Source organism: Chloracidobacterium sp. (assembly GCA_016715795.1).
In the GTDB taxonomy this organism is placed as follows: Bacteria; Acidobacteriota; Blastocatellia; order Pyrinomonadales; family Pyrinomonadaceae; genus OLB17.
This window is the reverse complement of record JADJXP010000002.1, coordinates 1,607,672-1,723,014: the sequence shown is the minus strand read 5'-3', so window position 1 is coordinate 1,723,014 and position 115,343 is coordinate 1,607,672. Positions and strand designations below refer to the sequence as shown.

The window sequence follows — 115,343 nt, the reverse complement described above, 5'->3', positions numbered from 1 at the left end:
TTACTTCCCAAAATCTCAAATTGATCCGGGTTGTACTTTTCCAGAAACGTAACCGGAACACCCATCACCCCACTGTAATCAGCCGGTATTTCCGCGAATCTTTTCACTTCGATAGCGTCGTATATTTTGGGTACACCGCAGGGTCGAAGGTTTTGTAAAGATTCAGTTCTTCGTGGCGTTGCGGAATGTCCAGGTTAGTAAACCAACATGCGTTTCCTAAACTCCGCCAGTTCTGTCCTTTCTCGTCTCGCCAGCTTCGGACCTCACGCATTTCGTAATCGTCGGGGACTCTGAAGGCCACCGGGTGCGAATGGCCGAGCCACATCCTGTTGTCCTGAATGTGTGTGAATATCGCTTTGTAGATGATGGCGTGCTGGTTGCCGATAATAAGAAACTTCTTGTCGTATGCAATCAGTTGCTCAACATACTCTCTAAACAGCGAGAACGGCGGGTTTGTTACTACGATGTCGGCTTCTTTCAATAGCTCAATGCATTCGGGGCTGCGGAAGTCGCCGTCGCCTTTTAGGCGGTGTTGTTCGATCTCGGAGTCGTCGGGGATTCGGTTGCCGTCTTTGTCGCCTTCATAACTCAACGCGATGCCTTTTTCGCTCGCATGCTGGCTGAACATATCGGGCCGGTCGTTCTTGTAGCAGGTGGCGATGAGCTTCTTGAGCTTCAGGTGCTCGAAATTCTTTGTGAAATAATCCCAAAACCCGCTCACGCGCGGATCGTCGCAGTTGCACAGCACGGTCTTGCCCTCAAAATGCGGCTTATAATGCCGCAGCTCGTTGTCGATGTCCTCGATCTGCGTATAAAACTCGTCCTTCTTCGACGATTTTGCGGCGTGTAAACTGCGATTTAGCGACTTTGTGGTCATTGTTGGGGACGGGTCTGCGCGATCGCTTCGACCTACAGCATTCTCGCCCCGGTTGTTCAGACGGTCACGCAGGCCCGAAGGGAAATGTAGCACCATTCCTTTGAAACCGAAAACCGCGCCCGAGGAGACGGCAAGGCTGATATTGGTGTGTGGCGGCCTTCGGATGTGACTTGGTATCGGCAGAATTCGTCCAATAGGACGTTCTTTGGGTTTCGGTTGGGGGCGACGAGCGACGTGCCGACGCCTGCGGCCTTCGGCAATTAGGAATTACGAATTAGGAATTACGAATTTAGGAAGGTTGGCCGCGGATTGCACGGATAACGCGGATAAGGCAGATAAATTCATATCTGCTTTTATCCGCGTCATCTTTTTATCTTCGGCCAAATGACGCTCGCCAGGAGCGGGCAGAGATGCCCGCGTTCCGACGCCTTGACGCGGTTTCCGTCGGCGTCGCCATGGCAAGTTGAGCCCTTACTTACGTGCGGGCTACTGACACGGGGCTATGGACGCATGGTTTCGGCGGTGAGGAGGCCGATGATGGTTTTGGCGTCGACGATGCGACCGTCGCGGGCCATTTGTGCGGCTTCGGTGAGCGGGATGCGTTCGATCTTGATCAATTCATCTTCTTCCAATTGCTGCTCTGTCTCTGTGATCTCTGTGGCTAAGAAAACGTACATCTTTTCGGTCAGGAAGCCGGGGGAGACGTAGAATTCGGCGATCTTTTCTAATTTAGCGGCGGTGACGCCGATCTCTTCTTCGAGCTCACGACGGGCTCCGGTGAGCGCGTCTTCGCCGTCCTCGAGCGAGCCTGCGGGGACCTCTAATAAATAATCTCCGGCGGGATGGCGGTATTGTTTGACGAGGGCGACCGTTCCGTCGTCGAACAGCGGGACGATCACGGCGCTGCCTCGGTGGACGACCATCTCGCGCTGGTATTCGACGCCGTCCTCGACGATGGTGTCGAGGCGGACGTCGAATACGCGGCCTTTATAGATGGACTCTGAATGAGTGGTCTCGGGCATTGATTAAGATTTTGCCACAGAGGACACCGAGAGCACAGAAGCCTCCGCGAACTCTGCGAATTCTCGGCGTTCTCTGGGTGGAACTAATGTAAAGGAAGATTCCACGCGGAGGTCGCAGAGATCTTCGCGGAGGTCGGAGAGAAGAAAATGGTGTAGAATTCTCGCGTTATGAAAACACTTTTTGATAAAGACACGCACGCGGAGGTGGTCGAGCGGTTGGGGCGTTTGACGCCGGATGCGACACGCGAATGGGGCAAGATGACGGCTTCGCAGGCGATGGAGCACACGGCGAGGGCGATGGAGATGGCGACGAAAGACAAGATCGAGAAGCAATTACTGCTCGGCAAGCTGCTCGGGTGGATGTTTCGCAAGGAGTTCCTTGGCGAGAAGGAATTCAGAAAGAACGCACCGACAGGGCCGGATTTTATCGTCAAGGACGAACCTGATTTTGAGGCGACCCGCGCACGGCTGATGGAAGTGATGGCCAGACTACACGAGTTGGGCGAGGCCGGAACCGACGGCAAGGTGCACAAGTTTTTTGGCCGCCTTTCAGGCAAGCAATGGGGCGAGACGCAATACAAACACGTCGATCATCATCTGCGGCAATTCGGGGTTTAGGAGGATCGTCCACGAAAGGCACGAAAAGGACGAAAAATGGTTGAGATACCTTTCCGAGAGGAATCTTACAAGATCATCGGGGCGTGCTTTGAGGTGTATAAGGCGAAGGGCTGCGGCTTTACGGAAGCGGTTTATCAGGAGTGTCTTGCGTTAGAATTCGGATTGCAGGGTATTCCGTTTGTTGCCCAGCCTACCTTTGAACTCGACTATAAAGGCACGAAACTTATGCAGTTTTTCAAACCTGACTTCGTGTGTTACGGCACCATCTTTGTTGAACTAAAGTCTTTACCGAAGCTGACTGATGTTTGCCGTACCCAAGCCCTAAACTATCTCAATGCGACTCAGTACCGGCTTTGCCTTCGGGTGAATTTCGGCCACCATCCTAAACTGGAATACGAGAGAATCGTCTTATAACCTTTTTTGTGCCTTTCGTGCATTTCGTGGGAACGATGCTTCTCAGCACTTGTCCCAGCACTGTTTGACCAGCGTGCCGTTCTGGAACATGCCCCTCGTCGTGTGGCCTTTTTCATCGCGGTAGCTGCCGTAGCCGTGGAACTCTCCGTCAACGAACTCGCCCTCGTATTCCGCCCCTTTTGTTGATCCCGTCAGCCAGACAAGTGTCCCTTTCCCGGTCATGCGGCCGAGATGGAAATCGCCGGTGTAGAGCGAGTTGATCATATTGAACCGGCCTTTGCCGTGCATCGTTCCGTTCAGCATCTCGCCCTCATAAACGCGGCCGTTGTAGAATTTGTACACGCCGCGCCCCGCCGGCTTTCCCTTGAGAAACCCGCCCTCGTAAACGCTGCCGCTCTTTATCTCGAGTTTGCCTTTGCCCGCAGGAGTTCCCTCGGCGTTGACCTCGCCGACATACACATCTCCGTTTTCCATCACTATCCGGCGGGTGCCGACGCTGAGATTTGACGCCAACTCGACAGCATCATCCATTAACTTGGAATGGGTCTTTTCGGCCATCTCCTTTATGTAACCGTCGATGAATGGATCCTTCGGGTCAAAGATCTTTTGCTTCTCATAGAACAGTTTCGCGGAGGTGTAGTCGCCCTCACCCGAAAAGGCCATCGCCAGATTTCTGGCCGCGTCAGCGGCACACGAATTACCGCGAGGCTCGCGATGGGCGAGGAGGACCGGTTCGATATGTTTTCGGAATGCGTCGGCGTTCTTGAAGGGCTTCCAATATCCGTAGTGGGATTGAGCGCAAATGTTGTTCGGAAATGTCCTTATGAGCCGTTCCCAATACGGTGCGGGATCGGGGATCCCGGAGGTGCCCTTATCGCGGGTCTGCTTCATGCCGAGGAGAAGAATTCGCAGTTCGGTGTAGGCTTTCGTGTTCCATTCGTCCGCGGCGATGGCGCTCAACGCGGCCTCTCCTTGGGCGGCATAGTCCCGGCTCGAGGTACCCTGTGCGGCAGAGGCGGTGGCGAGAAGGCAAATTGTTGATATTACTACGGTTAGCTTAGTGAAGTTCATGTATGAGGAAAATAGTGCGATCAAAGAGTACAGAGGACAGATTAACTAAATAGCAGCCTCGACTTCAACACCCCGGCACACATTCGAGAGCATCTTTAGTGATTTTTATGTATTTCGTGGGAAAATAGCCACATGGCATATCGCGTAGGGCTAGGCGTTACCGGCGGGATCGCGGCTTATAAGGCTGTGGAGGTGATGCGCGCGTTGCAGAAAACGGGGTGCGAGGTGACCGTGGCGATGACCCGGCATGCTACGGAGTTTGTGCAGCCGTTGACGTTTCGGGCGTTGACGGACAGGCATGTGATCGTTGACGATTACGACCCTGAGAATCCCGACCCGATCGCGCATATCAATTTTTCGCAAGAGATCGACCTGCTCCTGATCGTGCCGGCGACGGCGAACATCATCGGCAAATTCGCCAACGGCGTGGCGGACGACTTTTTGGCTTCGACATATCTGGCCTGCACTTGCCCCGTGATGATCGCACCCGCGATGAATACGACGATGTGGGAACAGCCTGCGACGCAGCGAAACGTCGCACAACTAAAAGCCGACGGTGTGTATTTTGTTGAGCCGGTAGCGGGCGAACTGGCGTGTAGGACGGTCGGCACGGGGAAGCTGGAGGACGTTGAGAATATTGTCAAGCAAGCCCTGCAACTGTTAACCGCAGAGACGCAAAGACGCGGAGAGGAACAATCGGATAAAGGAGATTCTGCGCTGCGTCTCGGTGTCTCTGCGGTGGATCTTTCTGGAGAACGAATGCTGATAACGGTCGGCGGGACGCGGGAGGCGATCGATCCGGTGCGGTTCATATCGAATCACTCGTCGGGCAAGATGGGCTTTGCGGTTGCTGAGGCGGCTGCGGCGAGAGGGGCTGAGGTGACGGTCGTGGCGGGCGAGACGAAGGTCGCACCGCCCGGCGGTGTTAATGTCATCCGTGCCGTTTCGGCTGAAGAGATGCACGTGGCGGTTATGCGGGAGTTGCCGAATGCGACCGTCTTTGTCGGCGCCGCGGCGGTGGCTGACTATGCGCCGGCAAACGCCGCAGATGCGAAGATAAAGAAAGAAGGCAGCGATGTGATGACGCTGGAATTGAAGAAAACGCCTGATATCTTGGCGGACGTCTCTAAGAATCGCCATGACGGTTTATTGGTAGTCGGCTTTGCGGCTGAGACTAATAATGTTGTCGAATACGCGCGTTCCAAGATGGCCAAGAAGGGCCTCGACATGGTCATTGCGAACGACATCACTCGGGAAGGCGCGGGGTTTAATACAGATACGAACATTGCCACGATCATTACGGCCGAAGATGAGCAGGCGTTACCGTTGATGACGAAGAGGGAATTGGCGGACAAGATACTCGACGAGATCCTGAACGTGCGCCTTTCAAAAGGTTGCGGTTAGGACATTCTAATTACTAATTATCGAATTAATGATTATTAATTATTTTTGATGGGAACTGACGCGGAAAAGGTTGATCTGATCGCGGACATTCGCGAGCAAGTGCTTTATATGCAGGAGCTTGGGGTGGAACGGATGGACGCTCAAGTTGGTAGTGGAGAGTTGCGAGTGGAGAGTTCACACACGCAATCAGCAAGTCAGCCTGTGAGGTCACCGGAGGGGACGAGAACGTCACAATTTGCAAATTTGAGATCTGAAATTTCCTATAAGCCCGAACGGCCGGTGGGGTCGAGGTTGGCGGAATTGCCGTCATTGACCAAGCGGAAGTCGCCGGTGTTTTTTGATAAGTACAATCCGGAGAGGGACGAGGGACAAGGGGCGAGGAACGAGACTGAAGAAAACGCGGGCGAGGCTGCATTGGTTGATGTCGGACCGGTTTTGCCTGAGCCGACGGAGACTATCGAGCAGATCAGGGCTGAGATCGGGCTGGATTGTAAGAGGTGCAAACTGCATACGCTTGGACGTACGCAGGTCGTGAACAGCGTCGGGAATTTTAATGCGGACCTGATGTTCGTTGGCGAGGCTCCTGGCGCGGATGAGGACATTCAGGGCGAACCGTTTGTCGGCAAGGCGGGACAACTGCTCACCGACATTATCGAAAAGGGCCTGCAAATGCCGCGTAAGGACGTTTTTATCGGCAACATAAACCGCTGCCGCCCGCCGGGCAATCGTGCTCCGGAGCCGGACGAATCTGCGGCGTGCAAGCCGTTCCTGTTCAGGGAGATCGCGGTCGTCCGGCCAAAGGTGATAGTCGTTCTAGGCGCGACGGCGGCGCAGAATCTGCTTGAGACCAAGGTGCCGATATCGCGGCTGCGGGGGCATTTTCACGATCATCTTGGCGTGAAGGTGATGCCGACGTTCCATCCCGCGTATCTCCTGCGCGACCCGAACAAGAAGCGAGAGGTTTGGGAAGATATGAAGATGGTCCGCGATTACCTAAGAAAATAGCCCACGAAATACACAAAAGGCACAGAAATGAGAAGAATAGCAGGCTTAGTTTTGATACTGACATTCATTTGGTCGGCGTTTGGGCAGAAGGGCTCGTATCCTGAGATCAAGCAGTTGCAGTCGCCGCAGAATCCGCGGATCGGGTTTATCATCCACGGCGGTGCGGGCGTGATAAAGAAAGGGTCGCTGACGCCGGAAAAAGAGGCTGAGTATAAGGCAAAGCTCGAGGAGGCCGTGCTGGCGGGCTACAGGGCTTTGCAGGACGGCAAGTCGAGCCTTGACGCGGTCGAGATCGCGATACGGATACTGGAGGATTCGCCACTGTTTAATGCGGGCAAGGGCGCGGTGTTTACGAATGACGGTAAGAATGAACTTGACGCCTCGATAATGGACGGCAAGACGCTTAGTGCGGGTTCGGTTGCGGGGCTTCATAAGGTCAAGAATCCGATAACACTTGCGAGGGCCATAATGGAAAAAAGCCCGCATGTGATGATGGTCGGCGACGGGGCTGAGAAGTTTGCGGCTGAACAAAAGATCGAGCTTGTAGATGAGAAGTATTTCTGGACGCAGGAACGATGGGACCAACTGCAAGTGGAAAAGGGAAAAAGTGAAAATGTGAAAAAGCCCGGAACCGCCGCTTCAAACGACTCGAAACTCGCGACTCGCGATTCTAAGTACGGGACCGTTGGTGCGGTTGCTTTGGATAGGAAAGGGAATATCGCCGCCGGCACATCGACGGGCGGGATGACCAATAAGAAATACGGGCGCGTTGGTGATGCGCCGATCATCGGGGCGGGAACTTATGCAAACAATGATACTTGCGGCGTTTCGGCGACGGGCTGGGGCGAGTTTTTTATCCGCGTCGGCGTCGCCCGTGACATCTCGGCCCTGATGGAATACCGTGCGATGACAGTGCAATCCGCCGTCGATGCAGTGCTCGCCAAGGTCAAGAAACTCGGCGGCGACGGCGGCGTGATTGCAATGGACAAATTCGGCAACATGGCGGTGTCGTTCAACTCGGATGGCATGTACAGGGCGTATATTAACGGCGAAGGCAAGCCGGTGGTTGAGATATATAGGGATTAACAGGGCAGAACCGCCCGCGTAAGCGGGTGGCATTCATCATGGCAAACGACGCTCAATGGGACGATGCTGACCATCCGGCGGGCTACTTGATCACCTTTCGCACATACGGAACCTGGCTTCATGGCGATTCACGTGGCTCTATTGACAGGTATCACAATAAGTACAAGGGGCCTCGCGTCGAGACCAATCCCGTGATGCAAGGTCAACATGCTGCCAAACTAAAATCCGCACCGATTACACTCGATGCCAGGCAAAGGCCGATCGTTGAGGCCGCTATACGGGAAGTGTGTCGCCAGCGTGGGTGGAAGTTACTGGCAATAAACGTTCGTACAAATCACGTCCACGTCGTAGTGTTTATCGGAAAGTCCGCTCCAGAGAGGGCGTTACCGGATTTCAAGTCGTACGCGACCCGCGCCCTCCGTGACGCTGGTTTGTGGCTGTATGGGCATAGTCCGTGGGTGGACGGTGGCAGCAAAAGGTACTTGTGGAGAGGATCCAGCGTTGCAGCAGCGTGCGATTACGTTATCAACGGTCAGGGTGACGACCTGCCCGAATCCTTTTAAACTTGAATGCCCCCTGCTTACGCAGGGGGTTCTGCCCTATGGTTTCAGCAGAGATCATCGCTATTGGTTCGGAGTTGCTTACGCCCACGCGGACAGATACTAATAGTCTGTGGCTTACGGAGAAGCTCAACGACATCGGCATCGAGGTGATGCTCAAAACGATCGTGGGCGATGACGGAGCTCGGCTTGAGGAGGCTGTCGGTGATGCGATGCGGCGCTCCGATATCGTTATCACGACCGGCGGGCTGGGGCCTACGGCGGATGATATTACGCGGGAGTTTACGGCGAAGGCGGTCGGGCGTGAGCTGGTCTATCACGATGATATCGAGCAGCATTTGCGTGAGCGGTTTCGCAATTGGGGCCGCGAGATGCCTGAGATCAATAAGCGGCAGGCTTTTGTCATCGATGGGGCTGACGTGCTGCCAAATCCCAATGGTTCGGCGGTCGGGATGATGGCGGATATTGACGGGCGTTTGCTGGTGGTTTTGCCCGGGCCGCCGCGTGAGAACCAGCCGATGTTTGCTGACCACGTACTGCCGCGATTGCGGAAGAATGCAGGCGACGTGCACGTCGCGAGGCGTGTCATCAAGGTATCGGGCATGGGCGAATCGGCGGTTGACGAGGTTGCGGCACCTATCTACACGCGATATGAAGCCGTGCAGGCGTCCGTCTTGTTCAATAAGAGCGAGGTCGAGATACATCTCGCGGCGAGATCGAGCGACGCGGATGATGCTCAGACGACGGTCGAAAAGCTGTCCGATGAGCTCGCCGAGGCTTTGGGAAAGGCAGTTTTCTCGACAAATGGCGAATCTATGGAGGCAGTCGTCGGCAGGCTGCTGATCGAGCGTTCGGAGACACTTTCAGTCGCCGAAAGCTGCACGGGCGGGCTGATCGGGTGGCGCATTACAGAGGTTCCGGGCTCGTCCGCCTATTTTATCGAGGGAGCAATTACTTACTCGAACGAAGCGAAGACGCGGACGCTAGGTGTCTCGCCCGAAATCCTGGAAAAGCACGGGGCCGTCAGCTCTGAATGTGCGGAGGCGATGGCCGCGGGGATGCGCGAACGTGCGGGCACGACGCATGCGGTCTCAGTTACGGGCATTGCAGGTCCGGACGGCGGGAGCGACGAAAAGCCTGTCGGAACGGTATTTTTCGGTTATGCCGGCCCTGATGGCACAAAGTCAATAAAACTCGTGCTTCCGGGCGACAGATACCTGATCCGGTGGCGTTCGAGCCAGGCGGCGCTCGATTATCTTCGCCGACAGTTGAGGTAGTGTCTTAATTTGGATATATTCGTGCATTCGTGGCCAACTCTTTTGAACGCGTACTTAGCCACGAATGCACGAATTAAGACACTAGCACAGTTGATGAAAAGTTGATTTTTCTGCCAAATAGACCGAAAATCGAGGAGTATTTTCCCATCGGACGTTCTGTGAATTATTGAAACTTCACACGGACGCCCGCGTGTAACTATTTCAGCTAACTTGCGTTTAGCGGATCTACCTGACGCCGCACCAAATCGTTATGACAAGATCAATCCACATTCGCTTTTTCATGAGTGCCGTGCTCGTTTTCGCGATGCTGTCGCCGCTGGCAACGGTGGCGCTTGCTGACGGAAAGAAGCATTTCAAGCGCGGTATGGAACACGAGGCCGCGCAGGAGTGGGACAAGGCCGTCGAGGAGTTTGCGATCGCGGTCAACGAGAATCCAAAGAGCCCCGAATACCGGCTCCATCTGATCCGGGCCCTCTTTAACGCATCGCAGATGTATATCAAAAAGGGCACGAATGCTGCGAAGGAGAGCGACCATCAATCTGCCTATGCGGCGTTTAGGCGGGCTTACGGATATGACCCGACGAACGAGCTGGCAAAATCTGAGATGGACCGCATGGTGCGTCTGATCAAGGCGGCAAACGGCGAAGGGCCGGACAAAAAGGCCGAGACTGTCGGACTGAAGCTCGTGCCTACGGGATATACGACGGGCAGCCCGACGGCGGCGGTGCCGCAGATACCGCAGAAGCTCGAACAGCTTCGCGACCTGCCGTTCCCATCCGGCGTCGATCTGCAATTCATTATCAAGGAGCTTGCCAAGGACCTGGATCTCAATGTTCTTTTTGATATCGAATCATTCCGCACGCAGGGCCGCAAGACATTTATCGATCTCAAGAATGTAACGGCCGCGAGGGCACTGGATTATATCTTCCTGCAGGAGGGCTTGTTCTTCCAGAAGGTCGGCCCGCGAACGATCCTTGTTGCTACGCAGGCTCGCCGGACGCAGTATCAGCAGTTGGTCCTCAGGACATTCTATCTAGCAAATGCCGCTCCGAAAGACATTGCAAAGATCGTGCAGACGGCAATTCCGGCACAGCCCGGCCGCAGCCAGACGATCGTGCTGACGGACGACGCAACAAACAGCGTCACGATCCGCGACACTGAGGAGAACATCAAGCTCATCGGCAAACTCATATCGTCGCTCGATAAGGACCGCGCCGAGGTCGTAATGGACGTTGCGATCTATGAAGTGAATAAATCCGACCTTCTCCAGTTTGGAAATCAGATCGGCACCCAGAGCCAGTTGACCAACCTTGGCGGATCGGGCCAGGGGGTAGTCCGACTTGGCCCTTCCATCCTTAGTGCGATCACGACGGGGACGACTGCGACGACGCTCCCGTTGGCAATTCCGACAGGGATTCTCCTGCCGGCGGCCAATCTCTCGGCTTTTCAGAGCAAGAACGATACGAAACTGATCGCATCTACGCAGATCCATGCGTTCAACAATGAAGATTCATCAGCGCGGATCGGGCAACGCGTGCCGGTGCAGAGTGCCCAGTTCGTGACCGGGGCCGGCAATAACAACAACGGAATCGTCTCGAACGTGATCAACTATGAGCAGGTCGGCCTGACGCTCAAGTTCAAGCCATTAGTATTCCCCAATCAGGACGTTCAGGTTGCGATGGAGATCGAATCGAAAGACGTCGCCGGGGCGAGCACGCTGACGCCGACCTTTACCGAACGCACGATCAAGGGAACGGCCCGCGTCCAGAACAACAAAACACTGCTTCTTGCGTCCGTCGCCCAGGGCGTAGAGACGAAGGGCAAGCAGGGCTTGCCGCTGCTCGGATTGATCCCGATCATCGGCCGACTGTTTACGGCCCCAACCCGTGACAATCGCCAGGTCGATATTGTGATAGCGGTTACGCCCCGCGTTATTCGTGCACCTGCGATATTGCCGGATGACGAGACCGAACGGCCGACGGGCAGCCTTGCCGTGCCGACCAATAACTCGCTCGAGGCGATGATCATCGAGGAAGAGCGTGACGAGATGCTGGCCGCCGCCCGACGCAACTCAGCTAATGCCGTGGTTCAGTTGCCTGACAGGCCCGTCGAGACGCTGGAATATGTTAAGTCTGACGCACCGGTCGCGACAGATAAGACGGCCGCGGCGGCCAGCACTGCCGTGGCGACCGACGTGGCGGCAAAGAGCGGCGATCTCGCCGTTGTCAAACTAAGGCCGATCGACAATTCAGTCAAGACGCTGCAGCTCAAGCAGACCTCGGACACGATCGAGAAGGCGGAGCCGACGGATACGGCGGCGGCAACGCCCGCCGAGACGGCACCGGAATCAAAGCGTTCGGTCGCGATCAGCTTTGGTGCCGAACTGCCCGAGATGAAGGCCGGGACATTGCTGAAAGTGCCCGTCGTGATCGACGGCACGAGTGCGTTTAGCTCGGGCGTGGTCGGGCTCAAGTTTGACGACAAGAAACTTGCGGTCAAGAATGTGTTCTTTGGCGACGCCTTTGGCGGCAAGCTGGCGGGAACTATCGCTACGCCATTCCTCAACCAGAACGGCAAGATGTATGTTTCGCTGACGACGAAGGATGGCAGCGAGGTCAATGCGGCCGGAACTCTTGCTGTGATCGAGATTGAAGTGCTCGCCGACGGCAAGCCGGCGATCTCGTTTGACGGCGACGTGCTCAATTTCCTGAGCGCGGACGGTAAGAATTTTACCGTCAAGGTGCAGTAATTGGTGAAAGATCGCGGTCAGAACAATAGCGGTTACAGCCTGATAGAACTGGTCATCACGCTCGGCGTGCTGGCCATTCTAGTAATGGGCACCGTGCCGATGGCGCAAAACAGCGTAAAGCGTCAGCGGGAATTGAAACTCCGTGAATCGCTGAGAATGCTCCGTAACGCGATCGATGAGTTCAAACGCGATACGATCGGGGCATGCCCGGCCGGAGCGATCACCTCGACGAATCCGGCACCGGCGCCGGGCCAGCCGCAGAATGTGCCGGTCGATCCGCGAAGCCGCGTGATCATTGACGATTGCAAGATCTTTGAGACGGACAATATCGATCGCTATCCGCCGACGCTCGAGATGCTGGCCGAGGGCGTTCGCGTAAAGCCGCGCGGCATCAACCTGCGTGCCGGCAGCGGACTCCACGACGGCTCGCCGCAGGCGACCGAGATCAACGAGCAGAAAGAGATCATCAAGATCTATCTTCGCGAAATCCCGATCGACCCTATGACGGGCGAAAAGGACTGGAAGCTACGCTCGTCGTATCAGGATGCTGATGCGGAAAATTGGGACGAGATCAATGTCTTTGACGTAAGGTCGGCGTCAGAAGAAGAGGCCCTTAATGGTGAAAAGTATAGTGACTGGTAAAAGAGCCTGCAGAGTCCGTAGAGTTCTTGGGGTTCATAGAGTAGAGGCGGCTCTCAGCACTCTACGAACTCCAAGAACTCGAAAAACTGAGCGAGGCTTCTCGCTCTTGGAGTTGATGATCGCGATGTTTATCATCATCATCCTGCTCTCAGTCGCGATACCGACCTATCAGCGAAGCGTGCAGCAGGCACGTGAGACCGTTCTTAAGGAGAATCTCTGGCAGATTCGTCGTGCTATAGACCAGTTTACGGCGGACAAGGGTAAATTGCCGCCATCGGTGGCTGAACTCGTGCAGGGCAAATACCTGCGCGAAACGCCGATCGATCCTATTCTCGAAAAGGCCGAGTGGCGCGAGATCATGGGCCCCGACCCGAGATCCGAGGAAGCTGATGACGGCCTCGTCGATGTAAAGAGCCTGGCCGAGGGGCAGGACAGCAATGGAGTCGCTTATAGTGAGTATTAGACGATGAGCATTTTTTCTTCGATCTCGCAGCCACATTATCCTAACGCCGCACTCGGCATCGACCACGATCTGATGACGGCCGTTGCGCTCGAAGGCAACCGGCGGCAGTATTCGATCCGTCAGGCCGCATCGGTCGAAGTGCCCGACGGCCTGATCACGCCGAGTTTTCTTGACCGGAATATTACCGACGCGGGCGAATTCGCTGCATGCCTGCACGAGGTCGCCGAGTCGGCCGGCATGCTCAACCAAAAACGCTGGTCGATCGCCCTGCCGAGCAACACCGCCCGGAGCGCGATATTGTCGCTCGAAACGGAACCTGCAAACCGCGGGGAGGCCGAAGAGGTGATCGACTGGAAGGCCCAACAGAGCTTCGGCGCGCCTGCGGCCGAGCTTCGCATCGCCAAACAAAAGATCTCAGCGGACCGTGAGGGCCGCTCGCGCTACTTTGTGACCGCGGTCAAACTCGCGGTGATCGACGAATACGAATCGCAGTTTGAGTCACTCGGTTGGAAGGCTGGGCTCATCCTGCCCCGAACGGTGAGCGAGGCGAATTGGCTTATCGACCGCCAGCAGCCAGGCGATTCACTGCTGGTCAGCGGAAATCCTGACGGCTTCACGGCCCTGCTGCTCCGCAGCAGTGAGCCCGCCGTTATTCGTTCGGTCACATGTGCCCCGGCTGAGGTCGATGACGAGATCTATCGGCTGGTGATGTTCTATAACGACCGGTTTGGGGGCGAAAACGGAGCCGGAATGCTCGAACGCCTATTGGTCGTCGGCCGCTCCGTCCTGCCCGCGAAGGTGCAGGAGATCGCGTCGGAAGCGCTCGGACGCCATATCAGTGTAATGTCGAACGACGATGTCGGCTTGAGCTTGCCGGGTGGCGGGTTCAGCTTCGACGATATCGCAGCTCCGGCCGGGCTCGCCGTACTCGGAGCGTAATAGATCGCCCGAAATACACGAAAGGCACGAAATCAGGGACTTTTCTTTTATTTCGTGCCTTTCGTGTATTTGGTGAGCTATCTGATCCTGGATTTTGAGTAGTGAAACAATCCAGCTAGAATTACCGTAGTAAACCGTAACTGAAATGGCGGCTGGCGCGATCACTATTGAAGGAATGCGGGCATTGACCGATGGCGACCTTGTCACCGGCGTTATTGCCGGCCGCGCAGACGGGTTTGAAGAGCTCGTACGCCGTTATCAACGGCCAATCACGGGGTATGTCTTTAGGCTGACCGGCGATTACGAGGCATCGCTCGATGTGACGCAGGAAGTCTTTATCAAAGTTTACAACTCGATCGAGAAATACAGCCCTGAATACAAGTTTTCGACCTGGCTCTATCGGATAGCTCATAATGCCGCGGTTGACCACCTCAGGCGGAATTCGATCACGCCGCAAAGTCTTGAGACGGAGAATGCCGAGGGTGCCTATGAGATCCAGATCGAGAGCCGCACGCCGTCGCCCGAGCAGGATCGTGAACGCAATGAGTGGCGGACAGAAATAGACGCCGTTGTCCGCTGCCTTCCGGCACCATATCGCGACCTGATCCTGCTCCGTCATGCTCGTGATCTGAGCTACGATGAGATCGCCGAGGTCACTGGCCTGCCGCTTGGGACGGTAAAGAATCGCTTGTTTCGTGCACGCGAAATGATGCGCTCAATGTTTGTCGAACGCGGCTTTACCGGCATATAGATGAATATCGATCATCCACAGCATGACTGTCCTTCCGGCCAGATCGCGGCTTACCTCGATGGTGAGTTGGCGGCTGAGCGCGAGCTGGAACTCGATGTGCATTTCGCAACGTGTCGTACTTGCCGAGAGGAATTGAACAGCCAGAAGCAGTTTCTGCACGGCCTTGAATCGACACTGAGGCATGAGGCCGACGTGGACCTGCCAGAGGATTTCACGCGTCGTCTGGTGGCGAACGCTGAGAGTTCGGTAAGCGGCCTGCGGCGTCCTAAAGAACTCTACAATGCGATATTCATCACGGCCGGCCTCGCTCTTTTTGGACTATTCGCCATAGGTGCAGATGCGGGTAAGCTGTTTGCCGGCCTGTCGGCCTTTCTCGGTCAGGCGGCCAGCGTTCTCGGTATCGTCGGCCGGATGTTCTATTCGGTCTTTGTTGGTGCGGCCATTATCATCCGGTCGATTGCGTCTCACATTGAGTCGGACGTGGCCGCGATGGCCGGCGGCGTGCTGGCACTACTTTTTACGACGATCTGGTTCGCCTCGCGGACGGTGCTCCGCATGCGGCGAGCCTAACCTGATTTATAGGCGAAGTGAGATACCTCTCGGAAAAGGCCATTCTCCGTAACAACCTGTCGCGTCTGCGGCTGCCGGCCCTGGTGGCTGTCGCCGTCACCGGTTTTGCGCTGCAAGTATTCGCGGTCAGCCCGGAGATCACGGTCTCGGACGATGAATCTACCGTGATCGTAAACGATGCCCCGGAACAGGAAGTTTATGTGATCGGCAAATCGGTGGTCGTTCACAAGCGGGCCAAAGGGGTCCTCGCCGTAGGTGGAGATATTGTCATCGAGGGCCGCGTCGAGGGCGATATCGCGGCTGTGGGCGGAAATGTCATTCAGAAGGAGCAGGCATACGTCGGCGGCGATATCATCGTGTTTGGCGGGGCTTATAAGCCGGAAGCCGCCGAACCGCTTCGGGAGCCGGGCAAAGAGACGGTTACGTTTGGCGTGTTTGAAGAGGAACTTCGCGACCTCGGCAAGAATCCGTCGCAGATACTCAGCCCGACGCTCTCGCTAAGTTTCGTCGCCCAGCGCGTGATCCTGGCTCTGTTTTGGTTTGTAGTCTCATTGGTAATGGCGACGCTTGCTCCGGGCGCGGTCAGCCGTGCGGTCGCCCGGATAAATCTCTCTCTGCTGAAGATATCGGCCGTAGGGGCAGCCGCTATGGTGCTGCTGATCGCATTGATGATCACCGGTGCCCTTGTGCTTCCCGACTACCTGAGCGCGACGATCGGACTCATGGGCGTCCTTGTCCTCGTGCTCGGATACGTCTTTGGCCGCGTCGTCCTTCAAGTGAGCCTTGGCAAGCTGTTGCAGAAGCACTTTCTGGGTGAGGCAAACCGGTCTGAGACCCTCGCAATCCTGATCGGGGTCGTTGTCTGGACGGTCCTGCTCTCCATGCCGTATGTCTGGCTAATAGCTCTCTTCGCTATCTTCATCACCGGTATCGGCCTCGTCCTCACAGGGCGGGCAACGACGCGGTGGCAAAGCACCTAAGTCTCACGCTTGCACAATTTTACATTTCTTTACAAACAGGGCTGAACCTTGCTGTTAGAATCATCGTCTTAGTATTGATACGCTCACGGCCTTCGAGATGTGATGGTGTATCAAATTCGTACAAAGGGAAACGACGATGATTGAACGCTTTATTGCGACTATTTTTATTCTATTTGCCTCAGCTGTGGTCTCGATCATTTGGGGGCAAGCCCCGACGTCGATCAAACCGGTGTATATCGCCGGCGATCTGGTGAGCATATCAGCCAATAAACTGACGCTCGCTGCCAAGACAGGGAACGTTGACGTTAGCACGACCGAAGCGACGGCATACAAGCGCGTTCCTCCGGACAAGGTGAGCATTGCGGCGGCGACTGACGGAAAGGCATCGGACATCAGCGTCGGTGACAAGCTGACGATCTCCGCTCTGCCGACGGCTGACGGGGCCGGTTTTACGGCGCGAACGGTGTATTTTTCGACCAAGGCCGACCTTGCGGCAAAGAACGCGAAAGAGGCCGAGGAATGGCGAACACGAGGCATCTCGGGCAAGGTCGTTTCTGTGAATGCGGCGACGAATCAGATCAGCATCGAGACAGGTTCGCTGATGAACAAGACATCGGTGACTGTTACGCCCAAGGCCGGTGCGAAGGTGCTCAGATACGCGCCAGATTCCGTCAAGTTTGCCGACGCGCGTCCGTCATCGCTGGATGTGATCAAGGCAGGCGACCAACTCAGGGCGCTTGGCGATCGCGGGCAAGATGGAACGACGTTTGCGGCCGAGACGGTCCTGACGGGCGGGTTTCGTCAACTTGCGGGAACGGTCGTCTCAGTAGATACAGCCACCAAAGAAGTGGTCATAAAAGACGTTGCCACCAATAAGGATGTGACGGTGTCGTTTGGCGATGCCGTCTTCCTCAAACGATTTCCGGAGGAAATGGCGCAGCGATTGATCGCCATGCAGACGGCTGGCGCCGGCGGCATACGTCCGGCCGGTGCACCGGCAACAGGCCAAACGCCGCAAGCGGGGCCAGGCCCCATGGGCAGCGGCCCGCGAGGGCCCATGAATGGCGGCGGCCGCGGAGGATTGGATGAAATGGTCGAGCGGGCCCCGAACATCACGGCCGCTGACCTAAAGGCGGGCGAGATGATCGCCATTCTGACGGGAGCGGCTGATGGAGCGCAGACCAATATTGGCAAGGTTAAGGCGATCAAACTGATCGCAGGCGTCGAGCCATTCGTTCGCATCGCCAGGGCGGCGACAAGCACCGGCGGGCCTCGTCGCGGGCAGGGTGTTTCGGGTGATTTCTCGATCCCGGGCCTGGACGGCACAGGATTTTAGTTGATCGTTCTAATACCGTCGGTTTGACCGACATCATATATTGCTTTATGAGAAAGATACTTTTTGTTGCATTTATCACCGCGCTTCTGGCCCAGTGGTCGTTCGCACAGACCGCTGGCAGCGTGGGCGGCCAGGTGGTCGACAGCCTCGGCGCGGTCGTCGTGGGAGCTACTGTTACGGCAGTCGCGCAGGACGGAAAAGAGAAACAGGTCGTTACCAATCCGCGCGGTGAATATCTGATCGCCGGACTCGTTCCCGGAAGATATACGGTCAAGGCGATAGCGCCGAAGTTTGCGTTGTATGAGAACACGGAGGTGCCCGTCTTGGCCGGCGAGCGCAACGAACTGGTGGTCGTGTTGACGGTTGCCGGCGTGGAGGAGAGCGTCGAGGTCGGCGGCGACAACGCAGTCTCGACAGATCCAGACAACAATGCCGGGGCGACCGTTCTCAAAGGCAAGGATCTTGACGCTCTGCCGGACGACCCCGATCAGCTTGAGGCCGCGCTGCAAGCCCTTGCCGGTGCTTCTGCGGGGCCGAACGGCGGCCAGATCTACATTGACGGTTTTACGGGCGGCCAGTTGCCGCCAAAGGACTCAATTCGAGAGATCCGCGTTAACCAGAACCCGTTCTCGGCCGAATACGATCGGCTGGGGTTTGGGCGTATTGAGATACTGACCAAGCCCGGCTCGGACAAATGGCGCGGGCAGGCCTTTATGAACTTCAACGACGAGATGCTCAACTCGCGCAATCCGTTTGCAAACAATCGGGCACCGAGCCAGACGAAATTCTACGGCGCGAATATCTCCGGGCCGATACAGAAAGGGAAATCGTCGTTTTTTCTCGATTTCAGCAATCGCGACATCGATAATAACGCGATCATCAACGCCCAGATACTCGATCCTTCATTGAATATCACGAACTTCCGGCAGGACATTCAGGTGCCTAACAAGAGGTTCTCGATCGGGCCGCGTTTTGACTACGCGATCAATGACAAGAACACGCTTGTGCTTCGCTACCATTTCAACAATTCAAGCGTTAAAAATCAGGGTATCGGCGATACATCGCTCCTGTCGCGTGCTTACGAGACATCGAGCCGCGAGCACGAGATCAGGGCGACGGAGACGATGATCATAAACCCCAAAACGGTAAATGAGACGCGTTTTGAATTCAGCGACAACCGGCGCGAACAAACTGGTGATAACACGATCCCGACGATCAATGTCTCATCGGCGTTCACCGGCGGTGGGGCACAGATCGGGCTAAGCTACAACCGCAGCAGGGTATTTGAACTCAGTAATTTTACAACCACCGCGCTTGGCAAGAATATGCAGCACACGATCAAGTTCGGTGCACGTGTTCGGAATATCAGCCTGGACGACAGGTCTGAGAATAACTTCGGAGGGACTTTCCTGTTCCCGGGCTTCTTCGGTGCGGACGCTCTGTGCGACCTCGATGGCGACAGCGTTATCTCGCCGATCGAGCAGTATCGCTGTAAGCTATCAGGCGCCGTTGGGGCCCAGTACAACCCAACGCAGTTCACGATCACGACGGGCGAGCCCTTGGCGAGCGTGTCTCGGACAGACGCCGGCCTGTTTATCACGGATGATTGGCGCGTGCGTCCGTCGCTGCTTTTGAGCTTTGGCCTGAGGTATGAGAACCAGACAAACATCAGCAACAACAATAACTTTGCTCCGCGATTCGGCTTTGCATGGTCGCCCGGCGCCGGAGGTGCAAAAGTACCGAAGACCGTCTTTCGCGGCGGCGCAGGTATCTTTTACGACCGGATCAGCGAGAGCCTGACGCTGCAGGCCGCCAGGTTTGACGGAGTGTCACAGCTTAATCTTCTGGTCAGTGCGAATGAGACCGATCCCGTCCGGCGTGCTGCGGCGCTCGCTCTGCTCGCCCAGCCGGTATTCACACTCAATGGCGTGACGAACGTCCCGACGCCTCAGCAGATCCTGGCGGTTTTGCCCGGTTCGAGCACTACGAGGCTGGTTTCGCCGGACATCAGGACGCCGTATACGATGCAGGCTGCCTTTGGCGTCGAGCGGCAATTACCGGCCAAGACGACGCTCGCGGCATTCTTTATCGCGTCGAGAACGCAGGACCAACTTCGCTCGCGAAATATCAACGCGCCGATCTGTCCGGAGAACATAAATTGTCTTTCTGCTCCGCGCCCAGACCCGACTGCTGGCGATATTCAGCAGTTCGAATCGACCGGTAAGCTGACGCAAAAGCAGCTCATCCTCAATTTCAGGACGATGTTCAACCCGAAATATTCGCTGTTCGGCAATTATCGGCTTGGCTTTGCAAATGGCGACACTGACGGCTCGTTCAGCTATCCGGCTTACAGCTATGATCTGACGGGTGAGTTAGGACGTTCGTCCTTTGATACGAGACACAGCTTTATGATCGGTGGAAGCATTACAGTGCCTTGGGGCATATCGTTCAATCCGTTCATCACCGCGTTTTCTGGCCGACCGTTCAATATCACGCGCGGCACGGACTCGAATGGTGACGGCGTGCTGACCGAGCGGCCGACATTCGGCGAACTGAGCAACCGATGCAGTGAGTTGGGCCTGACGTCTGCGTTCTGCGACATCGGAAGCAATGATCCGTCAGCGATCATTCCGCGAAACTACGGCGTCGGCCCGTCATATCTTGGCGTTAACCTACGCGTCAGCAAGACGTTCAGCTTCGGCGGCGATGGTACCGGAGGCGGCGACAGCGGACATCGCGGCCCGGGCGGCCCGGGTTTTATGATGGGTGGTCGTGGTGGCGGCGGCCGTCATGGCGGCGGGCCTATGGGCGGCGGAGGCGGGAACGGCAAGTATTCGTTCACGATCGGCGTTAATGCCTCAAATCTGCTCAATACCGTAAACCTCGGCGCGCCGGTCGGCAGCCTCAGTTCAAGCCGGTTTGGCCAGTCAGTCTCGACGGGCGGCGGCTTTGGAGGATTTGGCGGGTTTGGCGGCGGCGGCCCGAATCGCAGGATCGAGCTCCAGGCACGATTTAACTGGTAGGCCTTCGGTAAGCTATAATCCGAAAGGACAAGAGAGATGACTCCTCACGGTTTCATCTCTCTTTCCTCTTTTGAGGCTTTTATGACAAGAATCTGTGCCGCGTTCGTTATGACCATTCTTTTCGGGGGCAGCGCGTTTGCCCAACCGTCGTCCACCGCCAAACAGGCCGTGATGGACAAGGTCGATGGTGGCGTCACGGAAGCTGTCAGTATCGCTCGAGCCGCTGTCGCGGCCCATGGCGGCGAAAAGCTCCGGCAAATGCGCTCTCTTCTGGTGCGCGGTTCTGCCGACATCGCGGCCACGCCGAGCCAGGTGATACCTGCAAGCTTTGTGCTTGCGCTTGCGGGCGAGCGTTACTTTTTTGAGCTCAATAATCCGATTCAGCCGTTGAAGCAGATCTTCGACGGCAAGCGGCTTTACTCGGCAGGCCAGCAATTGCCGCCGATGAACAGCCTCGGTTTTCCATTGTTGCAGAAGGTCGGCGAGAACGGATATGCGATAACGGCCGCGGGAGATACCAAAAAGAAGAAAAAAGGATTCAGGATCACTACGCTGGATGGCTTTTTTACGGACTTCTATGTCGATGAGAAGACAGGCCAGATCAAGGCATACGAATCGGCCTACGAAATGATGGGACGCACGGTGACCACGTCTGTGGAAATCGATGAGATGGCGATCGTTGAGGGCGTGACGATCCCAAAGCGGTATTCGCAGCGTTTCGATCTCGGGCCGTTCACCGCGTACGCGGCTTTCAATGCTAGGGAAATCATGGTCGATCGTGGTGTGTCAGACGACCTGTTCGCGATCCCCAGATAAAGGCTATCGAGCAAATCGGCTGTTCTGCCACCATTCGATCGTGCGGCGGAGCCCTTCTTCCAGGCTGACGATCCGTTCATAGCCGAGACACTCAACAGCGAGTCGATTGTCCGCCTGCGAATCTTTGACGTCACCACTGCGTGGCGGCTGATACTCTGCTACGGCGTCGCGGCGGCCGGTGATCTCTTTTAGGACCGAGAAGAGCTCGTTAAGCGTTATCCTTTCGCCATTAGCGACATTCATCGTCTGTCCGATGCCTTTTGATGTCTGGGCCGCTTTGATATTTGCGTCGACGACATTTGCAATGTAGGTAAAGTCACGCGAGTGTTCGCCGTCGCCGAAGATCACTGCCTGCTCGTCCGTCATCAAAGCGTCAATGAATCGCGATATCACGCCTGAATACATTGACGATGGATTCTGTCGAGGCCCGAACACATTGAAATAGCGCAATGCAAAGGTCTCGATACCGTAGACCGAATTGAAGGATCGACAGTAAAGCTCGCCGACGAGCTTGGCCGCCGCGTAGGGCGAGAGCGGATCGGGCCGCATCGTCTCCACCTTTGGCAGCGTAGGCTGGTCGCCGTATGCCGAACTCGACGCCGCGTAGATGAACCGCCTGACGCCTAACCGGCGAGAGGCGTCGAGTAACTTGAACGTGCCGTCCGCACAGATCCGATGCGTCTCGGCCGGATTCTCGACCGATCGCGGCACGCTCGGCAGGGCGGCCTGGTGAAACACGATCTCGACATCGGCAAGGGCAGATTCTATCGTTGCGTCGTCGGTAATGTCACCTTCAACAAAGTCAAAATCACCGTCAATCTCATCCAGATTCTCACGAAAGCCCGTGATGAAATTGTCGATCACGCGTACCTTCGCTCCCTCGACAATAAGGGCCTCGGCCAGATTTGAACCGATAAAGCCGGCACCGCCGGTAACAAGGACTGTAGAAGTTAGAGACATGACCTGGTTGGCAAAGTCATCGGCCTACGCCGATGTATTCAAACCCAAGCGCACGCATATCAGCGGGCTCATAAACGTTGCGCAGATCGGCGATCCGCGGAGCAGCGAGCAGTTCCTTGACCTTCTCCATATCGAGCGCGCGAAATTGGTTCCACTCGGTCACTATCACCAGACAGTCGGCTCCGCTGATCGCGTCGTATTCATCGGTGGCGTACTCAATGTCCGGCAAATAATGGCGTGCCTCATCCATTGCCACCGGGTCATAGGCCCTGACGGTCGCCCCGCGGGACTGGATCTCTTTGATGATATCAATGGCCGGCGATTCGCGCATGTCGTCGGTCTCGGGCTTGAACGACAGTCCAAGGACGCCGATCCGTTTGCCGCTTAGATCGCCGATGAGGGACTCTATCTTCGGCAGCATCGCTAGGCGCTGGTTGTCGTTCGCATCGATGACCGCGTCTACGATTCGTGTCTCGACACCAAAACTGTCAGCAACCGTCGTCAAGGCACGTGTGTCCTTAGGGAAGCACGAGCCGCCATAACCGGGGCCCGGATGCAAAAACTTGCGGCCGATGCGGTTGTCCATTCCCATCCCTCGGGCGACATCGTGGACATCACAGCCGATGGCGTCGCAGAGATTTGCGATCTCATTGATAAAGGTGATCTTGGTCGCGAGAAATGCGTTCGCGGCGTACTTGATCAGTTCCGCTGCCTCGAGCGAGGTTATTACGATCGGCGTTTCGATCAGGTAGAGCGGGCGGTAAAGGTCTTTCATCACCTCGATCGCCCTTGCTTCATTACTTCCGATCACGACGCGATCGGGGCGCATAAAGTCGGCGATGGCCGCGCCTTCACGCAGGAACTCAGGGTTTGACGCCACGCCGAACTCAGTCTCATACGTCAGGTTCTCGGTTACAAATTCGCGAAGCCATTTGCCGGTGCCCACGGGAACCGTCGATTTCGTCACCAGGACCTTGTAATCTTTCATCGCCCGGGCAACATCTCTTGCCGCCTGTTGATAAAAGCTCATATCCGGTGAGCCATCCGCCTTTGGCGGTGTGCCGACGGCCAAAAAGACGACCTGAGCCGGGCCGACAGCCTCAGCGATATCGGTCGTAAAATGCAGCCGTCCGGCGGCTGCGTTCTTCTCAACGATAGCGTCGAGTCCCGGTTCGTAGATCGGGATGATGCCCTGTTTGAGCTTGCTGACCTTGTCCTGATCGACGTCAATACAGGTAACGTCGACACCAAACTCCGCGAAACATGCGCCGGTCACAAGGCCTACATAACCGGTTCCAACGACTGCAATATGCATAATTCAATAGTCAACCAGATACAATACTATTAATAGCGGGGAATATCAGGCAAAACGATGCGGGTCACGCGTTAACATGACCCGCAAGTCGGAGATCGGTTCTGAATAGAATTACCGGGTGGGGCTGACGATGATCGGGCCGCCTCCGGTGTTCGTACTGCTATTGTTGAGTAGGATCGCCATCACGCCAATTCCCGCACCAATCAAGATCAACCAAGGCAGTCCCGCGACTGCCGGGCCGGGAGCAGAATCGGGACGGAAGCACGGTTTGCAGCCAGTCTGAACGAGGCTTCCGGCAACTGCTGTCGTTCCCGCAGCCACCTGTTTATCATCGGCTCCCTGACGCATTGTCACAAGCCCAGACGTGGTGTCGACGTGCGTATGTGAACACTCAACCTCAACGAGGAAATTGTCGGCCTGCGACGTGTCAGCCATAACCGTGGCGTGCTTTGTCGTAACCGTTGCCGAAACACCGGCCGCATTTGCGACGCGCGCCTTTCCTTCAGAGAGCATCGCGATAATGCTCGAATCAGAGAACTGCAGTGTGACATTCGAGTTAGCACCGACCTCGACGCGTCCAGCCTTGCCAAGATCGATAGTGGCGCTTGAATTGTCGGCAGTGCCGATGACCGCGCCAGACAGGATCGTTGAATTCGAAACGGCCGGCTGTCCATTCACCGTGACTTGGCCGGTTACCGTGATCGAGCCCGTGTCGCCGGGCATTGCAAAAGCGACCATCGAGTATACGCACCAGACTGCCGCTGCCGTGAATGTTGTGACCGACTTCCGTATAATTGTTTTGCCGAGCATCTTAATAATCTCCTCCTGAATCAATCCTGTTGCCAAGTATAGCAATTGCAGAGTTTGCCCCAACGATAGGGACCTAACGGACAGGGCTTATCGTGGTGCTGCCCCCGCCAAAGTTTGAGTCATTACGAGCGGCTATAGCAATAACAACGGCCGCACCGCCAACCAAAAGCACCCATGCCCACCAGTCGAGGCCGCCGGCCTTAGCCGTAGTCTGCTTGCCTGCGGTCGCTGCGTTTGCACTCTCACCGGCGTTTACGGTGATGGTATCGCCGGTCAGGTTCTTAACGCTCATTCCTTTTGCGGCACTGAGAACAGTGATGCTTCCGGCAGTCAGGTCGCCCGTTACGTTGTCTCCATCCACGTTAAACGCAAATGTAGAGTTCGGGGCGAGCGAGATACGTCCGACCTTGCCGAGGCTTACAGTAGCTCCAAACGCCTCCGGCGTGGTGATCGTACTCGAAGAAAATACGGTCCGGCCGCTCTTTGACGGCTCGCCGTTCACCATCACAAAGGATGTATCATCGCTGCCATTGACGATCAATTCGCCCACGGCCTTGCCGGAATTCGCGAGTGTTACCATCGAATAGGTAGCGATCAGCGTGATCAACAATCCGGTTGATACCGCTCTCTGAATGCACAGTTTGCTGTTCATAGTTCTCCTTTTCAGACCCGAATAGAAATTTCTAAAATCAAACCTTTTCAATCTTTTACACGAATCGCACCGCGATGTCAATGAATCGCGGCCGACACGCTGCAAAAGTCAAGAATATCGTTTCCCGAGCTTATCTTACTGTCTAAGCTAAGATTTGATAAATATTTATAGCACAACCGGAGCGGATTTCAAATGCAAACTAAAGAAATTCCGACAATGCCTGGTTCCTGTGGGCCGGCGTTTCTTTGCGATACATGCCTCTTTCTGGTCTAATCGGCTCAAGGCACCACGTCTTCGGAGGTTCTGCGAAATGAAGAAATACTACTTTCTGTTGCTGGTCATCCCGCTGGTTCTCTGGAATTGTACCAGTTCTCCCGCCGATAAACGCGTTCGCATCGGCTTCGCGATGGATACGCTCAAGGAAGAACGATGGCAGCGGGACCACGACGCCTTCAAGGCACAATGTGCCAAGATGAACGTCGATTGCGAGATCACAGTTGCCGACAATAAGGCCGACAAACAGGCCAATGACGTCGATAACCTCTTAACGAAGGGCATCGATGTGCTCGTGATAGCCCCGCACGACGCGACGCAGGCTGCAGCGATGGTCGATAAGGCTAAGGCGCAGGGAATCCCGGTAATTAGCTATGATCGCCTGATCAACTCGGACAAGATCGACGTTTATATCTCGCATCAGGTGCCGGTCATCGGGCAAAGGATCGCTGAGTATGCGATACAGAAGGTTCCCAAAGGGAATTATGTGATCGTCGATGGATCTTCGAAAGACAACAATGCCGTGATAATGAAAAAGGAGTATATGAAGCTGCTCCGGCCGCTCGTCGATAAAGGTGACATCAAGATCGTGGCGGAGAACTTTATTGATGACTGGAAGCCTGAGCTTGCCCTTAATTTTGCCGAAAATGCCCTGACACAGAACAACGACAACATACAGGCATTTGTCGTTTCGAATGACGGTATGGCCGGTGGCGTTATCTCGGCGTTGGCAAAACGCGGCCTTGCGGGCAAGGTTCTCGTTACGGGCCAGGACGCGGGGCTCGAGGCTCTTCAGAACATCGCTGAAGGCCGGCAGACGATGACGGTTTACAAGCCGATCATCCCGCTTGCCACAATGGCGGTCGAATCGGCGATCAAGCTTGCCAAAAAAGAAAAGCTCGAGACAAAGCCATTCACGAATGACTATTTGAAGAAGGACGTCCCGGCGATCCTACTGGAAGTAACTGCCGTTGAGAAGGCGAACCTCATGGACACCGTGATCAAGGACGGTTACGCGAGATACGAGGACGTTTATAAGAACGTCCCCGAGGCCGACCGGCCAAAGAGGCCTTAATGCGAAAGGTACTGGCCGGTGATCTGGGCGGAACACACATGCGGCTCGCGGTGGTTGACGAGGCGGGCTCGGTCGTTTCGCCGGCGGCCAAGGAACTCGTTCCGCATGCAGTGTCGCCCGATGGGCTCATAGACCTTATTCGCACAATGGCGGGCAATTTCTCCGGTGAGGCGATCGATGCGGTCGCCATTACCGCTCCGGCGCCCGCGGCTAAGGATTTTGACGGCGTCCTGACAAAACTGCCAAACTTGCCGAGCGTCACCGGCATGAATCTCAAAGCTGAGCTTTCGAAGGTCTTTGACCTGCCGATAACGATCGAAAACGACGCCACTGCCGCTGCCATTGGCGAAGCCTGGGTCGGTGCGACGCGCGGTGCTCGTGACTCGATCTGTGTCACGCTGGGCACCGGGATCGGCGGCGGGCTCATACTCAACGGCGAGCCGTATCGCGGCCCGGACGGCTCGGCGGGCGAGCTCGGCCATTTTTCAGTCGAGCCGGACGGGCCGCCTTGCAAGTGTGGCAGCCACGGCTGTGTTGAACAATATGCCTCGGCTACCGCGATCGTGCGAATGGCCGCTGAGAAAGGGTTGATGAGACAGAACGCCGAGGACGTTTATAAGGACTGGCAGAACGCCGACGAACGCGCCGTGGCCGTTTTCACGGCGATGGGACGTTATTTGGGAATCGTCCTCGCCGGCCTGATCAATACGCTCAATCCCGACGCGATCGTCATCTGCGGTGGCGCATCGGGAGCGTGGGACGCCTTTCTTCCGTCGCTGACCGATGAGATCCATCTACGGGCCTATCCGGCGCCGGCCGCCCGAGCACTCATCGTCCGGGGCGAACTCGGAGACAATGCCGGCCTCATCGGCGTCGCTCGCTCGGCGTTCCTGTCTCTCGAAGCTTGCAAATCCTGAGGATTTCCATATACTAATTGTTTGCTGAGATGCGCTGGATCGGCCTAAGTGGGTTCGCACCCACTTTTTCTTTTGGGTTGAAAAGCTATGGACAAGCAGGCGATAGCAACACGAGTCAGGAGTATTGCCCAAAAGGCCGCGGCCGAGGCGAATACCGAGCTTGTCCAGGTAGAAGCGGCGGGAACAAATCGCGACCTCGTCCTGCGTATCTATATTGATAAGGAGAAGGGTGTAACGCTTGATGATTGTGCGGCGTTCTCGCAGGCGGTCGAGGCTGTGTTGGATGCCGAGGACGTGATACCGGTGCGATATGTACTCGAAGTGTCGAGCCCCGGGATTGAGCGCGAGTTGTACACACTGCGTGATTTCGAACGGTTCACGGGCAAGTTGGCAAAGTTGAAGACAAAGAACGAGATCGACGGCCAAAAGGCATTTGTCGGCACGATCGCCGGAGTGGACGGCGACGTCGTTTCGTTCGACGACCGCAGCCGCGGCCTGATGAGCGTAAATTACGAGGATATCGCGAAAGCAAATCTCAAGATCGATCTCGGTAAGGAGTTTGGCGGTCGATGACCGCATTTGACGTATGAACAAACGACGGATCGCGAGGGTAATATGACATCCTCGATCGGACAGAGTATTGAGCTATTGTGCAATGAACAGGGCCTCGACCGCGAACTGGTCATCGAGGCAATGAAGGATGCCGTGCGCGCGGCCGCCCGCAAGCAGTTCAGGGACAAGACCGGCGACAGCGTGCAGGTCGAGTGGAATGCCGAGGAAGGTGAGATCGAGGTCTCGGCCGAGAAGACCGTCGTCGAAGAGGTCGAGGATTCGCTGACCGAACTCTCGCTCGTGGACGCGCAGGAAATGGCTGGCGACGAGGTCGAGATAGGTGATACGCTGCTTATCCCGCTCGAACGCGAGGAGATGGGCCGCATTGCGGCGCAGACGGCCAAGCAGATACTCGTTCAGAAGGTCCGCGAGGCAATCCGCGAAAAGGTTTACGACGAATATATCGATCGTAAGGGCGTGTTGATCAATGGCACCGTCAAGCGTTTTGAGCGCGGTGACATGATCGTCGACCTCGGCAACAACCTTGAGGCCGTCGTCCCGCGCCGCGAACAATCGCGTGGCGAGATGTGGAATCAAGGCGAACGCATCCGCGTCGTCATCATCGACGTCTCAAAGGAACTTAAGGGCCAGCAGATCATATGCTCGCGTGCCTCGTCCGAATTGCTTAGGCGGCTGTTCGAGATGGAGGTGCCTGAGATCTACGATGAGACCGTGGTCATCAAATCGGCGGTCCGTGAACCGGGCGACCGTGCCAAGATCGCCGTCACGTCCAACGAAAAAGACGTCGATCCTGTCGGCGCCTGCGTCGGCATGAAGGGCTCGCGGGTACAGGCGATCATCAAGGAATTGCGAGGCGAGAAGATCGACATCATCGAGTGGTCGGACGAGCCCTCAGTATTTGCCGCAAACGCACTGTCGCCCGCAAAGGTCTCGCAGGTCCGCATTACCGATATCGAAGGCCGCCAGATGGAGGTCATCGTCGGTGAGGACCAGTTGAGCCTTGCTATCGGCAAGAAAGGACAGAATGTCAGGCTCGCGGCACGACTCGTTGGGTGGGAGATCAAGATCGTCAGCGAAGAGCTGCTCAAGAAGGAGATCGCCAAGCAGATGGGCCGGATGATGGCGTCGGGCGAGGCGGTGCCGATCGCGGCGCTCGAGGTCGTTAACGCTACGCAGGCAGAGACTCTGGCGGAGAAGGGCATTGACGATATCGAGAAACTCGCCGACGCGTCTGTTGATGATCTCGTCGATTACCTCGACCTTAGCCTTGATGAGGCCGAGGGCATCAAGGCGTCAGCAGCTGCCATCGTAAAGGCCCGCAATGTCGAGATGGGCCTCGATACCGAGGAGGAGGCCGAAGCTGAGGGCGAAGCGGCGGTGGAGGCGGAAGCTGCTGGATCCGACGAGACGACAGGATCGGCCGGTGACGAAGAGCCTGCCGACGAGGTCGTCGCGGCAGCCGGGGAAGCAGGTGACGTAGCGTCGTTGGACGAGCCGGAAGCTGAGGCGAGCGATGAGGCAGGCGAGGCAGCATCGGCAGACGATAACAACGACGAGACCGAAGAGAAGTAAGCTCGGCTGCACATTTAGCAGCGATTCGAAGCAAACGGGAATATGGCAACTGGCAAAGGCACCATCAGGATCTATGACCTCGCACGTGAGGTGAAGCAGGACACAAAGCGTGTCATGGAAGACCTGCGCCGTGAGGGAGCCGATGTGAGCGTGGCGTCAAACTCCGTGAGCCACGACTTGGCCGAGAAGGTCAGGAACAAATATTTTCCAAAGGTCGAGGCCGCTCCGAAACGGGCCATTAAGGTCATTAAGAAGAGCTCAAAGCCGGTGGAAGAGGCACCTGTTGAGCCCGAAGTTGAACCGACGCCCGAGGAAGTGGTCGAAGAGCCCAAGCCGGTCAAGAAAGCGGCCGCCCCTAAAGAGGAGCCCGCGGCGCCGACAAAGCAGGTCAAGAAACTGGCCAAGAAGCCGGTGACGGAGGTGCCTGAACCCGAGGCTGAGCCTGAGATCGCGCCCGCGAAGCCGTCCGTCAAAAAGCTCGTCAAGACAAAGGTCGCAGAACCCGCACCTGAACCGGTCGAATCGGAGCCGGCTGAGCCTGCCGAGGCTGAGGCGCCGGCGGCCGAGCCCGTGGCTCCGCGCGGCACGACGGTCAAGAGGCTTACACTCAGCCCCGACGCCATCAAGCAGGGCATCAAGGCCGGTGATCGACTAGTTAGCGATGGACCGACCAAGACAGGCAGTCTTGCCGAGGGTGCCCGGTCGCCGTATCGCGGAACGCCGGGCGAGACAAGCGCTCCGCAAATGACCTACACGCCGCCGGCGGACAACCGGCGACGCCCGGGCCGTTCGGGCGGACGCCGCGGCAGGCCTGAGGACAAGGGCAAATTTGCTGAACGCGATATCGATGCTCCGCAGAAACGCTCGATCGAGGAGCGTATTCTCGATCAGGTCGGGGTAATCGATAACGAGAATCTCAAGGTCGTTCGCCTCGTCGAGGGGGCGACCGTGCGCGAGTTTGCCGAAGCCTTGAACATCACGCCGAGAGACATCGTTCAGCTTTTGATCAAACGGGGCATCTTTGCGACTCTCAACCAGCCGATCGGCGAGAAAATGGCGACTGAGATGGCGTTTGAATACGGCATCGACCTTAGCTTCGTGCCATTCGAGGAAATGGTCATCGAAGAGGAGTTCGAGGAGCTTATTGCCGCGGACGCCGACGATGTGGAGTTCTCACGAGCCCCGGTCATTACCGTGATGGGCCACGTCGACCATGGAAAGACCAGCCTGCTTGATGCGATCAGGTCGGACAATGTGGCCGAGGGCGAGGCCGGCGGGATCACCCAGCACATTGGGGCATACAGCGTATATGTGCCGAATCCCGACAAACAGGGCGAGGAACGTCGGGTCGTTTTCCTCGACACACCGGGCCACGAGGCGTTTACCATGATGCGTGCCCGCGGAGCCAAGGCGACGGATATCGTTGTTCTCGTCGTGGCCGCCGACGACGGCGTCATGCCGCAGACGATCGAGGCCGTCGAGCATTCAAAGGCCGCCGGCGTGCCGATCATCGTCGCGATCAATAAGATAGATAAGCCGGACGCGAATCCCGACAAGGTCAAACAGGGCCTTGCGGGCCTCGGCCTGCAGCCGACCGATTGGGGCGGCGATACGGAAATGGTACCCGTTTCGGCGAAGAAGAAAGAGAATCTGAGTACGCTGCTCGAAACCGTTCTCTTGCAGGCCGATATTCTGGAATTAAAGGCCAGCCCAACGCGTCGAGCGTCCGGCGTTGTTCTCGAAGCAAAGCTCGACAAAGGCCGCGGCCCTGTCGCGACGGCATTGGTCCAGCAGGGAACTCTGCACGTCGGCGATCCGTTCATTGTCGGCCAGTTCTCCGGTAAGGTTCGAGCTATGATCTCGGACCGAGGCGAAACCGTGACCGAGGCGGCACCTGCGACACCGGTTGAAATTCTTGGCCTGCAGGGCGTTCCACAGGCGGGTGATACGTTCCAGGTTGTCGCTGACGTAGAGCGTGCGCAGGACATCGCCCATCAGCGGCAAATGCATGCCCGCCAGGCGGCGATGCTCAAGACCACAAAACGTGGGATCGAATCGCTCGGCCAGGCTGAGATCAAGGAGCTTCTCGTTATCCTCAAGGCCGACGTTCAGGGCTCGGTCGAGGTGTTGCGTGCGACGCTTGAAAAACTATCGACGGAAAAGGTAAAGGTCCGCGTCATTCGCGCCGGCGTCGGGGCCATCAACGAATCAGACGTTTTGCTCGCCTCGGCGACTCAAACAGAAGAGACGGGAACGGCCGTTGTGATCATCGGATTTAATGTTCGCCCCGAAGCCCGCGCCGCGGATGTTGCTCGCCAGGAGGAGGTCGATATTCGCCTGCACTCGATCATTTACAAGGTCGAGGAAGAGATCAAGGCCGCCATGATCGGCATGCTCGACGCGATCGAGAAAGAAGCAGTGCTCGGCAAGGCCCTCGTTCAGGAGATATTCAAGGTCTCACGCATCGGCACGATCGCCGGCTGCCGCGTGACCGACGGCCTAATACGTCGCCAGGCAAAGGCCCGTCTGATCCGCGACGGCGTCGTCACATGGGAAGGCGACATCGCGGCGCTCAAACGCTTTAAGGATGATGTAAACGAGGTCAAGAACGGTTTTGAATGCGGCATAAGCCTCGTAAATTTCAACGACATCAAGGTCGGTGATGAGATCGAGGCGTTTGTGATCGAAAAGATAGCGGCAACGGAGTTGTAAGAAAGTGAATAACGAATAGTGAATAACAAACAATTGTTCACTGTTCACTGTTAGTTATTAACTGTTATGCGTCGTCCGGAACGCCTTGCCGAGAGGTTGAAAGAAGAGATCGCCGAGGTCGTCGGGTTTGAGCTCGACGACCCACGGCTAGAAACGGTGACCGTTACAGATGTAACGGTTGCGGACGATCTCAGGGACGCAAAGGTTTATGTCCTTGTTCGCGGCAGCGACGACGAGGTCGAGACCGCATTGAAAACTTTGCGACACGCATCGACGTTCGTCCGCCAGCAGGTGGCGATGGATCTCGATCTGAGGCACGCACCGCACCTCCATTTTGTGCGTGACACCGCCGAAGAAAATGCCTCGCGTGTGGGCGACATCCTGGGCAGCCTTGAGATCAAGGCAGAGGATGAAAAAGAAGAAGGATGATAAGTTGAGAATGGTATAATGCGTGTTGGGGCGTTAGCGCCCTTCTTGCCCGTTCTCTCTTTCTAAGCTGTGTTAAGTCAAGTAGTTGAGTTAATTGAAAAGAAGAACAAGTTTGCCATCACCACGCACATCAAACCCGATGGCGACGGCGTCGGCTCTTCGCTGGGTCTGTATTGGCTATTAAGGTCACTCGGAAAAGATGCTGACGTCCTTGTCCGCGGCGATGTGCCGCCGGCATATCGCAGCCTGCCGGGTGCCGAGTCGATCCGCGATGTCGCCCATGTCAACGGTCATTATGACGCTGTCTTCGTGATCGAATGCTCCGATATCGACCGCCCCGGCATCGACGGGCTCGACAAGCAATTCACCATCAACATTGACCATCACGCAACGAGCGAGCATTTCGGCTCGATCAATTGGATCGATTCGACCGCCTCGGCCGTCGGCGAGATGATCTATAACCTCTGTAAGGCCATCGGCGGCAAGATCACAAAGGACATCGCCGAGTGCGTCTATATGGCGCTCGTCACCGACACGGGCTCGTTCCATTTTCCGAATACGTCCGACCGCACCCTCAAGGTCGCATCCGAACTCATCAAGGCCGGGGCAAAACCGTATGAGATCGGTGAGGCTGTCTATTACAACTATCCGTGGTCACGCATCGAACTGATGCGGCAGGTGCTCGCTACCGTGCGACGCGACGAATCGGGCAAGATCGCAATGCTTCGGCAGACGTTGGCGATGCGCGAGGCTGCAGATGCCGTCGATGGCGATAATAACGGCTTCGTCAACATTCCGCTCTCTGCGAAGGACATTCAGGCGGTGGTTTACATGCGCGAGATCGGCCCCGATAAATACCGCGCCAGCCTGCGTTCCAAGGGTGATATCAATGTCGCCAAGGTCGCCGAACGCTTTGGCGGCGGCGGCCACAAGAATGCAGCCGGCCTTGGTATCGAAGGCGACTGGGACACGAAAGAGGCAGAGATCGTCGCGGCCCTGGCTGAGGCGATCGACACGGTTGCATAGGATCCATCAATAATTAGGGCCAAGAGGACTCGAAAGGAGATCGCTGAAAACAAAACGCGGTCTCCTTTTGTGTATTTCGTGCGTTTCGTGGGCTAATATCTTGCTGTGGCTGAAAAGCGCTACAAATGGCGTCGCGACGACTATCGCGAGAGCACAAAAGGCCTGCTGATGCTCAACACCGGCGACGGCAAGGGCAAAACGACGGCCGCTATCGGCACGATGGTCCGCGCCGCGGGCCGCGGACTCAAATGCTGCATGGTGCAGTTCATGAAGTCCAAAACCGACCGCTACGGTGAGCATGAGTCCTTCGAGAAACTCGGTATCGAGGTCCACACAATGGGTGCAGGCTTCACCTGGGACACGCAGGATAAGAGCGTCGATATCAAAACGAGCGAGGAAACATGGGCCTTGTGCGTCGAAAAGATGCGCTCAAACGAATATGACCTGCTCGTCTTTGATGAGCTGCTATACGTGCTGAGCTATGGATTTCTCGACATCGATGCCGTGATCGCTGAGATAAAATTGACGCGCGAGGCTCAGCCGCACTTACATCTCATACTAACCGGCCGCAACGTCGATGATGCCCTCGCGAAGCTAATTGATGAAGCCGACCTCGTGACAGAAATGCGCGAGATCAAACACCCGTTTCATGCGGGCATTTATGCTCAGCAGGGAATTGAGTTCTAGAAAGTAGCTAATAGCTATTAGCTAACAGCTATTAGCTATTTTCGTTATCCCGACCGATACGAAATGCAGGGCAACATCGAAAAACGTAAACCGGCCGGCCCGCTCGATTACGTCGCGCTCGGGGTGACGACATTCGGCGTTGGCTACATTCCCGGAGCGCCGGGCACCTATGGTTCGCTGGCCGCTGTCGGGATCTATCTCGGTGTCGGCCACGTCCAGAGCCAGTGTGCCTTGCACGGACTGCCTTTTGCGGCTTCGCTTCACTATGCGCTGAATGCCGTTCTGCTCACCACATTTGTTCTCGTTGGTATCTGGGCGGCGGGCAGGACGACGTCCATATTCGGCGACGGCGATCCGTCGCAGGCGGTTGTTGATGAGGTTGCCGGGCAGCTTATCACGTTTTGCTTTGTTCCGTTCGGCCTCGGCTGGCCGTTTATATTGGCGGGTTTTCTGCTGTTTAGGCTGTTCGATATCTGGAAGCCCTTTCCGATCGATCAATTGCAGGAGTTTCGAGGCGGGCTTGGAGTAGTCGCCGATGATATCGTGGCGGGCGTTTACGCCGGTATTTGTCTTGCGATCAGCTATGCGGCTTGGCTGCTGATCTAGGCCGAGGGAGCGTCATTTCTCGCCAAGATCGTCGTCGATTTGTCGCGTCGTATCCACCACGAATTCGTTGTCCCTTTGAAATATCCAACCCTTGTACCAGAAGTACACTAACAGCAGCAGCGTGACAACGACCATCAACAGCAGCGTCAGAAAATAACCGTAAGGTGTTTTTAGTTCCGGCATATTCTCAAAATTCATGCCATAGATCCCCGCGATTAGCGACAGCGGCAGGATGATCGCCGAAACAACGGCGAGCGTTTTCATCACGTCATTGGTTCGAGTCGCGATCACGGAAAAGTGCATGTCAAAGAGGCTCGCGACCAGGTCGCGATAGCCTTCGGCGAGGTCGGTGATCCGCACGAGATGATCGTGGACATCGCGATAGAAGGGCAGCACCTTTTCGGGAATCTGCGGAAATTCGCCACGTGCGATGCGATGCAGGACCTCCAGCTGCCTCGCCGAGATCCGTCTCAATCGAGCGACCGCTCGTCTCACGTCCATGATGTCGGCGAGCACAGCGTTATTCGCTCGGCCCATGTCAAAGACGCGATCCTCGAGCACCTCGATCGCCTTGTCAAAATCCTCGACGATCGGCGTGTACAGGTCGATCAGTTCGTCAAGAATGCTGTGCAGCAGATACGCAGCTCCACGGTGGCAGATATACGTGCTGCTGCGGATATGCTGTTTTACGGTCTTTAGCGATCGGAACCGCTGGACGTGAAATGTCACGACAAAATTCGGCCCTAGATACGCGTCCAATTCCTTCGTGACAAAATTGCTCGGCCCCGTTTCGCCCGGCTTGATGCCGTGGACGACGAGGTAAATGTAGTTCTCGAACGCTTCGACCTTCGGCTGGTGACGCACCTCGATGCAGTCCTCGACCGTCAGATAGTGAAAGCCAAAAACATTGAGAAGCACCTCCTTCGCCTCCTCGACATGCTCCGGCGTCTCACCCTGAAGGTCGACCCACACGACGTTCGTCTCGTCGGCCAGCAACGCCGGCAGCTCGTCCCGCGAAAAACCCTCTTCGACCTTATCCGAGCCTTTTCTGTATAGAAAAACTTCCATCGCGCGGGTATGTGTATTCTTTTTGCGGGACGTTATCGATTGAACTCAAGCGCCTCGGCCAGCGTGCTTCGCAGGGTCTCAATGAGCTCCTCACGCGTTGCTTCCTGGCAATTCACGCCGGGAACTTCCTCGATCCAGCCGATCCACCAGTCGCCTTCTTGTTTTAGCACGGCCGTGAAGTTATTCTTCATATTTACGTTTTTATCACTGACCGCCGACCGCTGTCCAACGACATTATGCCCAAAGTATTCATCGCCGACGACGTTAACGAAGACAAACTCAAACCGCTGACCGACGCCGGCATCGACGTCGTGAAAAAGACCAAACTCGAGGGTGAAGCCTTGGCCGCCGAACTGAAAGACGCCGACGGCGTTATCGTCCGCAGCGCGACACGGATCACCGCCGAGCTAATGGACAGTTCGCCAAACCTCCGCGTCATCGGCCGAGCCGGCGTTGGAGTCGACAACATTGACGTAAAGGCCGCCACCGAGCGCGGCATCGTCGTGATGAACGCCCCCGACGGCAATACGATCACGACGGCCGAGCACACCATTGCGCTGCTGGTCAGCATGGCCCGCAACGTGCCGCAGGCGCACACAAAACTCCAAAACGGCGAGTGGGATAAAAAGAGCTTTGTAGGCGTCGAATTGAACGGCAAGACGCTCGGCGTGATCGGTCTGGGCCGCATCGGCAAACACGTAGCGCACGTCGCACGCGGGCTGGGAATGTCGATCGTCGGCTACGATCCGTTCCTGTCGGCCGACCACGCAAAAGAGCTCGGCATCGAGCTCGGCAGCCTCGACGAAGTGTTCAAAAACGCCGATTTCCTGACAATTCACACGCCCGTCACCGACGAAACGCGCGGCATCATAGGCCGCGAGGCTTTTGGCAAAATGAAGTCCGGCGTGCGGATCGTGAACTGTGCTCGCGGCGGCCTGGTCGACGAGGCTGCCCTGATCGAAGCCCTCGACGCAGGCACCGTCGCGGCGGCGGCACTGGACGTTTTCGCGACCGAACCGCTGCCCGCCGACTCGCCTTTACTGGGTCGCACCAACGTCATCACGACGCCGCACCTCGGGGCCTCGACGACCGAAGCTCAAGAGGGCGTGGCCCTGACCGTCGCCGAACAGATGCGCGATTATCTGCTCAATGGCGAGCTTCGCGGCGCCGTAAACGCTCCGTCGATGGCCGCCAGCGAGCTTGCCGCCCTGCAGCCGTTCATCGACCTCGCAACCAGCCTCGGCCGCTTTCAGGCGCAGATCCTGGACGACAATTCGATCTCGAATGTCAGCCTCGAATACACAGGCGAACTCGCCGACCGCGACGCCTCAGCCGTCACCCGCGCCTTCCTCACCGGCCTCCTCCGCGACGTATCATCCCGTGTCAACGTAGTGAATTCGAATCTCATCGCAGATGAGAGAGGCATCGGCGTCACCACCGCCTACTCCACCACCACCCGCGACACCAACGCCGACATCCTAACCTCCGTAACCTCATCCGAAGGCACCCAAACCCTCGCCGGCCGCGTCTTCGCCACCGGCGAAGGCCGCATAACCCGCATCGGCAATTTCGCGATCGAGGTCGCAGTAGGCGGTCCCGATCCTGCCAAAGACCAAAGACCAAAGACCCAAGACCGCTCGCAGAGCCTTTTGGTCACCAAAAACAAAGACGTCCCCGGCGTCATCGGCCAAATGGGCACTGTCCTAGGCGAATCCGGCGTCAACATTAGTCAGTTTTCGCTAGGCCGCCAACACCCCGGCGGCGAGGCATTGGCTGTGGTAGAACTTGACAACGCAGTTGACGACAACGTCCTCGATCAACTCCGCAGCATCGATGCGATAATTCTTGTCAAGCAAGTAAAGCTCTAATGGCAAGGTATGAGAATTTACATTGACACATCGGTAGTTGGCGGTTATTTCGACGACGAATTCGCCGAATCGACTAAATCGTTCTTCGAGAAGGTGGAATACGGTGACTTCACTCTGGTCGTTTCAGAACTTTTGGAAGCGGAACTGCTCGATGCTCCGTTGCGAGTTCGCGATCTTCTAACAAAATATCCGAGCGATCAGATCGAATTGGCGGCACTGTCGCCGGAAGCGAAGGATCTCGCAAACGAATACGTCGTCGAAAAGGTCGTCGGTGCAACCAGCATAGCCGACTGCCAACACATTGCGATTGCCACCATCGCGAAGGTTGACGTTCTCGTTAGCTGGAACTTCAAACACATCGTTAACTTGAAGCGAATTCGGGGATATAATGAAGTCAACACAAACAATGGCTATTCGACGCTTGAAATTCGAACGCCCGCGGAGGTTATAGATTATGAAATACCCGACAAAAAAGCCTGAGAAAGATTTCGACGCCGTAAAGATGATGCGTGAGATTCGCGACAAGCTCAGCCGCGAGATCATGAACATGACATACGAAGAAGAAAAAGCCTACCTCAAAAGACGTCTGGAAAAGGGCCGAATAAAGAAGGCGGCATGAAGACTGCCCAACTTTGGCATAAAAGTGTGACGGAAGCGACGAAAAAGAAAGAAAAGGATTTCGACTGCGTAAAAATGATGCGTGACATCCGCGACAAGATGAGCCGCGAAATGATGAACATGACGCACAAAGAACAACTAGCGTATATCCAGAACCTATTGGAGAAAGGCAAGACAAAAAAACCCGCTAAGGCAACTGCGTGAATTTAGCCACCGAGGCTCATCTCACAAGCTTTGAGAATTCTCCATTCTCAATTGTCAATTCTCAATTGTGTAAGCCCTCCGTCAGATCGATTCGGTGATTCTCGTGAAGCAGGTCCGGGTAATCCAAGTCAATGTGCTATTTTGGCTTCCCGTTGAAGTACTCTTTCTTAATCTTCTTGGCAAGTCTCTCCGCCACTTTGCGTTGTCCAGTCCTAGTCCAAACAGGGTCCCAAAAGCCTCGTCTGTCGCCGGCAGAACCGGCCCATGCGATACTTCTGTCCGAAACGCGCAGCAGTGTGATACTGCCCTGATTGCGGTCTTTTTCGTCGCCAAAAACCGTGTCGTACCACTTGCTTTCGCCCTTGATCGAGATTCCTTTGAGTATATATTCGGCGCCTTCTTCGGTCACCACAATCTGAACCGGAACCTGCTTTTTGAAGAATGCTGCCGTCAAAAAATCATTGAGCCCACGCTCCATCGGAGCGATGAAGACCGTCGGCTTAGTTTGGGAGAAGGAGGCGACGCAGAGAGCGCAAATCACAATCCAGAGTAAAAGGAATGTTCTTATCATTGTTTACCTCGTCTACAGACGGACTAGCCTAATACTCTTCCTGACACTTTTCAAGTCGCGGCGAAGACCGTGGGACCGACGGGGTCATCTATGAAGTTAAGGCGTTGGTCAAGCGCACAGGTACTGGGATTCTTGTCCGATTTGAGTGGGCGTTGTGTTACAATGTAATACATGAAAACCTCAAGCCTTACAATTCGACTTGATCCAATTACGGAGAGGCTACTGAAGAGTGTAGCGAAGCGGTCGGGGCGCACGCGGAGTGATATTGCGCGGGATGCTTTGAAAAGGCAGATGGCGGTCTTGCAGTTTGAGGATGCGCGGCGGCGGGTGATGCCGTTTGCCGAGGCCCGCGGGCTGTTGACCGACGAAGATATTTTCAAAGTTATTTCCTAGGTGGCCGTCCGACGTATCCGATAGCTGAATGATCGTGATGAGTTGCCACGCTCTTTAGGGCGTGGTATCGGACCTTCGAGATTTTCGGCTTTAGCCAAACTTGGTCCCGTCGTCGCATTCAGGCTTTGGGCTAAAGCCCATGACCTTAGTGCCTCTAACCACTAGCTGAAGCTAGTGGCAATTCATGAGAGTCTGTCTTGATACCAATGTCCTCGTGGCGGCGTTTGCCACACGCGGGTTGTGTTCGGACGTGCTTCGCGTCTGTCTGGCCGAACACGAACTGGTCGCTGGAACAGTGCATCTCGACGAACTGCGACGTGCCCTGACGAAGAAGCTTCGTCTGCCCGACGAAGCGATCGCCGCTGTCGAATCCGTCTTCGACGCTATCGAAATAGTCCCAAAACCACTGGCCCCGCACCGCCTCGCCGTCCGTGACGCCGCCGACCGCAGAATTCTTGCCACGGCCGTTGACGGCCATGCCGACGTCCTCGTAACCGGCGATACCGGCCTCCTCACCATCGCACCGGAAGCGCCCCTTCCCATACTCTCGCCCCGCGAATTTTGGAATTTGCTGAGTCAGGTAGCCAACGGATAAAGCTAGTAACGATCTGAGTCCGTGAAACGGACGGCATATTGGTAGCCCCACGTGAAGCGAAGCGGAACGTGGGGTGAGTGACCCAAACACCATCGAGCGTGTGTAACACGCGGCATATGCCCCGGGATCAGTTCCAAGTTCCAAGTTTTAAGTTCCACGTGGAGAAACCTTCAATTCCGTTACGCTTTTGCGTTATGATGTTCGCATGACGACTGCTGAGCGTATAAGTGAAATGATCCGCAGGCTGCCGCCGCCGGTGCAGGAGGAAGTTCTTGAGTTTGCCGAGTCGCTTGCTCGGAAGCGGGCCAGGACAGAGCGTGACTGGAACGGGTTTTCGCTCGATCAGGCCATGCGTGGTCTGGAAACTGACGATATTCCCGAATACACCGAGGCTGACCTCAAAGAAAAGTGGGCCTGAGAAGGTCTGGGCAGATCGTCCTATTCAGGTTTCCGCAAACCGATCTAGCCATCGGCAAGCTGCGGCCGGCACTCCTGATCGCTCCTTTGCCTTCCGATTACGACGACTGGCTCGTCTGCATGATGTCGTCACGCTCGCGGCAGGCGATCGACGGAATCGACGAATTGATCTCAACCTCTGACGTCGATTTTCCCGCCACCGGCCTCAAATCCGAAACCGTCGTCCGCCTCACTCGCCTCGCCGTCGTCGCCGATTCCGTCTTCATCGGCAGCATCGGCGAACTTTCCGAAACCCGAATGCAGACACTCAGGTCCCGCCTCGCCGACTGGATCGTTTCTGCCGACTAAACGTTGACTTAACAAACTTAACTCCCGATTTTCGAGCCTTACCGGGCGGATGTGGCGGAAGCGTTTTCAAAGTGACAAGTGACGGGTGACAAGCTCAGATCAAAACGGCATGTCGGATTTTCTGTCTGAGACTTTTGTAGGAATTGTCTTGCGTAGATCGAGATTGAGGATGCGTTCCTCGTCTAAGTCAGGCATGACGAAACGGATGGCGTAGGGAAGTTCGATGCGGTGGCGTTGGAGGAGTTGGTGGGCGCGGATCTCGCGGCCGCCGTGGCGGCCTCGGCGGCCGTTGCGAAAGGCGTTAGCGGTGTCGGGTCCGGCGGCGTGGATGCCGATGGTCTTTTCGCGCGGGTTGTAGAGCAGCAGCACGAATTCGGGCGAGCCGAGCAGTTCGTGCGACCGGCGGCAGATGCGTATCTCGCCTTCGGGATTGATCGACGCGTAAAGTTTTGACCACCGGCCCGACGACTTTGGCGTAATGTCCCATTTTTCGTCCATGGTTGCGAAGATAGCACGAGGCGGCACGATGTGTCAAGCGTGCAAATCAGTGACGAGTGACAAGTGACGAGTGACAAGGAAATCGTCCTGTCCCCGAACGGGGACAAATTCAATGGCGTCGGGTGCATCCCGACGATCGGATCTCCACGCAAAGCCCGTCCCTGAAGGGGACGCACTAACCTCGGCCGTTAATTCGTCCCCTGCAGGGACGGTCGAATCGGGTGACGTTATCGTCGGGTTGCACCCGACGCTATTAGAGTTGTCCCTTTCAGGGACGTTCGGGGGCATTATCGAAGGATATGTCGTGGTGATCGTGGGCTGAATGATGAATGGCCGGGTTGGCGGGGCGATGGCGGCTGATCTGTCGATACAGTTGGAAAATGTGTCGATACAGATCTCGGAATTTGGACTGTTTTGTCGATACAAAACCAGCAGAACTTAGTTCCGACCGATCTGAGGACCCAACAGCAAATATTCGGCTAAAGCCGGATAGCTGATAGATGCTAACCACTAGCTGAAGCTAGTGGCAATTTATCGAAAGTCCTACTGACCAGCGATGTAGCCGCACGCGTCGGGGATGCTCGTGTTGCCGCCGCAGAGGACGAGGACGACGTGGCTTTGGGGGGTGAAATTCTCGTGGAGCCGGTCGGCGGCGGCTAGGGTGCAGGCGGCGGCGGGTTCGGTGATGACCTTTAGGCGTTGGGCGATAAAGAGCAGGGCGTCGACGGCTTCGCTGTCGGGGACGACGGTGACGCTCTCGTAGAGGTCGCGGATCAGGTTGAGCGTGCGGTCGGTGACGAACGGTGCGCCGAGCGTTTTGGCTATCGACGTGATCGCGATCGTCACGGGACGGCCAGCGGCGAAGGCTTGCGACATCGCGTCGGCGCCCTCGGTCTCGACGCCCCAGGCACGAAGCGCGGGATTCACGGACTTTGCGGCGAGGGCCACGCCCGCGGCCATTCCGCCGCCGCCGATGCTCGCGATGATGTCAGTCGCCTGCGGCACGTCGTCCATTATCTCGAGCCCGACGGTGCCCTGGCCCGCGATGACCGCGTCGTCGTCGAACGGATGGATAAGCACGCGGCCCTGTTGCTGATAGGCTTCGAGGCCCGCAAACGCGTCGCCGATGTCGGGCCGCAGATCGATTGTCGCACCGTAATGGCGAGTGGCTTCGAGATAGCCTGACGGTGTGTTTTCGGGCATCAGGATGACGGCATCGAGGTTGAGAACGCTCGACGCGTAAGCGACAGCCTGAGCGTGATTCCCGCCGCTGACGGCCACGACGCCTGCTTTCTTCTCCTCGGGCGAGAGCTGGAGCATTTTGTTGAACGCCCCGCGCGGCTTGAACGAGCCGGTCTTTTGGAACAGCTCGTATTTGACGTAAACGTGCGTGTTGAGGCGTTCGCTGAGGGCACGGCTCAGCTCGGTGTGGGTGCGTTTGACGTAGGGGTGAATGCGCTCGGCGGCCGAGCGAATGTCGCGGATGTCCACCATCGGGTTAGCCTAGAACAGGAACCTGTAGAGCAGCAGCAGCGCGATGGCACCGAGGATCGACAGGATCCAACCGGCTTTGTAGTTTTGGTCCTTCCAGATCGCCCGGCCGACGAATGAGCCAAGCGCCGAGCCGCCCATACCGATACCGGCAGTGACGACCCAACCCCATAGGCCCGCCGCGATCGGTTCCTTGCCAGGGATGAGGAATCGCGCAATAGCTCCGATGATAAGTCCGACTAGAATTTGCCAAACGAAAGACATAGGTATCTCCTTTTGTTCAAAAGCCAATAAAAACGGTGGAATAGCTAATTTTTACTATATGTTCGACAAAACGACAACCTCGTGTCCGGCCAATGCTCTACACTGCCTGACGCTGTTGGAGCGTTCTCATGGCTGCCTGATCCATTTGAGCACCTCCGGAATCGTTGCGCGTTTGCCGTACATTAGCATTCCGACGCGATACACGCGCGAAGCGATCCAAACGATGAAGGCGATCGCAACGCAGTTGAGAGCGACCGACAAAGCGATCTGCCAGAACGGCGGCATCTCGGCCAAGATGCGGACGGGCATCGTGAGCGGGGCAAAGAGCGGAGCGATCGATACCCAGAACGACAGGTCAGAATTTGGGTCGCGGATAACGGCGAAGCAAAAATAGAAGCCGATGAGCATCAGCATTATCGGCGGAAACGCGAACTGGCCACCTTCCTGCACGGTTGTTACCATCGAGCCGACGAGGGCAAAAATGGACGCGTAAATAAAATAGCCTACGATGAAATATACAAAGAAATAAAACACCATCAGCGGCGTAATATTCGGCAGCCCCGAAAGGAACTGGCCTGCGTCCGGCTGTGTTGCAATGAATCCGACCAGCGCCGCCATCGACGCCGTCCATATCGCAAGCTGCGTGAGGCCGGCGAGGCCGACGCCGACGAGCTTGCCAAACATCAATTGTGTCGGTCGAGCGGATGAAAAGAGTATCTCGGCGATGCGTGTTTCCTTTTCCTCGACGACAGCGCCCATAATGACTTGGCCGTAGATCGTAAGGCTTATGTAAATGAGCATTCCGATCACCAGCGAGGCGATGAACAGCATCTCGCTGTCTTTTTCCTCGCCCTTCTCGTTGATCGAACGAGATGTAAGATTCACGCCTTGGCCAAGTTCGCGCACTAGCTTCTCGTCGATATTAGCGTCGGCGAGCCGGTGCGAGCGGACCGCGGCGTTCAGGGCGTCTTTTAGTGTGTCGTTGGCTACGAAATCGCCCGCTTTTCGCGACAGGAACTCGTATTTGGCATCCTTGGCTTCGACGTTGGGCGGAATGAGCAGATACGCATCGATCTCGTCGCTTGCGGCCATTGCATTGAGCTGCTCTCTGACCTGAGCGAGCGGAGCACTGCCGGGATCAAAGTCTACAAAGACGAATCCGGAGGCCAGCATCGCGGCACCTTGCTTCATCTGGTCCTGCTGAGCAGCCGTCGGCAATTCAAGCTTCTCCCGCATCGCGTCATCGGCCTTTTGGGCGAGGCGTTCGGCGGAGAGGTTTTCCTTGAGCCGAGGAAGGACCTTGCCCGACGGATCGACGACAACTATCCTCGTCGCTTCGCCCTTTAGCGAAAAAATGATCGCCGGAACGATCGCAAACCCGAGGCCGAGGATAGGGAAGATCAGCGTGCCGATGAGGAAGCTCCACTTGAGGACGATCTTCTTGTATTCGTGCCGGACGACGGCTAGGAATTTACGCATGACTGTATTCTTGACGAGCGGAACTGACCGCCCGCTTACGCCGGCGGTTCTGGCTTGCCTCCCACCTGATCGATAAAGATGTCATTCAGGCTCGGTTCGATCTGTTCAAACTTCGTTATCGCCGCTCCGGCCTCGACCAGCTTTCTCAATAACGATTGGGGATCAACATTTGGTGCCAATTCGATCTGCCGTTCGTCGGCGTGTTCCTCGGACTTTGCTATTAGGCTGCGGTCAGCGAGAACATTGTCGCCGCCGCTTGCACGCAGAGCGATCAGGTTGTGGCCGTAGGTCTCCTTGATCTCTCTCAGGCTGCCGCCGACGACCTTTCGGGCCTTGTTTATCAAGATAATGTCGTGACATAGACGTTCGGCAGTCTCCATCATGTGGGTCGAGAATATTATCGTCTTGTCCTGTGTGCGAAACTCGCCTAGCACATCGATCATGAATTCGACATTGACCGGATCGAGGCCCGAGAATGGTTCGTCGAGTATCAGCAGATCAGGATCGTGCAGCACGGTCGAGATGAACTGTATCTTCTGCTGCATTCCCTTTGACAGGTCTGTCGTTTTCTTTGCTTTCCACTCGGCTAGGCCCATCCGATCGAGCCAGAAGTCGATGCGCCGGTCAGCAACTGAACGCGGCACGTTCTTCAGGGCGGCAAAGTATCGCAGCTGGTCAACGACCTTTATCTTTTTGTAAAGGCCGCGTTCCTCCGGCAGATATCCGATGCGGTCCTGTAGATGCGGCGACATCTGCTCGCCAAACAGCTCGATAGTGCCCGAATCAGGCGCTGTGATGCCGACGATCATCCGTATCGTCGTGGTCTTGCCGGCTCCATTTGGCCCGAGGAATCCAAAGATCCGCCCCGGCCGCACCTCAAAACTGAGGCTGTCAACGGCCGTGAAATCGCCGTAGGACTTCGTAACGTCATGGATCCGCAGCGTTGCGAGGTCGTCGTTCATTTTCTCTTTTGGCACGCGCGCCGCTTGCATAATAACTCGCAAAAGTGCAGTCTAGAAAGCTTATGAAGGAAGAACTGATCGAAATGGCAGGTGTCGTCGTTGACAAGCAGCCGAACGCCTATTTCAAGGTCCAGATCAACGATACCGACCACATGGTCCTTGCGACGATCTCGGGCCGCATGCGACGCAACCGTATCCGCATTCTGATGGGTGACCGTGTTGATATAGAGCTTTCACCCTACGACCTGACGAAAGGCCGCATTACGTACCGGCATAAATAACCTTGTTCGACGTTAAGCTGAGATCATTTGAGCAGCGTTTGCTGTTCCCTTCGGATAAGCCATTCGCCGTTTTCCCTGACGTAATCATCGGTGACCCACGCCTTTGCAGATCGGCCGTTCTTGGCGACCACCTTTAGCGTATAGCTGAGCACCGCGGACGATTCATCCAGGCTGACGAGCCTCTCATCAGTGATCTCAGCCGACTTGATAGCTTTCTCCTCCTTGACCTCGGCCAGCGTCTTGTTCTTGTCCCTGACCTTGCCGTCGATGTCGATGAACTTAAAATCGTCCGTAGTTATCCTTGCCAGAAACGTCACGTCACCGTCCTTCGAGGCGTTGAGGATGTCATTTGCCAGCGTCACAAGCTCCTTCTTAACGGCCTCGCGATCGAGGGCCGGTTTAGCAGATTGATTGGACGCTGCCGGCCGATCGTCAGACGGCCTGGATTCTTTCTTTTCACCGAGATTGCCGCAAACGGCCCACATCGCGGCAACGAGCGCAAACGGGAGCAAGAGTTTCATAAGTCGTGGTTGATCAGGGATCGAATGAGTCGATTCTATTCTACCCCCATCATCCAAGTCAAAAAAGCCGGAGGTAGGGGCGTGCTCCGGGCCTTATGTCCTGCGGCGTGACATGTGGGGCGGTTGTGCGAATAGTCGATCGTGGGTTAGAATCCGAGACAATAGCGGTCGACGCGATCGACGGCTGCCCGTTTTAACCAAGGAGATCAATTTGATGAGAGCTTCCCGGTTACTGAACCTGTGCCTGTCACCCTGTCTACTTCTTGCATGGGCGTCGCATATCTCTGCTCAGGGCGGGGCGATGCCGACGCCTACGCCGAAGCTGCCGAGTTACGCGAGCTACGCGGTCGCGATGCAGGCGGCCGATGCTCATCTGACGGCGAATAAACCAGATTTTGCAAAATCTTCATTCGATGCGGCGATGCTCCTGGCAACCGATGACGAACAGCGGGCCGACGTGCATTTCGGCCTGGCAAAGGTACACATCGCGAAGAAATCGAGAGTGCGCAAAGGCTCCGATTTCGTCGATCAGCCCAATTACTACAGCGCAATGAGTGAGTATGAGAAGGCTGCTGCATTAAAGGCAATTTCGCCCGCGAAGAGGCGCAGCGCCTACGACAAGGTAATAGAGATCGCGACAATAGACCCGAATCCCTGGCGGATCGCGTCGACCTATGACGCGATGATCAAGGCCTTTCCCGACATGCCGCTCGCCGAAAAGGTCGGGATGATGTTCAAAAAAGCCGAGGCTTATCCGTTGGACAACCGATCTAATGCGACCTCGGCGTTTCAGGCCTATCAGGCGATCACGACGCTTGCGGGCGTCGGCGACACAGACAAGGCAAAGGCTCTGATGAAAATGGCTGACCTCGAATACCGATTCGGCAATAAACAGGCAGCGTTCCAGCTTTTCTCGTCGGCCGGCCTTACGGCCGGTGCGACCGCCGAACAGCGGGCGACGGCGACACTTCAGGCAGGTAAGATGTTGTGGGAACTCGGCCAGGCCGACCAGGCGCAGGCTATGATGAACAAAGTCGTCGAGATGAAAGACGCTCCTGCCGCAAACAAGGCCGACGCTCATACGATGCTCGCCTCTAGCTACGGCCACCAGAAAAAAGCCGACATGCAGCTCGCCGAGTTTGCAAAGATCCCTTCGATCAAAGGCGTTTCGGACGAGCATAGATCCAAGGCCTATTACTCGATGGGCGATCTCCATATGAAGGCTGAACGGTACGCCGCTGCGCGTGCCGAATTCAAGAAGATATTCTCGCTAAAAGACGCCAAAAACGCTTATGTGGCCGTGGCCTACTATTACACCGGCAAGGCGTTTGAGAAGGAAAAGAACGCCAAAGAGGCGCGTGCGGCCTGGACAAAGATGGTGTCGATCGCGGAGAATGCGCAGTACAAGAACGATGCGCTTGCCGCCCTCGCCGACTCATTTCGCGAAGAAAAGAAGTACGCCGACGCTGCCAAGGCGCTGATCCAGCGGGCAGCCATCGATAAGCTGTGGGACGTCGAAAAACAGGACGCCCTGCTCGATCTCGGCGACGTTTATCTTGACCAAAAAGACGCCGCTAAGGCCGCCGACACCTACGCACAAGCCGCTGCGCTCAAGCCAAAAGAGGACAAGGGCACCGGGCAGCTGCGGGCCCTGACGGGCATCATCGAGGCCCGCAGACTGCAGGGCGACGCGGCGAGAACCGCCGAGGCACAAGGAGCGTTGGCGGAACTCATTCAACGGTCAAACTTCCTACCGGTCGATGAGCGCACGGCAAAGCTCAAGGAAATGTGGGACCTCGCCGACGCGTCGGCCCGGAACGACGCGACCGTGCCGACCGCGTTGGCGATCTACGAGGGCATTCTGAAAGGCAACGCCGACATCGTTGTCTCGACCTCAAATCGGGTTCACTTGGCCGTCGCCGACATCCTGATCCGTCAAAAGAAGCTCGCCGACGCGAAGGCCCGTCTGCAAAAGGTGACCGTCAGCCGCTTCCCGAACAGCGAGGAACTAAAGAAGCAGGTCGCCGAGGCCAATGCCAAGATGCAGTCGCTGCCGTGAGCCCGCGTATCAGAAGAATTCAGGAGTGCATTGTTTTTTATGAAATGTCCTAGATCCTTACAGGTCAACGTGCGCGGCGCGTTGTTGTTGGCTGTTGGTTTTCTGTCGGCGGTCGCGGTGATGACCGATTGGACGCCGACGACGGCGCAGGTGTCGCCGACGCGTATCGCGATCGTTGACGTCGAAACGGTCCTGCTCCGTTCGAAGCTCGGCAAGGCAATGACCGCCGAACTCAACAGGCACAATGACGACGCTCAGCGTCGCTACAACGCCGAGACCGATCCCGTCAAACGCCAGCAGATCAAGCTCAGCGCCGAGAAGACCTATCCCGAACTCCGCGACCGCCTGCTCGCGAATGCCGATACGCGGATGATGCCCATCATCCAAACCATCGGAAAGGAGCTAAAGGCTGCCGCGATCTTCAGAAAATTCGAGTCCGGCCTCATATACACCGACGACTCGCTCGACATAACCGGCAACGTCATCCAACGTATCGACGCCGCCACGCCATAGGCCAGCCGTCGTGGATTAGGATAACGCCTGCCGTCGATCCTGGGGCCCCGGTCGCTCGGTTTTTGCCTCTGTCCTGGCTGAATACCCCGGATTGGTAGGGGGTTTTTCGTCTCAGTCCACCGAATTTCATCGCCGCCATCGCGGCTGATCGCGTCGGTCGCGTTCGTCGCGGCCGTCATCCTGTCGCCGCAGGTGACAAATTTAATAGCGTAGGGTGCGGTTGCGGCCTTCCTCGCAACACTGGCCGCGTTTTGCCAGGCCAGAAACCCTACGAACGGGCGTTCAACGTTTCGCGTCCCTGTATGGGACGAATTGGGCTGCGCGGTATTGCTCCCCTACAGAGAGCGGTGCGTGGTTGACGCATGTCGTAGGGTGTTACCCTACGCTATTAAAGGTGTCCCTGTCAGGGACAGAACCGCTCGACCAGCCCGTGAAGCGGGCGGCATTATGAATAGCCACACGTGGAGCGTTTCGCGGAACGTGTGGAATGTGTAGGAAGGGAATCGAGCGTGCGGAGCATGCGGCATATGCCGTGTGTTACACACACTCGGCGATGTGATGATACCTAACCCCACGTTATCACGTGGGGCTATCAAAATGCCGTCAGCTACGCAGACTCAGGAGCGGAGCGGCGGGGCAATCCACAAAGCCATTTTGCCTTTTTACTTTTGCCCTTCGCCTTGCGAAGCCGACTTCCGCTGTTCGTTGTTAGTTTTAGTTGTTAGTTATCAAGATCCCGATCCCGCGACGCTTCCTGTCGCCGTAGGTGACAAATTTAATAGCGTAGGGTGCAACCCTACGGAATGGGCGTTTAACGTGCCGCGTCCCTGTATGGGACGAATTGGGCTGCGCGGTATTGCTCCCCTACAGGGAGCGCATCGTGGTTGATCGGTTATCGTAGGGTGTTACCCTACGCTATTAAAGTTGTCCCCTACAGGGACCATCGATCCGCCGGTTCTTCGTTATCCGTTATCAGTTTTCAGTTGATACAACGCTTTGTGACGACAAACTCCGATCTCGCGACGCCTTCCTGTCGCCGTAGGTGACAAATGTAATAGCGTAGGGTGCAACCCTACGGAATGGGCGTTCAACGGTTCGCGTCCCTGACGGGGACGAATTCGTTTTTGCGTGGTATTGCTCCCCTACAGGGAGCGGTGCGTGGTTGACGCATGTCGTAGGGTGTTACCCTACGCTATTGAAGTTGTCCCCCACAGGGACAGGAGCCGGTTCTTCGTTATTCACTATCCGTTATCAGTTATGAAACACTCGGTCTCTGGAAGTCTGATGGCACGGCCAGCCATCTCGATACAAAACAACGGAATGAGCCGATCCGGTTTCATGTAGCAGGCTTCGGGCCGTGCACGAATAGATGATGGCATTCGCTTCTAAAGCGATGTGCCTTTGAAAAGCTCTAACTAATCCCAAAAAGGAGGCAGGGTCGTTCTTTTGTCACTCAAACTCACGTCTACTGCTCATCGCCGCCGATGCCAGCTACCCGTGCGCTTGACTAACGACGGAACTTCATAGATGACCCCGATCGTTCACACTTGGCTTTTGCGTCGGAAAGGAGTAGAAAGGACGCATACAAGTATGTCAATCCTGAACCTCTCGGATGAGTATTCGCCCTCGAACGAGGGTTACGAAAATGCGTTGCACCTTCAAAGGATGATTGTTTTTCAGCAACTGGCGATGGAAAGGGTCAATGATGCGATGGCAACGGCGGCTAATCTGGGCACGCCTACGAATGAGTGGAGCGTTCGCCCTTCAGTGATACTTAAGGACGAAGGCGCGGTCGGTCGCTTTGTCTTGCCTGCCCTCCGAGAGAAGGCCGAGATTTTTCGAATGATGGATCGGGAACAGACCCGACGAGAAATACCAAGGTCAGATCCGTTTCGTGCTGCGTTTATTAGCTTCAATACGGCGCTCGAGATAATGCAGTTGCGAACGCAAAATCAAATCGACTCGTTCGAATACTGGCTTTCCGACGGCGATATTGAAGCGACTTCTTCAACGCTCGACCACGAAGAGGCTCAAGCCATGGACGAAGCGCTGTTACTTCAAAACATCTGTCTTCAAACACTGGGCTTAAATGGAGAAGGTTTTCTCGCCTTTCTGAATGTGGCTTTCAATGATGTACGAAGACATATAGGGTTGGCGGCAATGGATCAGGCGCGATTCCGGGGACTGTACCTCGGTGGCCTCGAAGGCAAACCAGCCCGCTTCTTCAACGACTAGACCTATGCCGCACGGAACCAGTAAGGATTGGGAGCTTTGGAACGTCGAGGAACGCGATCGGCGCGAGTTTCTAAAAGAAGGTGTGCCTCTCCCGGACGAGGAATTTCGGGAACCGCTGAAAAGCATACCTAGCAATTATGAAATCACACGCGACTATGCACTTGCTTGGAACAAGAATCGTAAACGGAGCCTGCCGTTTCCCGCCAAGTTGCGTGAAGAGTTCAAGCGTTCGCTAAAAGCTTTCAACCTTTGTTGGCGATGCAAGCTTCCGATCAAAACCGTCTTCTCATCGGTCACAGGTAAGCGGTATGCAGATATCCGTCCTCATTTCGAGACGAGAGTGACCGAGGCCGGCAGCATGATCTATGTCCTTGTCGACGGCGGACCGCCGAAGCTAGTCAGGGAGAATGCGAAGGGCAAAATCTCGTTTGTGGAACTCGACACCGGACGGGGCATTGGGCTGAGAGGCATTCCGCGCTTCTATACAGTTTGGGACACAAAGTGCAATTGTTAGAGGTTGGAAATAATTCGGAAATCGTATGCCAACGCCATGGGCTTCCACTTCAATTAAGAGGGACTATCCTTCTTGTGGCTCCGTCCGTCCACGAATCCCCGTGGGCAACTACTATGATCTCTTCAAAGCCAAGTGATTTAGCTTTGGTTTTTAGATCACTTGAGACAAGAAGTCCAACGGTCGTGCTCATGTCACCGGCGGCCCGACTAGAAATTGCGGAAACTATAAGTGTTTTTCTTTCTTTACCGTCAGTCGAAAAGCTCGCATCACGAATGAAGAACGTATCTCCATATTGGCGGGCAAAATCAGCTCTTGCCTTAACCTCGGGCGATTCCCGGAGCCCGGAGCCAGCGCAGCCGAGTCCTAGGCTTGCGACAAGGAACAGAATTATGAAGATCAGATTGCGTCTTTCCAACACCAGCGTCGAGGATAGCAGTATCGCATCTCTAAAGACGGTGTTGTAGTCAAGGCGGAGCTTCGCTGTTCGGCGCGGGGGCCGGTGGTGAAGTGGGTAGTCGGTTGACGAAGAAGTTCTGATCTTCATTTATTTGTTCGTAGCTGTCCGAAGCGTGGCATCGGACTTGTCGAGTAAGAGCTGGTGGCTCACTCATTCATCTCTTCGGGTCTGCTTGTGTTAGCGAGGCAGTGTTTCTCACTGCCTCAATACCCATGATGTTTCGTTTCGCACTTTGCCGGCGGTCAAGCAAGGCAAGGTTGGCTTGGCTCTATCAGGTCACGGTCATTTCGGACCATGCGATTCTTTCGAGCATTGCCAACTGTGCGTCCACGCAGGTCGAACTCTTCTGCCGTGATCGAGTCACGAAGCATTATCGAGAGTTTGACCAGAAGTTTGCGGGCAGTGGCCGTTTTGGCCACAGCCCTGGGTTTCCTCTTTGAGAGCCGTTTGTAGAATGCGTTCAGTCTCGCATCCGAGCGAACGGCTATCTGAGAGGCTTGGCCCAGATGAAAGCGAAGCAGTCTCGGCCCTGCCTTGCTGATCCGCCCGAAGCGTATCTTCTCGGCACTGGAACGTTCGACGGGATCGTAACCTGCAAAGCGTGTTACTGCTTTGGTTCCTTTGTCGAAGCGTGTGACATCGCCGACCGTGTGAACGAATATCAGGGCCGTGAGATATCCGACGCCCCTCTGGGTCATCAGCAGCTGTGCCTTGGTGTCTGCCGTTGCTTTCTGCTTTAGCCAAGACTCGACCTCGAGTATTCGCGCTTTGAGGTGCTCAAGCGTAGAGAAAAGCTGGTCACGGCACAGTGCCGAAGCCTCGCACATATCCACCTCCTTGATCACCTTCTGGGCGGCGACGGTTCTCATCAGCGACTTCGGCATTCCGATGTCCCGGGCAACGGCACTCAGACGGTTGTAGATCTGTGTCCGCTGCCCAACCAGGCTCGATCTCAGCTTGATCACGTCGAGTATCTCCGTGCTCTGTATTGGTCGCCGCCAGATCGCCGGAAACTCATTCCGCATCAGCAGCCAAAGCATGTGCTCGGCGTCGATCCGGTCGTTCTTGTGCCGGGAAAGTGCGGTCTTCCTTATCGAAACCGGATTGCCGACGAGCGTGTATGACCGGCCTCGGCGACTATCCTCTCGAACCACCCGCATCGACTCGATGCCTCGATCCCGATCACGGCCTGTTTCCCAAGCGACGAGTAATACTCGCGTACCTTCTCAATGTCGTGAAACAGCTTTAAAGCCCCTGTCTCACCCGTCTCCTCATCACACCAACAAAGCGTTTGCTGGTATGGATGAAAGTCAACTCCAATGTAAAATGTCATAGCGGTTTCTCCTGTCAAAGAGCAGATTTCTTCGTCAAAAAGATACTACTCCACCGACCAGGAGAAACCGTCTTTATAACATCAGGTTTGCCAACAATCCATTCTGCCCTATCGGAAAAGCTTTTACTCAACTACGTCGCCGACTAAAGGTTTGCCCATGCGGCGTCTTCCTCGGGCGTGTCCCAGTCTTTTGCGAGCGCTGAATTGCTAAGAAGCAAGCCGTTAAAAGATTCGTCGGCGGACTTTTCCCTCAAGAATCTGGCGAAGTCATAGACCTCTCGCTTGAGCGCTTCGGGCAATCCTTCTATTTCATTGACGATGAGTTCTTGTGTGCTCATACCTTGGCTGATTCTAGCATGCTTTTGAAAAAAAAAGGGCCTCGGCGGGTGCCGAGGCCTTTCTGTGTTGCTTGAACGTGGTGTGTGTTGAGCCCTCACTTACGTGCGGGCTACTGACACTACATTCCCATGCCCATTCCGCCGCCCATGCCGCCCATGCCGGCCATGGGGTCGGCTTTGTCCTCGGGGATGTCGGCGATCATGGCTTCGGTGGTGAGCATGAGGCCGGCGATCGAGGCGGCGTTTTGCAGCGCGGTGCGCGTTACTTTGGCCGGGTCGATGACGCCTGCGGCGACGAGGTCTTCGTACTGCTCGGTCGCGGCGTTAAAGCCGAAGTGGTTGTCACCACCAGCGACCTTTTCGACGACGACCGCGCCTTCCATACCGGCGTTGCCGGCGATCTGGCGAAGCGGCTCCTCGAGAGCACGGCGAACGATGTTGGCACCGACCGTCTCGTCAGTGTCGTCGCCTTCGAAACCGTCAAGGGCCTTGGCTGCACGAACGAGCGACACGCCGCCGCCGGCGACGATGCCTTCCTCGACCGCGGCACGCGTGGCGTGCATCGCGTCTTCGACACGGGCCTTTTTCTCCTTCATCTCGGTCTCGGTGGCAGCACCGACCTTGATGACGGCGACGCCGCCGACGAGCTTGGCAAGACGCTCTTGCAGCTTCTCGCGGTCGTAGTCGGACGAGGTTTCGTCGATCTGGTTGCGAATGGTCTTGACACGGCCGTCAATGGCCTCGCCTGCACCTGCACCCTCGACGATCGTCGTGTTGTCCTTGTCGATCGTGACCTTCTTGGCCTTGCCCAGGTCCTCGAGCGTGATCGCCTCGAGCTTGATGCCGAGGTCCTCGCTGATGACCTTGCCGCCCGTGAGCGTCGCGATGTCTTCGAGCATTGCCTTGCGGCGGTCACCAAAGCCCGGCGCTTTGACAGCGGCCACGTTGAGGGTTCCTCTCAGTTTATTAACAACCAAGGTTGCGAGAGCCTCGCCCTCGACATCCTCGGCGATGATCAACATCGGACGGCCCATCTTGGCAACCTGCTCCAGGATCGGCAGAAGGTCGCGCATGTTCGAGATCTTTTTCTCGTGGATCAGCAGGTAAGGCTCTTCGAGCACGGCCTCCATGCGGTCGGCGTCCGTGACGAAGTACGGCGACAGATAGCCGCGGTCAAACTGCATTCCCTCGACAACCTCGAGGAGCGTTTCCATCGTCTTTGATTCCTCGACGGTGATTACGCCGTCTTTGCCGACCTTGTCCATCGCCTCAGCGATGATCGTGCCGATCGTCTTGTCGCCATTCGCCGAAACCGTGCCGACCTGCGCGATAGCATCGCCAGCAACGGGCTTCGCCTGGCTGTGAACGGCCTCGACGACTTTCTCAACGGCCTTGTCGATGCCGCGCTTGAGGGCCATCGGGTTTGCACCCGCGGCGACTGTGCGGACGCCTTCTTTGATGATCGCCTGCGCCAGCACCGTCGCCGTCGTCGTGCCGTCACCGGCTACGTCGGAGGTCTTGCTCGCGACTTCTCTCACCATCTGCGCGCCCATGTTCTCGAGCGTGTCTTTGAGCTCGATCTCTTTCGCCACCGTCACACCGTCTTTGGTGATAGTCGGTGAACCGAATTTCTTGTCGATAACGACGTTGCGGCCCTTAGGGCCAAGCGTCACTTTCACCGCATCAGCCAACTGGTTGACACCACGCAGGATAGCGGCGCGTGATTCTTCTCCGTGAATAACTTGTTTTGCCATTGTCTTAATCTCCTATGTGACCTATGGGTCGTATGGGTCCTATAGGACCTATGCCGCCGCGCCCGCGCGGCTGATGATACCGAGGATCTCGTCCTCGCGCATGATGATGAATTCCTCGCCGTCGAGCTTGATCTCGCTACCCGAGTACTTGCCAAAAAGGACGCGGTCGCCCGCTTTGACGTCAAGCGTCTGACGTGTGCCGTCCTCTTTGTACTTGCCCTCGCCGGCTGCGATGACCTCGCCTTCCTGCGGCTTTTCCTTGGCCGAGTCGGGAATAAAAAGCCCGCCCGCCGTCTGATTTACGTTGTCCTCGATGCGCTTGATGATCACGCGATCGTGGAGCGGTGTGATGTTGGTTGCCATAGTGTTTACTCCTTTATGTTAAGATTGCGCTCAGTTAAGAAACTGAGATTCTAGCACTCGTAGTACAAGAGTGCTAGTATAAGGCGGACCCCGGCTAGATGTCAAGGGTGAATTATGGGCATCAGAAAAATTGATAACGGCGTTATCAACTTTATGCTGGAATGAACCACATAGGAACATAGGGCACATAGATAAAAAGGGTCTGTTCCTTTGTGATCCATGTGCTCTGTGTAGTTGAATCATCTGTCTTATGCACGTCTCCGAGATCAATATCTATCCTATTAAGTCGTTGCGGGGCATCAGCTTGCAGTCGGCGGTTGTTGAGAAACGTGGGCTGGCGTTTGATCGTCGATGGATGTTGACTGACGCGAGCGGAAGATTTATGACGCAGCGTGAGTTTCCCAAAATGGCGACGATCGACGTCGGCCTCGACGATGGGGCGATGACCGTATCGGCCGATGATTTTGGCTGTTTGAACGTGCCGCTCATCCCGGCGACGGGCGACATTCGGCAAGTCACGATATGGCAGAGCGTTTGCGCGGCTGAAGCCTATGACAGAGGCATTGGCGGTTGGTTTAGTGATGTCTTGGGCACGACGTGTGACCTCGTTTATATGCCGGATGATACGCAGCGCAGCGTGAACTCACGGTTCGATGGCGGCAGCGATATCGTTAGCTTTGCGGACGGCTATCCGCTGCTCGTGATCTGCGAGGCATCGCTTCGAGATCTGAATAGCAGAATTGCGGGATCGTATACAGATGAAGGCGATGTATCTGCGTTTCGACCGCTGCCGATGAATCGGTTCAGGCCGAATATTGTGGTGAGCGGCTCGGAACCTTACGCCGAGGACGACTGGACCGGCATCCGCGTCGGGGATGCGGCTTTTCGGACGACGAAGCCCTGCGAGCGTTGTGTTATTCCGACGGTGGATCAGTCGCGAGGTGAATTTGACGGCAAGGAACCGCTGAGAACGCTTGCAACCTATCGTATGGCAAAAGATGTGATGCCCGAACGGATCGAGCCGCTGGGCGTCACGCCAAATGCAGTTTTATTCGGCCAGAACCTCATTCCAACCACGTCAGGCCTCTCGATCAAGCTTGGTGATACGGTCGATGTGGTCGAGAGCCGTCGTTAGATCTCCAGTTCGTTTCCTGTCAATAGCTTGTAGGCGTCGAGATAACGTTGCGAAGTTGCTTCGGCGATCACGGGTGGCAGCGGCGGTGCGGGCGGCGTTTTGTCCCAATCTAGGGATTCGAGATATTCGCGGACGAATTGTTTATCGAACGACGGTTGGGCATGCCCGGGTTCGTATTCCTCTGCCGACCAGAATCGTGACGAATCGGGCGTTATGACCTCATCGACGAGCATGATGTTGCCTTTGCTGTCGGTCCCGAATTCGAATTTTGTGTCGGCCACAATAATACCTCGTTCGCGTGCGTACTCTGACGCGAGGTTGTAAAGCTTGAGAGATGTTGCCTTGAGCAGGGCGGCGGTCTCTGAGCCGAGGATGTTCTTGAACTCGAGGCCCGTGATGTTCTCGTCGTGGCCGGTTGTGGCCTTGGTCGCGGGTGTGAAGATCGGTTCGAGCAGCCTGTCGCATTGCACAAGGCCGCGAGGCAGATCGTGGCCAGACACCTTGCCGGTTGCCTTGTAATCCTTCCAGCCCGAGCCTTCGAGATATCCGCGGACGACGCATTCTACGGGGAAGACATCGGCCCGCTTGACCAAGGTGGAGCGCCCTCGCAGAGATTCCTGCGCCTGAACAAGCGGCGGCATCTTATCGAATTCGGCCGTGATGAAGTGGCTGTCAACCTCATCCGCAAACATCTTGAACCAAAACGCCGACAACTGCGTCAGCACTGCTCCTTTCCTGTCGATCGGCGTCGGCAGGATGCAGTCAAATGCCGAAAGCCTGTCGGTGGCGACCAGCAGCAGCGTGTCGTCATCTATCTCGTAAATATCTCGAACCTTGCCGCGATAGAGAAATTTAAGTCCCGGGATTTCGGAATTCGAGATCGTTGGTGCGGTGCTCATTTAATACATCTTCGTCCCCTTTGACTTTATTACGAAAACGTCCGTTTGGGCAATCGCAAACGAAGGTCAACATTGAGGAATATGCCGCGTGTTAAAAATATACTAACGTGGCTAAAAAATGTCGTGACAGGAGCCGATAAAATCGCGATAATGGTAAAGGGAACTCGCTCACCTGGCAGCGACCGGGTTTTTTCCTGCCTCTATTCCTGCAAGCTCGCATTACTTTAATGACACGCAATTATCTCTCAACGAGCCTTTCGCTTGATCGCCTTGCAGTCTCAGGACTGGTCGTCCTTGCGGCGGCAGGGCGGCTTTGCGCCCAGCCGGGCCGCGAGGTTCCCGAAGGGTCGAGTTCGACCTGGTGGATCCTTATGGCGGTGGTTGTCGTCGGCGGATTCGCAATGGCCGCCTATTTTTGGCAGAAAGCGAAAGCTGCGGTCGGTAAGCCGCAATACAATTACGAGAGCCGCTACGCAGGGTATTATTCGAATCAGCACGCCAGTTACGATCTCGACAGCGTAGATGCTGATAAGGAACTCGAATGGCTGAGGAAGGCCAAAAGGTCGGCGTCCAACGGAGTTTCAGGCCAGCCTGCAAAGCGACAAGATGCTGTCGAAGCTGCGCGCCCGACGCTTACCGGTGATCTGGCGGCAGACACGCGGGCGTTTCAGGAGAAGATGCGAAGGCTCCAGTATGCGCAGCTTCCGATCAATTCATTTACGAGCATTCCCGCATCGAGGCCGTTTGAGCCTTTGCCGGTATCAGATGACCCGTCGCTGCTGACCGCCATCGAGCAGGCAAACGAGGAGTATGAGGATGACGAATCGGTCCGCGATCTGGCGGTAAGGATTTTGACGGCGTTCAAGACGCAGAATTCTGTTGAGGCCCTTTCACAGATCGCCCTGTATGATCTCTCGTCTGCCCTGCGTTCAAGGGCTGTTACGGTGCTTGCGGATTTTGACCACGAATCCGTGTTCGAGACGATCGTTCTCGCCTCGGCTGATCCGACGCGCGAAGTGCGGGCAGCGGCGGCTCGCGGGCTCTTCAGGCTGAGCTTTGACCGGGCAGCGGCCTGGAAGAGGATAATCGAGACCGAGGACGCATTTCGACTGAGCCACGCAGCGCGGGCGGCCGTCGAGGCCGGCATAGTTGAGAAAGGCTTTGAAAGGCTCGTGCACGATGACCTTAAGATCGCTTATGAGGCGTTTGTCCTCGTTTCCCTACTGATCTGCGCGGGTGAGACCCGTGAGATATTTGACTCCATCCGAAACCACCGCGATGAGCGCGTCCGATTTGCTCTGCTGCACACGCTCAGGCTTCAACGGGACCCGCGCACGCTCGATAGCCTCTATCAACTTCAGAAAGAAAGCGGCCTAACGACCGACATTGCCGAACGTGTTCGCGAAGCGATCGCAAGCATGGAGCAGGTTGCCCTACATTGATATGGCGGACTGGCTCGGCATCGGCGATAAGGCTCGAGATTTCTGTCTGGCCACCGATAACGGGGACGAATGGTGCCTGTCGCATCACTCGGGCTCCGTAGTAGTCCTGCTCTTCTACCCGCAGAATGAGACGCTGGTATGCACACGCCAGCTCTGCTCGGTGCGTGACAATTGGCTGAGCTATCTTGAGACAAAGGCAACGATCGTCGGCATCAGCCCGGGAACGCCGAATGAACATCAGGAATTTTCGCGAAACCTGAGCCTGCCGCTGCCGCTGTTGGCCGATCCTGATCGAGAGATAACACGGATATACGCAAGGCACGCGATATTCCCCGTAAGCTGGACTCGTGCTGTCGTTGTCATCGACGCAAAGGGGATCATCCGTAATCGCAATGTGATGCTGCGAGCGTTTCGCCCGGCTGATTCTCAGATAATTACTGACATATATGCCGCACGCGGCGACGAATTGAACGACAGATACGACGTTCTGAAAGAACGTATTCGCTCGATTGGCCAGCAAGCCTGACGAACGACCAGATTTCTCTTGCACCAGGGCCAAAAAGAGCCTAGAATTCCTTCATAATCCCAAACTTGCAGGAGGAATTATGAAGAAGCTGGTGATCACCGCGCTTGCATCGCTGATGTTTGCGTTCGTTTTCTCGTCCGAGGCAGACGCGCAGACGAGGATCAGGTTTGCCCGTGGCCGCACGTCAGCTACGGTTTCGGGTTCGCTCACAGGCGGGGCCACAAGGACATACGTGCTTGGCGCCCGTAACGGACAGGTGCTGTCGGGCAATGTCAGCTCAGGCAACGGCTGCGTGGTGTTCTCAGGCGGTGCGACGTCGACGAGCTTTATCACGCGCTCCGGCAATAACTACATCTCGGTCACGAACCAGTGCCGACGAGTGACACGGTACACGATGACCGTATCGATAAACTTCGGGAGCGATTGACGATAGGGTTCGACCACTTTCATAACGCGCCCTTTTGCGGTATGCTGAAAGGGTGCAATTCCGTCTCATATCTGAAAACACGCCAAAGGGCGATCAGCCTGAGGCAATAAGCCAGATCGTCGCGGGATTGACCGCCGGCGAGCGCGACCAGGTTTTGCTCGGTATCACTGGCAGCGGCAAGACGTTCACCATCGCCAACGTCATAGACCGCGTCCAACGGCCGACGCTTGTGCTTGCTCACAATAAGACGCTCGCCGCCCAACTCTATCAGGAATTCAAAACGTTCTTTCCCGAAAATTCGGTCGAATATTTCGTTTCGTACTACGACTACTACCAGCCCGAGGCCTATGTGCCGGCGGCCGATCTCTATATAGAAAAAGAAGCGACGGTCAACGACGAGATCGACCGACTGAGGTTGTCGGCGACGAGGGCGTTGTTCGAAAGGCGCGATGTGATCGTGGTGGCGTCGGTGTCATGCATCTACGGGCTTGGCGATCCGGACGCTTACTACGGGATGCTTGTTTTTGTGGAGCCGGGGCAGAAGATGAAACGCGAGGAGTTCCTGCAGCGTCTCGTCGAGTTGCAGTACGAGCGGGTGAACATCGATTTTGACCGCGGTAATTTCCGCGTGCGCGGTGATGTTGTCGAGGTGTATCCGAGCTATCAGGACCAAGCGTACAGGATCGAGTTTTGGGGCGATGAGATCGATTCGATATCGACGATCGACCCGCTGCTTGGCGAGGTGCTGCACAAACACGACTCGCGGCTGCCGATATATCCAAAGACGCACTACGTGATGTCGCGGCCGGTGATAAAACGTGCGGTGCAGACGATTCGTGCCGAGCTTAACGAACACGAGAAGTTCCTCGTCGAAGAAGGCAAGGTCGTCGAGGCACAGCGGCTGCATCAGCGCACGATGTATGACCTCGAAATGATAAAGGAGATGGGCTTTTGTCGCGGCATCGAGAATTATTCCCGCCACCTCACGGGCAAGAAACCCGGCGAGCCGCCGCCGACGCTGCTTGATTACCTGCCGGCCGATGCCCTGATGGTCATCGACGAATCGCACCAGACCGTACCGCAGCTTGGGGCGATGTACAAGGGCGATCAGTCAAGGAAAGGGACGCTGGTTGAATACGGTTTTCGTCTGCCGTCGGCGAAGGACAACAGGCCATTGAATTTTGACGAATTCGAACAGCGGCGCGGACAGACTATCTACGTCTCTGCGACGCCGGGGCCGTACGAGCTGAATCAAACTCAAGGCGAGGTGATCGAACAGATCATTCGTCCGACAGGCCTGCTCGATCCCGTAGTCGAGGTCCGGCCCGTAAAGGGCCAGATCGACGATCTGCTCGAAGAATGCCGCGTTCGCGCTGAACGCAACGAACGCGTGCTCGTGACCACGCTTACCAAACGAATGGCCGAGAACCTGAGCGAATATTTCGCCGAGGTCGGCGTGCGTGTGACATATCTTCACAGCGATATCGTTACGCTGGAACGGATCAAGATACTTCGCGATCTGCGGCGAGGCGAGTTTGACGTGCTAGTCGGGATCAATCTTTTGCGAGAAGGGCTCGATCTGCCGGAAGTGTCGCTCGTCGCCATTCTGGATGCCGACAAAGAAGGCTTTCTACGTTCGCAAAGCTCGCTTATCCAGACAATGGGCCGGGCGGCCCGCAACGCCGACGGCAAGACGATCCTCTACGCCGATAAGATAACCAAGTCGATGGAATACGCCATCGGCGAGACACAGCGTCGCCGCTCGATCCAGGAGGCATACAACGCCGAACACGGCATCACGCCCACGACCATCGTCAAGGCAATAGATGCGACACTCGTTACTGCATACGAGGCCGATTATTTCAAAGTACCGCTGGAACTCGATTCCTTCGAGGAATACTCGCCAAAGCAACTGAAAGACACTATCGCGCAACTCGAACAAGAAATGCGCGCCGCCGCAAAAGAGATGAAATTCGAGCAGGCCGCCGAGATCCGCGACCGGTTGAAATATCTGCGGGACCGGGAACTTGAATATAGATAGCGTCGTTCTGAACGCCGATCGGGCGGATTAGGCGGAAAAAAACGGATAAGATAACATCTCTTCAACGGCGCCTTTCGCACGATCCGCGTTCAAAAAGTGCAAACAAAAACTCAACCAGACGAAATTCAAAACTACCTGAGCGACGCCAGTTTCATACAGGGTGGGACGGCGGAGAGGCTGTTTTTACCGGAATCCGCCGTCGAGGTGGCGGACATTCTGCGTGAAGCGAATGCCGCGGGCGTGCCCGTAACTATCGCCGGAGCTCGGACGGGAACGGTCGGTGGGGCGATACCGTTTGGCGGCTATGTTGTGTCGATGGAACGGCTTAACAAGATCGTATCGATCGACAAAGAGGCGATGACCGCCGTCGTGCAGCCGGGCGTGATCCTTGGTGATCTGCAAAAGGCCGTTGAGGCCGAGGGCCTGTTCTATCCGCCCGACCCGACTGAACGGATTTGCCAGATCGGCGGCAACGTGGCGACAAATGCGTCCGGTGCGAGGAGTTTTAAGTACGGGGCGACGCGGGATTATGTTAAAGCTGTGAAAGTCGTATTGGCCGATGGTGAATCACTCGACTTGCGTCGGAGTTGCGGGCTTCCTGCCTGTCAGGTCAATACCGAGTCGGGCCGCGTGATCGAGTTTGCCGCGCCGACATATTCACGGCCTCGGGTAAGAAAGAACGCGAGTGGCTATTTCGCGGGCGAGGCATTAGATCCGATCGACCTGTTCATCGGCAGCGAAGGCACACTCGGCGTGATCGTTGAGATCGAACTGGCGTTGCTCCCGAAGCCCGAAGGTTTTTTCAGCGGGATCGTATTTTTTGCGGATCAGAGTGATCTGTTGGCGTTTGTGAATGAGGCCAGACTTAAGTCTTGGGAAAGGAGAAAGAACCCGGTCGCTACCGCTCCCGGTTCTGACATTGACGCTACTCTGTTGGAGTATTTTGACGCGCATTCGCTTGGGTTTATTCGCGAGCGGTTTCCTGAGACGCCTGAGGGAATGGCATGGGCCGTGTTTTTTGAACAGGAAACGTCGGCTGAGAATGAGGACGCGGTGTTTGAGGCGTGGAATGCGTTGTTGGAGAAGCACAACGCTGACACCGACCGCTCGTGGTTCACGACAAACGAGCAGGACCGCGAGAAGATGCGCTCGTTTAGGCACGCGATGCCGTTGGCAGCGAACGAACGATTCGCTCGGAACGGTTTCAAGAAGGTCTCGACCGATATGGCCGTGCCGCCGGACAGGTTTCGCTCGTTCCTGAAGTTCTACGACGACCTGCTCGCCCCGAGCGGCATAGAGTACGTCATATTCGGTCACATCGGTGATTGTCATTTGCACGCAAACCTGTTCCCCAAGACCGAGGCCGAGAACGAACGCGCCCGTCACCTTTACGGCCGCTGTGTCGCCCAAGCGATAATGCTCGGCGGCACCGTTTCAGCCGAGCACGGCATCGGCAAGCTAAAACGCAAATACCTCGCCGCGATGATGGGCGAGCGATATCTCAACGAAATGGCAGAGATCAAACGCTCGTTCGATCCGAAAGGTATACTGGGACGCGGGAATATGTTTGACGAGAGCTACCTATGATCAAGAGTATTTTATTCGATTTTAACGGCGTTATTGTTGACGACGAGGGCATTCAGCGTGAGATATACAAGGAACTGCTTGCGGCTGAGGGCATTGAGATGACGGACGACGACTATGTCGCATCGCATGGGATGGACGATGTGACGTTCGTTCGGGCGGCCTATGAGCGGAAAGGCAAGACGGTCGATGACGCGAAGAGCGACGAGATCATCGCGGCGAAATTCGATAAGTGGCGTGAGGTCGTTGGCGACAATTTACCGTTGTTTCCTGGGATAAAGGATTTTGTCGAAAAGATGTCGCACGAGTTCGCGCTCGGCGTCGTCAGTATGGAAAAGCGGCACCAGATCGAGTGGATCCTCGAACAGAGCGGTATGGCAAAGCACTTCGATGTAATAGTCAGCGCCGAGGACGCTTACGCCTGCAAGCCTGATCCGCACGCGTATCAGATAGGCTTTAACAAGATCGACGCCGCCCGCACCGCTCGCGGGCATCTGCCGATGACCCACAGCGAATGCCTCGTGATCGAGGATACTGCACCAGGCATTCAAGCCGCGATAAACGCCGATCTGCCGGCCTTGGGCGTGACAAACACGGTCGACGCCGGAACGCTGCGAGCCGCCGGTGCCGGTGCGATCGCCACCGACCTGCGCGATTGGATGCCAGAGTCGATTAGAAGAGTTTTTTAGCCACGGATAAACACAGATAGACACAGATGAGGCCTTTTTCTGTGTTTATCTGTGTCCATCTGTGGTTCACATTCTTTATGCACGATAAGTTCATTTCACGCGAGCAAGCACAAGGCGACATGTTGTCGGCGGCGGCGTTTTTGGCTGAGAACATCAAGAGCTCTGACGGGCATGGCGAGGCGATGAATGTGATCGTCCCGCTCTACCTTGCCAAAAACGACGTCGATCTGGCGGCGGAGTTGTCTAACCAGATCGCCGAACCGTTCGCCCGCGACAAGCTGCTGATGCAGATCGCTGAGAAGTGTGCCGAATTGGACGACGACGAATATGCCGTCCAGCTAGCCGATGCCATCGAGGAACACGGCCTCAGGGCACAGGCGATCGAGCATGTCGCGCAAGTCAAGGCCGCGAAAGGCCAGATCGAGAAGGCGCGAGAGATGGCCGCGCCGCTCGCGCATCCGGATTTTGTGCTCGCAGGGATCGCCGTCCGGCAGGCTGCTGACGGTAACGATGCCGGAGCAGATGCGACGGTCGAGGAGATCGATTTTCCGCTCGCACGAGCGGCAGCACTCAGTCAGATAGCGGCGGCGAAGATAGCCGACGAGAAGGGCCCGGCAGCCGAAGGCTATCTCGAACGCGCCGTTGCAGCGGCCCTCGAGATCGATCACGACGAAGAGCAGATCCGCTCGCTGTGCGACGTCGGGAACCTTTACATCGAGGCCGGCCGCAAAGATAAAGCCGTTGAGACCTACGAGGAGGCATGTTCGCGGGCCGAGGTTCTCGACAATGTGCATCGCGAGTTTTTTCTGGTCAACTGTGCCTTAGGCTTTCTCTACGCTGACGACCACGACAGGTGCGACCGTGCTCTCGATCTGGTGACGGACAAAACACAGATGGCGTCGGCTCTGCTCGCCATCGCACGCGACGAATGGGAAAAGGGCGCGAAAGACGACGCCGTCGATTCGCTTGATGAGGCGTATGAGATATTAAGATCCCAGCGTGACATCGAGACGCGCGACAGCCGCGCGCGCAACTCGTTGATGGGCTCGATAGGCGTGCAGTTTGCGGGATTCGGCAAGACGGAACGCGGTGTGCAGATCGCAGATGAGAACCAGGATCCGGCTGAAACGTCAAAAGCCCTCACGCAGATCGCCCGCATCCTTACAGTGCAGAACGAACCCGACCTTGCACGCCAGACCGTCGAGAGCATCGAGGAAGACGCCGACCGTCTCTTTGCCCTGATCGGCGTCGCGGATGAAAAAGAGAAGCAGGGCGACGCCGAGGCCGCGATGGCTTTGTATGAGGAAGCTGCGACGCTCGTTGAAACCGTCCCGCAAATGGCATCGCGTTCCGGTGCCTTGAATCTGCTCGCCATGCGGTTTATCGGCCACGACCAACGCGACCGCGCACGCGAACTCACGCTCGAAAGCCTCGATGTCGTCTCCGAGATCAAAGACGAAAGCAGCCAAGCCGTAGCCTTGGCGGGACTCGCGAGCGTTTATGACGCAGCAAACCTCGACCTCGGCGACGTCGAATTAGACAAGATCCACAAGCTTGTTCAATCGACAGGCTGGTGAGAAATGTATTGACACGAAGTATGACTGCTGGTAATACTTTCGTATGAACGTAGATAAGGTCACCATTTCTATTGAGTCAGATCTGCTTAGGCGTGTAGATCGCCTGGTCAAAGAAAATATCTTCTCGAGCCGTTCCCGTGCATTTCAGGACGCTGTCGCTGAAAAGATAGAGCGGGTGGACAAAAATCGACTTGCCCGCGAACTAGCAAAACTCGATATCGATGAGGAACAGGCCCTTGCCGATGAGGGACTGGCCTTGGAGGCGGCGGAATGGCAGCAATATTGAGAGGCGACATTGTTTGGGCCAACCTTGATCCTACTCAAGGTCACGAGCAATCTGGCAGGCGGCCGATCCTTGTTTTGAGCCAGGACATCTTCAACGAGCGTTCGGGCACAGTCATCGCGGTTGCTCTGACCAGTCAACAACCGCGGGCTGGGTTTCCTCTGACGCTGGAGTTGACTAGCAAGAAGCTTCCAAAACGATCTTGGGCAAAGATCAGTCAGATTCGTACGCTCTCAACCCAGCGTCTCGGGCCCAAGCTTGGACGTGCGTCGGAACGCGAGATGGATCAGGTCATTGAAGGGCTTCTGGAGATAGTTGGGTGATAAAGACTATTTCGACGTGAACCCGTGATTAACTGTTGTTCGTCTTTGTATTCCGGTGCCGCTCGGATATAGGCCCGGCAGCGAAATGGGCAGGCGGCCGGTGATGTCCTGTTCGCCGACGAGGGCGCGGGCGGCGGCGCGTTGGAGGCTGGGCATATCGCCGTATGCGACCAGGTATGTTCGCAAGCCGCCAAATGACATCAGCGCATACGGATTGCCGAAACTGACACAAATTACTGGCTTACCCGACTCGATCAGGCCGCGGAGCAAGGCTGCTCCGTCGGGCGGCAGGCCCGTGCTGCCTTGCACCCCTGAGCGAACGCGGCCGAATAATCCGACAACGACCAAGTCGGCGTCGTAAGCCGCGCTTCGAGCGGATTCCTGCTGAGCTGGCGTCGAATTTGGCTGAATATAACCGGTCGTCACGGTCAGTCCGGCAGAGCGCAACTCCTCCGCGACAGTCGACGTCATGGCAGGGCCTTCGTAGCCATTTGAGATGCCGAGAACCGCAACCTTCTTGCCTCGTTCCAGCGGCAGGTAATTCGCCTGGTCTCTGACAAGCGTGATCGCCCGGGTTGCGATCTCGTCGGTCAATTGCTGCGCTTCGGGGCCCGAGACGATCGTGTCGATGGCGTCGAGAGCGGTCAGTCTTTGTTTGAAAAGTCCGAGTTCAAATTTCCACGCAAGCTGCCTACGGACAGCGTCGTTGAGACGCTGCTGCGGGATACGGCCGGACCTTACGGCGGCGACTATGCCGCGGATCATCACATCGGCGTCGGATGGTTTTAGCAACATGTCGGTGCCGGCAAGCACGGCCCTCACGCCGGCTTCATCCTGCGACATATAGACCGTCAGCCCGCTCATGTCCATCGCGTCAGATACGATCAATCCGTCAAATCCGATGTCACGCCGCAGCAGATCGGTCTGCACTTCGCCGGATAATGTCGCCGGTATGGTCGCGTTCTCACGCACGATCTCATCACCTTGATCTGTGTATCCGACGGTGTATTGCTTGAGCGGCTTGATCTGTTCGGGGTCGATCTGCGGCAGGCCGATGTGGCCGACCATTATCGAGGCGACGCCGGCTTTGACGGCGGAGCGAAAGGGAATCAGTTCGTTGCGTTCAAGCTCATCACGGGAACGGTTGACCTCGGGCAGGCCTCGGTGCGAATCGACATTAGTGTCGCCGTGGCCGGGAAAATGTTTTGCGGTCGCAAGCACTTTCTGCGATTGCAGCCCGTCGATAAAGGCGGTGCCGAACCGTGCCACGTCATTCGGATCCTCGCCAAAGCTGCGGACGTTTATCACGGGATTCTCCGCGTTATTGTTAACGTCGAGCACCGGTGCAAAGATGTGATGAATGCCCAACGCGCGGGCCTCGCGGCCGGTAATGGCACCTGCGCGCCGAGCGAATTCCGGATTGCCGGTTGCCGCCATCGCCATTGCCCATGGAAAATTTATCGCGTCCTCAAACCGCATTCCGACGCCCGTCTCAGCATCGACCGAGATCAGCAGCGGCACTCTTGCCCGCTGCTGCATTCGATTGACGAGATGGACCGATTCATAAATCGGTGCGCCGAACAAGATGATGCCGCCGACCTTGTTCTCAACGACCTGACGCTCGATTTCGCGAAAGAACGGACTGGTTTGATTGGCAAACTTTGCGTTAATGCCGATGTGAACTAACTGTCCAACCTTCTCCTCGACGGACATCCTCCTCAGTAGCTTGTCCGCCGCAAGTTTCGCCTTTTTCGACGGCCGGAATACCGCCCTAGGCGTCGGAACGCGGGCATCTCTGCCCGCTCGTGACCAATGTAAGAGATCGCCACCGAGGGTCAGCGTGCCCGCAAACAGCGACAGAACCAAGCTAAGACTAAATAGCGACTTCATCCTTAGAACTACCCGGAATTAGACTTGCGACATAACTCACCCCAAAAGTCACTACACTACCGATCAACGCATACCACGTCCATGCGACCCGCGTGCCAAGCAGAATATAGAGCATTAACGCGATGCTCGCCAACATTCCGATCAAGGCGTGAATCTCGCGGGCTTGCTTTAGGAAAGTGCCGACAAGAAAAACACCGAGCACCGGCCCGTTTATTAGCGACGCGACGGAGAGGGCCATTCCGAGTGCCGAACTGTTCGCGTTCTTAACGGCGATGGCGACGGCGATCTGGACGATACCGATGATAACGGTGAGCCGGCCCGATATCTTCAAAAAGTGCCGGTCATCGCGGCCTCCGGCGAATGGCTTATAAAGGTCATTGACGGCCGTGGCTGCTATCGAGTTGAGCGACGACGACAGTGCGGCGGCGAATATTGCCGCGACGACGAGGCCCGCGAGGCCGGTCGGCATCGATCTTGTGATGAAATCGGGAAACACCTTGTCGCCGCCGGCGAACGGAAGAGTCGCCGGCACACCAGAGCCTGCGACGCCCGCCTGAGTGTATTCTGGCAAATTGTACGGCTCGTAAAACGCAAACAGCAGCACGCCGATAAAAAGGAACCCGATGAACTGTCCGAGCACGACCGCACCCGACGACAGCAGAGCGGTTGCAGCGGCCGAAGGCTTGCTCGTACAAAGATATCGCTGGACGAGATACTGATCCGTGCCGTGCGTGGACATGGTCAAAAAACAGCCGCCGAGCAGGCCCGACCAGAACGTAAAGGTCTTTGTCATGTCCCAGCCAAAATCGAACAGCGAAAACTTGCCGAACTGTTCAGCGACCGAAAACGCACCGGCTAAACCGCCGTCGATATTCTGTAAAAGAATCACCGCCGCCGCGACTGCTCCGCCGATATAGATAACAAGCTGCACGACCTCGACCCAGATGACCGCTTCCATCCCGCCGTAGAACGTGAACACGATCATCACCAGCCCGAGCACGATTATCGAACCGACGACGATCGTATTCGAGTCCGCGGAGGGTTGGAAAGCCGTATAAACTGCCGCCAGCACGAGCGCCGTCAGCAGTAATCGAATGCCGTCGGCGATGTTTCGCATCACGACGAACAACGCGGACGCGAGCATCTTTACCCGTGAGCCGAATCGCTCGCCCAACAACTGATAAACCGTCTGTAATTCACCCCTAAAATACAGTGGAATAAATACCAGCGAGATCACTACACGGCCGAGCATGTAGCCAAAGACAAGTTGCAGAAATTGAAAATTCCCGCCCTTCGCAAACGCAATTCCGGGCACCGAAACGAATGTGATCGTGCTCGTCTCTGTCGCCACGATCGACATCGCGATCGCCCACCACGGCACGCTGCGGCCGCCGACAAAATACTCGTCCGTCGTCCTCTGCTTGCCCGCAAACAGCACGCCAAACAGCGTAATGCCGATCAGGTAGCCGACGATGATGACGAGGTCGAGGGTCTGCATGTGCGGAAAGTCTGACAGGTAGTATAAGCAAATTCGATAGTTTTGCTTAGCCTGCTTGACTTATAAAGAGATTTAGACGATTTTATGTAGTCAATAAGCCTGACTAATCGAATCGAGACTTAGGACGCCCGTATGGAGATCAGACAGCTTAAGGCATTTGTGGCTATCGCTGAGGCCAACACGTTCACGGCCGGGGCGAAGCGGGTCAACGTGACTCAGGCGGCGATCTCGATGCAGATCAGGCAGCTCGAGGAAGAGGTCGGGCTGCAGTTGTTTACACGAACTCCGCGGCGCGTGATACTGACCGAGGCGGGTGAATATCTGCTGCATCGTGCCCGGCGGATATTGCGCGAACACGACGCCGCGCTTGCCGAGATCGCCGAGGTTGCGGGTGCCGAGCACGGGCGGCTGCGTATCGGTTCGGCGTCGGCGGAATTTGCGACGCAGCAACTGCCGAATATTCTCAAAGAGCTAAAAGGCAAGTTTCCCAACGCCGACCTTTCGGTAAGCGTCGGTACGAGCCAGGCATTGGCAGAGAAGATCAGTCACGGCGACATCGATATCGCGTTCGTTTCGCTGCCGGTCGAGACTTCGAGCGTCGTGACCGAACTGTTATTTAGCGACCAGATTGTCGCCATCGGTGCGCCGGACCATCCGCTTGCGAACAAAAAGACTATGAATATCGCGACGCTCGCGGCCGAAAAGCTCATCCTGGGAGAGCGCGGCGGCAACACGCGGCGGCGGATCGACGATCTTTTTCACGACGCGGGCGTGAAGCCGAATATCGTAATGGAATTGTCGCGACAAGAGGCGATCAACCAGATGGTCGAGGCCGGCTTGGGGCTAGGCCTTGCCGGGGCAAAGGCGATCGCCGCCGAGATCGCTGCTCGCCGCGTAATCTCGTGGCGGATCGAGGGAGCAGAGATCAACTGGGACCTCGGCCTCGCTCACCTGCGCGGCGGCTATTTTTCGCCGATCGCCAGGGAGTTCGTCAACCTCTGCACCGAGAGCTTCATCGAACGCGAAAAGGCGTTCAAAGTGAAGAAGTAATTAACCACAGATAAACACGGATGGGCACAGATAGGACCAAAGCAGTTTTGTTGGGGTGTCTTCTTATCTGTGTCTATCTGTGTTCATCCGTGGTTTCATCTTCCGGCCAAGGGCTGCCGTTGGCGAAGCCCGAATCGGTCGGGATGAATTCGGCCAAGCTCGCGCTGATCGACGAGCTTGTCAATGCCGATATCGCGGCCAAAAAGCTGCCCGGTGCGGTGGTGCTGGTCGGGCATCGCGGCAAGATAGTCTTTCGCAAGGCCTACGGCAATCGCTCGCTTGTGCCAACCGTCGAACCGATGACGGTCGATACGATCTTTGACGTCGCCTCGCTTACCAAGCCCGTCGCGACCGCGACGTCGATAATGATCCTCGTCGAGCAAGGCAAACTCCGCCTCACCGACACCGTCGGCAAATTCATCCCTGAGATCGAGGACGAACAAGCCAAACGGATCACGATCTTACAGCTACTGACGCACATCTCAGGCTACGCTCCCGATTTTGACCTCAGCAAAAAATGGACCGGCCGCGAAGGTATGCTCGCGGCATTGAAGAATGAGAAACTAAAAAGCCCGCCGGGGACGAGGTTTGTTTATTCGGATATTGGGTTTATTGTGCTGGGCGAGATTGTGGAACGCGTTAGTGGTCAAGCGCTCGACCGATTCGCTGAGCAGACATTTGCTTCGGTATCAAAATCGGTTGACACGACATTTTTTCGATTCGAGCCCATATTTAATTCTCCCGCAGGAGCAACGGGAATAAAGATTTCGAAATGGGGAAACAGATTTGAGCGGTTAGCTCCTACAGAGAATATCAAGGGGCAAAACAGTTATCTCGGCGCAACCTACGAAGGAAAAGAAGAGTTCGGCAATCAGATCTTGTTTGGACAAGTTCACGATCCCACGTCGTTCCGTATGGGTGGCGTTGCGGGCCACGCCGGGCTTTTTTCGACCGCTGACGATCTCGCCCGTTACTGTCAGATGATCCTGAACGGCGGCAAGTCAGAACCACCTGCGGTAGCGGGTGGTTTAACGCAGAATCGGACAGCTCGGCGGAATATATCGAAACTTCAACCACCCGCTACCGCAGGTGGTTCTGACCGGATCCTCTCGGCGGCGACCGTAGCGCGGATGACGCAGCCGTATGTTGTTTCCGAGACCGGCGAGACGCGCGGGCTTGGGTGGGACATGAATACGTCGTTCTCGGCCAATCGCGGCGAGTTGTTTCCGCTGGGGTCGTTCGGGCATACAGGTTTTACGGGGACGGGCCTGTGGATCGATCCGACTTCGCAGACGTTTGTAGTATTTCTCTCAAACCGCGTTCACCCCGACGGCAAGGGTGACGTGGTTCCGCTGCGTGCCCGGATCTCGACCGTCGTCGCCTCAGCCATCGAGGACACCCCAATAGAAAAATGGCGCGAAGCCGAGGCGAGATACAACGCGGCGGTCGCTGCTCAAGTCCAAGGTCTAAAGTCCAAGGTCCAAAGTCAAAATCAAACGATCGCCAGTGTCAGTAGCCCGACCGTGAGGGAGGGCGCCGTGCACAACGGCATCGATGTAATTGAGAAGGACAACTTCAAACAACTCGAAAATCTCAACATCGGCCTCGTCACAAACCACACCGGCCGTAATCTCGCGGGCAAACAGACCATCGACATTCTCCACGAGGCAAAGAATGTTAAGCTCACCGCCATTTTTGCCCCCGAACACGGCATTCGCGGTGAGCTCGATACCGAGAAGATCGCAGACGGAAAAGACGAGAAAACCGGCCTGCCGGTCTATTCGCTCTACGGCGAAACGCGGCGGCCAAAGCCGGAACAGACGGCGCAGATCGATGCGTTCGTCTATGACATCCAAGACATCGGCACGCGGTTTTACACTTACGCCTCGACGCTAAGGAATGTGATGGAAGAGGCGGCAAGGGCCGGCAAGCCGGTGTTCGTCCTTGACCGCCCAAATCCGATCAACGGCGTCGCGGTTGAAGGCCCAATCGCGGATGAGGATAAATTGTCATTTATCGCCGCCCACACAACGCCCGTGAGACACGGCATGACCATCGGCGAGCTGGCGATGATGATCAACACCGAACGAAAGGTCGGGGCCGACCTGCGTGTGATCAAGATGCAAGGCTGGAACCGCGCGATGTGGTTCGACGAGACAGGGCAGACGTGGATCAACCCGTCGCCGAACATGCGTTCGCTCACTGAGGCAACGCTTTATCCGGGCATCGGCCTGCTCGAAACGACAAATCTCTCGGTCGGCCGCGGCACGGACACGCCGTTCGAGGTCATCGGTGCACCGTGGCTCGACGGGCAGAAGCTGGCGAGCTATCTAAATGGCCGCGGTATCAAAGGTGTTCGCTTTGTGCCGATCAGATTCAAGCCGACGGCATCGGTATTTAAGGACGAACAGCTCGGCGGCATCAACATCGTCATCACCAACCGCAGCGAATTCAACTCCGTCCGCACGGGAATCGAGATCGCGTGTGCATTGCGGAGGCTCTATCCGAACGAATGGCAAGTCGACAAATATTCGCGGCTGCTCGTAAATGGTGAAGTTCTCGACATGGTCACACGAGGGGCATCGCCCGACGAGATCGACAAGGCGATCAAATCCAGACTGGACGAATTTATCAAACGACGAGAACGGTTTCTGCTCTATTGAACTCTGCGTCCTCGGCGTCCTTTCTCTGCGTTCTCTGCGTGGAATGATCGTTCCACGCAGAGAACGCGGAGAAAATGACGCAGAGGACGCAGAGACGACACTTCTTTTGTCGTCAATCGTCATTTTCTGTAAAGAAATGTAAAACCGCCTCGCGAGCGACTTTTTTGACGTAAAATACGGTCAGCTATGAGCCGTATCCTTATCATCGACGACGATGAAGAGTTGTGTGAACTGGTCTCGGAGTACCTCGGTGTCGAGGGGTTTTCGGTCGAGTGCTTCAATGACGGCGAGGCGGGCTTGACGGCGGCATTGAGCGACGAGTATGACATGGCGATACTCGACGTGATGCTGCCGAAGATGAATGGCTTTGACGTGCTTCGCAAACTTCGCGAAACATCAAAGCTGCCCGTGCTTATGCTCACTGCCCGCGGCGACGATATGGAGCGCATCGTCGGGCTCGAGATCGGCGCGGACGATTATTTGCCAAAGCCATTTAATCCTCGCGAGCTCGCGGCGCGGCTGAGGGCGATCCTGCGTCGCACAGCGGCTCCGGCGGATGATGATGGAACAGCGAGCATCGAGGTCGAGGACGTTATCGTATCTCCCGCGTCGCGCACGGCGACACTCGGCGGCGTGGAGGTCGGTCTGACCTCGGTCGAGTTTGGCATATTGCACGAACTGCTCAACAACGCCGGTAAAGTCGTAAAAAAGGAGAACCTCAGCGAGGCCGTTCTTGAGCGCAAATTGTCACCCTACGACCGCAGCCTCGATATGCACATCAGCAACCTTCGCAAAAAGCTTGGCCCCCGCGCGGACGGAAGCGAGCGGATCAAGACGGTCCGCAGCGTCGGATATATCTACACGCTCGTATGAAGCTATTCGTAAAGATCTTTCTGTGGTTCCTGGCCGCTATCGCTCTGATGATCGGTGTGATCATCTTTGTCACCCGAACATTCCAGACCGAGCCGATGTTTAGCAGGTTCAAGCGTTCGACGCAGAACCAGATGACGATCTATGGTGATACGGCAACGCAGATCGTGAGGGCCGAGGGCGAGGCCGGGCTGCGGCAATTCCTTGAGCGGCTGCGTGACATGGAGCCGTCGAGGGAGATAAATCTTGTCGCCGCGAATGGCACGCTCTGGTTCGGTGAGCCCGGCTCGATACGCGATGTTGCTGATTTTGGAAAGCTGTCGATTGAATCGAACACGACCGAAGCCGATTTTTCACCCGAGGATAGAACGATCGGTTACGCGCCGGTCACTTTCCCCGATGGCAGACGATTTGCGATGGTCCTGCAATGGGAACGCCCGCCGTCGTCGTCGCTATTTTGGGGATCGACGACATCCTACATTAGACTGCTTGGCATTTTGCTTACGGCAACGATCCTTTGTTACCTTCTCGCGCTCTATCTGACATCGCCGATACGGAAGCTGCGGGCGGCAACGATGCAATTGGCGGGCGGCGATCTGCAGACGCGTGTTGCGCCAAAGATCGGGCGCCGTCGCGACGAATTGGCCGACCTCGCCCGCGATTTTGACGAGATGGCGGTGCGGATCGAATCGCTTATCACCTCGCAGCAGCGGCTTAACCGTGACATTTCGCATGAGCTCCGCTCGCCGCTGGCCCGCCTGAATGTCGCCCTTGAGATCGCGAAACAGAAATCGAATGCGGAATCCAAACCGATGCTCGAACGCATCGAGGCGGAATCCACGCGGCTCAATGACATGATCGGACGGCTGCTGACGCTGGCCCAGCTAGAGAGCGGCGCCGTCGAGGTCGAACGTGTTCGGGTCGACCTCGCAGAGCTCGTTCGTGATGTTGCGGCTGACGCGGACTTTGAGGCTAAGGCGAACGGCAGGCACGTCGAGATCACCAGGATAACGGCGTGCTCGGTCATGGGCAGCGAGAACCTCTTGAGAAGCGCGATCGAGAATGTTCTGCGAAATGCGGTCAAGTACACCGGCGAGGGCACCGTTGTCGAGGTTGACCTGGCCGTGAGCAATGGCCGCGCGACGGTCAGCGTGGCCGATCACGGCGGCGGCGTGCCCGACGACGAGTTGCCAAACCTCTTCAGGCCGTTCTATCGCGTCGGCGAAGCTCGTGAACGTAAGACCGGCGGCATCGGCCTCGGCCTTGCCATTGCAGAGCGTGCTGTCAAAGCCCACAAGGGGAAGATCACCGCCCGCAACGCCAACGGCGGGCTGCAGATCGATATCGAACTCGAAAAAGCCTGAAGAATTAACCGCTAAACACGCCAAAAAGACGAAAAAAGAACCAACCTCTTTCTTTCGTACCTTTCGTGTATTTCGCGGTTAACTCTTACGGGCGTCGATAAACGATCTCACCGCAAGCACAACGAACAGCAGACAGATAACCGCCATTGCGATCTGCGATAGCGATGCGGCAGAGATCGTAAATTCGCTGAGTCGTGATATCAGGCGGCCTGCCGACGCGATAAAGCCAACCAGCGCGACGACAACGGCCACGTGCATCAGGTGCTTGCGCATCCCCTCTGACGCGGCAGCCGCGTATCCCAGCACCATGAGGATGAGGCCAAAGATCGCCGGGATCAATGCAGTCCAACTGGCGTTGCCGTTATACGTCCCGTAAACATAACCGGCCAGACCTACCAAGATGAGGAGCCGGCCGAACCATTTTGCTGTTGTGGTCATGTTTGTCATATCTCTATACCCGTTGTCCCGTACAATGCCGGGCCTACCGACGCATCTCGTCGATCATTCCGGAGATCGTCCGCTGGAGATAAGCGGTCACAAGCTCGTAACTATCGGTCTCCGACGCCTGTGCCCGAAGAGTCGAGTTTGGGCCGGCGCCTGCCGCGGCGGCACTGCTGGTCAAAACTCCCGATTCGAGGCCCACGACCTCTTTTGCATAAAAGGGCTTACCGATGCGGATCTTGACCTTTGCCGGGCGGATCCGCCATGAGGCGCGGGCCCAGACGTTCTGCAGGCCATCAAGTGCCACCGGCACGATCGGGAGATCAAGTTCCATGGCCAGGATCGCCGCGCCTTTCTTGAACTGGTGTAGGTCGCCGTCAAAGGCACGTTCGCCCTCAGGATAGATGTTGAGCACTCGCCCGTGTTTCAGTCCGATGGCTCCCGCCTTCATTGCGCGCATGAGCTCAGTGTCCGGATTGACGGGAACAACATTGAGCATTGAGGCGACGCGACGCATTATCGGCCCCTCAAAGAACTCACTGGCCCCGACGTGAAAAAAGTTACGGAACAGGCTGTATCTGTAAGCTCCGCAGAGAACGAACGGGTCAAGGAAGCTCTGATGATTGGGACAGATAAGAAATGCACCGCTCGGGGTGTCGAGATTCTCTCGGCCCTCGACCTCGAGCCGCATGAACACGCGGCAGAAGAGGTTAAAGCATTTCATTACAACAAATGCGAAAGCAGCAAATGCAGGCCGGTTTCGCAGCACCGCACGGACCTCGGGCATGTCTTCATCAGCTTCACGAACGATCTTGCCCCAGTTGAGATCGATCGACACATTCTCGGTCGCGTCGCCGCCGTGTTTGTTGACCAGATCGATCACACCGCGCACCGTCAGGGCGGTCGCGGCCTCATCGCCGTCAAACTCGGTCTTAAATGCCTGCTCCAGGGCCGCGAACGTCTCAGCTCGCGCAAGGCTGTCGAGGCCGAGATCGATCTCCAGATTCATCGACGGATGCATAACCTCAGCGTCGGGCGCATTCTGCCTTATCGCGGCGGTTACGGCCTTGGCTGTGCCCGTCGCGAGCAGGGCAGTATCCTCTTCCGTGAATTCCCACGACTTTGTCTCTTTCGCCTCGGCGACGATCTCGCCTGATTCGATCTCCTTCTTGAGTTGGAACCTCTTGATCTTTCGCGTCGCAGTTCGCGGCAGCGGCTCGGCCCGTATGATGTAATCGCGAACACGTTGGTATTCGGGCAGTTCGCGACCCAGCGTGTCCATTGCGTAACGAATGGCCTCCTTCGAGTTCGCGATTCTTTCGGCTCGCAAATAGTCAAAATCGGGCACGATAATGGCTGCCAGCTTCTCGGCCCCCGCGCGCGATTCGCTCGCGTCGGCGATGCCGATAACGGCGAGTTCGGACACAAGTGGGCATTTCAGGTAATGGACCTCAATGTCCTCGGGATGCACGTTCTTGCCCGACGGCAGCACGATCACATCTTTTGCCCGCCCGACGATGTAAAGGTGGCCGTCAACGAGCTTGCCCAGGTCGCCCGAGCGGAACCAGCCGTCGTCGGTGAACGCCTCAGCATTGGCGGCGTCGTTGTGATAATAGCCCTTGAAGACCATCGGCCCCCTGATCAGCACCTCGCCGACGCCATCGCCATCGGGCTGGTCGATGTTGATCTCGGCCCCGCGCATCGGCTTTCCGACAGACCCGACGCGATTGTCGTCCTCGTAGGTCGCGGTCGCCGCACCGCTTGTCTCGGTCAGGCCGTAGCCTTGCAGGATGGTGAAGCCGAGCTTGTGAAAGTCCTTTGCCACGTCCTCGTCAAAGCGCGAGCCGGCCGATACGGCGAGTCGCAAATGGCCGCCGAATGATTCGTGGACCTGGCCAAAGAACTTGCGTCCCAGATTCAGCCCGACCGTATCTCGCAGGGCTCCGTTCGTTGCTAGCATTAGGCGGAAGAGCCGCTGGACCAGCTTCGGCTTTGCCGTGACGGCGTCAAAGATCTTTTTGTGAAAGAGATACCACAGCCTAGGGACCGTAGTGAGGATCGTCGGCTTAAACTCCTTCATTGCCTTACTGAGCTCGTCGGGCGTCAGTTCCTTGAGATAACCGACCTCGACTCCAAGCGTCGCCGCAACCCACAGATTGACGATCTGCAGATAACCGTGAAAAAGCGGGAGCAGGCTCAGGATGCGCTCTTTGTCCGTAATTTCGAGGACGCTGTTGACGCCCTCGAGCTCGGCGACGATATTGCCATGCGTGAGCGGGACGCCTTTAGGCGTGCCGGTAGTGCCGCTCGTATAGATGAGAAGCGCAACGTCATCGCCATCTGCCGCCGGCACTTCGGCAGCGAAGCTTTCCGGGAACTCGTTTGCGGCCCACGCATCAAAGTCAGCGCCGTCCGCGCCTGCGTTCGGCCGGCCGTTATTCTCCCAAACCACCGAGGGAACATGGCGGCCGAGCTTTTCCGTTATCTGTGCGAATCTCCCCACCTGATCGGCGTCGATAAATGCGAGTTTCGCCTCGGAGTTCTCGATGAAATTTGTGATCGTCTCGATCTCGCCGTGAGGATCGATGGGCACGATAACGGCGCCGCGATAGATCGTAGAGAGATAGGCGAGCGCCCATTTCGGGTGATTCTCGCCGATCAAGGCTACACGATCGCCGAGATCGACACCTTCTTGTCCGAGTTTCCATGCAAGCGAGCGGATCTGTCGCAGAGCTTCGCCGAATGTGTATGTGCTCTCGTCAGAGCCGACGACGCGCATCGCAACGCGATCCTCGTGCGACGAGAAAGACTCGATGAGCCTCTGGCAAAACGATGTCGGCATAAGAAATCGCGGGTTCGTTTTAGAGTAGTCCCGCATAACGGACAAAGCAAACGAACAAAGGCGCTTAGAGGCGTATTCGCCAACTCGTGCCGAGCACGTTCAGGTCGCCGGGACGTGATACACCGTCCTGCTGCCGCATGTAATAGATGTCGAGCGTGAGATGGTCGTTGATCGTCTTGCTGACGCCCATGGTAAAGCGATTGCGCGAGAACCGTCGCGTTGTGGAGACGTAAAAGGGTTCTTCGGTGATAAACAAGCTCGCCTTTGGAATAAATCTCTTGGGAAGGCCCCTTTGGAAGCTCAGCGACGGCCGGTATCGCCATGAGTTGCCGCTCGATCGAACACGGTATTCGTAGGTGCTTCGATGTGTCAGGCCAAACTTCTTGAATGGGAACCGGTACGAGGCGCGCAGGCTGTAGCGGTGCTCGGTCCGAAATGTGCCGCTCGCAACACGCGTCTGGATAAGCTGATATGTCGGCGAGATCGACACGCCCTTGCCGACCCTGATCGAGATGCCGCCGCCGAGACGGCCTTCGCTAAAGTCGGTCATATTCTCGCCCAGTCGGGCCGTGGCCAACACTAGTAGATCGACACGGCCCGTGAGCGGCACACTGACCTGAAAATCATTGATCGCCTGGTTGTCTTTTCGATCCGGCGACGCTTGCGCCCGAGCAAAGCCGATCAGAACAGCGATCACCAACATCAGGCCCGGAAGTTGTTGGATGCAATTCATCAGATCAGATCGGCCGCAAGCGGGACGCGGACCCTGATCGCCTCCGGAACGACCTCATAAACAGCCGGCAAGCGGCCGGGAAGTTCGCCATCGGTCTCGATCAGCACCGGTTCATCCTTGGTCGGGCGGATCTCGATGCGTCGCGCCTGAGAGGTCTTGACCTCAGCGAGCCGTCCGTGCGTGCCTCGATACAGCGACCAAGCGTTCAGCAGAACCTTGAGCGTTCCGATGTCGCCGATGTTGACAATTTCGAGCAGGCCGTCGTTGATAGCGGCGTCCGGCGCGATCATCATGCCGCCGCCGAAATATCTCGCGTTTGCGACGCAGAAGGCGATCGTCTGCAGCGAATGTTCTTCGCCGCCGTCGATCCGAACGGCCACCGTTGTCGGTTCGAGATCGAGGACCTCCTGCAAGGTAGAGACCGCGAAATTTGCTCGGCCGCGCATCGATTCGACCGGCAGCCAGTCGAACACTTTCGCCGATTTCACACGCTTTATGATCGTAGCGGCAAGGCCGGCGGACGAAACATTGAGAAAATAGCGACCGACCTCGTTACCGTCGTGATCGCGAAACGTGACTCGGCCGGCGTCGATCCGTCGAGTTGCTCCGTCGCGCAGGGCTGCGGCGGCATCGCGGTTATTGAAGGGAAGCCCTAGCGTTCTGCGAAAATCGCCGCCGGTCCCGGACGGCAGCACGCCAAGCTCGGCATCGCAGCCCGATAGCAGAATGCCATTTGCGACCTCGTTGATCGTCCCGTCACCGCCGCAGGCTATGATGAATTCACGCCCGGCCTCGGCCGCACGTTGGGCGATATCTATTCCGTCGCCCGGCCCTTTTGTAAACGCCACGCTGAACGGTCCAAAGTGTGCCCGCAGATCGGCCGCCGTCGCGGCCCAATTCTCACGCGTCGAGCCCGAGGCGGACTTTGGGTTGACGATGACCAGCGGAAGGGAATTGTCGGCTGATTCGGACACTGATGTAGATGATGCGTTTGGGAGCAATGATAGTCAATCCGTTCGAGACCTCAACAGTCCGTTTCGGGCTTGCCCGTCTATTTGCGGAAAAGCTCGGCTTTTCCGATACACTGCCTAAAATCCACGCGGCTACGCCGCCGACGGGCGGCGGCATAGCCGCAATGTTCTTTAGAACTGTTTCGGAAAAGCAGAGCTTCTCCACAAATACGCGAAGATTGACTTATCTTACTGCTACCGCGTATGGAAAAAAGGCCGATGCTCCGTTTCTTCCCAGCGGTTGCTTGGATGCCGATGCCATGAATGCCTCGATATCGACGATCGAACGCGGCAACTTGCCGCTCATCCATTCGACGCCTGTCGAGGTCACGAGCATATCGTCCTCGATTCGGACGCCTATGTTCTTGTATTTCTCATAAACCGGCCGAACCTTATCGATAAATGCCTGATTCTCGGGCGTGTTTGGCAGATTGTCGAGGGCGTCCTCACGGATGTATATTCCGGGCTCATTGGTATAGACCATGCCGGGCCGTAGCGGCAGAGAATAGCTGCCAACGTCGTGCACGTTCATTCCGATCCAGTGGCCGAGGCCGTGGAATGACCAAATGCCTGCCTGACGAGAGTTCTTGTCGAGTACGAGGCCGAGCTTGAAGAGGCCGTCGTTGATGGTGTTGCGGGCGATCGCGCTTAACTCGCCAAAGGTCACGCCCGGCTTCGTGGCCTTTGCCACTGCTTCTTGCGCATCATAAACGATCTGATAGATCTCTGCCTGTTCCTTTGTGAATTTTCCATTTACCGGATAGCTGCGTGTGATATCGGCGGTGTAGTGGTCATATTCCGCGGCGGCGTCGATGAGCATCACATCGCCCTTCTTGACCGGGCTTTGCGACTCGACATAGTGCAGCGTCGTCGCATTCGGCCCGCAGCCGACTATCGACGGGTAACCCCAATTGTCGGCGTTGCGCCGGCGAAAAGTATATTCCAACTCGGCATGGACCTCATACTCCCAATTCGCACGTCCAACGGCGGCCATTGCACGCATATGGGCCTCGGTCGAGATATCAACGGCATGCTGGAGCAACTTCAATTCGTACGGAGACTTCACGAGGCGGAGTTCGGCGAATATCGGCTGCGCGTTCTCGACCTTGTAGCCTGACAAGCCTCGTGCAAAGTCATTCTCGACCCTAAACTCGCGAAGGCCATTGTCGTCATGCTCGCCCTCAGGCAGGAGCAGATAGACATTATCGGCGGCCGAGATCGATGCCCCTTCTTTCGATACGAATGGTTTCTTGTCTCTGACGGCCTGCAGGAACGCCTCGCGTTCCGAGGAGTCAACGACAGTCTTTAGCCCCGAGACAGCCATCGCCTGCTCGCGCGAATACATCTTGCCCTCCCAAGCCTCGCGCAGCGGCACACGCTTCGGCAGAAAGAGCGTTTCGGTCACCGTGCCGCCGTTCTTGGTCATGACGAAGGTGGCTCCGTCTTGCTTGAGAGCGGTGAGGTAATAGAGGTTGTTCTCCTGTCGATATACGTAATCGACGTCATTCGTATAGAGCCTGGGCTCGGCGGAGAAGAGAATGAGGACGCTCTTGTCAGCCATTTTGGATGCGACGGCGGCTCGCCGTTTGGCGAGCTCGGCCTGACGCTCGGCATCGGTGAATCTAGGAGCCGGCGGCGTCACAATGATCGAGGTCGGCCCCGCCTGCCGACCGAACGGGACAGCCGTCGTGGCAAAGGCTAGTATCAGCAAAAACACTGGAAAACGTCTCATTTTGTTACCTCTATCAAGAATTCTCTTACGGCCGTGTTCCCAAACCGGTCAGCAACGGTCACCGTTACACCGTAGTTGCCCGGCTCCAGCTTTGATGCGTCCAGAAAGCCCTCTTCTGCCTTTTCAAAGGTCAGGCTATTGGTTGCAATATAGCGAAAGATCGTCTCGCCCGTCGCCCCAGACTTGCTGCCGCCGGCGTAGACGTAGGAGACGAGATCATTCGACGGCATCTTGTCAAACCGTGTCTCGGCCGTCATTAAGTTATCGCCGTCCGGCTCACGACGGATCGCACAGCTAACGCTGTAAATGCCCAAACGGCGACGGTCCGCATTGCCATCCATCTGATCGTACGCACGAGCGACGACGCGGGCCTTGCCTGACAGCCTAATACGCGAATTGGCCTGCGGGGTTTCGAGTTGCTGCCAGTTTTCGTCCCAGAGCGTCACTTCCTCGATTACCGGCGGCCGAGTGTCAGATACGCCCGGCAGGTCGAGCGCGTCAAGTGCGTTCAACTCCGAACCGCTGCGGCCCGCGATCAAATGGACGTGATTCATTGAGTTAAGCGTGCCGACAGCGTCACCGGCCTTGAACTTTGTTCCTCGCCGGATACGAACGCCGGACAGCCGTCCGAGCGGATCTCGCTGGAATTGAAATCTGGTATCGGCGAATGGCTTTGAGGCAGCGTCGCGGCCCAGCCGCAGGTGAATATAGCCCATCGTCGGCATCCTGAGCAGCTCCCTGAGGGTGTTAAAATTCTCAGCGGCTATCGGCCGCAATACCTTTTCGTCACGAACGAATCGTGCCGTCTCGCCATACGCTCCCGCGATATCGAGGCCATTGTGAAACCACAGATGCTCCGGGTCGGCCGACACGTCCCCCCGAAGCTCGCCGAGCGTTCCCGCGATATCACGACGCGTTGTCCCGGGCTCATACGGCCACCGTCCCGGAGCGGCGTTCCGAAATTCGTCAGCTGTATCACGCATCGCGGCGATCTGTTCGCTCGTTATCGGCGTCCCCTTGTTTGTCGCTGAAAGCCGTCTTAGCAGGCGGTTTTCGCTGTCGGCAACTATTAGATCGCCGTTCCGGTCAAGGGTCAGGCCGGACGGACGGTTGAATCTCGCATCATAAAGGTCGCCATCTCTGACGCCGCGATGGTCGTGCGAGATGGTTTTTACACTCCGCGAAATATCGCCGCCGATCTCGCGAATAGCATTGCCGTCAGCGACAAAGATCGTCCCGTCACGGTGAACAGCGAGAGCCGTCGGCTGGACGAACGCCGCCTCAGCCACGGGGCCGTCGCGAAGATCTGTCTCGCCCGTTCCGGCCAAAGTCAACACGCGTCCGTCCGGTTCAACGATGCGAATTCGCCTGTTTCCGCTGTCAGCGACGAGCAATTTCCCCTGCCATACGGCAAGGCCGGTCGGCGTGTCGAACTTTGCCTCGCCGCCAAGGCCGTCGGCAAATCCGGTCTCGCCTCCGGCCAGCGTAGTGACCTTGCCGTCAGCGATCATGCGGATCCGGTCGCTGTATGTATCAGCGACATAGATCCTATTACCGTGGACGGCAATGCCGATAGGCCCGTCAAATAAGGCTTGTGGCCCGTTACCATCAGCCGCACCCGTTCGGCCGGGAACACCTGCCACGACCGAAACCTCGCCTTTTGGACTGATGGACTTGATACTGTGCGAGCCTGTGTCGGCAACGATCATGTCGCCGTTTGGCAAAAAGGCCATGCCGGAGGGCGTGTCGAGCCCTTCGGCAAACACAGAAAGGATTTTTCCGTCGAAACGCCAGATCTTGTCGTTTTGGCCGTCGGAGACGTAGATATCCGAGCCTTTGACGGCGATACCGAACGGCTCGCCGATCTCTTTGCCGGTGCCGGCTATGGTCGAAGCGTAACGGAACGGCTTTCGCTCGCCTTCAGGCCAGAACAGCCAAAAAAGGCCGCCAACGACCAGCAAACCGGCCACGGCGATTCCAAGAGCGCCGAAAAGCGTCGTCAGGGCGAGTTTTCGTCGGCGTCGGAAGACAGGCATTCTAGTATGGGTCGATGATCTCTCTTTCTTTGCGTCTTCGTTGCGCCTTGGCGGCTTTGCGGGAAATCGCTCCCGCCAAGCCGCAAAGCCGCAACGAAGACCAGTCCGATTTCGCAGAGAACGCAGAGATTCGATCCGCGACTTGTGGTAATATTACCGCACGCGATAATTTATCGAAATTTTTGGAGGAAAAACTATGTTCTCATTACAGGACCTGCTTGGGCAGGAGCAGGGAAATATGGCGGTTGACGAGATAAGCCGCAGCGTCGGGGCCGACAATTCGATGGTCAGCACCGCGATCCAGGCAGCATTGCCGGCTATTCTTAACGGTTTGGCAAATAATGCCGCCACGCCCGCAGGGGCCGAGAGCCTTAACACCGCTCTCGACGAGGACCACAGCGACGGAAGCGTCCTTGGCAACCTTGGCGGGCTCGGAAGCTTGATCTTTGGGGGTGACCAGCAGGCCGCCCCGCCGCCGCAGGCAAACGCAGGCGGCATTCTGGGCCACATCCTTGGTAATTCGCAGGGCGCGGTCGCCGAAGAGGTCAGCCAGAAATCGGGCCTTAACATCGGTACCGTGGCCCAGATCTTGATGTTTCTCGCCCCAATCGTGATGAGCTATCTCGGCCAGCGAAAACAGCAGGAGAATGTCGGTGCGGATGGCCTCGGCGGCCTGCTCGGCGGTATTCTTGGCGGTGCTGCCCAGCCCGCTCAGCAGCAGTCTTCCGGAAACGCAGTCATCGATATGGCGTCAAGCATGCTCGACAGCGACCGCGACGGCAGCGCGCTGGACGATATAGCGTCTATGGCGTTCAAATATATGACGAATAAGCAGTAAGTTGATCTTCCGTGGTTTCTGGCGGCCTCGCCGCTCTATTTGCGGAGCAGCTTGCTGCTCCGCTTGCTGGCCTCAGAATTGGCGGCTTGCCGCCGCATTGCGTTAGGCGACGGCAAGCCGCGGAAAATTGGTTAAGCCGACGGAGGAGCGTAGCTCCTCCGCAAATAGGGCGGCACAGCCGCTGGCTCCGGGACGATCACAAATATCTTGACTTCTGTGCAAAGTCGTGCTACTCTTGCAACAATCATCGGCAGCGTGTTTTGATCGTCAAAACCCGTTGCCGATACTAGTTTGAGGCCAAATAACATTTTTGCGCGAAATCTGTGGAACACGACCCAAAAAGCGATGTTAAGATCAATAGATACGATAGTTTACAGCGTTCCACTCAGGGGTGGAACAGAGGCGGAACACGCGGGAACGTTCCAAAACCGAATGTGACCGATAAGTTTAGCAGCTTCAACAAGATAGACATAAAGAGTTGATGTTAATTCTCGGAATCGAAAGCTCATGCGATGAAACAGCCGCAGCGGTCGTTCGCGACGGCCGCGAGATATTGTCATCGGTCATCGCATCGCAGATCGACCTGCACCGTCCGTGGGGCGGCGTGGTGCCGGAACTTGCTTCGCGTGAGCACCTCGAAAAGATCGGACCGATCGTTACCGAGGCACTCGACAGGGCGAAATTGACGCTTGACGACATCGACGCCATCGCGGTCACGCAGGGGCCGGGCCTGATCGGTTCCTTGCTTGTCGGCGTCTGCTATGCAAAATCGCTGGCTTGGGCCCGAAACATTCCGTTCGTCGGTGTGAATCACATCGAGGGGCATGTCTATTCCGTTGCATTGGAAAATCCGCCGGTTGAATATCCGGCGCTTGCACTGATCGTATCTGGCGGGCATACAAATATCTTTCATATTCCGCGTGAGGGCCAATACAAGGTCGTGTCGCGAACCCGCGATGACGCAGCCGGCGAGGCGTTTGACAAGGTCGCAAAGATGCTCGGCCTCGGCTATCCCGGTGGGCCGGTGATCGAGGAACTGGCAAGGACCGGCGACGGCGCGAAGGTCCGTTTCCCAACCGCAAAAATATCCGATGGCCGGCCGGACCTAAGCTTTAGCGGACTGAAGACGGCCGTCGCCCGGTATATGAGAGAGAATGGGGTGGAACCGGTCGCAGAGGGAGCCGAACCGACGACGGATATACGCGACCTTGCCGCGAGCTTTCAGGCGGCCGTTGTGCGTTCGCTGGTCGGAACGATGGAGAAGCTCGCTCGCACGCTCGATCCCAAGACCCTCGTTGTTGCAGGAGGCGTGGCGTGCAATCTCGCCCTGCGGTCTGAGGCTGAGGCGGCAGCGATGCGTCTCGGCGTGCCTGTTTACTTTCCGTCAAAGCATCTGTCGACGGACAACGCGGCGATGATCGCGGCGGCAGGGCATTATCATCTGGAGCGCGGCGAGAAGGACGACATTAGAATGACGGCTGACATTACGCTGCGGCTGCAGAACCTCGACAATGAGGATGCTGAACTGCGGCGAAAAAAGGTGCGGTATCGCCTCTGAGAATTCGATTGAATTCGAGGGGCCGGACAGCATAAGATATATGTAGAGGTTAAAACGGTTTCAAACCTTGCGGTTTGGGCGTAAAAGCACGAAAATAGTTGCAAATGGCTTACCGAAGTACCACCAAAGGTGCCGGAACCATCGACCCGTTATCGATTATCTGTCTTAATGAGGATCAGGATGAAAATGAAGTTATTTAGGCCGCTTGCGGCGATTTGTTTTTCAGCGGTGCTCGGAGCTGCGGCGTTTGGCCAGGGTGTTCCGGCCCCGCTGAAGATACGGCTCCAGCAATTTTTGTCGGGCGTGACCTCGCCCGTCTTTATGACAAATGCAGGCGACGGGACAAATCGCCTGTTCATCGTTCAGCAAAACGGCATTATCAAGGTGCTGCAGCCCGGAGCGACGACCGCGACGGACTTTTTGAACATCAGCACGCGGATCATCTCGGGCGGCGAACGCGGGCTGCTGGGACTGGCGTTCCACCCGGATTACGCGATCAATCGACGGTTCTTCGTCTATTACACGCGGACCGGCGACGGCGCGATCCAGATCGCTGAGTATAAGGTGAGCGTAGGCAACCCGAATGTGGCAGACACGACCGAGAACGTAATAATCACGATCCCGCACCCCGGAGCATCGAATCACAACGGCGGCACAGTTCTCATAGGGCCTGACGGTTACCTTTATGCCGGTACCGGCGATGGCGGCAGCGGCAACGATCCGCCAAACAACGCACAGAACATTAACGTGCTGCTTGGCAAGGTCATTCGGCTCGATATCAACAACATCCCGCCGGGACAGGTGCCCCAATACAACATTCCACCCGACAATCCCTATGTCGGGATCGCAGGTGCGGACGAGATCTACACTATCGGAATGCGCAATCCATACAGAATGGCATTTGACCGCGGCGGCAACAACGAACTCTGGGCTGCGGACGTGGGACAAGGGCAGATCGAAGAGGTTGACATCATTACGCTGGGCGGCAACTATGGCTGGCGTGCTTACGAGGGTAACAACTGCACGGGCCTGAACCCGACGCAATGTGCCGGCGGAGCAAATCCGATCGTCCACACGCCGCCGATCTTCCAGTACAGCCATAGCGGCGGGCGATGTTCGATCACGGGCGGTTTTGTCTATCGCGGCATCAGGAACACCCTGCCGTTCGGCAGTTATGTCTATGCCGATTACTGCTCAGGCGAGGTCTTCCTGTGGAACAACAATCAGCAGACGGTCATCGATAATACGAGTTCGCTGAATATAGTCGGTTTTGGCGAGGATGAGGCCGGCGAGCTTTATATGATCCGCGAGGGCGGGCCGATCTACAAGATCGTTCGCGTCTCATCATCGGCTGACGTTGACGGTGACCTCAAATCCGACGTTGCCGTTTACAGGCCTAGCAACAACAATTGGTATGCCCTGCACAGTTCCAACGGAACGGTCCGGCAGCAGCAGTTTGGCCAGGCAGGCGACATACCGGTCCCTGAGGATTACGACGGCGATAATATTACGGACATTGGGCTTTTCCGCCCGTCCGGCGGCCTCTGGCTCTATTATCGCAGCAGCGACAATACCGTATTCACCGACGATTGGGGCTCAAATCGCGACACGCCGGTTCCGGGCGATTATGACGGCGACGGCAAGGGCGACCTGGCGGTCTTCACGCCGTCGTCCGGGCTTTGGTTTATCCAGCGATCCAGTGATGACGGCCTGATCACGACGCAGTTCGGCGGCCTCGGCGACCGGCCGGTCATCGGCGATTACGATGGTGATGGCAGGTGTGACATCGCCATCTGGCGAGACACCGACGGCATCTGGTATCGACTGAATAGCTCGAATGGGGCGTTTTCAGCATTCCAGTGGGGAACAACTGGTGACCTGCCTGCCCCGGGCGATTTCGATGCTGACGGCAAGGCGGATGTGTCGGTATTTCGCCCGTCTAGCGGGATCTGGTATCGTCGCAACAGCCAGGCTGGGACCTTTGTCGCCACGCAGTGGGGCGTCGATGGTGACATACCGGTGGTCGGCGATTACGACGGCGACAGCCGCGATGATATAGGCGTTTTCCGGCCTTCAACGGGCATCTGGTACGCCCAGCGAAGCACCAACGGCACGCTGATGGCTGTGCAATGGGGCATGGATGGCGACGTGCCGCTGCCCAGCGTAGACAGGCCTTAATCCATGACGGCGCGTGCGATGGTGAAGATATCCACCGTCGCCGCTCCTCGTTTCTTAAGGACTTTTGCGCAGCTTGATGCCGTGGCTCCCGACGTGAATACGTCGTCCACGAGCAGGATCGTGCGGCCCTCGATGACGTTGGGCCGAGTGACGTAAAAGGCGTTCTCGACCGTCAATTCGCGTGCTTTCCGGTCCATCGCTGCTCGATGCATCGGCGTGTGGACCCGTCGAATTAGCGAATGCCGGTCGACGGGCACGCACAGGGTCTTTGACAATTCAAGAGCTATTACGTCCGCCTGATTAAAGCCGCGCTCGATCTGACGCATTCGTGAGAGCGGCACCGGTACGATCAGGTCTGCGGGATCCAACCGCATTCCGGCAGAATGTATCATGCGTCGCAGCCGTCTGGGGATCGATGGTGAGGATTTGAGCCTGAGGATCGATGCCGACAGTGCCTTTTCATAGATCCCGGCCGCCAATGCCCGATCGTAGTGATGTTCGTCGCACTTGTGACATCTGACAGCCACCGGAGCAGCCTGCGGGCCAAAATATGCCCCACATTTCTCGCAGAGCATCTCGTCGCCGGTGAAGACGGTGGTAGAGGCCCAGCAGTCCGAGCAGGCGCAGCCGTCCGAGCGGTTCTCGACAGCACCGCCGCAGACAGCACATTGCTGGGGATATGCAAGGGAGAGAATGGAGTCAACTGGCCCCATCAGGCAGGTCGAGGATCATTCCTCGTCTAGCAGGCCTTGTTCGAGCAGCGACTGGCAATCGAGACAATAGCGTGCCCAAGGAATGGCCGCCAGCCGCTTTGGCTGGATGTCCTTGCCGCAATTCTGGCACTCGCCGTATTCCTTGTCTGCAATTCTCAAGATAGCTTCGTCGATCAGCGTAAGCTGTCGGCTTTCATTCTCTGAAACGGCCAGCATCACATTCTTTGAATAATTGCGAACGGCCAGATCCACCGGATCGGGTGTCTCCGAATCATCGATCGACAGGTCGTTGCCGTTCAGTTTCTGGATAAGGAGTTCGCGCTCGGCGATCAGCTTCTGTTTTACTTCCTTCAGGTTCTGTTTACTCATCGTTGATACGGGAACCCCTTGATGATCGTGAATGCCCGGTAAAGCTGCTCTAACATTACGACACGAGCCATTTCGTGCGTAAAGGTCATAAACGATAAAGATAGCACGTCATTGGCCCTTTCGGCAACGTCCGCGGCCACGCCATCTGCTCCGCCGATGACAAAGACGACCTCTTTGTGCCCGGCGTTCTGCCATTTCTCGATCTCACGTGCAAGATCGTCGGACGCGAGCCCTCTGCCGCGGACATCCAGGAGGCAGACGAAGGATGTTGGATTCAGCTTCTCAAGGATACGTTTTCCCTCTGCATCTCTGGCATTCGGCGGTGTGCCGTCACGGACCTCAACGATTTCGGATCGGACAAAATGTGAAAGACGCTGCAGGTACTCACCCTGCAGCGCCAGCCAGTTGCGATCTTTCGTCTTGGCCACCCAGACGAAGCGAAATCTCATCAGATATCCTCGGGCAGATCGACCCGTGCCGCGTCGCGCCACAGGCGTTCGAGATCATAGAACTCGCGCGATTCCTTGTTGAATATATGCACAACAAAATCGCCATAATCAAGCAGCACCCATTCGGCGCCGCTGTAGCCTTCGATTCGGATCGGCCGCACCTTTAGCTGCTTCTTTAGCTGCTCGCTGATCTCATCGGCGATCGCCTGTACCTGCCGTTGGTTGGCACCGCTGGCGATAATGAAGAACTCCGTAAAGCTGGCAATATTTCGCAGATCGAGAGCGACCATGCTGAATGCCTGCTTCTCAGAGGCACAGCGGACGGCAAGTTGAACTTCGGGGTCGAGATCCGAGAATGGCGTGGGCTGTTCGGCGATCTCGATCTTCACGGCCTCGCGCTGAAGTGAGCGCTCCTGGGTTTCTTCCATCACGTATAAATCTGATATTTTTCGAGATATTTTGCAACCTCCGCCGGCACCTCACGCTGCCATGAAGAGTCATTCTCACGGATCCGGCGGCGAATATCGGTGGCCGAGACATCGAGATTGACTGCGTCCGTAAAATAAATGCGGAGCTCGTCAGAAGGTGCATACTCGCCGCCGCCTCTGAGGTCAATGATTCGATCCCGGATCTCTTCCGTCACATGGTCAGATCCGATCTCGACGCTCGGACGCGTTACCACAATGATGTTGGCGGCCCTAAGTACAGTCTCCCACTCGCGCCATGTGTTGATGTCGCGCCACGAGTCGGCTCCTATTACAAAGAAGATGTTGTCACCAGCGAACTCGGTATTCAGCCTGGCGAGCGTATCAACCGAAAACGGCCTGTCGGGCATCTCGATCTCCATGCGCGAGACTGATAGTTGCGGTACATTCTGCGTCGCCAGGCACAGCATCGCGTAACGATCATAGGCCGAGGTCGGCTTGCTCCTCGTCTTATGCGGAGCACGGAATGCCGGAATATATACGAATTGATCCAGAGCAAATCGCTCAAGGAGTTCCATCCCGATAGCAAGGTGGGCGCGATGCATCGGGTCGAATGAGCCGCCGTAGAATGCGATCCTTCGGTTCATTTCGCCGGTGCCTCGCTTCGCAGGGCCTCTCCTACCGCCGCGACTAGTTCCTTTACACCTCTATTCGTGACTGACGAAATGGCAAAGAACGGTTTGCCATCCTTTCTGGCACGCTTTTTCAAGGCTTCAAACCGGTCAGGATCGTCGATCGCGTCGATCTTAGTTGCAACCACGATCTGAGGGCGCTCGGCGAGTTCAAGGTCATAGTTCGCAAGCTCCTGATTGATGATCTCGTAATCGTCAACAGGGTCGCGTCCCGAGAGTGACGATACATCCACAAGGTGCAGCAATAGCTTAGTTCTCTCAACATGCCGTAGAAATCGGTCGCCAAGCCCCGCGCCTTCGCTGGCCCCTTCGATCAGGCCCGGAATATCGGCCACGACAAAGGTGCGAAAATCACCCATGTCCACCACGCCGAGGTTTGGCTCAAGCGTCGTGAACGGGTAGTCTGCGATCTTCGGCTTTGCGGCCGAGATGACCGAGATCAGCGTCGATTTGCCGGCGTTCGGAAAGCCGACCAAGCCGACGTCGGCAAGGAGTTTTAGTTCGAGCTGCAACTCCTTTTCTTCGCCGGGCCGGCCGTCGTAATGGTACTTTGGAGCCTGTTTCGTCGGCGTCGCAAAGTGGGCGTTGCCCCATCCGCCTTTGCCTCCCTTCGCGGCACGATAACGCTGGCCGGATTCGGTAAAGTCAAACAGCATGTCGTCAGAATCAGCCTCAAACACCTGTGTTCCCACGGGAACCTTCACAACATGATCCGCGCCGTCCTTGCCGGACCGGTTCGATCCTTCGCCGTGGCGTCCGCGTTCGGCCTTGTGTTCGGGATTGTAGCGCAGGTGGAGTAGCGTATTGAGCGATTCGTCCGCCTCGATCCACACGCTGCCCCCGACGCCGCCGTCGCCGCCAGACGGGCCGCCACGCGGGACAAACTTCTCACGCCGAAACGCCGTCACGCCGTTCCCACCATCTCCGGCCTTGATCCTGATCTTTACACGGTCAATGAACACGTTAGTAGTTTAGAGTTCGGAGTTTAGAGTTCAAAGCTGGTCACAGTTCAAACTTTAGGCTTTCCACAGATTGACAACGGATAGCGCCAAAAAAACAAGAGCGTCGTTCCGGTTGCCCTTCGCGACGCTCCTATTTTATGACTCTCTTCGATTCGCCGAGGCTTCACCTTAGAGAGTGGCGACGATCACATGTACACGTTCCCGTCGCCGATTTGTATCCCGATCACGCTCTGCGGAGAGCCGGTTCCGGTCAGCACCCTTCCAGTTTCCCGTCAGTTAGCGTTCTCACGCCGGTGCCATTAGGTTTTTGTTCTGGTGGCTTTTCCTCCACCGCCGGTTACGTCCCCGGCAACGAGGCCCGCTGCACATCTTCCCGAAGGAGGCTGCATCTCGGGCGGCTTCGCACTCGACTCGGTTAATTACTTCCGAGGAGCGTCACCCGTTTTTATCCGGATGACTCCGGCCGGCATGCCTGCCGACCTTCGCAAGCCTTTCGGCTTCGGCTCCGAGCGTACCAAGCAGCGGCATTCCGCTCCTTCTGCCCTCGCTACGTCGCGTCACCGCGTCGCAGCCACCTCTCGGTGCCGGTCGAGATCGCCGTAACAACCTCGACTTTGAAGCTATCTTACACCCGATAATTTCAATGTCAAGTAGAAAGTACTTTAACTATTGGCCTTATTTTATCAGTGTTCTGTGCAAATCCTGTGGAAAAGCCCGCTAGCCGCCTGTGGATAAAAATGTGGGAAATCCGGCAACCTGAAATGTCTCATCAGTTAGCCGGTTCAGCCGATTTGTGCCCTGTTAAATGTGGTTTCAAGGGCCACAAAAATGAGTCGCGAAAAAAAAATGTCAGAAGGTGAAAAAAACAAAAAGCACACGCCTTTCGACGTGTGCTTCCATCCAAAATCAGCGAATGGGTTATGCAGCCGCAGGTGCTAATTCCGCCGAGCCCTCGGCATAGACACTGATGAATTTGCCCTTACGGCCCTTGTCCTCAAATTTGACAAAGCCCTCGATCAGCGAGAACAGCGTGTCGTCCTTGCCGCGGCCGACGTTGTTGCCGGGCTTCCATTTGGTGCCGCGCTGGCGAGCGAGGATGTTGCCGCCGAGTACGTGCTGGCCGCCGAATTTCTTCAAACCGAGCCGCTGAGCATTCGAATCGCGGCCGTTGCGTGATGAACCTACTCCTTTCTTATGTGCCATTAGTCTATCTTGATCTCCGTATAGCCCTGGCGATGGCCCTGGGTCCGTTTGTACTGCTTGCGGCGTTTCTTTTTGAAGACAATGATCTTATCCGCCCGGCCGCTGCTGACGACCGTCGCCTTGACGGTGCCCGTCGCGACCTTGCCGCCGCTCATCAGCGTGGCGATCTCAACCTTCTTGCCGTCCTCGGCGTCCTTGATCGTCGGCACACGAAGCGTCTGTCCGCTCTCGACCGCGAACTGCTTGCCGCCCGTTTTAATAATTGCGTAGCTCATTGTGTTTAGCTCCGTTCGACGGGCGTGGTGTGACGCCGAAATCGAAAAATACAGATTATACGGAAATGGTTTGCCGAGGTCAATCCGCCTATCAGGCTTCTGCGGGATTTTTTACAACGGCGATGAACGGCAGGTTTCTGTACCGGCCGGCAGCATCCAGACCGTACCCGACCACGAATTCGTTGGGAATGACGAATCCCGTATAATCGACGACCAATTCCTTCTTGATCCGCGGTTCGGGTTTATCGAGGAATGTCGCGAGTTTGATCGAGTTCGCTCCGCGCGAGCCGAGGATGTCGAGCAGGCGCGAGAGCGTCAGGCCCGTGTCAATGATGTCCTCGACGACCAGCACGTCCTTGCCGCGGATCGGGTTGCTGAGGTCCTTCAGGATCTCGACGTCGCCGGTCGATCTCATCTGGTCCTTGTAGCTCGAGATCGACATGAAATCGATCGTCAGCTTTAGGTCGATCACGCGCATCAGGTCGGCGAGAAAGACGCACGAGCCCTTTAGAACGCTCACCAGAACGAGGTCTTTGCCTGCGTAATCACGCGTTATCTGCTCACCAAGGGCGTGAATTCGCTCGCGTATCTGCTCCTCGGTGAAGAGCGGTTCAAGATTGGGATTGGTGAACTCTGACGTTGCCATCTGTGTCGATTCCGTGGCCATTATTACCTCGCAGTTTGAAAGGATCGGTTTTTGGAATAATATTCAAATGTAAGACGCATTTCAAATAATGACCGATAAAGAAACACGCGACCGCGTTCGTGAACTTGTCCGACAGGTGCTCGCGAGTGTCCCAACCGAGGGCGAAAGCCAGTCGGCAGCGGCAGTAAGCAGTGGCGAGGTCGAGCACGTCGTAGTCAATTCGCTCCAGGAAAAGCTCGGCCGCGAATGGGACCGCGACGAATCTGCCAAATCGCTGATCACCGAAGACGACCTTCGCGGCCTCGAACCCGGCTCGCGTGTTCGCATCGCCATTAATGCCAAGTTCACCCCGCTTGCCGACGACCTGGCCGGTGACCTCAAGCTCGAACTGATAAGAAAGGAAGCGCGGCAAAGCGCCGTCAAGGTCCGCTCGGTCGCGATCGGCTCGGACCATGGTGGGTTTAAGACGAAGGAGCAGCTAAAGTCCTTTCTCGGCGACCTCGGCCTCAATGTCCGCGATTTTGGCACTGAGAATGAAGATGCGGTCGATTATCCCGACTTTGCTCACGCCGTCGCCAAATCGGTCGCCGGCAGGCAGGTGGATGTCGGCATTATTATCGACGGGGCTGGGATCGGCAGCGCGATGACTGCGAACAAAGTGCCCGGCGTCCGCGCGGCACAGTGCTATTCGGTGGCGTTAGCCAAGAATTCTCGCGAGCATAACGGGGCGAATGTCCTCACGCTCGGAGCGGGTCAAAACTCGTTCGAAGAAATAAAAACTATCGTCGAAGCCTTTCTCTCGACCGAACTCGCCGAGGAACGGCACAAAAGCGTGTTGGAAAAATCGAGGCTGTTGAAAGACAATACATTAGGTAATGCAGGGAAGCGGCAACTATGACCAATTGATCGACCAGATCACCGATATGGTGCTGGCGAAGCTGACGGGTGAGGAATACTGCCCGACGTTTTGCCGTGCCGACGTTGAGCGGATCGTCGATGCCGGTGCCGAGCGTATCGGCATCGTTTTGGGCGAGACGGCGACGGCGCATGATTGGGCTTCGCTGATCGATCACACGTTATTGAAGCCCGAGGCATCATATGCCGACATCAAGAAACTGTGTGATGAGGCGGCTCACTATGGTTTTGCTTCGGTGTGCGTAAATCCTGGCTGGGTCAAGCAGGCTGCAGAATTCCTGAAGGGCTCGGGCGTCCCGGTCTGCACGGTGATCGGTTTCCCGCTCGGTGCGACGCTGCCGGACGTAAAAGCCTATGAGGCCCGGCGGGCGATCTTTAACGGAGCCACTGAGGTCGATATGGTCATCAATATCGGTGCTCTCAAATCAGGCGATGATTGCGCGGTCGAGGATGATATTAGGGCCGTCGTCGAGGCCGCGCATGAGAACCACATCCTTTGTAAGGTGATAATAGAGACCGCGCTGCTCACCGACGAAGAAAAGGTCCGTGCCTGCCTCGCCGCAAAGAACGCCGGTGCGGATTTTGTTAAGACCTCGACCGGCTTTGCCAAAGGCGGCGCCACCGCCAACGACGTCGCCCTGATGCGTCACACCGTCGGCAAAGCCCTTGGCGTCAAGGCATCAGGCGGCGTGAAGGGAATTGACGACGCCCGCGCGATGTTCGAGGCGGGAGCAACCCGCATCGGTGCATCCGTTGGCGTGAAGATCGCACAGGAAGCCAGCGGTGTTAGGTCGACGATCGTTGCCGGCAGTTACTAATTACGAATTCTTCTGCCGGGCTGCGGCGCGGTCAAAGTTCTTCCGGTAGTCCTCACCCAGCATCACGACCGTATTGCACATCTCATAGAGACGTGAACGCAGTCGTGTGCCGATGCGGTCTTCGAGGACCTCGTCGCGGTCGGTCGGACGTTGGTCAAGATAGTTGGTCGTAAAGATCGTAAGCCTTCGGTCGTTGTAGCGGGTGTTGATGACATGGGCCATCGTGTCGCGAACCCACTCGGTGGGCTTCGATGCTCCCAGTTCGTCGAGAACGAGAACCGGTACGTTAAGGACCGGTGCCAGAACGCCCAATTCGGACGTATGAGTATTTGAGTTATACGAGTCCTGGATCTCCTTGAGCAGAGTTGCAAAGTCGTAGAACCGACAGGCGACACCACGTTCGAGCGTCAGCCCTTTCAAGATAGAAACCGCCAGGTGTGTTTTCCCGACTCCGACATTGCCCATCAGGAGCAGTCCGCGGTCAACCGGGAAGTTTTTCACGAGATCGATAGACGCCATCAGTGCGTTCGTTTGAGACTCATTCCGTGGCTTGTAGTTGTTAAAATGATAATTGTCGTACCGTCTAGGCAGGCCCACACGCTCAAATTGCCCCGATTGGGCCTTGAGCTTGCGGCAGCTGCAGATTCGAGCTCCCTTGTCGGGTACGATCTCGAGTCCTGTGCCGCCGCATTTTGGACAGAGATCGGTCAAGCCAGGCGAGTCGTCAGACGGCAACACACGGGTTGGAACGGCTTTCAAGTCTCTCTTTTGTATCTTTTCCTGGGGCATCGGGGCAGCCGACGAGATTGGATTATACCACCGGCAAATTTCAGATGCCAGATTCCAAATTCCAGATTCGTAAGATAGCATTGATTTGGAATTTGGAATCTGAAATTTGGAATCCCATGGGCCTGATACGCAGTATTCTGATCAAATTAAAGCTCGCCGATCTCAGTGCCGAACGCGCTCCGATCAGCGTTATGCTGCTTGACGATGACGAGCGGCGGCATCGATGGTTCAAGAAGAGGTTTGCGGGCGATGAGATCGAGATAGCGGCGACCGTCGAAGAGGCAAAGGAGCTGCTTACCGACGGCACCTACGACGCGATCTTTCTCGATCACGACCTGCTGCCGCATCATTACGAATCAAACGATCACGACGATTTTGCCAACACCGGTTACGCCATCTGCGAATTCCTCAACGAGCGAGCTGACCTTCAGAGAGCAGCGACGATCATTGTCCACACTCGGAATGCGGACGCTGCGATCCCAATGGTCACAAAATTGCGCGAGACGGGGCGAAATGTCGAGTACTGCGCCTTTCCGATGCTTGATCTAAAGATCAAGAATTACTGGAAACGCTAGCCAATGAAGCGTAATAGCACCAAGGCCACGATCAGGATCACAACAAATCTGGCGAGTATGACGATCGTCTTCATTTCCGGCTGGTGCCGCGGATGAGCACGTCGGCGGTCTTTGTTGTTCGGTCAAGCACGTCGCCGCGGTCGCCCAGTTCGACGACGCTCAGGCTGTAAGGCAACAGGGCGTTTGTCGCAGACAGGAATGTGACCGCCAGATCGCGTGGGTCGCCCTTGCGGATGGTACCCGCTTGCTGGCCTTCGGCGATAACGGCGGCGAATATCTGGGCCTCCTCCGCAAAATACCCCTTGCGCCGAGCGAGCAGCTTTGGCCTAACGGCGGACAGCAGCTCATTCACACTCTGCGAATAGTGCTGTACGCTGTCAAAGCGATACATCACCCGTTCGATGAGCATGTCTTTGAGGCGACTCTCGGCCCTGCCGGGCCGGGCGGCGATCTCGCGCAGGTTCGATTTTAGACGGTCGATAATGCGGTCGATGTGTGACAGCGCGATCTCCTCCTTGCTCGAAAAGTGCAGATAAACGCTGCCCTTGCCGATGCCGACCGCCAGCGCGAGGTCCTCGATCGTCATCTTCTTATAGCCGTATTTTGCGAGCAGCTTGTCCGTCGCGTCGAGAATTGCCTGTTTAGTTTGGGTCTTCGGATCTGAGTCTCTCATAAATGACCAATGACCGAAATGATCTTCTGTTCAGAGTATAGCAAATGTACGCAATAAATCCAGGACAGGTCAAAAGCTAGAAATACTTTCGCCCTCGCAGCTTTTCAGGCATCAGGTCGTTCTCGGGGTCGTTCCCCTCATCCTTGCCGTAGCCGAGATCCTTCATCAGACGCGTGGGGGCATTGCGTATTTTCATCGGGACGGGCAGGTTGCCGAATTTCTTCGCGTCATCCATCGCCTTGCCGATCGCTTCCGTTGACGAACGGTCCTTGGCTGCGTTGGCCAGATATGCCACACCGTGGGCGAGATTCAGGACACATTCGGGCAGGCCGATGGTCTCGACCGCACGGAACACTTCGTTTGCGACGACCAATGCCGTCGGCTGGGCGAGGCCGATGTCTTCGGACGCAAAAATGACCATTCGGCGGGCGATGAATTTAGGGTCTTCGCCCGATTCGATCATGCGGGCGAGATAGTAAATGGCCGCATCAGGCTGCGAGGCGCGCATCGATTTGATAAACGCCGAGATGACGTTGTAATGCTCCTCGCCGCGTTTGTCGTAACGAAGGAACTTGGACTGGAGAGTCTCCTTGAGCGTTTCGACCGTGATCGTGTCGTACAGTTCCGACGTGTTCTCGATCATCGTGATGGCCTGACGCGCGTCGCCGTTTGCCATCTGGATCAGCCATTCCCTTGCTTTTTTGTCGAGCTTCTTGCCGGTTCGTTCGATGATCGCGGCCATGTCAGCGTCGCCTAGCTCATTGAGTACGAACACTCGCATCCGCGACAGCAGGGCGGAGATCACCTCAAAACTCGGATTCTCGGTAGTTGCGCCGATAAGCACCAACTCGCCGCTTTCGACGAACGGCAGCAAAAAGTCCTGCTGCGCCTTGTTAAATCTATGGATCTCGTCGAGAAAAAGGACGCGAGGCCGTCCGTCGGCCGACTGCGTTTTAATGATGAGCCGAATGTCTTCCTTGCCCGCCGACACCGCCGAAAGCTCATAGAACTCAGCATTTATCGCCGTCGCGTAAATTCGCGCGAGCGTCGTCTTGCCCGTGCCCGGCGGCCCCCAAAGGAGGAACGAAAACACATGGCCCTGCTCGATAGCAAGGCGCAGCGGCTTCTCATCGCCGACCAGATGAGATTGCCCCACAAACTCATCCAGCCCACGCGGCCTGATCAAACTAGCGAGAGGCTCCATAACGGAAGGATAATGGAACGTAATCGATAACTGAAAACGGAGAACGGAAGACACCTTCAGGTGTGGGCCGAGCGAAACTCTCCCCGCATATATCTAAAGAATTGAGCCGCAGATAAACAGAAGACGCAGAAGAGATGATGCCGAAGCTGTATGGAGGGGCTATTTGACCTTGAATGCGTAGCCAAATGAGAGGACGAGGTTGCCGGTGCGGCTCTTGCCGTCGTTGACGGTGTCCTTCTGGAGCGTCGTCAGGCCGTAGGCGGCGCGGGCGTCGATGAAGAAGTAGTTGTCACCGGCCCGTTTGAATGTCACGCCGCCTCCACCCGTAACGCCAACATTCCAGCGGTTCAGTTCGTTGGTGACATCGGTCTTGGCATCGAATGGGATCGGCGGAAAGCCTGGCACCGGCATCGTGCCGCCGTTATCGAGGTATAGCGGACTGGTGCCGCTTGTCACGGTCCTCGCCTTGAGAAGGTATCCGACGTACGGCCCACCATTGACGTACCAGCCGACTGGCTTGTCCTTTCGCACCCGATACTTGAGCATCACCGGGAATTCGAGGTAATTCAGCTTTGCGGTGTTGTTAAAATTAGCAAAGTAGTATTGTCCGGCAGGCAGTGGAGGCAGGCCCGGAATCGCCTGTGTCACAGGCTGGATGCCGTTGCGCTTGCCGCCCTGCGGTGCGTAATCGACCTCGAATTGTATCGAGGCGTTCCGCGTTAGCCCCACATCCACAAAGCCGCCGAAGTTAGGCGCCATGCGAGACTTGTAATCGCGGGTGATCTCTTGATCGCCGCCGCCGACCAGTTTTGGGACCGAGAATCCGGCCTTGATGCCGACATGGACGCTGCGTTCATCATCCTGAGCGATGCCCACCGAACTGAGTATGGCGGTGAGGCCAAGCATCAATGCCAAGCGGCGGCTTGTAATCATAACGTGCGTTCTGAAAGAGAAGTGGTGGCCAGGGACGGGATCGAACCGCCGACACGCGGATTTTCAGTCCGCTGCTCTACCAACTGAGCTACCTGGCCGCGCGACGCATCCGATCATCGACCAGACACGAATTTGTAAGTGTAAATAAGCGGTTTTTGGTTGTCAAATGAGCGTCTCGTTCAGGATTGATGATACCTCGGCCGCAGGCTATAATCGTGTGAAAGTCTATGAAGAAAGCAGTGATCTTTTTCATGTGTGTGGTCGCGACCGGCTGCGTCGCCTGCGGCGGCGGTTCGAATAACGCTGCGACCAACACCAATATCGCTCCGCAGGAGATCAAGATCGACCCGGCAAACATGCCGCCCGGCCTGTCGACGACACCGCTACCAATGACGGGCACACCTATTCCGGGCATACCCACCAACGGGAATCTTGTGCTGCCAAAGGGCACTAGGTCGACGCCCGGCATTCCGAGCGAAGCGGAACTGAAAAAAGGCCTAAAGCCGGGCGCAAAACCAACGCCCGGCATTCCGTCGCCGGAGCAGATCCGTAAGATGCTCGATCAGGCAAATGCACAACCGCCGGTGAACGGAACTCCGCCAATGATGAAAAGCAACCGCAAACTCGGCGGGAATCCGTAAAGATATTCACCACAAAGGCACGAAGGGCACAAAGGAAATAGTGAGAATCAAAGGATGACTCGCTTTATTCCATTCTTGAGGAGAGGGACATTGAAATTGATAAGAAGACCCAGTCGATTCCCTGTAAGTTTGAGATAGGTCATCAACTGGGCCTGATGGATGGGCAACGTCGCTTCGACGGCTTTGACCTCAATTATCAAAGACTTTTCAACCCAGATGTCCAGTCTGAGATCCGCATCGAGCTTCATTCCGTCGTAAACGACCGGCACGGCCATTTGCCTTTCATACACCAAGCCCGCCTTCTGCAATTCGTAGCAAAGGCACCGTTCGTAGACGCTTTCGATCAGCCCGGGACCGAGTTCTTTGTGCACTTTCAGCGCAGCACCGATTACCAGGTGAGACAACTGCTCAACCCTTTCCGTAACCTTTTCAAATGTTTCAGCTGCCGCTGGACCGCTCAACCCCGAATCCTCCCGAGAATCCTTTGTGTCCTTCGTGCCTTTGTGGTCAATTTCCTACCGCCGCAGCTTCGGCTTCTGGTTTAGAAAAGCCCAAGGCCGCTTTTACGTCATCTTCGATCCGTTCAAGTAGATCGGCGTTTTCTTTGAGCATCGCCTTGACGTTATCGCGCCCCTGGCCGAGGCGTTCGCCCTTGTAAGAGAACCATGCCCCGCTTTTCTCAACGATATTGTGGTTGACCGCGAGATCGAGCAGGTCGCCTTCGCGCGAGATGCCTTCGCCGTACATGATGTCAAATTCAGACTCGCGGAACGGAGGCGCACACTTATTCTTCACGACCTTTACACGAGTGCGGTTGCCGACAGCTTTGTCACCGTCCTTGATCGCGCCGATGCGGCGAATATCTAGCCTGACGCTGGCGTAGAACTTCAACGCCTTGCCGCCGGTGGTTGTTTCCGGCGAGCCGAAAAATACGCCGATCTTCTCGCGAAGCTGATTGATAAAGATAAAGCAGGTGCGGGAATTCGACACGATCGCCGTTATTTTACGCAATGCCTGCGACATTAGCCGCGCCTGAAGGCCCGGCAGGCTGTCGCCCATCTCACCATCCAATTCCGCCCGCGGCACCAGCGCGGCGACCGAATCGATCACGATCACGTCAACGCTATTGGACCTTACGAGCGTCTCAGCGATCTCGAGCGCCTGTTCGCCCGAGTCAGGCTGGGAGATGAGCATGTCGTCGATGTTCACACCGAGTTTGGTCGCGTATTCCGGGTCCATTGCATGTTCCGCATCAATATATGCACACACGCCGCCGGTCTTCTGTGCCGACGCTACGACCGATAGCGCAAGGGTCGTCTTCCCCGAACTCTCAGGCCCGTAAACCTCAACGATACGCCCGCGCGGAAAGCCGCCGACGCCTATTGCTGCATCGAGGCTGAGACAGTTTGTCGATATTGCTCCGGCGTCCTCATGCGGCTTTTCGCCAAGCCGCATGATCGCGCCCTTGCCAAATTTCTTCTCGATCTGCAGCAACGCAGACTCGATCGCTTTACCTTTGTCCATATTCATTTGTGATGGTTCTCCGTTCATTTGCTCGCTCCGTATGGCGGTTGCCAAGTGAGATGAGGTTATCACGGGAGCGGCTGGAATGCAAGCCCGTTGCACTACTGCAACGCAACTTGTTCCGTCCTTTTATCTCAGATGCGTGGAAGTCTAGTCCATTGACCAGCGATTGGCAAGAGTACTGCTCGGCATTCTTCGATGTCTTCGCAAATTGAGCGCTTGACACCCTGAGCGAAAGGCATATAATTGTTGCGAAATTAAGAATTTAAGTGTCCGCGGTCGGTGATGGCAGATTTCTCTGTTTCGAGCCTATCGCCATCCGGTCTCAGTTGTTTTTCACAAGCAAGAGGAGGAGTGTTCCATGTTTAGATCGAAGAAATCGTTGCGTGCGGTCGTGATCATGACCGTGCTTATCGCAGTTGCGACCTTCGCTGCGGCTGCACCGTTTGGTGGATGGAGCTGGCTCACGCAAAGTGCAGCGGCTTACGGATTTCCGGGTATGACGATCACGTCGCCGGTTTCGTCCGGCGCTGTTGCGGCAGAGCAGGATAACCCTGAAACGCTGATCGAAAAGGCGCGTGCGCTGGCCGCGGAGAGCGAGCCCTCGCAAGAGCGTTCACTGCCGCTGGGATCAGTTGCCACACGTGCTCCTGAGGGGCCAAATCCGCTCTTTGCGGGCGTTGATGACGCCACGATACCGGCTGCGCTGATCAATGTGACTAACAGCAGCAATATTCCGGCGTTCTCGGGCTTCCAGGTTTGGGGGGCAGCGTATGATGCCGTGAACAATAAGGTCTATTTCAATAGCGGGAGCACCTTACTCGAATGGCCTGTCGGTGGAGCGGTTACTTCATTAGGCACCATCGTAGATGCCGGCGGAGCTGCCCAGGCCATGGTTGGCCTGGCATTCTATAACGGGACGCTCTACGCTACCAAGAACATTGCAAATGAGGCGATCTGGTCGATCAACACGACGACACTTGTGGCGACGGTGGTGATCGATTATGCGGACGCCGATTTCGATTGCGGCGGCTTTGATGTTGATCCGAATACAGGAACCTTCTATTGCACTAATGACGATACGTCTCCCCTCGGGAGCGGCCTTTTCAGGATGAATCCGGATGGGACGGGCACCCTGATAGCCCCATATCCGGCTGGCCGGACGGACATTGATGGGTTGGCCGTCAGTCATGACGGCAAGGCATATATGGTAGAGGACGACGCCTCGGGACCGATCCATGTATGGGATTTCGTCGGCAGCACCTATCTGCCACCGCTGACAACCCCGTGGCCGACGAGTGAGACGTTTTCAGCCGGGGCATGGATAACGACTGCGGGCGGGGCGACGCCGACACCGACACCACCGCCGGCAACACCGACGCCGACACCACCGCCGGCAACACCGACACCGACGCCTACACCTCCTCCGGGATGTGCGGGACAGACATTCCCGGCGAGCGGGCTGCCGATTGCGATACCTGATAACTCGCCAGGCGGCGTGCCAATTACCATCACGGTATCGGGACTGACAGGGACGCTGACCTCAGCACAGTTGAGGGATTGGACGTGGGGCCCGGCGCACTCATGGGGCGGCGACATCAAGATGACGCTGCAAGCACCGAGCGGCGGACCGACGGCGACGATCGTCGAGCGGCGCGGCAATACGGTGTGTCCGCCGACTGGATTTGGGTCATCGAATGATCTTGTCGGGCCGTACAACTTTGGCGACGGGTTCCCGAACACGTTCCACACGGTAGCGGGCAATCCTGTGCCTGCGGGCGACTACTCAGCAAGCCAGTGCGTAACGACGCCGGGCGAAGCGGTATCGCTGAACACTATATTCGGCGGGCCGGTGCGTCCGACAGCGGACAGTGCAGGCCTTGAAGTGTTTGACGGCATGGCACCTGAGGCGCTGGAACGGCAACTGGACGCTGACGGTCAGCGACAATGCGGGCGGCGACACGGGAACACTGTCATCCGCAAACCTCTGCTTGGTAGCAGGCGGCGGCGGACCTTCGCCAACACCACCGCCGGCCTCACCGACGCCAAGCCCGAATCCGAGCCCGAGCGTGAATCCGACGCCGAGTCCGTCTCCGACGTGTGTGCCGGGCAGCGGGACACCGGGAACATGGTCCAACGGAATTGTTGGCCCGGCAGCCCGATACCGTCACGGTGCGGTGAGCGACGGCACCTTCGTCTATGTATTTGGTGGAGGTGATAGCGTTGCGAGCACCCGATTCAACGATCTGTGGCGGTGGGACCCCACTACTGGTACCTGGACGCAGTTAGCGAACATGCCGACGGGTAAACAGAACATTCAGGGTGCCTACTGGAATGGCAAGATCTATGTGCCGGGTGGATACAACGCGACGCCTGCGCATATTACGGAGAATGCGATCTACGATATTGCAACGAACACATGGTCCACCGGTGCCCCCGAGCCTGCAGCAGTGAGCGGTGCCACGGTTGCCTATAACAACAAGGTCTACGTCTTTGGCGGCAATCCGGGCCCGACGGCAATAACACGCATCTACGATATTGCTGCGAATACGTGGAGCACGGGTGCGTCGATGCCCACAGCGACAACTTACGGAAGAGCGGTGGTTGTCGGTAACTTCGCCTATTACATAGGTGGGATTGCAGGAGCGACGACGGCTGCGGTCCATCGCTATGACTTGGTTGCGGATACCTGGTCCACAATGGCGCCGCTTCAGACCGCTCGGGCAAGTGCCGAAGTAATGGCATCACCCGACGGTACGTCGATCTTTGCGGTTATGGGTGGTGATTCCACCTTCTTTACCGGCGTTCCGCTTGTGAACTCGGTGGAGATATACAACATCGCCCGGAACAGTTGGAGCTATGGGAATCCCGTCGTTACCAAGGCTGCGGCTCCGGCCGGTGGCCTCGCCGGCGGCAAACTGATGGTGCAGGGTGGCGTTGACACGACAACCTATCTCAACGCCGTGCAGATCTCAACTCTGAGCGGTGGCGGAGGCTGTCCGACGCCGACACCACCACCGGCAACGCCGACACCGAGTCCCGGGGTGACGCCGACGCCGACACCGACGCCTCCGCCGGCAACGCCGACGCCGACGCCTCCGCCGGCAACGCCGACGCCGACTCCTAACCCGAGTCCGTCACCGACGTGTCCGCCGGGCGGATCGGGCAGTATCACAACCCTGCCTCCTAACAACGGTAGCGGTGGTATTTTCCTGCAGCTGACGCCAACGTCGTCCGCTCTCACGGTGACATCGTTCGACACTCCTTTCTCGGGTGCGGTAGGGACATCGGCCAGTGTTGAGGTTTGGACGCGTCCCGGACCTTACGCGGGCTTCACGAGCAGCAGCGCGGGATGGACACTATCGCAAACGGTTTCCGTAACTACTGCCGGAACATCGACTAATGCTCCGGTGGTGCTTACGACACCGTTGAATGTTCCTGTCGGGACGACGTCGATCTACCTGCATTCGATCACCACAGGGGCAGGTATTAGGTATCAGGGCACGGGGACGACTGCGACAACCACATTCAATAACAGCGACCTTACGCTGTTCACCGATGTGTCACGTACCGGTATCGTTCCCTTTGCGGGCACGCAGTTCACGCCGCGGGCATTCTCAGGCAACGTGAACTATACGACCGGAGGCTCATGTGCAACGCCGACACCTACGCCGCCGCCGGCGACGCCGACGCCGAGTCCGGGCGGGACGCCGGAGATACGCTTTAGTGCGAATACGTACTACTGCAATGAGTCGATGAACGGAGTGATCACGCTTGTGCGTAACTTCAACACGACAGGGACGGATACGGTGAACCTCGCAACGTCGAACGGCACAGCGGTCGGCGGAGCGGCACCGGGAGCGGGCATCGACTATCAGAACGTCAACACAAACGTCACGTTCCTGCCGACGGAGGCGTCAAAGAACGTGAACGTGCCGTGCTATGGCGACACGCTGACGGAGGCGACCGAGACGGTGAATCTGACGCTGAGCGGGCCATTCACGAGGCCCGGCGGTGGAGATGAGGACGAAGGCACGACAGCGGCTGCACCTGAGGTGCAGAACGCAGTGCTGAACATCATCGACACGGCGTCTGCATTCCGATTCACGAACCCGATATGCGTGACGTTGGGCGGGACGGCTGATGCCTATCCGGCACCTATTCCGGTGGCAGGCGGGCCGGCATCGATCGCGGGGATGCGTGTGACGCTGTATGATCTGTCATACACCTTCCCGGATCACATCGATGCACTGCTGGTCGGGCCCGGAGGGCAGAAGTTCGTGATGATGGGCGACGCGGGCGGAGCTCTGCCGATACCGCCGGGAAGCCCCGTAACGCTGAGCTTCCGAGACATAGGGCCGGGCGTACTGCCAAACTCAGGGCCGCTGGTGACGGGCAACTTTGAGCCGACCACGTGGGAGACGCCTGTGACCAACTTCCCGGGTGCGGCACCCGCAGGGCCGTACTCTGAGCCCGGATCGACGATAGGCGGCACGGGAACACAGACATTCGCGGGCAATTTTGGCGGGACGAACGCCAACGGCGTGTGGAATCTGTGGATCCGCGACGATGCGGGCGTGCCGCTGGCACCAGAGGCCATCTCAGGCTGCATCAACGGCGGCTGGGGCCTTGAGTTCCTGTCAACGACGGCGGCCAACGCCTCGATCTCAGGACGCGTGCTGACGGCCGACGGGCGGCCGATACGCAATGTGACGGTATCGGTGACGGGCAACAGCCTGAGCGAGCCTCGCGTCGTGCAGACGGGCAGCTTTGGCTACTACAACTTCGATGACCTGAGGACGGGTGAGACGTATGTGATCACGGTACAGGGACGGCGATACTTCTTCCAGATGCCGAGCCAGATCGTGTCGCTGACGGACAACATCGCCGATCTCAACTTCATCGCTCTGCCCGACGACAGCCAGAACCAATAGCTCCGCACACAGCGGACATCATCCAAGGGCGAGGCCTCACCGGCCTCGCCCTTTTTCTGGTACTGAGTGGTTTTTCCTTTGCGGCTTTGCGGCTTGGCGCGAGGGATTTCGCGTAAAGACGCGAAGAGACGGAGGAAGAAGGGGCTCGCAAAGACGCAAAGACGCAAAGAGGCGTAGGAGGGAGCCGGCAAGACGGACCTGGGCCATTTTCGGGATCGGGTAGTGTCTTAGACACTACCCGGGATCGGAAGGGTTTGACTTGCGGGTTTATCTTGCGCGAAAATTAGGTCGTTACTAATAATCACCAGTTTTGATTACCGATTGTCGCTGCTTTGCCGGTATGCCATTCGAGGGCTGAGCGTATCGGCAACGGACAACCGGAGGTCTTTACCTAATGTCGCGCAAACGCCCGTCGATTCGAGCCGTAGCCGTTTCTCTCGTCCTGATCGCGATCGCAGCCGTGACCGTCACCGCCAGTTTCGACGGCGGATGGGCTGTTGAGGCGATGTTTGGGACAAATCGGACGGATATGGCTGACGCGGCCGAGGTGCGCCTTCCGGACCGGCCGAGGTTTTGGGAACCAAGGCCTCTGATCTTTTTCGAGCCAATTGACGAAGTAATGCTCGGTTCGGGTATCAGCTTGTCAGCGATCAACACGGCCTACACCCAGAATTTCGACACGCTCGCGAACAGCGGTACGTCGAGTACGGTGCCGGCTGGATGGGCGTTCAACGAGTCAGGGGGGAGTGCGGATACGATCTATTCCGCAGGAACGGGTTCCTCGGCCACTGGCGACACCTACAGTTTCGGGGCGGCGGCGGCAACGGACCGCGCGTTCGGCGGATTGCTGAGTGGGAGTCTGGTCCCTACTATCGGGGCTTCGTTTACGAATGACACAGGGCTTGTGGTCAATGCCCTGCTGATCAACTTCACGGGTGAGCAGTGGCGGTTAGGGGCGACGGGGCGAGAGGACCGGCTTGATTTCCAGTACAGCCTCGACGCGACAAGCCTGACGACCGGCACGTGGACAGATGCTAACCCGTTCGACTTTGTCGCGCCCGTGGCCACCGGTTCCACAGGGGCCCTGGACGGAAATCTCGCCGCAAACCGAACGGTGAAAAGCAGTACCCTGTCGGGCCTTACGCTGGCAAATGGCGCGACCATATGGATCCGGTGGAACGATCTTAATGCATCCGGCGCGGACGACGGATTGGCTATTGACGACTTCAGCATCACGCCGCGGGCTCTACCGGCTATTACAGGGGCAAACGCGACCGCCGTCACATCGAGCAGTGCCACCTTTAACGCGACCGTCAACCCGAATGGCAACCCTACGACCGTGTGGTTTAGGTATTCTGATACCGCGCCGCCGGGCGGCTGCGATGACACCTTCGGGACAAAGGTCCCCGTGGCGGGAATAACCATCGGCTCCGGCACTACCGGCGTGGCCGTCTCGGAACCGGTAACGGGCTTGAGTCCCGGGACGCTCTATTTCTACTGCGCCATCGCCCAGAATGGCGGCGGGACGTTCGGTGACGGAGTGCTCTGGGGATTCATGACCGACGCGGCCTCGCCGACGCCAACGCCTTCGCCTACGCCCGCTGAGACTGAGGTTGTCTTGAGCCCCGGCGGGCTGACGATCACGGATGTTAACGGCGGGACGTCGGCGGACGGCCTGACGATCTCGTGCAGCTCGGGCACGCTGGTGATCACCGACCCGGGCAACACGGTCCAAGCCAGAATGGGTGTGACGCAGGTTGACCCGAATACGGTCAGCGTGTCGATAGGCGCGGTGATGGGCCAGATCGTGTTTGACACGCTCGACGGCAATGATTCGGTGACCATCGATGTATCGGCGTGTTCGTCGCTGCCGTCATTGGGATTTGCGTATCACGGCGGCGCGGGCACGGGCGATTCTATGACGCTGGTCGGCACGCCGTCGAGTGTCTCGCACACATTTACCAACCAGACCGATGGCAGCATGTTTATCGGCGGTTCGCCGACTGCACCGATAGCGTACACGGGGCTTGAGAGCATCGAAGACGGTCTGATCGCCGCGGACCGGACGTTCGATCTGCCGGCCGGGCCGACCTCGGCCAAGATCGGCGACGACGGGACGCCGATGAATTCGACCTCGCGTATAACCGGTGACACGTTTGTGACCGTCGATCTCAGGTCGCCGAGCGGCACCCTCACGATAAACCGCGGCAACGCGGCCGACATCATCGAGATCAGCGGGCTGCCTGATTCTAACGCTTCGCTCGTGATCGGCACCTCGACGGACCCGTTTGGCACGATCAACCTCACTGGGCCGATAACGACGACCGGCAGCGTTTCGCTGGCCGGCGGCTCGGTCAATTCGACGATGTCGGGAACGGTCGAGACCGGTACGAGCTTTACAGTCTATTCGACGGGGACGATGAACACGCTCGCCGGCGCCATCGGCGGAGCGATGTCGAACTTTAGGGTGACGGGCGGGACGTTTACCGTCACCGGCATGAACACCTACGGCGGCAAGACGATCGTCCGCGGCGGCGGCGTGATCAGGGTCGATTCGGACACGCGGCTCGGCGCCGCCCCGGGAGCGTTTGAGGACGGCGATATCGTAGTGGATGGCGGAACGATCGAGGTGACGTCGACGTTTACGCTGCACCAGTACCGAGGCGTCTGGGTCGGGCCGGACCTGGGCGTAGGGAGCGGCAGATTCACTGTGACTCCGGGCAACGAATTCTATATTGAAAGCCTGATCGACGATAACGGCGGCGGTACCGGAGGCGTGATCGTGACCGGTGGCGGACGAGTGGTCTTTTCGGAAACAAATACCTATCACGGCCCCACGTTAATTATCGACAGTGGTACGCTGAGCATCAGTTCGGACGATAATCTCGGCACCGGGCCGGTTGTGCTGACGCCCGGGCATCTCGTGGTCGATAACGGCACGCTGGAGGTGACATCGTCGCTGACACTCGATGCGGAACGCGGCGTGTATGTCGGGCCCGATGCGGGCAACGGCACTGGTACGCTCAACGTGACGTCGGGAACGGTCGTGGTGGTCGATGGCCCAATCGAGGACAACGGCGGCGGCAGCGGTGGACTGATCGTGACCGGCGGCGGCACGGTCGAGGTTACCGATACATCCACATTTACATACGGGGCTGTCGTCAGCGATGGCACGATCGTCGTAACGGGCTCGTTCCTTACCTACGTTGAGGTCGAGGACGACGGCACGCTTGCCGGCACCGGGACGGTCGAGGACATGGTGACCGTTAATGACGGCGAGGTCTCGCCGGGCGAGAGCCCCGGCATTTTGAACACCGGCAGCATAAGCTTTACGGCAGGCTCGGAATTCACCGTCGAGATCAACGGCCCGACCGCGGGCACGGGCTATGACCAATTGAATGTCACCGGCACCGTTGCGCTCGGCGGCGCGACGCTCAACGCTTCGGGGACGCTGACATCATCGCCGGGACAGACATTTGTGATCATCGCGAATGATGATGCCGAGGCCGTGACCGGCACGTTCAACGGCCTCGCCGAAGGAGCCATCGTTACCGTAAACGGTGTAAACCTGACCGTCAGCTACGTAGGCGGCACAGGCAACGATGTGACGTTGTCCGAGCCAGTCGCGCCAACGCCTACACCGACGCCGACGCCGACGCCGACACCAACGCCGACACCGACGCCGACGCCTACGCCTACGCCGATGGACCGGTATGTCGCAACGACAGGCGTTGATACGGGCGATTGCACAAATTCGGGCAGTCCGTGCGCGACTGCGCAGTACGCCCACACCCAGGCGGTGAATGGCAATACGATCTTCGTCGCCGCGGGTATCTACACTCAGCCGAACATCATTATTTCAAAGAGTGTGCTCATCGTCGGTGCCGGTGCGACGTCGACCATCTTCGAAGCTGCGAACGCTCCGGGCGTGGCGACGAATCGTGTCTTTAACATTGGCCCAACATCGGTCGTGTCTATGTCGGATCTGACGATTCGTCATGGTCGTATCGTCGGGAATGATACTTTTGCCTCGGGCGGCGGTATCCAGTCGTTTGGTGAGCTGACGCTGACCCGATGCGTGGTCACGGCCAATCAGGTATCTACCACAGGCGTGGCGGGGGCTAACGGCGCGGGGATATATATGAGTTCCGGGGGTGGATCGTCCCCGAGCCTGACGCTTGTCGACAGCACGGTATCGAGCAACATTGCGACGGGTGACGCGGCGAGTTCGGTAGGCGGCGGGGGCATCGCTGTCATTGACGGATCCCTGCGGATCGAGAACAGCACGATCTCGTCCAATCAGACGGTCGGCGGCAGTTCGGCCCAAGGCGGCGGGCTCTTTTTCAACAATAACTCGGCAACCGTAATAAACAGTACGTTCTCGGGCAATTCGGTGGGCACCGCAACAGTAAATAGGCGTGGTGGCGGTATTTCGACTGGCACCGGCACGCTCGATATCACCAACAGCACGATAACGCAGAACAGTGTCGCGGGCGGCGGCGGTGGCGGAGTCTCGGCAACCGGAGTCGTGATGAGCCGAGGTTCACTTTTTGCCGGCAATACGGCAGGGGTCGGGCCTGATTTCTTTGGTACCGTTAACTCTACAGGTTTCAACCTTTTTGGCAATACAGCCGGCACGGTCGGCGTCGTCGGGACCGATATTGTGAATCCGAATCCTATCCTTGGCCCGCTGGCTGATAACGGCGGCCCGACGATGACGCACGCGATATTGCAGGAGAGCCCGGCGCTCGATACCACCCCGCTCGGAACTAACGGATGCGGAACGACGCTTACGATCGATCAACGCGGCCTCGGACGGCCATTTAACGGCAACTGCGATACGGGCTCGTACGAGAGCCAGAATAACGAGTGCGATTACTGCGTGCTGCAGACGCCGTCGAGCTTCTCGGTGACGACCGGCACGATGACCCCGTCGATCTTTGGCCGAATATTCGAGTTGGGCGTGACCGAGGCCGGCGGCGCTTCGTCGGCGGTAACGGCGGAAGTCGGCTATGGGCCGGACGGTACCGATCCGCGTACGTCGCCCAGCTGGACGTTCTTCCCCAGCACGTTCAACGTCCAGGTCGGCAACGACGACGAGTATCAGGGCTCGTTCACCGCACCCGCGGTGGGAACCTACCGCTATACATGCCGGTTCTCGCTCGACAGCGGCCTAAACTGGACCTATTGCGACCTCAACGGAGCCGGCAGCAATCCGGGCCTCATCTTCGAACCCGGCCAACTCGGTGTTATGACCGTCAATCCCGTCGCGTCGCCGACACCGACGCCAAGTCCTACGCCGATGTACACGGTGACGTATGACGGGAATGGGAATACGGGCGGGATGCCGCCAGTCGATCCGAACAGCCCCTACAACGCTGGCTCAACGGTGACGGTGCTGGGTAATACGGGCGGGCTTGTGAGGACTGGTTTCGTTTTCCAAAACTGGAACACGCAGCCGGACGGATCGGGGTTCGTCCGTGTGCCGGGCGGCACGTTTACGATAAACGAGAATACGACGTTGTATGCAAGATGGATACTCGCCCCGACGCTCGGGGCGTATCCGGACACGGCGGTCGCCATCGGCGGGAATACGACGGTTACGCCGTCCGTACCACCCACACAAACGTCGTTCACGACCGCTTCGACGACGTCAGATTTTACAGGGACATTCACAGTCGTGCCGAGCACAGGTGTTGTCAGAGTGACGAACGCGCACCCCGTAGGAACACATACGGTGACGGTATATGCCCGCGGGCCGGGTGGGCTGGTATCGACGACATTCACGCTGACCGTAACGGCCGCCGCTTGCAGCGGTATCTCAGGTTTTAGCACACCGACATCCGTTGGGGAGAACGCAGAAACATACGGGATGACCGTCGGTGACTTCAATAGTGACGGCCGGCAGGACTTTGCGATCGCTAAACGGCAGTTTAATAGCGTGTCGGTTATGCAGCGGAACGTCTTAAATACCGGGTTCGACTTCCTCGGCCCTTTTGCGGTCGGGGTTGGTCCTGAGGACGTCGGCGGCAGCGACCTTGATGGTGACGGCAGACAGGATCTTGTGGCCGCAAATTCGGGCTTCCTCGCGAATACCGTGACGGCTCTCGTTCGCGGCCCGACAACTTTTTCGTCAGCCGGCTCATTCTCGGTAGGATCGGGGTCTCAGGAACCAAGGTCGATCGCGATCGGTGACCTCAACGGCGACGGCAGACAAGACGTGGTCACCGGTAATGCAGGCTTATCGGTTCACGCCGTCGCGGTATTAATGCGCACGCTGGTCGGTGTCCCGGATTTTGACACTCCTGTCAGTTTGCCGGTTGGAAGCCAGCCTGAGGATGTGGCCGTTGGCGACGTTAGCGGTGATGGAATGCGTGACATCGTTGTGGCCAGGCATGGTGCGGATGTTTCGGTATTGGTCAGAAACAGTGGGAATACCGGATTTGATCCGCCGGTGGACTTCGGCGTTGGCACCTTCGCGAAGTCGGTAGCCCTGGCCGATATTAACGGCGACGGAAGAATTGACATCATTACTGCAAACAGCGGCAGTGATACCGTGTCGGTGTTGTATAGGACCTCGTCGGTAGCGCTTAGTTTTGAACCGGCGGAGAATATTCCTG

108 protein-coding genes, 1 tRNA gene and 1 pseudogene (2 of these 110 running past the window's edge) are annotated in these 115,343 nt (G+C 56.8%); 63 read left to right on the top strand and 47 right to left on the bottom strand.

The annotated features are described in order from the left end of the window. Both IPM59_12940 and IPM59_12935 read right to left on the bottom strand, forming a co-directional pair. Positions 1–877 (bottom strand): annotated as a pseudogene (locus IPM59_12940) (adenine-specific methyltransferase EcoRI family protein) (it extends 109 nt beyond the left edge of the window). 500 nt (positions 878–1,377) lie between these two features. After that, the gene (locus IPM59_12935) at positions 1,378–1,899 is read right to left on the bottom strand and encodes an NUDIX hydrolase (GenBank protein ID MBK9216474.1); all 522 of its coding nucleotides are present in this window, start codon (positions 1,897–1,899) and stop codon (positions 1,378–1,380) included. Positions 1,900–2,067: 168 nt separating this feature from the next. Here IPM59_12935 and IPM59_12930 point away from each other — a divergent pair, with 168 nt between their 5' ends. Continuing rightward, positions 2,068–2,517, top strand: coding sequence for a DUF1569 domain-containing protein (locus IPM59_12930; protein ID MBK9216473.1), 450 nt, complete (start codon positions 2,068–2,070; stop codon positions 2,515–2,517). A gap of 36 nt (positions 2,518–2,553) precedes the next feature. Continuing rightward, complete coding sequence (locus tag IPM59_12925; protein ID MBK9216472.1) at positions 2,554–2,931, top strand: GxxExxY protein; 378 nt, start codon at positions 2,554–2,556, stop codon at positions 2,929–2,931. 42 nt (positions 2,932–2,973) lie between these two features. On the opposite strand, the gene IPM59_12920 is transcribed toward IPM59_12925, so the two are convergent. Further along, positions 2,974–3,891: a hypothetical protein gene (locus tag IPM59_12920; protein ID MBK9216471.1), complete on the bottom strand. Its 918-nt coding sequence runs from the start codon at positions 3,889–3,891 to the stop codon at positions 2,974–2,976. Between the two features lie 243 nt (positions 3,892–4,134). Between IPM59_12920 and coaBC the strand changes: the two genes are divergently transcribed. The 15 genes from coaBC (at position 4,135) to IPM59_12845 (ending at position 21,603) form a co-directional block, all read left to right on the top strand. Next, the gene (gene coaBC, locus IPM59_12915; protein MBK9216470.1) at positions 4,135–5,406 is read left to right on the top strand and encodes a bifunctional phosphopantothenoylcysteine decarboxylase/phosphopantothenate--cysteine ligase CoaBC; all 1,272 of its coding nucleotides are present in this window, start codon (positions 4,135–4,137) and stop codon (positions 5,404–5,406) included. Positions 5,407–5,538: 132 nt separating this feature from the next. Further along, positions 5,539–6,411 carry a uracil-DNA glycosylase gene (locus tag IPM59_12910; GenBank protein MBK9216469.1) on the top strand — a complete coding sequence of 291 codons (873 nt, stop codon included), beginning with the start codon at positions 5,539–5,541 and terminating at the stop codon, positions 6,409–6,411. 27 nt (positions 6,412–6,438) lie between these two features. Next, positions 6,439–7,497, top strand: coding sequence for an isoaspartyl peptidase/L-asparaginase (locus IPM59_12905; protein MBK9216468.1), 1,059 nt, complete (start codon positions 6,439–6,441; stop codon positions 7,495–7,497). A 38-nt stretch (positions 7,498–7,535) separates the two neighbouring features. Continuing rightward, a complete protein-coding gene (locus IPM59_12900) occupies positions 7,536–8,060 on the top strand; it encodes a transposase (GenBank protein MBK9216467.1) in 525 nt (174 codons plus the stop codon). A gap of 38 nt (positions 8,061–8,098) precedes the next feature. After that, entirely contained in the window at positions 8,099–9,334 is a 1,236-nt protein-coding gene (locus tag IPM59_12895; protein ID MBK9216466.1) for a competence/damage-inducible protein A, read from the top strand. Positions 9,335–9,584: 250 nt separating this feature from the next. Then, positions 9,585–12,083 carry a hypothetical protein gene (locus IPM59_12890; GenBank protein MBK9216465.1) on the top strand — a complete coding sequence of 833 codons (2,499 nt, stop codon included), beginning with the start codon at positions 9,585–9,587 and terminating at the stop codon, positions 12,081–12,083. Between the two features lie 3 nt (positions 12,084–12,086). Then, positions 12,087–12,725: a type II secretion system protein gene (locus tag IPM59_12885; GenBank protein MBK9216464.1), complete on the top strand. Its 639-nt coding sequence runs from the start codon at positions 12,087–12,089 to the stop codon at positions 12,723–12,725. A 115-nt stretch (positions 12,726–12,840) separates the two neighbouring features. Further along, complete coding sequence (locus tag IPM59_12880; GenBank protein ID MBK9216463.1) at positions 12,841–13,188, top strand: type II secretion system protein; 348 nt, start codon at positions 12,841–12,843, stop codon at positions 13,186–13,188. 3 nt (positions 13,189–13,191) lie between these two features. Then, positions 13,192–14,127 (top strand): hypothetical protein, encoded by a 936-nt coding sequence (locus IPM59_12875; GenBank protein ID MBK9216462.1) that lies wholly within the window; start codon positions 13,192–13,194, stop codon positions 14,125–14,127. 145 nt (positions 14,128–14,272) lie between these two features. After that, the gene (locus IPM59_12870) at positions 14,273–14,878 is read left to right on the top strand and encodes a sigma-70 family RNA polymerase sigma factor (protein MBK9216461.1); all 606 of its coding nucleotides are present in this window, start codon (positions 14,273–14,275) and stop codon (positions 14,876–14,878) included. Beyond that, positions 14,879–15,448 (top strand): zf-HC2 domain-containing protein, encoded by a 570-nt coding sequence (locus IPM59_12865; GenBank protein MBK9216460.1) that lies wholly within the window; start codon positions 14,879–14,881, stop codon positions 15,446–15,448. A 17-nt stretch (positions 15,449–15,465) separates the two neighbouring features. Next, on the top strand, positions 15,466–16,428 hold the full coding sequence (locus IPM59_12860; GenBank protein ID MBK9216459.1) for a hypothetical protein: 963 nt from the start codon (positions 15,466–15,468) through the stop codon (positions 16,426–16,428). A gap of 136 nt (positions 16,429–16,564) precedes the next feature. Further along, complete coding sequence (locus IPM59_12855; GenBank protein ID MBK9216458.1) at positions 16,565–17,764, top strand: hypothetical protein; 1,200 nt, start codon at positions 16,565–16,567, stop codon at positions 17,762–17,764. A gap of 47 nt (positions 17,765–17,811) precedes the next feature. Next, positions 17,812–20,787, top strand: coding sequence for a TonB-dependent receptor (locus IPM59_12850; protein ID MBK9216457.1), 2,976 nt, complete (start codon positions 17,812–17,814; stop codon positions 20,785–20,787). A gap of 81 nt (positions 20,788–20,868) precedes the next feature. Continuing rightward, the gene (locus IPM59_12845; protein MBK9216456.1) at positions 20,869–21,603 is read left to right on the top strand and encodes a hypothetical protein; all 735 of its coding nucleotides are present in this window, start codon (positions 20,869–20,871) and stop codon (positions 21,601–21,603) included. A gap of 3 nt (positions 21,604–21,606) precedes the next feature. Here the strand turns inward: IPM59_12845 and IPM59_12840 are convergent, their stop codons facing one another. The 4 genes from IPM59_12840 to IPM59_12825 form a co-directional block, all read right to left on the bottom strand. After that, the gene (locus IPM59_12840; protein ID MBK9216455.1) at positions 21,607–22,563 is read right to left on the bottom strand and encodes an SDR family oxidoreductase; all 957 of its coding nucleotides are present in this window, start codon (positions 22,561–22,563) and stop codon (positions 21,607–21,609) included. Between the two features lie 16 nt (positions 22,564–22,579). Beyond that, on the bottom strand, positions 22,580–23,878 hold the full coding sequence (locus tag IPM59_12835; GenBank protein ID MBK9216454.1) for a UDP-glucose/GDP-mannose dehydrogenase family protein: 1,299 nt from the start codon (positions 23,876–23,878) through the stop codon (positions 22,580–22,582). A 111-nt stretch (positions 23,879–23,989) separates the two neighbouring features. Continuing rightward, complete coding sequence (locus tag IPM59_12830; GenBank protein MBK9216453.1) at positions 23,990–24,688, bottom strand: hypothetical protein; 699 nt, start codon at positions 24,686–24,688, stop codon at positions 23,990–23,992. A 73-nt stretch (positions 24,689–24,761) separates the two neighbouring features. Continuing rightward, positions 24,762–25,340, bottom strand: a complete 579-nt coding sequence (locus tag IPM59_12825) for a hypothetical protein (GenBank protein ID MBK9216452.1) — start codon at positions 25,338–25,340, stop codon at positions 24,762–24,764. Between the two features lie 310 nt (positions 25,341–25,650). Here IPM59_12825 and IPM59_12820 point away from each other — a divergent pair, with 310 nt between their 5' ends. The 9 genes from IPM59_12820 (at position 25,651) to IPM59_12780 (ending at position 35,210) form a co-directional block, all read left to right on the top strand. Further along, the gene (locus IPM59_12820) at positions 25,651–26,688 is read left to right on the top strand and encodes a substrate-binding domain-containing protein (protein MBK9216451.1); all 1,038 of its coding nucleotides are present in this window, start codon (positions 25,651–25,653) and stop codon (positions 26,686–26,688) included. Next, positions 26,688–27,605, top strand: coding sequence for an ROK family protein (locus IPM59_12815; protein ID MBK9216450.1), 918 nt, complete (start codon positions 26,688–26,690; stop codon positions 27,603–27,605). The genes IPM59_12820 and IPM59_12815 overlap by 1 nt, the downstream gene beginning before the upstream one ends. An 87-nt stretch (positions 27,606–27,692) precedes the next feature. Then, complete coding sequence (locus tag IPM59_12810; GenBank protein ID MBK9216449.1) at positions 27,693–28,178, top strand: ribosome maturation factor RimP; 486 nt, start codon at positions 27,693–27,695, stop codon at positions 28,176–28,178. Between the two features lie 42 nt (positions 28,179–28,220). After that, positions 28,221–29,750, top strand: a complete 1,530-nt coding sequence (nusA, locus tag IPM59_12805; GenBank protein ID MBK9216448.1) for a transcription termination factor NusA — start codon at positions 28,221–28,223, stop codon at positions 29,748–29,750. A gap of 42 nt (positions 29,751–29,792) precedes the next feature. Then, a complete protein-coding gene (gene infB, locus IPM59_12800; protein MBK9216447.1) occupies positions 29,793–32,462 on the top strand; it encodes a translation initiation factor IF-2 in 2,670 nt (889 codons plus the stop codon). Positions 32,463–32,528: 66 nt separating this feature from the next. Beyond that, a complete protein-coding gene (gene rbfA / locus IPM59_12795) occupies positions 32,529–32,891 on the top strand; it encodes a 30S ribosome-binding factor RbfA (GenBank protein MBK9216446.1) in 363 nt (120 codons plus the stop codon). 69 nt (positions 32,892–32,960) lie between these two features. Next, positions 32,961–33,917: a bifunctional oligoribonuclease/PAP phosphatase NrnA gene (locus tag IPM59_12790; protein MBK9216445.1), complete on the top strand. Its 957-nt coding sequence runs from the start codon at positions 32,961–32,963 to the stop codon at positions 33,915–33,917. A 168-nt stretch (positions 33,918–34,085) separates the two neighbouring features. Further along, a complete protein-coding gene (gene cobO / locus IPM59_12785) occupies positions 34,086–34,604 on the top strand; it encodes a cob(I)yrinic acid a,c-diamide adenosyltransferase (GenBank protein MBK9216444.1) in 519 nt (172 codons plus the stop codon). Positions 34,605–34,667: 63 nt separating this feature from the next. Next, the gene (locus tag IPM59_12780; GenBank protein MBK9216443.1) at positions 34,668–35,210 is read left to right on the top strand and encodes a phosphatidylglycerophosphatase A; all 543 of its coding nucleotides are present in this window, start codon (positions 34,668–34,670) and stop codon (positions 35,208–35,210) included. Between the two features lie 12 nt (positions 35,211–35,222). Here the strand turns inward: IPM59_12780 and corA are convergent, their stop codons facing one another. Next, positions 35,223–36,278: a magnesium/cobalt transporter CorA gene (gene corA / locus IPM59_12775; GenBank protein MBK9216442.1), complete on the bottom strand. Its 1,056-nt coding sequence runs from the start codon at positions 36,276–36,278 to the stop codon at positions 35,223–35,225. 32 nt (positions 36,279–36,310) lie between these two features. Then, positions 36,311–36,469, bottom strand: a complete 159-nt coding sequence (locus tag IPM59_12770) for a type II toxin-antitoxin system HicB family antitoxin (GenBank protein MBK9216441.1) — start codon at positions 36,467–36,469, stop codon at positions 36,311–36,313. 45 nt (positions 36,470–36,514) lie between these two features. On the opposite strand from IPM59_12770, the gene IPM59_12765 reads away from it, so the two are divergent. Genes IPM59_12765 through IPM59_12750 form a run of 4 tightly spaced genes read left to right on the top strand, consistent with a single transcriptional unit; the run spans position 36,515 to position 38,968 of the window. Then, positions 36,515–38,146, top strand: a complete 1,632-nt coding sequence (locus tag IPM59_12765) for a phosphoglycerate dehydrogenase (protein MBK9216440.1) — start codon at positions 36,515–36,517, stop codon at positions 38,144–38,146. A gap of 9 nt (positions 38,147–38,155) precedes the next feature. Beyond that, entirely contained in the window at positions 38,156–38,626 is a 471-nt protein-coding gene (locus tag IPM59_12760) for a PIN domain protein (protein MBK9216439.1), read from the top strand. Next, positions 38,601–38,765: a hypothetical protein gene (locus IPM59_12755; protein MBK9216438.1), complete on the top strand. Its 165-nt coding sequence runs from the start codon at positions 38,601–38,603 to the stop codon at positions 38,763–38,765. Before IPM59_12760 ends, IPM59_12755 begins: the two co-directional genes overlap by 26 nt. After that, on the top strand, positions 38,762–38,968 hold the full coding sequence (locus IPM59_12750; GenBank protein MBK9216437.1) for a hypothetical protein: 207 nt from the start codon (positions 38,762–38,764) through the stop codon (positions 38,966–38,968). Before IPM59_12755 ends, IPM59_12750 begins: the two co-directional genes overlap by 4 nt. Before the next feature lie 136 nt (positions 38,969–39,104). Here IPM59_12750 and IPM59_12745 read toward each other — a convergent pair whose 3' ends face one another. Next, positions 39,105–39,539, bottom strand: a complete 435-nt coding sequence (locus IPM59_12745) for a hypothetical protein (protein MBK9216436.1) — start codon at positions 39,537–39,539, stop codon at positions 39,105–39,107. Between the two features lie 171 nt (positions 39,540–39,710). On the opposite strand from IPM59_12745, the gene IPM59_12740 reads away from it, so the two are divergent. From IPM59_12740 to IPM59_12725, 4 genes are all read left to right on the top strand, one after another. Then, positions 39,711–39,932, top strand: a complete 222-nt coding sequence (locus IPM59_12740) for a ribbon-helix-helix protein, CopG family (GenBank protein ID MBK9216435.1) — start codon at positions 39,711–39,713, stop codon at positions 39,930–39,932. A gap of 184 nt (positions 39,933–40,116) precedes the next feature. Next, the gene (locus tag IPM59_12735) at positions 40,117–40,527 is read left to right on the top strand and encodes a putative toxin-antitoxin system toxin component, PIN family (GenBank protein ID MBK9216434.1); all 411 of its coding nucleotides are present in this window, start codon (positions 40,117–40,119) and stop codon (positions 40,525–40,527) included. A gap of 205 nt (positions 40,528–40,732) precedes the next feature. Continuing rightward, on the top strand, positions 40,733–40,945 hold the full coding sequence (locus IPM59_12730; GenBank protein ID MBK9216433.1) for a DUF2281 domain-containing protein: 213 nt from the start codon (positions 40,733–40,735) through the stop codon (positions 40,943–40,945). Beyond that, positions 40,942–41,292: a type II toxin-antitoxin system PemK/MazF family toxin gene (locus IPM59_12725; GenBank protein ID MBK9216432.1), complete on the top strand. Its 351-nt coding sequence runs from the start codon at positions 40,942–40,944 to the stop codon at positions 41,290–41,292. Before IPM59_12730 ends, IPM59_12725 begins: the two co-directional genes overlap by 4 nt. A gap of 99 nt (positions 41,293–41,391) precedes the next feature. Here the strand turns inward: IPM59_12725 and IPM59_12720 are convergent, their stop codons facing one another. Then, entirely contained in the window at positions 41,392–41,790 is a 399-nt protein-coding gene (locus IPM59_12720) for a hypothetical protein (GenBank protein MBK9216431.1), read from the bottom strand. Between the two features lie 112 nt (positions 41,791–41,902). Between IPM59_12720 and IPM59_12715 the strand changes: the two genes are divergently transcribed. Next, positions 41,903–42,112, top strand: coding sequence for a hypothetical protein (locus IPM59_12715; protein MBK9216430.1), 210 nt, complete (start codon positions 41,903–41,905; stop codon positions 42,110–42,112). Positions 42,113–42,333: 221 nt separating this feature from the next. Here IPM59_12715 and IPM59_12710 read toward each other — a convergent pair whose 3' ends face one another. The 4 genes from IPM59_12710 to IPM59_12695 all read right to left on the bottom strand — a co-directional run bounded on the left by IPM59_12710 (position 42,334) and on the right by IPM59_12695 (position 45,986). Further along, positions 42,334–43,284: a threonine/serine dehydratase gene (locus tag IPM59_12710; protein ID MBK9216429.1), complete on the bottom strand. Its 951-nt coding sequence runs from the start codon at positions 43,282–43,284 to the stop codon at positions 42,334–42,336. 9 nt (positions 43,285–43,293) lie between these two features. Next, on the bottom strand, positions 43,294–43,545 hold the full coding sequence (locus tag IPM59_12705; GenBank protein ID MBK9216428.1) for a GlsB/YeaQ/YmgE family stress response membrane protein: 252 nt from the start codon (positions 43,543–43,545) through the stop codon (positions 43,294–43,296). 126 nt (positions 43,546–43,671) lie between these two features. Next, complete coding sequence (locus IPM59_12700) at positions 43,672–45,024, bottom strand: ABC transporter permease (protein MBK9216427.1); 1,353 nt, start codon at positions 45,022–45,024, stop codon at positions 43,672–43,674. Between the two features lie 35 nt (positions 45,025–45,059). Beyond that, positions 45,060–45,986 (bottom strand): ATP-binding cassette domain-containing protein, encoded by a 927-nt coding sequence (locus IPM59_12695; GenBank protein ID MBK9216426.1) that lies wholly within the window; start codon positions 45,984–45,986, stop codon positions 45,060–45,062. A gap of 62 nt (positions 45,987–46,048) precedes the next feature. Between IPM59_12695 and infA the strand changes: the two genes are divergently transcribed. Beyond that, positions 46,049–46,267: a translation initiation factor IF-1 gene (gene infA, locus IPM59_12690; GenBank protein MBK9216425.1), complete on the top strand. Its 219-nt coding sequence runs from the start codon at positions 46,049–46,051 to the stop codon at positions 46,265–46,267. 23 nt (positions 46,268–46,290) lie between these two features. Here the strand turns inward: infA and IPM59_12685 are convergent, their stop codons facing one another. Next, on the bottom strand, positions 46,291–46,788 hold the full coding sequence (locus IPM59_12685; GenBank protein ID MBK9216424.1) for a nuclear transport factor 2 family protein: 498 nt from the start codon (positions 46,786–46,788) through the stop codon (positions 46,291–46,293). Between the two features lie 214 nt (positions 46,789–47,002). On the opposite strand from IPM59_12685, the gene IPM59_12680 reads away from it, so the two are divergent. The 4 genes from IPM59_12680 (at position 47,003) to IPM59_12665 (ending at position 52,109) form a co-directional block, all read left to right on the top strand. Then, positions 47,003–48,847 (top strand): hypothetical protein, encoded by a 1,845-nt coding sequence (locus IPM59_12680; protein ID MBK9216423.1) that lies wholly within the window; start codon positions 47,003–47,005, stop codon positions 48,845–48,847. 39 nt (positions 48,848–48,886) lie between these two features. Then, a complete protein-coding gene (locus IPM59_12675) occupies positions 48,887–49,360 on the top strand; it encodes an OmpH family outer membrane protein (GenBank protein MBK9216422.1) in 474 nt (157 codons plus the stop codon). Positions 49,361–50,950: 1,590 nt separating this feature from the next. Further along, positions 50,951–51,595: a hypothetical protein gene (locus tag IPM59_12670; protein MBK9216421.1), complete on the top strand. Its 645-nt coding sequence runs from the start codon at positions 50,951–50,953 to the stop codon at positions 51,593–51,595. A gap of 4 nt (positions 51,596–51,599) precedes the next feature. Further along, the gene (locus tag IPM59_12665) at positions 51,600–52,109 is read left to right on the top strand and encodes a hypothetical protein (GenBank protein MBK9216420.1); all 510 of its coding nucleotides are present in this window, start codon (positions 51,600–51,602) and stop codon (positions 52,107–52,109) included. Between the two features lie 49 nt (positions 52,110–52,158). Here the strand turns inward: IPM59_12665 and IPM59_12660 are convergent, their stop codons facing one another. The 6 genes from IPM59_12660 to IPM59_12635 form a co-directional block, all read right to left on the bottom strand. After that, a complete protein-coding gene (locus tag IPM59_12660) occupies positions 52,159–52,653 on the bottom strand; it encodes a hypothetical protein (GenBank protein ID MBK9216419.1) in 495 nt (164 codons plus the stop codon). A gap of 155 nt (positions 52,654–52,808) precedes the next feature. Beyond that, the gene (locus tag IPM59_12655; GenBank protein ID MBK9216418.1) at positions 52,809–53,726 is read right to left on the bottom strand and encodes an IS110 family transposase; all 918 of its coding nucleotides are present in this window, start codon (positions 53,724–53,726) and stop codon (positions 52,809–52,811) included. Beyond that, entirely contained in the window at positions 53,657–53,899 is a 243-nt protein-coding gene (locus IPM59_12650; GenBank protein ID MBK9216417.1) for a hypothetical protein, read from the bottom strand. The genes IPM59_12655 and IPM59_12650 overlap by 70 nt, the downstream gene beginning before the upstream one ends. A gap of 143 nt (positions 53,900–54,042) precedes the next feature. Then, on the bottom strand, positions 54,043–54,237 hold the full coding sequence (locus IPM59_12645; protein ID MBK9216416.1) for a DUF2281 domain-containing protein: 195 nt from the start codon (positions 54,235–54,237) through the stop codon (positions 54,043–54,045). 119 nt (positions 54,238–54,356) lie between these two features. Next, positions 54,357–55,991: a chaperonin GroEL gene (gene groL / locus IPM59_12640; protein MBK9216415.1), complete on the bottom strand. Its 1,635-nt coding sequence runs from the start codon at positions 55,989–55,991 to the stop codon at positions 54,357–54,359. A 48-nt stretch (positions 55,992–56,039) separates the two neighbouring features. After that, positions 56,040–56,354: a co-chaperone GroES gene (locus IPM59_12635; GenBank protein MBK9216414.1), complete on the bottom strand. Its 315-nt coding sequence runs from the start codon at positions 56,352–56,354 to the stop codon at positions 56,040–56,042. 241 nt (positions 56,355–56,595) lie between these two features. Here IPM59_12635 and IPM59_12630 point away from each other — a divergent pair, with 241 nt between their 5' ends. Further along, a complete protein-coding gene (locus IPM59_12630; GenBank protein ID MBK9216413.1) occupies positions 56,596–57,489 on the top strand; it encodes an MOSC domain-containing protein in 894 nt (297 codons plus the stop codon). Here the strand turns inward: IPM59_12630 and IPM59_12625 are convergent. Next, positions 57,486–58,388, bottom strand: coding sequence for a phosphoribosylaminoimidazolesuccinocarboxamide synthase (locus IPM59_12625; GenBank protein MBK9216412.1), 903 nt, complete (start codon positions 58,386–58,388; stop codon positions 57,486–57,488). The two genes, IPM59_12630 and IPM59_12625, sit on opposite strands and share 4 nt — an antisense overlap. Before the next feature lie 227 nt (positions 58,389–58,615). Here IPM59_12625 and IPM59_12620 point away from each other — a divergent pair, with 227 nt between their 5' ends. From IPM59_12620 to IPM59_12580, 9 genes are all read left to right on the top strand, one after another. Beyond that, positions 58,616–59,830: a HEAT repeat domain-containing protein gene (locus IPM59_12620; GenBank protein ID MBK9216411.1), complete on the top strand. Its 1,215-nt coding sequence runs from the start codon at positions 58,616–58,618 to the stop codon at positions 59,828–59,830. A 1-nt stretch (position 59,831) separates the two neighbouring features. Further along, positions 59,832–60,356: a redoxin domain-containing protein gene (locus IPM59_12615; protein ID MBK9216410.1), complete on the top strand. Its 525-nt coding sequence runs from the start codon at positions 59,832–59,834 to the stop codon at positions 60,354–60,356. A gap of 79 nt (positions 60,357–60,435) precedes the next feature. Continuing rightward, on the top strand, positions 60,436–60,783 hold the full coding sequence (locus tag IPM59_12610) for a hypothetical protein (protein ID MBK9216409.1): 348 nt from the start codon (positions 60,436–60,438) through the stop codon (positions 60,781–60,783). Positions 60,784–60,835: 52 nt separating this feature from the next. Beyond that, on the top strand, positions 60,836–62,824 hold the full coding sequence (gene uvrB / locus IPM59_12605; protein MBK9216408.1) for an excinuclease ABC subunit UvrB: 1,989 nt from the start codon (positions 60,836–60,838) through the stop codon (positions 62,822–62,824). A gap of 96 nt (positions 62,825–62,920) precedes the next feature. Further along, positions 62,921–64,411: an FAD-binding oxidoreductase gene (locus tag IPM59_12600; protein MBK9216407.1), complete on the top strand. Its 1,491-nt coding sequence runs from the start codon at positions 62,921–62,923 to the stop codon at positions 64,409–64,411. After that, positions 64,408–65,097 carry an HAD family phosphatase gene (locus IPM59_12595; protein ID MBK9216406.1) on the top strand — a complete coding sequence of 230 codons (690 nt, stop codon included), beginning with the start codon at positions 64,408–64,410 and terminating at the stop codon, positions 65,095–65,097. Before IPM59_12600 ends, IPM59_12595 begins: the two co-directional genes overlap by 4 nt. 77 nt (positions 65,098–65,174) lie before the next feature. Further along, entirely contained in the window at positions 65,175–66,674 is a 1,500-nt protein-coding gene (locus IPM59_12590) for a tetratricopeptide repeat protein (protein ID MBK9216405.1), read from the top strand. A 43-nt stretch (positions 66,675–66,717) separates the two neighbouring features. Then, the gene (locus tag IPM59_12585; protein ID MBK9216404.1) at positions 66,718–66,960 is read left to right on the top strand and encodes a ribbon-helix-helix protein, CopG family; all 243 of its coding nucleotides are present in this window, start codon (positions 66,718–66,720) and stop codon (positions 66,958–66,960) included. Further along, positions 66,945–67,280, top strand: coding sequence for a type II toxin-antitoxin system PemK/MazF family toxin (locus tag IPM59_12580; GenBank protein ID MBK9216403.1), 336 nt, complete (start codon positions 66,945–66,947; stop codon positions 67,278–67,280). The genes IPM59_12585 and IPM59_12580 overlap by 16 nt, the downstream gene beginning before the upstream one ends. 6 nt (positions 67,281–67,286) lie before the next feature. Here the strand turns inward: IPM59_12580 and IPM59_12575 are convergent, their stop codons facing one another. Together IPM59_12575 and IPM59_12570 are read right to left on the bottom strand one after the other, a co-directional pair. Further along, entirely contained in the window at positions 67,287–69,170 is a 1,884-nt protein-coding gene (locus IPM59_12575) for a glycoside hydrolase family 3 C-terminal domain-containing protein (protein MBK9216402.1), read from the bottom strand. Next, positions 69,154–70,668 (bottom strand): sodium/solute symporter, encoded by a 1,515-nt coding sequence (locus IPM59_12570; protein ID MBK9216401.1) that lies wholly within the window; start codon positions 70,666–70,668, stop codon positions 69,154–69,156. Before IPM59_12570 ends, IPM59_12575 begins: the two co-directional genes overlap by 17 nt. Before the next feature lie 132 nt (positions 70,669–70,800). On the opposite strand from IPM59_12570, the gene IPM59_12565 reads away from it, so the two are divergent. The 4 genes from IPM59_12565 to IPM59_12550 all read left to right on the top strand — a co-directional run bounded on the left by IPM59_12565 (position 70,801) and on the right by IPM59_12550 (position 76,615). Continuing rightward, on the top strand, positions 70,801–71,718 hold the full coding sequence (locus tag IPM59_12565; protein MBK9216400.1) for a LysR family transcriptional regulator: 918 nt from the start codon (positions 70,801–70,803) through the stop codon (positions 71,716–71,718). 119 nt (positions 71,719–71,837) lie between these two features. Next, a complete protein-coding gene (locus IPM59_12560; GenBank protein MBK9216399.1) occupies positions 71,838–74,381 on the top strand; it encodes a DUF1343 domain-containing protein in 2,544 nt (847 codons plus the stop codon). 186 nt (positions 74,382–74,567) lie between these two features. Continuing rightward, positions 74,568–75,254 carry a response regulator transcription factor gene (locus IPM59_12555; protein MBK9216398.1) on the top strand — a complete coding sequence of 229 codons (687 nt, stop codon included), beginning with the start codon at positions 74,568–74,570 and terminating at the stop codon, positions 75,252–75,254. Beyond that, positions 75,251–76,615: a HAMP domain-containing protein gene (locus tag IPM59_12550; protein ID MBK9216397.1), complete on the top strand. Its 1,365-nt coding sequence runs from the start codon at positions 75,251–75,253 to the stop codon at positions 76,613–76,615. The genes IPM59_12555 and IPM59_12550 overlap by 4 nt, the downstream gene beginning before the upstream one ends. 78 nt (positions 76,616–76,693) lie before the next feature. On the opposite strand, the gene IPM59_12545 is transcribed toward IPM59_12550, so the two are convergent. From IPM59_12545 to IPM59_12520, 6 genes are all read right to left on the bottom strand, one after another. After that, positions 76,694–77,053: a hypothetical protein gene (locus IPM59_12545; GenBank protein MBK9216396.1), complete on the bottom strand. Its 360-nt coding sequence runs from the start codon at positions 77,051–77,053 to the stop codon at positions 76,694–76,696. A gap of 43 nt (positions 77,054–77,096) precedes the next feature. Next, positions 77,097–79,898: an AMP-binding protein gene (locus IPM59_12540; protein ID MBK9216395.1), complete on the bottom strand. Its 2,802-nt coding sequence runs from the start codon at positions 79,896–79,898 to the stop codon at positions 77,097–77,099. Between the two features lie 64 nt (positions 79,899–79,962). Beyond that, on the bottom strand, positions 79,963–80,631 hold the full coding sequence (locus IPM59_12535; protein ID MBK9216394.1) for a DUF2490 domain-containing protein: 669 nt from the start codon (positions 80,629–80,631) through the stop codon (positions 79,963–79,965). Beyond that, positions 80,631–81,605 (bottom strand): diacylglycerol kinase family lipid kinase, encoded by a 975-nt coding sequence (locus IPM59_12530; protein ID MBK9216393.1) that lies wholly within the window; start codon positions 81,603–81,605, stop codon positions 80,631–80,633. Before IPM59_12530 ends, IPM59_12535 begins: the two co-directional genes overlap by 1 nt. 220 nt (positions 81,606–81,825) lie before the next feature. Further along, entirely contained in the window at positions 81,826–83,373 is a 1,548-nt protein-coding gene (locus tag IPM59_12525) for an aminopeptidase P family protein (protein ID MBK9216392.1), read from the bottom strand. Next, positions 83,370–85,409: a hypothetical protein gene (locus IPM59_12520; protein MBK9216391.1), complete on the bottom strand. Its 2,040-nt coding sequence runs from the start codon at positions 85,407–85,409 to the stop codon at positions 83,370–83,372. Before IPM59_12520 ends, IPM59_12525 begins: the two co-directional genes overlap by 4 nt. A gap of 196 nt (positions 85,410–85,605) precedes the next feature. Between IPM59_12520 and IPM59_12515 the strand changes: the two genes are divergently transcribed. The 3 genes from IPM59_12515 to IPM59_12505 all read left to right on the top strand — a co-directional run bounded on the left by IPM59_12515 (position 85,606) and on the right by IPM59_12505 (position 89,983). Continuing rightward, positions 85,606–86,247, top strand: coding sequence for a DUF937 domain-containing protein (locus IPM59_12515; GenBank protein MBK9216390.1), 642 nt, complete (start codon positions 85,606–85,608; stop codon positions 86,245–86,247). A 481-nt stretch (positions 86,248–86,728) separates the two neighbouring features. Beyond that, positions 86,729–87,805, top strand: coding sequence for a tRNA (adenosine(37)-N6)-threonylcarbamoyltransferase complex transferase subunit TsaD (gene tsaD / locus IPM59_12510; GenBank protein MBK9216389.1), 1,077 nt, complete (start codon positions 86,729–86,731; stop codon positions 87,803–87,805). Between the two features lie 186 nt (positions 87,806–87,991). After that, positions 87,992–89,983, top strand: coding sequence for a PQQ-dependent sugar dehydrogenase (locus IPM59_12505; GenBank protein MBK9216388.1), 1,992 nt, complete (start codon positions 87,992–87,994; stop codon positions 89,981–89,983). Here IPM59_12505 and IPM59_12500 read toward each other — a convergent pair. The 9 genes from IPM59_12500 to hpt all read right to left on the bottom strand — a co-directional run bounded on the left by IPM59_12500 (position 89,980) and on the right by hpt (position 95,717). Then, positions 89,980–90,696, bottom strand: a complete 717-nt coding sequence (locus tag IPM59_12500) for a ComF family protein (protein ID MBK9216387.1) — start codon at positions 90,694–90,696, stop codon at positions 89,980–89,982. The two genes, IPM59_12505 and IPM59_12500, sit on opposite strands and share 4 nt — an antisense overlap. 15 nt (positions 90,697–90,711) lie before the next feature. Then, complete coding sequence (locus tag IPM59_12495) at positions 90,712–91,065, bottom strand: TraR/DksA family transcriptional regulator (GenBank protein MBK9216386.1); 354 nt, start codon at positions 91,063–91,065, stop codon at positions 90,712–90,714. Beyond that, positions 91,062–91,514, bottom strand: coding sequence for a 23S rRNA (pseudouridine(1915)-N(3))-methyltransferase RlmH (locus IPM59_12490; protein ID MBK9216385.1), 453 nt, complete (start codon positions 91,512–91,514; stop codon positions 91,062–91,064). The genes IPM59_12495 and IPM59_12490 overlap by 4 nt, the downstream gene beginning before the upstream one ends. Next, complete coding sequence (gene rsfS, locus IPM59_12485; protein ID MBK9216384.1) at positions 91,514–91,942, bottom strand: ribosome silencing factor; 429 nt, start codon at positions 91,940–91,942, stop codon at positions 91,514–91,516. Before rsfS ends, IPM59_12490 begins: the two co-directional genes overlap by 1 nt. Continuing rightward, positions 91,942–92,586 carry a nicotinate (nicotinamide) nucleotide adenylyltransferase gene (gene nadD / locus IPM59_12480; GenBank protein ID MBK9216383.1) on the bottom strand — a complete coding sequence of 215 codons (645 nt, stop codon included), beginning with the start codon at positions 92,584–92,586 and terminating at the stop codon, positions 91,942–91,944. Before nadD ends, rsfS begins: the two co-directional genes overlap by 1 nt. Further along, positions 92,583–93,593: a GTPase ObgE gene (gene obgE, locus IPM59_12475; GenBank protein ID MBK9216382.1), complete on the bottom strand. Its 1,011-nt coding sequence runs from the start codon at positions 93,591–93,593 to the stop codon at positions 92,583–92,585. Before obgE ends, nadD begins: the two co-directional genes overlap by 4 nt. A 918-nt stretch (positions 93,594–94,511) precedes the next feature. After that, on the bottom strand, positions 94,512–94,796 hold the full coding sequence (gene rpmA / locus IPM59_12470) for a 50S ribosomal protein L27 (GenBank protein ID MBK9216381.1): 285 nt from the start codon (positions 94,794–94,796) through the stop codon (positions 94,512–94,514). Then, positions 94,796–95,071, bottom strand: a complete 276-nt coding sequence (gene rplU, locus IPM59_12465) for a 50S ribosomal protein L21 (protein ID MBK9216380.1) — start codon at positions 95,069–95,071, stop codon at positions 94,796–94,798. The genes rpmA and rplU overlap by 1 nt, the downstream gene beginning before the upstream one ends. 91 nt (positions 95,072–95,162) lie before the next feature. After that, entirely contained in the window at positions 95,163–95,717 is a 555-nt protein-coding gene (gene hpt / locus IPM59_12460) for a hypoxanthine phosphoribosyltransferase (protein MBK9216379.1), read from the bottom strand. A gap of 88 nt (positions 95,718–95,805) precedes the next feature. Between hpt and IPM59_12455 the strand changes: the two genes are divergently transcribed. Next, a complete protein-coding gene (locus tag IPM59_12455) occupies positions 95,806–96,615 on the top strand; it encodes an RpiB/LacA/LacB family sugar-phosphate isomerase (protein ID MBK9216378.1) in 810 nt (269 codons plus the stop codon). A 25-nt stretch (positions 96,616–96,640) separates the two neighbouring features. Further along, complete coding sequence (gene deoC / locus IPM59_12450; GenBank protein ID MBK9216377.1) at positions 96,641–97,450, top strand: deoxyribose-phosphate aldolase; 810 nt, start codon at positions 96,641–96,643, stop codon at positions 97,448–97,450. Here the strand turns inward: deoC and IPM59_12445 are convergent, their stop codons facing one another. After that, on the bottom strand, positions 97,451–98,161 hold the full coding sequence (locus tag IPM59_12445; protein ID MBK9216376.1) for an ATP-binding protein: 711 nt from the start codon (positions 98,159–98,161) through the stop codon (positions 97,451–97,453). Between the two features lie 194 nt (positions 98,162–98,355). Here IPM59_12445 and IPM59_12440 point away from each other — a divergent pair, with 194 nt between their 5' ends. Continuing rightward, entirely contained in the window at positions 98,356–98,814 is a 459-nt protein-coding gene (locus IPM59_12440; GenBank protein MBK9216375.1) for a hypothetical protein, read from the top strand. 70 nt (positions 98,815–98,884) lie between these two features. On the opposite strand, the gene IPM59_12435 is transcribed toward IPM59_12440, so the two are convergent. The 4 genes from IPM59_12435 to IPM59_12420 all read right to left on the bottom strand — a co-directional run bounded on the left by IPM59_12435 (position 98,885) and on the right by IPM59_12420 (position 101,722). Further along, positions 98,885–99,487 (bottom strand): TetR/AcrR family transcriptional regulator, encoded by a 603-nt coding sequence (locus IPM59_12435; GenBank protein ID MBK9216374.1) that lies wholly within the window; start codon positions 99,485–99,487, stop codon positions 98,885–98,887. A 76-nt stretch (positions 99,488–99,563) separates the two neighbouring features. After that, positions 99,564–100,691: a replication-associated recombination protein A gene (locus tag IPM59_12430; protein ID MBK9216373.1), complete on the bottom strand. Its 1,128-nt coding sequence runs from the start codon at positions 100,689–100,691 to the stop codon at positions 99,564–99,566. A 159-nt stretch (positions 100,692–100,850) separates the two neighbouring features. Further along, the gene (locus IPM59_12425; protein MBK9216372.1) at positions 100,851–101,624 is read right to left on the bottom strand and encodes a PorT family protein; all 774 of its coding nucleotides are present in this window, start codon (positions 101,622–101,624) and stop codon (positions 100,851–100,853) included. A gap of 22 nt (positions 101,625–101,646) precedes the next feature. Continuing rightward, positions 101,647–101,722, bottom strand: a tRNA-Phe gene (locus IPM59_12420). A 129-nt stretch (positions 101,723–101,851) separates the two neighbouring features. Here IPM59_12420 and IPM59_12415 point away from each other — a divergent pair. Beyond that, positions 101,852–102,265: a hypothetical protein gene (locus IPM59_12415; GenBank protein ID MBK9216371.1), complete on the top strand. Its 414-nt coding sequence runs from the start codon at positions 101,852–101,854 to the stop codon at positions 102,263–102,265. Between the two features lie 47 nt (positions 102,266–102,312). Here IPM59_12415 and IPM59_12410 read toward each other — a convergent pair whose 3' ends face one another. Further along, a complete protein-coding gene (locus IPM59_12410) occupies positions 102,313–102,726 on the bottom strand; it encodes a GxxExxY protein (GenBank protein MBK9216370.1) in 414 nt (137 codons plus the stop codon). A gap of 46 nt (positions 102,727–102,772) precedes the next feature. Further along, positions 102,773–103,795, bottom strand: a complete 1,023-nt coding sequence (gene recA, locus IPM59_12405) for a recombinase RecA (protein ID MBK9216369.1) — start codon at positions 103,793–103,795, stop codon at positions 102,773–102,775. 1,883 nt (positions 103,796–105,678) lie between these two features. Between recA and IPM59_12400 the strand changes: the two genes are divergently transcribed. Further along, positions 105,679–108,723, top strand: coding sequence for a carboxypeptidase regulatory-like domain-containing protein (locus IPM59_12400; protein ID MBK9216368.1), 3,045 nt, complete (start codon positions 105,679–105,681; stop codon positions 108,721–108,723). 394 nt (positions 108,724–109,117) lie between these two features. After that, positions 109,118–115,343 carry the 5' portion of a VCBS repeat-containing protein gene (locus tag IPM59_12395; protein MBK9216367.1) on the top strand. It continues 2,540 nt past the right edge of the window, so 6,226 of the gene's 8,766 nt are visible here — the first part of the coding sequence; its start codon is at positions 109,118–109,120; its stop codon lies off the right edge, out of view.

Coding starts and splice junctions, on each gene's coding strand:
- IPM59_12935 (MBK9216474.1), bottom strand. CDS start 1,899: ATGCCCGAGACCACTCATTCAGAGTCCATCTATAAAGGCCGCGTATTC.
- IPM59_12930 (MBK9216473.1), top strand. CDS start 2,068: ATGAAAACACTTTTTGATAAAGACACGCACGCGGAGGTGGTCGAGCGG.
- IPM59_12925 (MBK9216472.1), top strand. CDS start 2,554: ATGGTTGAGATACCTTTCCGAGAGGAATCTTACAAGATCATCGGGGCG.
- coaBC (MBK9216470.1), top strand. CDS start 4,135: ATGGCATATCGCGTAGGGCTAGGCGTTACCGGCGGGATCGCGGCTTAT.
- IPM59_12910 (MBK9216469.1), top strand. CDS start 5,539: ATGGACGCTCAAGTTGGTAGTGGAGAGTTGCGAGTGGAGAGTTCACAC.
- IPM59_12905 (MBK9216468.1), top strand. CDS start 6,439: ATGAGAAGAATAGCAGGCTTAGTTTTGATACTGACATTCATTTGGTCG.
- IPM59_12900 (MBK9216467.1), top strand. CDS start 7,536: ATGGCAAACGACGCTCAATGGGACGATGCTGACCATCCGGCGGGCTAC.
- IPM59_12895 (MBK9216466.1), top strand. CDS start 8,099: ATGGTTTCAGCAGAGATCATCGCTATTGGTTCGGAGTTGCTTACGCCC.
- IPM59_12890 (MBK9216465.1), top strand. CDS start 9,585: ATGACAAGATCAATCCACATTCGCTTTTTCATGAGTGCCGTGCTCGTT.
- IPM59_12880 (MBK9216463.1), top strand. CDS start 12,841: ATGATCGCGATGTTTATCATCATCATCCTGCTCTCAGTCGCGATACCG.
- IPM59_12875 (MBK9216462.1), top strand. CDS start 13,192: ATGAGCATTTTTTCTTCGATCTCGCAGCCACATTATCCTAACGCCGCA.
- IPM59_12870 (MBK9216461.1), top strand. CDS start 14,273: ATGGCGGCTGGCGCGATCACTATTGAAGGAATGCGGGCATTGACCGAT.
- IPM59_12865 (MBK9216460.1), top strand. CDS start 14,879: ATGAATATCGATCATCCACAGCATGACTGTCCTTCCGGCCAGATCGCG.
- IPM59_12855 (MBK9216458.1), top strand. CDS start 16,565: ATGATTGAACGCTTTATTGCGACTATTTTTATTCTATTTGCCTCAGCT.
- IPM59_12850 (MBK9216457.1), top strand. CDS start 17,812: ATGAGAAAGATACTTTTTGTTGCATTTATCACCGCGCTTCTGGCCCAG.
- IPM59_12845 (MBK9216456.1), top strand. CDS start 20,869: ATGACAAGAATCTGTGCCGCGTTCGTTATGACCATTCTTTTCGGGGGC.
- IPM59_12840 (MBK9216455.1), bottom strand. CDS start 22,563: ATGTCTCTAACTTCTACAGTCCTTGTTACCGGCGGTGCCGGCTTTATC.
- IPM59_12835 (MBK9216454.1), bottom strand. CDS start 23,878: ATGCATATTGCAGTCGTTGGAACCGGTTATGTAGGCCTTGTGACCGGC.
- IPM59_12830 (MBK9216453.1), bottom strand. CDS start 24,688: ATGCTCGGCAAAACAATTATACGGAAGTCGGTCACAACATTCACGGCA.
- IPM59_12825 (MBK9216452.1), bottom strand. CDS start 25,340: ATGAACAGCAAACTGTGCATTCAGAGAGCGGTATCAACCGGATTGTTG.
- IPM59_12820 (MBK9216451.1), top strand. CDS start 25,651: ATGAAGAAATACTACTTTCTGTTGCTGGTCATCCCGCTGGTTCTCTGG.
- IPM59_12815 (MBK9216450.1), top strand. CDS start 26,688: ATGCGAAAGGTACTGGCCGGTGATCTGGGCGGAACACACATGCGGCTC.
- IPM59_12810 (MBK9216449.1), top strand. CDS start 27,693: ATGGACAAGCAGGCGATAGCAACACGAGTCAGGAGTATTGCCCAAAAG.
- nusA (MBK9216448.1), top strand. CDS start 28,221: ATGACATCCTCGATCGGACAGAGTATTGAGCTATTGTGCAATGAACAG.
- infB (MBK9216447.1), top strand. CDS start 29,793: ATGGCAACTGGCAAAGGCACCATCAGGATCTATGACCTCGCACGTGAG.
- rbfA (MBK9216446.1), top strand. CDS start 32,529: ATGCGTCGTCCGGAACGCCTTGCCGAGAGGTTGAAAGAAGAGATCGCC.
- cobO (MBK9216444.1), top strand. CDS start 34,086: ATGCTCAACACCGGCGACGGCAAGGGCAAAACGACGGCCGCTATCGGC.
- IPM59_12780 (MBK9216443.1), top strand. CDS start 34,668: ATGCAGGGCAACATCGAAAAACGTAAACCGGCCGGCCCGCTCGATTAC.
- corA (MBK9216442.1), bottom strand. CDS start 36,278: ATGGAAGTTTTTCTATACAGAAAAGGCTCGGATAAGGTCGAAGAGGGT.
- IPM59_12770 (MBK9216441.1), bottom strand. CDS start 36,469: ATGAAGAATAACTTCACGGCCGTGCTAAAACAAGAAGGCGACTGGTGG.
- IPM59_12765 (MBK9216440.1), top strand. CDS start 36,515: ATGCCCAAAGTATTCATCGCCGACGACGTTAACGAAGACAAACTCAAA.
- IPM59_12760 (MBK9216439.1), top strand. CDS start 38,156: ATGAGAATTTACATTGACACATCGGTAGTTGGCGGTTATTTCGACGAC.
- IPM59_12755 (MBK9216438.1), top strand. CDS start 38,601: ATGAAATACCCGACAAAAAAGCCTGAGAAAGATTTCGACGCCGTAAAG.
- IPM59_12750 (MBK9216437.1), top strand. CDS start 38,762: ATGAAGACTGCCCAACTTTGGCATAAAAGTGTGACGGAAGCGACGAAA.
- IPM59_12745 (MBK9216436.1), bottom strand. CDS start 39,539: ATGATAAGAACATTCCTTTTACTCTGGATTGTGATTTGCGCTCTCTGC.
- IPM59_12740 (MBK9216435.1), top strand. CDS start 39,711: ATGAAAACCTCAAGCCTTACAATTCGACTTGATCCAATTACGGAGAGG.
- IPM59_12735 (MBK9216434.1), top strand. CDS start 40,117: ATGAGAGTCTGTCTTGATACCAATGTCCTCGTGGCGGCGTTTGCCACA.
- IPM59_12730 (MBK9216433.1), top strand. CDS start 40,733: ATGACGACTGCTGAGCGTATAAGTGAAATGATCCGCAGGCTGCCGCCG.
- IPM59_12720 (MBK9216431.1), bottom strand. CDS start 41,790: ATGGACGAAAAATGGGACATTACGCCAAAGTCGTCGGGCCGGTGGTCA.
- IPM59_12715 (MBK9216430.1), top strand. CDS start 41,903: ATGGCGTCGGGTGCATCCCGACGATCGGATCTCCACGCAAAGCCCGTC.
- IPM59_12710 (MBK9216429.1), bottom strand. CDS start 43,284: ATGGTGGACATCCGCGACATTCGCTCGGCCGCCGAGCGCATTCACCCC.
- IPM59_12705 (MBK9216428.1), bottom strand. CDS start 43,545: ATGTCTTTCGTTTGGCAAATTCTAGTCGGACTTATCATCGGAGCTATT.
- IPM59_12700 (MBK9216427.1), bottom strand. CDS start 45,024: ATGCGTAAATTCCTAGCCGTCGTCCGGCACGAATACAAGAAGATCGTC.
- IPM59_12695 (MBK9216426.1), bottom strand. CDS start 45,986: ATGAACGACGACCTCGCAACGCTGCGGATCCATGACGTTACGAAGTCC.
- infA (MBK9216425.1), top strand. CDS start 46,049: ATGAAGGAAGAACTGATCGAAATGGCAGGTGTCGTCGTTGACAAGCAG.
- IPM59_12685 (MBK9216424.1), bottom strand. CDS start 46,788: ATGAAACTCTTGCTCCCGTTTGCGCTCGTTGCCGCGATGTGGGCCGTT.
- IPM59_12680 (MBK9216423.1), top strand. CDS start 47,003: ATGAGAGCTTCCCGGTTACTGAACCTGTGCCTGTCACCCTGTCTACTT.
- IPM59_12675 (MBK9216422.1), top strand. CDS start 48,887: ATGAAATGTCCTAGATCCTTACAGGTCAACGTGCGCGGCGCGTTGTTG.
- IPM59_12670 (MBK9216421.1), top strand. CDS start 50,951: ATGTCAATCCTGAACCTCTCGGATGAGTATTCGCCCTCGAACGAGGGT.
- IPM59_12665 (MBK9216420.1), top strand. CDS start 51,600: ATGCCGCACGGAACCAGTAAGGATTGGGAGCTTTGGAACGTCGAGGAA.
- IPM59_12660 (MBK9216419.1), bottom strand. CDS start 52,653: ATGAAGATCAGAACTTCTTCGTCAACCGACTACCCACTTCACCACCGG.
- IPM59_12655 (MBK9216418.1), bottom strand. CDS start 53,726: ATGCGGGTGGTTCGAGAGGATAGTCGCCGAGGCCGGTCATACACGCTC.
- IPM59_12650 (MBK9216417.1), bottom strand. CDS start 53,899: ATGACATTTTACATTGGAGTTGACTTTCATCCATACCAGCAAACGCTT.
- IPM59_12645 (MBK9216416.1), bottom strand. CDS start 54,237: ATGAGCACACAAGAACTCATCGTCAATGAAATAGAAGGATTGCCCGAA.
- groL (MBK9216415.1), bottom strand. CDS start 55,991: ATGGCAAAACAAGTTATTCACGGAGAAGAATCACGCGCCGCTATCCTG.
- IPM59_12635 (MBK9216414.1), bottom strand. CDS start 56,354: ATGGCAACCAACATCACACCGCTCCACGATCGCGTGATCATCAAGCGC.
- IPM59_12625 (MBK9216412.1), bottom strand. CDS start 58,388: ATGAGCACCGCACCAACGATCTCGAATTCCGAAATCCCGGGACTTAAA.
- IPM59_12620 (MBK9216411.1), top strand. CDS start 58,616: ATGACACGCAATTATCTCTCAACGAGCCTTTCGCTTGATCGCCTTGCA.
- IPM59_12615 (MBK9216410.1), top strand. CDS start 59,832: ATGGCGGACTGGCTCGGCATCGGCGATAAGGCTCGAGATTTCTGTCTG.
- IPM59_12610 (MBK9216409.1), top strand. CDS start 60,436: ATGAAGAAGCTGGTGATCACCGCGCTTGCATCGCTGATGTTTGCGTTC.
- IPM59_12595 (MBK9216406.1), top strand. CDS start 64,408: ATGATCAAGAGTATTTTATTCGATTTTAACGGCGTTATTGTTGACGAC.
- IPM59_12590 (MBK9216405.1), top strand. CDS start 65,175: ATGCACGATAAGTTCATTTCACGCGAGCAAGCACAAGGCGACATGTTG.
- IPM59_12585 (MBK9216404.1), top strand. CDS start 66,718: ATGAACGTAGATAAGGTCACCATTTCTATTGAGTCAGATCTGCTTAGG.
- IPM59_12580 (MBK9216403.1), top strand. CDS start 66,945: ATGGCAGCAATATTGAGAGGCGACATTGTTTGGGCCAACCTTGATCCT.
- IPM59_12575 (MBK9216402.1), bottom strand. CDS start 69,170: ATGAAGTCGCTATTTAGTCTTAGCTTGGTTCTGTCGCTGTTTGCGGGC.
- IPM59_12570 (MBK9216401.1), bottom strand. CDS start 70,668: ATGCAGACCCTCGACCTCGTCATCATCGTCGGCTACCTGATCGGCATT.
- IPM59_12565 (MBK9216400.1), top strand. CDS start 70,801: ATGGAGATCAGACAGCTTAAGGCATTTGTGGCTATCGCTGAGGCCAAC.
- IPM59_12555 (MBK9216398.1), top strand. CDS start 74,568: ATGAGCCGTATCCTTATCATCGACGACGATGAAGAGTTGTGTGAACTG.
- IPM59_12550 (MBK9216397.1), top strand. CDS start 75,251: ATGAAGCTATTCGTAAAGATCTTTCTGTGGTTCCTGGCCGCTATCGCT.
- IPM59_12545 (MBK9216396.1), bottom strand. CDS start 77,053: ATGACCACAACAGCAAAATGGTTCGGCCGGCTCCTCATCTTGGTAGGT.
- IPM59_12540 (MBK9216395.1), bottom strand. CDS start 79,898: ATGCCGACATCGTTTTGCCAGAGGCTCATCGAGTCTTTCTCGTCGCAC.
- IPM59_12535 (MBK9216394.1), bottom strand. CDS start 80,631: ATGAATTGCATCCAACAACTTCCGGGCCTGATGTTGGTGATCGCTGTT.
- IPM59_12525 (MBK9216392.1), bottom strand. CDS start 83,373: ATGAGACGTTTTCCAGTGTTTTTGCTGATACTAGCCTTTGCCACGACG.
- IPM59_12520 (MBK9216391.1), bottom strand. CDS start 85,409: ATGCCTGTCTTCCGACGCCGACGAAAACTCGCCCTGACGACGCTTTTC.
- IPM59_12515 (MBK9216390.1), top strand. CDS start 85,606: ATGTTCTCATTACAGGACCTGCTTGGGCAGGAGCAGGGAAATATGGCG.
- tsaD (MBK9216389.1), top strand. CDS start 86,729: ATGTTAATTCTCGGAATCGAAAGCTCATGCGATGAAACAGCCGCAGCG.
- IPM59_12505 (MBK9216388.1), top strand. CDS start 87,992: ATGAAGTTATTTAGGCCGCTTGCGGCGATTTGTTTTTCAGCGGTGCTC.
- IPM59_12500 (MBK9216387.1), bottom strand. CDS start 90,696: ATGGGGCCAGTTGACTCCATTCTCTCCCTTGCATATCCCCAGCAATGT.
- IPM59_12495 (MBK9216386.1), bottom strand. CDS start 91,065: ATGAGTAAACAGAACCTGAAGGAAGTAAAACAGAAGCTGATCGCCGAG.
- IPM59_12490 (MBK9216385.1), bottom strand. CDS start 91,514: ATGAGATTTCGCTTCGTCTGGGTGGCCAAGACGAAAGATCGCAACTGG.
- rsfS (MBK9216384.1), bottom strand. CDS start 91,942: ATGGAAGAAACCCAGGAGCGCTCACTTCAGCGCGAGGCCGTGAAGATC.
- nadD (MBK9216383.1), bottom strand. CDS start 92,586: ATGAACCGAAGGATCGCATTCTACGGCGGCTCATTCGACCCGATGCAT.
- rpmA (MBK9216381.1), bottom strand. CDS start 94,796: ATGGCACATAAGAAAGGAGTAGGTTCATCACGCAACGGCCGCGATTCG.
- rplU (MBK9216380.1), bottom strand. CDS start 95,071: ATGAGCTACGCAATTATTAAAACGGGCGGCAAGCAGTTCGCGGTCGAG.
- hpt (MBK9216379.1), bottom strand. CDS start 95,717: ATGGCAACGTCAGAGTTCACCAATCCCAATCTTGAACCGCTCTTCACC.
- IPM59_12455 (MBK9216378.1), top strand. CDS start 95,806: ATGACCGATAAAGAAACACGCGACCGCGTTCGTGAACTTGTCCGACAG.
- deoC (MBK9216377.1), top strand. CDS start 96,641: ATGGTGCTGGCGAAGCTGACGGGTGAGGAATACTGCCCGACGTTTTGC.
- IPM59_12440 (MBK9216375.1), top strand. CDS start 98,356: ATGGGCCTGATACGCAGTATTCTGATCAAATTAAAGCTCGCCGATCTC.
- IPM59_12435 (MBK9216374.1), bottom strand. CDS start 99,487: ATGAGAGACTCAGATCCGAAGACCCAAACTAAACAGGCAATTCTCGAC.
- IPM59_12430 (MBK9216373.1), bottom strand. CDS start 100,691: ATGGAGCCTCTCGCTAGTTTGATCAGGCCGCGTGGGCTGGATGAGTTT.
- IPM59_12425 (MBK9216372.1), bottom strand. CDS start 101,624: ATGATTACAAGCCGCCGCTTGGCATTGATGCTTGGCCTCACCGCCATA.
- IPM59_12415 (MBK9216371.1), top strand. CDS start 101,852: ATGAAGAAAGCAGTGATCTTTTTCATGTGTGTGGTCGCGACCGGCTGC.
- recA (MBK9216369.1), bottom strand. CDS start 103,795: ATGAATATGGACAAAGGTAAAGCGATCGAGTCTGCGTTGCTGCAGATC.